The 115343-nt window shown below is 47.5% G+C and carries 101 protein-coding genes, 2 tRNA genes and 1 pseudogene (2 of these 104 running past the window's edge); 47 read left to right on the forward strand and 57 right to left on the reverse strand.

Annotated elements, in window-relative coordinates; all coding sequences use genetic code 11:
* A protein-coding gene (locus tag BC349_RS00485; RefSeq protein ID WP_187254789.1) for a glycosyltransferase crosses the window boundary here: on the forward strand, positions 1–28 show its final stretch. The gene continues 992 nt to the left of window position 1, outside the view; only the last 28 of its 1020 coding nucleotides appear in the window; its start codon lies beyond the left edge, outside the window; it ends in the stop codon at positions 26–28.
* A 46-nt stretch (positions 29–74) separates the two neighbouring features.
* Here BC349_RS00485 and BC349_RS00490 read toward each other — a convergent pair whose 3' ends face one another.
* Positions 75–329 (reverse strand): acyl-CoA-binding protein, encoded by a 255-nt coding sequence (locus tag BC349_RS00490; RefSeq protein WP_187254790.1) that lies wholly within the window; start codon positions 327–329, stop codon positions 75–77.
* A 128-nt stretch (positions 330–457) separates the two neighbouring features.
* On the opposite strand from BC349_RS00490, the gene lepA reads away from it, so the two are divergent.
* Positions 458–2251 carry a translation elongation factor 4 gene (gene lepA / locus BC349_RS00495; protein WP_187254791.1) on the forward strand — a complete coding sequence of 598 codons (1794 nt, stop codon included), beginning with the start codon at positions 458–460 and terminating at the stop codon, positions 2249–2251.
* A gap of 7 nt (positions 2252–2258) precedes the next feature.
* Here lepA and BC349_RS00500 read toward each other — a convergent pair whose 3' ends face one another.
* The 8 genes from BC349_RS00500 to BC349_RS00535 are packed head-to-tail and all read right to left on the reverse strand — an operon-like array spanning position 2259 to position 9772.
* Positions 2259–3704 (reverse strand): oligosaccharide flippase family protein, encoded by a 1446-nt coding sequence (locus tag BC349_RS00500; protein WP_187254792.1) that lies wholly within the window; start codon positions 3702–3704, stop codon positions 2259–2261.
* Complete coding sequence (locus tag BC349_RS00505; RefSeq protein ID WP_187254793.1) at positions 3691–4722, reverse strand: hypothetical protein; 1032 nt, start codon at positions 4720–4722, stop codon at positions 3691–3693. The genes BC349_RS00500 and BC349_RS00505 overlap by 14 nt, the downstream gene beginning before the upstream one ends.
* Before the next feature lie 38 nt (positions 4723–4760).
* Positions 4761–5306, reverse strand: a complete 546-nt coding sequence (locus tag BC349_RS00510) for a D-glycero-alpha-D-manno-heptose-1,7-bisphosphate 7-phosphatase (protein ID WP_187254794.1) — start codon at positions 5304–5306, stop codon at positions 4761–4763.
* On the reverse strand, positions 5306–5881 hold the full coding sequence (locus tag BC349_RS00515; protein WP_187254795.1) for a D-sedoheptulose-7-phosphate isomerase: 576 nt from the start codon (positions 5879–5881) through the stop codon (positions 5306–5308). Before BC349_RS00515 ends, BC349_RS00510 begins: the two co-directional genes overlap by 1 nt.
* A 1-nt stretch (position 5882) precedes the next feature.
* Positions 5883–7025: a glycosyltransferase gene (locus tag BC349_RS00520; RefSeq protein ID WP_187254796.1), complete on the reverse strand. Its 1143-nt coding sequence runs from the start codon at positions 7023–7025 to the stop codon at positions 5883–5885.
* A gap of 8 nt (positions 7026–7033) precedes the next feature.
* Positions 7034–7981, reverse strand: a complete 948-nt coding sequence (locus tag BC349_RS00525; RefSeq protein WP_187254797.1) for a glycosyltransferase family 2 protein — start codon at positions 7979–7981, stop codon at positions 7034–7036.
* Between the two features lies 1 nt (position 7982).
* A complete protein-coding gene (locus BC349_RS00530) occupies positions 7983–8507 on the reverse strand; it encodes a DUF4199 domain-containing protein (RefSeq protein WP_187254798.1) in 525 nt (174 codons plus the stop codon).
* Positions 8504–9772: a dihydroorotase gene (locus BC349_RS00535; RefSeq protein WP_187254799.1), complete on the reverse strand. Its 1269-nt coding sequence runs from the start codon at positions 9770–9772 to the stop codon at positions 8504–8506. Before BC349_RS00535 ends, BC349_RS00530 begins: the two co-directional genes overlap by 4 nt.
* 115 nt (positions 9773–9887) lie before the next feature.
* On the opposite strand from BC349_RS00535, the gene BC349_RS00540 reads away from it, so the two are divergent.
* Positions 9888–9961 (forward strand) — tRNA-Pro (locus BC349_RS00540).
* Positions 9962–9999: 38 nt separating this feature from the next.
* Here the strand turns inward: BC349_RS00540 and BC349_RS00545 are convergent.
* Positions 10000–11397, reverse strand: coding sequence for an alpha/beta hydrolase family protein (locus BC349_RS00545; protein ID WP_187254800.1), 1398 nt, complete (start codon positions 11395–11397; stop codon positions 10000–10002).
* Positions 11398–11541: 144 nt separating this feature from the next.
* Between BC349_RS00545 and BC349_RS00550 the strand changes: the two genes are divergently transcribed.
* Together BC349_RS00550 and BC349_RS00555 are read left to right on the forward strand one after the other, a co-directional pair.
* Positions 11542–11811, forward strand: coding sequence for a hypothetical protein (locus BC349_RS00550; protein ID WP_187254801.1), 270 nt, complete (start codon positions 11542–11544; stop codon positions 11809–11811).
* A gap of 48 nt (positions 11812–11859) precedes the next feature.
* Positions 11860–12894, forward strand: coding sequence for a HEAT repeat domain-containing protein (locus tag BC349_RS00555; protein WP_187254802.1), 1035 nt, complete (start codon positions 11860–11862; stop codon positions 12892–12894).
* Here BC349_RS00555 and BC349_RS00560 read toward each other — a convergent pair.
* The 4 genes from BC349_RS00560 to BC349_RS00575 all read right to left on the reverse strand — a co-directional run bounded on the left by BC349_RS00560 (position 12891) and on the right by BC349_RS00575 (position 18016).
* Positions 12891–14189: a hypothetical protein gene (locus BC349_RS00560; RefSeq protein WP_187254803.1), complete on the reverse strand. Its 1299-nt coding sequence runs from the start codon at positions 14187–14189 to the stop codon at positions 12891–12893. The two genes, BC349_RS00555 and BC349_RS00560, sit on opposite strands and share 4 nt — an antisense overlap.
* A gap of 89 nt (positions 14190–14278) precedes the next feature.
* Positions 14279–14920: a response regulator gene (locus BC349_RS00565; protein WP_187254804.1), complete on the reverse strand. Its 642-nt coding sequence runs from the start codon at positions 14918–14920 to the stop codon at positions 14279–14281.
* On the reverse strand, positions 14917–17217 hold the full coding sequence (locus tag BC349_RS00570; RefSeq protein ID WP_187254805.1) for a tetratricopeptide repeat-containing sensor histidine kinase: 2301 nt from the start codon (positions 17215–17217) through the stop codon (positions 14917–14919). Before BC349_RS00570 ends, BC349_RS00565 begins: the two co-directional genes overlap by 4 nt.
* Positions 17218–17413: 196 nt before the next feature.
* Entirely contained in the window at positions 17414–18016 is a 603-nt protein-coding gene (locus tag BC349_RS00575; protein ID WP_187254806.1) for an SGNH/GDSL hydrolase family protein, read from the reverse strand.
* Positions 18017–18113: 97 nt separating this feature from the next.
* Between BC349_RS00575 and BC349_RS00580 the strand changes: the two genes are divergently transcribed.
* Positions 18114–18608, forward strand: coding sequence for a DinB family protein (locus BC349_RS00580; protein ID WP_187254807.1), 495 nt, complete (start codon positions 18114–18116; stop codon positions 18606–18608).
* Between the two features lie 80 nt (positions 18609–18688).
* Here BC349_RS00580 and BC349_RS00585 read toward each other — a convergent pair.
* Together BC349_RS00585 and BC349_RS00590 are read right to left on the reverse strand one after the other, a co-directional pair.
* Positions 18689–19411, reverse strand: a pseudogene (locus BC349_RS00585) (SDR family NAD(P)-dependent oxidoreductase).
* Positions 19412–19509: 98 nt separating this feature from the next.
* Positions 19510–20826 carry a 4Fe-4S dicluster domain-containing protein gene (locus BC349_RS00590; protein ID WP_187254808.1) on the reverse strand — a complete coding sequence of 439 codons (1317 nt, stop codon included), beginning with the start codon at positions 20824–20826 and terminating at the stop codon, positions 19510–19512.
* Positions 20827–20907: 81 nt separating this feature from the next.
* On the opposite strand from BC349_RS00590, the gene BC349_RS00595 reads away from it, so the two are divergent.
* Positions 20908–21411, forward strand: a complete 504-nt coding sequence (locus BC349_RS00595) for a phosphoribosyltransferase family protein (protein ID WP_187254809.1) — start codon at positions 20908–20910, stop codon at positions 21409–21411.
* Here BC349_RS00595 and BC349_RS00600 read toward each other — a convergent pair whose 3' ends face one another.
* A complete protein-coding gene (locus BC349_RS00600; protein WP_187254810.1) occupies positions 21412–22359 on the reverse strand; it encodes a DUF2279 domain-containing protein in 948 nt (315 codons plus the stop codon).
* Positions 22360–22479: 120 nt separating this feature from the next.
* Here BC349_RS00600 and BC349_RS00605 point away from each other — a divergent pair, with 120 nt between their 5' ends.
* Together BC349_RS00605 and BC349_RS00610 are read left to right on the forward strand one after the other, a co-directional pair.
* The gene (locus tag BC349_RS00605; RefSeq protein WP_187254811.1) at positions 22480–24204 is read left to right on the forward strand and encodes a phospho-sugar mutase; all 1725 of its coding nucleotides are present in this window, start codon (positions 22480–22482) and stop codon (positions 24202–24204) included.
* Positions 24205–24265: 61 nt separating this feature from the next.
* Positions 24266–24931 carry a protein-L-isoaspartate(D-aspartate) O-methyltransferase gene (locus BC349_RS00610; RefSeq protein WP_187254812.1) on the forward strand — a complete coding sequence of 222 codons (666 nt, stop codon included), beginning with the start codon at positions 24266–24268 and terminating at the stop codon, positions 24929–24931.
* Positions 24932–24943: 12 nt separating this feature from the next.
* Here BC349_RS00610 and BC349_RS00615 read toward each other — a convergent pair whose 3' ends face one another.
* Positions 24944–25786 (reverse strand): alpha/beta hydrolase, encoded by an 843-nt coding sequence (locus BC349_RS00615; protein ID WP_187254813.1) that lies wholly within the window; start codon positions 25784–25786, stop codon positions 24944–24946.
* Between the two features lie 17 nt (positions 25787–25803).
* Here BC349_RS00615 and BC349_RS00620 point away from each other — a divergent pair, with 17 nt between their 5' ends.
* Positions 25804–26586 (forward strand): Rossmann-like and DUF2520 domain-containing protein, encoded by a 783-nt coding sequence (locus BC349_RS00620; RefSeq protein ID WP_187254814.1) that lies wholly within the window; start codon positions 25804–25806, stop codon positions 26584–26586.
* A gap of 14 nt (positions 26587–26600) precedes the next feature.
* Here the strand turns inward: BC349_RS00620 and BC349_RS00625 are convergent, their stop codons facing one another.
* On the reverse strand, positions 26601–27617 hold the full coding sequence (locus BC349_RS00625; RefSeq protein WP_187254815.1) for an SRPBCC family protein: 1017 nt from the start codon (positions 27615–27617) through the stop codon (positions 26601–26603).
* Positions 27618–27702: 85 nt separating this feature from the next.
* On the opposite strand from BC349_RS00625, the gene BC349_RS00630 reads away from it, so the two are divergent.
* The 4 genes from BC349_RS00630 to BC349_RS00645 are packed head-to-tail and all read left to right on the forward strand — an operon-like array spanning position 27703 to position 31113.
* Positions 27703–28224, forward strand: a complete 522-nt coding sequence (locus tag BC349_RS00630; RefSeq protein WP_187254816.1) for a KdsC family phosphatase — start codon at positions 27703–27705, stop codon at positions 28222–28224.
* A 57-nt stretch (positions 28225–28281) separates the two neighbouring features.
* Positions 28282–29241 (forward strand): geranylgeranylglycerol-phosphate geranylgeranyltransferase, encoded by a 960-nt coding sequence (locus BC349_RS00635; RefSeq protein ID WP_187254817.1) that lies wholly within the window; start codon positions 28282–28284, stop codon positions 29239–29241.
* Positions 29238–29807 (forward strand): Maf family protein, encoded by a 570-nt coding sequence (locus BC349_RS00640; protein WP_187254818.1) that lies wholly within the window; start codon positions 29238–29240, stop codon positions 29805–29807. The genes BC349_RS00635 and BC349_RS00640 overlap by 4 nt, the downstream gene beginning before the upstream one ends.
* Before the next feature lie 43 nt (positions 29808–29850).
* On the forward strand, positions 29851–31113 hold the full coding sequence (locus tag BC349_RS00645; protein ID WP_187254819.1) for a DUF2851 family protein: 1263 nt from the start codon (positions 29851–29853) through the stop codon (positions 31111–31113).
* A gap of 54 nt (positions 31114–31167) precedes the next feature.
* Here the strand turns inward: BC349_RS00645 and BC349_RS00650 are convergent, their stop codons facing one another.
* Positions 31168–31572: an OsmC family protein gene (locus BC349_RS00650; protein ID WP_187254820.1), complete on the reverse strand. Its 405-nt coding sequence runs from the start codon at positions 31570–31572 to the stop codon at positions 31168–31170.
* Positions 31573–31622: 50 nt separating this feature from the next.
* Between BC349_RS00650 and BC349_RS00655 the strand changes: the two genes are divergently transcribed.
* From BC349_RS00655 to BC349_RS00665, 3 genes are read left to right on the forward strand one after another with little or no spacing between them, the layout of a single operon-like run.
* Positions 31623–32429: a hypothetical protein gene (locus BC349_RS00655; protein WP_187254821.1), complete on the forward strand. Its 807-nt coding sequence runs from the start codon at positions 31623–31625 to the stop codon at positions 32427–32429.
* Between the two features lie 16 nt (positions 32430–32445).
* Complete coding sequence (lipA, locus tag BC349_RS00660; protein ID WP_187254822.1) at positions 32446–33393, forward strand: lipoyl synthase; 948 nt, start codon at positions 32446–32448, stop codon at positions 33391–33393.
* A 10-nt stretch (positions 33394–33403) separates the two neighbouring features.
* On the forward strand, positions 33404–34408 hold the full coding sequence (locus BC349_RS00665; RefSeq protein WP_187254823.1) for a phosphodiester glycosidase family protein: 1005 nt from the start codon (positions 33404–33406) through the stop codon (positions 34406–34408).
* Between the two features lie 43 nt (positions 34409–34451).
* On the opposite strand, the gene BC349_RS00670 is transcribed toward BC349_RS00665, so the two are convergent.
* Positions 34452–35447 carry an ROK family protein gene (locus tag BC349_RS00670; RefSeq protein WP_187254824.1) on the reverse strand — a complete coding sequence of 332 codons (996 nt, stop codon included), beginning with the start codon at positions 35445–35447 and terminating at the stop codon, positions 34452–34454.
* 10 nt (positions 35448–35457) lie between these two features.
* Complete coding sequence (locus tag BC349_RS00675) at positions 35458–37065, reverse strand: MFS transporter (protein ID WP_187254825.1); 1608 nt, start codon at positions 37063–37065, stop codon at positions 35458–35460.
* Between the two features lie 139 nt (positions 37066–37204).
* Here BC349_RS00675 and BC349_RS00680 point away from each other — a divergent pair, with 139 nt between their 5' ends.
* From BC349_RS00680 to BC349_RS00695, 4 genes are all read left to right on the forward strand, one after another.
* The gene (locus BC349_RS00680; protein WP_187254826.1) at positions 37205–38623 is read left to right on the forward strand and encodes a glycogen synthase; all 1419 of its coding nucleotides are present in this window, start codon (positions 37205–37207) and stop codon (positions 38621–38623) included.
* Between the two features lie 45 nt (positions 38624–38668).
* Positions 38669–39946: a glucose-1-phosphate adenylyltransferase gene (locus BC349_RS00685; protein WP_187254827.1), complete on the forward strand. Its 1278-nt coding sequence runs from the start codon at positions 38669–38671 to the stop codon at positions 39944–39946.
* A gap of 190 nt (positions 39947–40136) precedes the next feature.
* The gene (locus tag BC349_RS00690; protein WP_187254828.1) at positions 40137–41555 is read left to right on the forward strand and encodes an MFS transporter; all 1419 of its coding nucleotides are present in this window, start codon (positions 40137–40139) and stop codon (positions 41553–41555) included.
* Entirely contained in the window at positions 41552–43402 is a 1851-nt protein-coding gene (locus BC349_RS00695; protein ID WP_187254829.1) for a glycoside hydrolase family 13 protein, read from the forward strand. Before BC349_RS00690 ends, BC349_RS00695 begins: the two co-directional genes overlap by 4 nt.
* Positions 43403–43512: 110 nt before the next feature.
* Here BC349_RS00695 and BC349_RS00700 read toward each other — a convergent pair whose 3' ends face one another.
* Entirely contained in the window at positions 43513–44256 is a 744-nt protein-coding gene (locus tag BC349_RS00700) for a GLPGLI family protein (RefSeq protein ID WP_187254830.1), read from the reverse strand.
* A 5-nt stretch (positions 44257–44261) separates the two neighbouring features.
* Positions 44262–47027, reverse strand: coding sequence for an outer membrane beta-barrel family protein (locus BC349_RS00705; RefSeq protein WP_187254831.1), 2766 nt, complete (start codon positions 47025–47027; stop codon positions 44262–44264).
* 143 nt (positions 47028–47170) lie between these two features.
* Here BC349_RS00705 and glgB point away from each other — a divergent pair, with 143 nt between their 5' ends.
* Together glgB and BC349_RS00715 are read left to right on the forward strand one after the other, a co-directional pair.
* Positions 47171–49126 carry a 1,4-alpha-glucan branching protein GlgB gene (gene glgB, locus BC349_RS00710; protein ID WP_187254832.1) on the forward strand — a complete coding sequence of 652 codons (1956 nt, stop codon included), beginning with the start codon at positions 47171–47173 and terminating at the stop codon, positions 49124–49126.
* 6 nt (positions 49127–49132) lie between these two features.
* The gene (locus BC349_RS00715; RefSeq protein WP_187254833.1) at positions 49133–50158 is read left to right on the forward strand and encodes a tetratricopeptide repeat protein; all 1026 of its coding nucleotides are present in this window, start codon (positions 49133–49135) and stop codon (positions 50156–50158) included.
* A 26-nt stretch (positions 50159–50184) separates the two neighbouring features.
* Here the strand turns inward: BC349_RS00715 and argS are convergent, their stop codons facing one another.
* Positions 50185–51987, reverse strand: coding sequence for an arginine--tRNA ligase (argS, locus tag BC349_RS00720; RefSeq protein ID WP_187254834.1), 1803 nt, complete (start codon positions 51985–51987; stop codon positions 50185–50187).
* A gap of 114 nt (positions 51988–52101) precedes the next feature.
* Here argS and BC349_RS00725 point away from each other — a divergent pair, with 114 nt between their 5' ends.
* From BC349_RS00725 to BC349_RS00755, 7 genes are all read left to right on the forward strand, one after another.
* Entirely contained in the window at positions 52102–52605 is a 504-nt protein-coding gene (locus BC349_RS00725) for a GtrA family protein (RefSeq protein WP_187254835.1), read from the forward strand.
* Positions 52606–52784: 179 nt separating this feature from the next.
* On the forward strand, positions 52785–54680 hold the full coding sequence (dnaK, locus tag BC349_RS00730; protein WP_187254836.1) for a molecular chaperone DnaK: 1896 nt from the start codon (positions 52785–52787) through the stop codon (positions 54678–54680).
* A 124-nt stretch (positions 54681–54804) separates the two neighbouring features.
* The gene (locus tag BC349_RS00735; RefSeq protein ID WP_187254837.1) at positions 54805–54960 is read left to right on the forward strand and encodes a hypothetical protein; all 156 of its coding nucleotides are present in this window, start codon (positions 54805–54807) and stop codon (positions 54958–54960) included.
* A 207-nt stretch (positions 54961–55167) separates the two neighbouring features.
* Positions 55168–57855 (forward strand): 4-alpha-glucanotransferase, encoded by a 2688-nt coding sequence (locus tag BC349_RS00740; protein WP_187254838.1) that lies wholly within the window; start codon positions 55168–55170, stop codon positions 57853–57855.
* Positions 57856–57872: 17 nt separating this feature from the next.
* Positions 57873–58886, forward strand: a complete 1014-nt coding sequence (locus BC349_RS00745; RefSeq protein WP_187254839.1) for a dipeptide epimerase — start codon at positions 57873–57875, stop codon at positions 58884–58886.
* Between the two features lie 163 nt (positions 58887–59049).
* Complete coding sequence (locus BC349_RS00750) at positions 59050–59727, forward strand: DUF2202 domain-containing protein (protein WP_187254840.1); 678 nt, start codon at positions 59050–59052, stop codon at positions 59725–59727.
* Positions 59728–59848: 121 nt separating this feature from the next.
* Positions 59849–59922: transfer RNA gene (locus tag BC349_RS00755), tRNA-Pro, on the forward strand.
* Between the two features lie 143 nt (positions 59923–60065).
* Here BC349_RS00755 and BC349_RS00760 read toward each other — a convergent pair.
* Positions 60066–60680 (reverse strand): hypothetical protein, encoded by a 615-nt coding sequence (locus BC349_RS00760; RefSeq protein WP_187254841.1) that lies wholly within the window; start codon positions 60678–60680, stop codon positions 60066–60068.
* 171 nt (positions 60681–60851) lie between these two features.
* Here BC349_RS00760 and BC349_RS00765 point away from each other — a divergent pair, with 171 nt between their 5' ends.
* The gene (locus tag BC349_RS00765; RefSeq protein ID WP_187254842.1) at positions 60852–61118 is read left to right on the forward strand and encodes a hypothetical protein; all 267 of its coding nucleotides are present in this window, start codon (positions 60852–60854) and stop codon (positions 61116–61118) included.
* On the opposite strand, the gene BC349_RS00770 is transcribed toward BC349_RS00765, so the two are convergent.
* Complete coding sequence (locus BC349_RS00770) at positions 61119–61700, reverse strand: PhnA domain-containing protein (protein WP_222840044.1); 582 nt, start codon at positions 61698–61700, stop codon at positions 61119–61121.
* A gap of 141 nt (positions 61701–61841) precedes the next feature.
* On the opposite strand from BC349_RS00770, the gene BC349_RS00775 reads away from it, so the two are divergent.
* Complete coding sequence (locus tag BC349_RS00775; RefSeq protein WP_187254843.1) at positions 61842–62558, forward strand: DUF4397 domain-containing protein; 717 nt, start codon at positions 61842–61844, stop codon at positions 62556–62558.
* Positions 62559–62816: 258 nt separating this feature from the next.
* Here the strand turns inward: BC349_RS00775 and BC349_RS00780 are convergent, their stop codons facing one another.
* Positions 62817–64340 carry a serine hydrolase domain-containing protein gene (locus BC349_RS00780; protein WP_187254844.1) on the reverse strand — a complete coding sequence of 508 codons (1524 nt, stop codon included), beginning with the start codon at positions 64338–64340 and terminating at the stop codon, positions 62817–62819.
* 44 nt (positions 64341–64384) lie between these two features.
* On the reverse strand, positions 64385–65710 hold the full coding sequence (locus BC349_RS00785) for an MATE family efflux transporter (protein ID WP_187254845.1): 1326 nt from the start codon (positions 65708–65710) through the stop codon (positions 64385–64387).
* Positions 65711–65855: 145 nt separating this feature from the next.
* Between BC349_RS00785 and BC349_RS00790 the strand changes: the two genes are divergently transcribed.
* Complete coding sequence (locus BC349_RS00790) at positions 65856–67106, forward strand: T9SS type A sorting domain-containing protein (protein WP_187254846.1); 1251 nt, start codon at positions 65856–65858, stop codon at positions 67104–67106.
* An 80-nt stretch (positions 67107–67186) separates the two neighbouring features.
* Positions 67187–68428, forward strand: a complete 1242-nt coding sequence (locus tag BC349_RS00795) for a DEAD/DEAH box helicase (protein ID WP_187254847.1) — start codon at positions 67187–67189, stop codon at positions 68426–68428.
* Positions 68429–68443: 15 nt separating this feature from the next.
* On the opposite strand, the gene BC349_RS00800 is transcribed toward BC349_RS00795, so the two are convergent.
* Positions 68444–69151 (reverse strand): FadR/GntR family transcriptional regulator, encoded by a 708-nt coding sequence (locus tag BC349_RS00800; protein ID WP_187254848.1) that lies wholly within the window; start codon positions 69149–69151, stop codon positions 68444–68446.
* A gap of 85 nt (positions 69152–69236) precedes the next feature.
* Here BC349_RS00800 and BC349_RS00805 point away from each other — a divergent pair, with 85 nt between their 5' ends.
* Positions 69237–70145: a DMT family transporter gene (locus BC349_RS00805; RefSeq protein ID WP_187254849.1), complete on the forward strand. Its 909-nt coding sequence runs from the start codon at positions 69237–69239 to the stop codon at positions 70143–70145.
* Here the strand turns inward: BC349_RS00805 and BC349_RS00810 are convergent.
* The 4 genes from BC349_RS00810 to BC349_RS00825 are packed head-to-tail and all read right to left on the reverse strand — an operon-like array spanning position 70098 to position 74937.
* Positions 70098–71105: a sodium:calcium antiporter gene (locus BC349_RS00810; protein ID WP_187254850.1), complete on the reverse strand. Its 1008-nt coding sequence runs from the start codon at positions 71103–71105 to the stop codon at positions 70098–70100. The two genes, BC349_RS00805 and BC349_RS00810, sit on opposite strands and share 48 nt — an antisense overlap.
* A complete protein-coding gene (locus tag BC349_RS00815) occupies positions 71105–72166 on the reverse strand; it encodes a proline iminopeptidase-family hydrolase (RefSeq protein ID WP_187254851.1) in 1062 nt (353 codons plus the stop codon). Before BC349_RS00815 ends, BC349_RS00810 begins: the two co-directional genes overlap by 1 nt.
* Before the next feature lie 3 nt (positions 72167–72169).
* Complete coding sequence (locus BC349_RS00820) at positions 72170–73687, reverse strand: NAD(P)H-hydrate dehydratase (protein ID WP_187254852.1); 1518 nt, start codon at positions 73685–73687, stop codon at positions 72170–72172.
* 38 nt (positions 73688–73725) lie between these two features.
* Positions 73726–74937, reverse strand: a complete 1212-nt coding sequence (locus BC349_RS00825) for a serine hydrolase domain-containing protein (protein WP_187254853.1) — start codon at positions 74935–74937, stop codon at positions 73726–73728.
* A 137-nt stretch (positions 74938–75074) separates the two neighbouring features.
* Between BC349_RS00825 and serA the strand changes: the two genes are divergently transcribed.
* Positions 75075–76307 (forward strand): phosphoglycerate dehydrogenase, encoded by a 1233-nt coding sequence (gene serA / locus BC349_RS00830; RefSeq protein ID WP_187254854.1) that lies wholly within the window; start codon positions 75075–75077, stop codon positions 76305–76307.
* A 284-nt stretch (positions 76308–76591) separates the two neighbouring features.
* Here serA and BC349_RS00835 read toward each other — a convergent pair whose 3' ends face one another.
* Positions 76592–77875 (reverse strand): hypothetical protein, encoded by a 1284-nt coding sequence (locus BC349_RS00835; protein WP_187254855.1) that lies wholly within the window; start codon positions 77873–77875, stop codon positions 76592–76594.
* Positions 77876–77911: 36 nt separating this feature from the next.
* Positions 77912–80506, reverse strand: coding sequence for a DNA gyrase subunit A (gene gyrA / locus BC349_RS00840; RefSeq protein WP_187254856.1), 2595 nt, complete (start codon positions 80504–80506; stop codon positions 77912–77914).
* Positions 80507–80717: 211 nt separating this feature from the next.
* On the opposite strand from gyrA, the gene BC349_RS00845 reads away from it, so the two are divergent.
* The 3 genes from BC349_RS00845 to BC349_RS00855 all read left to right on the forward strand — a co-directional run bounded on the left by BC349_RS00845 (position 80718) and on the right by BC349_RS00855 (position 82387).
* The gene (locus BC349_RS00845) at positions 80718–81746 is read left to right on the forward strand and encodes a hypothetical protein (protein WP_187254857.1); all 1029 of its coding nucleotides are present in this window, start codon (positions 80718–80720) and stop codon (positions 81744–81746) included.
* Between the two features lie 89 nt (positions 81747–81835).
* Positions 81836–82150, forward strand: a complete 315-nt coding sequence (locus BC349_RS00850; RefSeq protein WP_187254858.1) for a hypothetical protein — start codon at positions 81836–81838, stop codon at positions 82148–82150.
* Positions 82151–82183: 33 nt separating this feature from the next.
* Entirely contained in the window at positions 82184–82387 is a 204-nt protein-coding gene (locus BC349_RS00855) for a dodecin (RefSeq protein WP_187254859.1), read from the forward strand.
* Between the two features lie 90 nt (positions 82388–82477).
* Here the strand turns inward: BC349_RS00855 and BC349_RS00860 are convergent, their stop codons facing one another.
* From BC349_RS00860 to pdhA, 7 genes are read right to left on the reverse strand one after another with little or no spacing between them, the layout of a single operon-like run.
* Entirely contained in the window at positions 82478–83812 is a 1335-nt protein-coding gene (locus tag BC349_RS00860; RefSeq protein WP_187254860.1) for a carboxypeptidase-like regulatory domain-containing protein, read from the reverse strand.
* A gap of 46 nt (positions 83813–83858) precedes the next feature.
* A complete protein-coding gene (locus tag BC349_RS00865) occupies positions 83859–84548 on the reverse strand; it encodes an SIR2 family NAD-dependent protein deacylase (protein WP_187254861.1) in 690 nt (229 codons plus the stop codon).
* On the reverse strand, positions 84545–84952 hold the full coding sequence (locus BC349_RS00870; protein ID WP_187254862.1) for an EVE domain-containing protein: 408 nt from the start codon (positions 84950–84952) through the stop codon (positions 84545–84547). The genes BC349_RS00865 and BC349_RS00870 overlap by 4 nt, the downstream gene beginning before the upstream one ends.
* 44 nt (positions 84953–84996) lie before the next feature.
* Complete coding sequence (locus BC349_RS00875) at positions 84997–85752, reverse strand: (Fe-S)-binding protein (RefSeq protein ID WP_343063564.1); 756 nt, start codon at positions 85750–85752, stop codon at positions 84997–84999.
* Positions 85724–86224 carry a 6,7-dimethyl-8-ribityllumazine synthase gene (ribH, locus tag BC349_RS00880; protein WP_187254864.1) on the reverse strand — a complete coding sequence of 167 codons (501 nt, stop codon included), beginning with the start codon at positions 86222–86224 and terminating at the stop codon, positions 85724–85726. The genes BC349_RS00875 and ribH overlap by 29 nt, the downstream gene beginning before the upstream one ends.
* A gap of 45 nt (positions 86225–86269) precedes the next feature.
* Positions 86270–86950, reverse strand: a complete 681-nt coding sequence (locus BC349_RS00885) for a YfgM family protein (RefSeq protein ID WP_187254865.1) — start codon at positions 86948–86950, stop codon at positions 86270–86272.
* Positions 86951–86970: 20 nt separating this feature from the next.
* The gene (gene pdhA, locus BC349_RS00890) at positions 86971–87966 is read right to left on the reverse strand and encodes a pyruvate dehydrogenase (acetyl-transferring) E1 component subunit alpha (protein WP_343063565.1); all 996 of its coding nucleotides are present in this window, start codon (positions 87964–87966) and stop codon (positions 86971–86973) included.
* A gap of 64 nt (positions 87967–88030) precedes the next feature.
* On the opposite strand from pdhA, the gene recF reads away from it, so the two are divergent.
* Together recF and BC349_RS00900 are read left to right on the forward strand one after the other, a co-directional pair.
* Positions 88031–89119: a DNA replication/repair protein RecF gene (gene recF, locus BC349_RS00895; protein ID WP_187254867.1), complete on the forward strand. Its 1089-nt coding sequence runs from the start codon at positions 88031–88033 to the stop codon at positions 89117–89119.
* Between the two features lie 397 nt (positions 89120–89516).
* Positions 89517–89798, forward strand: coding sequence for a DciA family protein (locus tag BC349_RS00900; protein ID WP_187254868.1), 282 nt, complete (start codon positions 89517–89519; stop codon positions 89796–89798).
* 35 nt (positions 89799–89833) lie between these two features.
* On the opposite strand, the gene BC349_RS00905 is transcribed toward BC349_RS00900, so the two are convergent.
* Genes BC349_RS00905 through BC349_RS00915 form a run of 3 tightly spaced genes read right to left on the reverse strand, consistent with a single transcriptional unit; the run spans position 89834 to position 92651 of the window.
* Positions 89834–90889: an ABC transporter permease gene (locus BC349_RS00905; RefSeq protein WP_187254869.1), complete on the reverse strand. Its 1056-nt coding sequence runs from the start codon at positions 90887–90889 to the stop codon at positions 89834–89836.
* A 39-nt stretch (positions 90890–90928) separates the two neighbouring features.
* Positions 90929–92050 carry a BT_3928 family protein gene (locus BC349_RS00910; protein WP_187254870.1) on the reverse strand — a complete coding sequence of 374 codons (1122 nt, stop codon included), beginning with the start codon at positions 92048–92050 and terminating at the stop codon, positions 90929–90931.
* Positions 92051–92096: 46 nt separating this feature from the next.
* Entirely contained in the window at positions 92097–92651 is a 555-nt protein-coding gene (locus tag BC349_RS00915; RefSeq protein WP_187254871.1) for a DUF1599 domain-containing protein, read from the reverse strand.
* A 53-nt stretch (positions 92652–92704) separates the two neighbouring features.
* On the opposite strand from BC349_RS00915, the gene folP reads away from it, so the two are divergent.
* Entirely contained in the window at positions 92705–93547 is an 843-nt protein-coding gene (folP, locus tag BC349_RS00920; protein WP_187254872.1) for a dihydropteroate synthase, read from the forward strand.
* A 178-nt stretch (positions 93548–93725) separates the two neighbouring features.
* On the opposite strand, the gene BC349_RS00925 is transcribed toward folP, so the two are convergent.
* A complete protein-coding gene (locus tag BC349_RS00925) occupies positions 93726–94670 on the reverse strand; it encodes an FKBP-type peptidyl-prolyl cis-trans isomerase (protein ID WP_187254873.1) in 945 nt (314 codons plus the stop codon).
* Between the two features lie 3 nt (positions 94671–94673).
* Positions 94674–95687: a DHH family phosphoesterase gene (locus BC349_RS00930; protein WP_187254874.1), complete on the reverse strand. Its 1014-nt coding sequence runs from the start codon at positions 95685–95687 to the stop codon at positions 94674–94676.
* Positions 95688–95743: 56 nt separating this feature from the next.
* Here BC349_RS00930 and BC349_RS00935 point away from each other — a divergent pair, with 56 nt between their 5' ends.
* Positions 95744–96160, forward strand: coding sequence for a nucleoside-diphosphate kinase (locus tag BC349_RS00935; RefSeq protein WP_187254875.1), 417 nt, complete (start codon positions 95744–95746; stop codon positions 96158–96160).
* Positions 96161–96229: 69 nt separating this feature from the next.
* On the opposite strand, the gene BC349_RS00940 is transcribed toward BC349_RS00935, so the two are convergent.
* From BC349_RS00940 to thrS, 8 genes are all read right to left on the reverse strand, one after another.
* Positions 96230–97135: a TraB/GumN family protein gene (locus BC349_RS00940; RefSeq protein WP_187254876.1), complete on the reverse strand. Its 906-nt coding sequence runs from the start codon at positions 97133–97135 to the stop codon at positions 96230–96232.
* Positions 97136–97245: 110 nt separating this feature from the next.
* Positions 97246–98112, reverse strand: coding sequence for a type IX secretion system protein PorG (gene porG, locus BC349_RS00945; RefSeq protein WP_187254877.1), 867 nt, complete (start codon positions 98110–98112; stop codon positions 97246–97248).
* Positions 98113–98221: 109 nt separating this feature from the next.
* Positions 98222–99619 carry a type III PLP-dependent enzyme domain-containing protein gene (locus tag BC349_RS00950; protein WP_187254878.1) on the reverse strand — a complete coding sequence of 466 codons (1398 nt, stop codon included), beginning with the start codon at positions 99617–99619 and terminating at the stop codon, positions 98222–98224.
* A 135-nt stretch (positions 99620–99754) separates the two neighbouring features.
* Positions 99755–100099: a 50S ribosomal protein L20 gene (gene rplT, locus BC349_RS00955; protein ID WP_187254879.1), complete on the reverse strand. Its 345-nt coding sequence runs from the start codon at positions 100097–100099 to the stop codon at positions 99755–99757.
* A 33-nt stretch (positions 100100–100132) separates the two neighbouring features.
* Positions 100133–100333: a 50S ribosomal protein L35 gene (gene rpmI, locus BC349_RS00960; RefSeq protein WP_187254880.1), complete on the reverse strand. Its 201-nt coding sequence runs from the start codon at positions 100331–100333 to the stop codon at positions 100133–100135.
* 116 nt (positions 100334–100449) lie between these two features.
* On the reverse strand, positions 100450–105702 hold the full coding sequence (locus tag BC349_RS00965; RefSeq protein WP_187254881.1) for a S8 family peptidase: 5253 nt from the start codon (positions 105700–105702) through the stop codon (positions 100450–100452).
* Positions 105703–105819: 117 nt separating this feature from the next.
* Positions 105820–106410, reverse strand: coding sequence for a translation initiation factor IF-3 (gene infC, locus BC349_RS00970; RefSeq protein ID WP_187254882.1), 591 nt, complete (start codon positions 106408–106410; stop codon positions 105820–105822).
* A gap of 46 nt (positions 106411–106456) precedes the next feature.
* On the reverse strand, positions 106457–108394 hold the full coding sequence (gene thrS / locus BC349_RS00975) for a threonine--tRNA ligase (protein WP_187254883.1): 1938 nt from the start codon (positions 108392–108394) through the stop codon (positions 106457–106459).
* A 144-nt stretch (positions 108395–108538) separates the two neighbouring features.
* Here thrS and BC349_RS00980 point away from each other — a divergent pair, with 144 nt between their 5' ends.
* Together BC349_RS00980 and BC349_RS00985 are read left to right on the forward strand one after the other, a co-directional pair.
* Positions 108539–109636 (forward strand): hypothetical protein, encoded by a 1098-nt coding sequence (locus BC349_RS00980; RefSeq protein WP_187254884.1) that lies wholly within the window; start codon positions 108539–108541, stop codon positions 109634–109636.
* A 33-nt stretch (positions 109637–109669) separates the two neighbouring features.
* Positions 109670–110518 (forward strand): hypothetical protein, encoded by an 849-nt coding sequence (locus BC349_RS00985; RefSeq protein WP_187254885.1) that lies wholly within the window; start codon positions 109670–109672, stop codon positions 110516–110518.
* A gap of 121 nt (positions 110519–110639) precedes the next feature.
* Here BC349_RS00985 and BC349_RS00990 read toward each other — a convergent pair whose 3' ends face one another.
* Complete coding sequence (locus BC349_RS00990; RefSeq protein WP_187254886.1) at positions 110640–113006, reverse strand: TonB-dependent receptor; 2367 nt, start codon at positions 113004–113006, stop codon at positions 110640–110642.
* Between the two features lie 91 nt (positions 113007–113097).
* Between BC349_RS00990 and abc-f the strand changes: the two genes are divergently transcribed.
* Entirely contained in the window at positions 113098–115095 is a 1998-nt protein-coding gene (gene abc-f / locus BC349_RS00995) for a ribosomal protection-like ABC-F family protein (protein WP_187254887.1), read from the forward strand.
* 11 nt (positions 115096–115106) lie between these two features.
* Positions 115107–115343, forward strand: the beginning of a protein-coding gene (locus tag BC349_RS01000) for a patatin-like phospholipase family protein (RefSeq protein WP_187254888.1). It continues 2028 nt past the right edge of the window; the window shows 237 of its 2265 coding nt (coding positions 1–237); the start codon lies at positions 115107–115109; its stop codon lies beyond the right edge, outside the window.

Below are 115343 nucleotides of genomic sequence, written 5' to 3' on the forward strand. Positions count from 1 at the left end.
GAAAAACGCTCTGCACGATTTGGATTGAGGGGCAAGGGGTTAGGAGGGTGTTGGACCGCCCCCCTTACACTGTTCTAGTTTTTCAGTTTCGAAATCAGGTTAATATACTCCTGCTTCGCTTCATCCTGGGTTTTTCCCTTCAGGGATGACCAGGCCTCATATTTTGCCTTGGCAACAAAATCGAACATATTTGGCGCTTCACCATTCACATCCCCTTCGGTCGCCTGTTTGTACAGTGAATACAACTGAAGCAGGGTCTCGTTACTGGGGCGCTCACTTAATTCTTTGCTTTCCACTACAGCCTTTTCAAACGCTTGAAGTAAATCCATAATCCCTAAAAATTTGCGACGAAACTACTCGTTTTTAGTACAATCTCCAATATTGACCGTATGCTGCAACAGTTCTGCTTTTAATGGCCGCTTTTCGCTACTTTTGCAGACTTATTAAGAATCACCTGATGAAGAATATCCGGAATTTTTGCATTATCGCCCATATTGACCACGGAAAAAGCACCCTGGCTGACCGATTGCTGCAGAGCACCAATACCATTAGTGAGAGAGACATGATGGACCAGGTACTGGACGATATGGACCTAGAGCGGGAAAAGGGTATTACTATTAAAAGTCACGCCATCCAGATCAATTACAGGCATACTGATAACCAGGAATATATATTAAACCTGATCGATACCCCCGGCCACGTTGATTTCAGCTATGAAGTGAGTCGCGCACTGGCTGCCTGTGAAGGTGCCCTGCTGCTGGTGGATGCCACCCAGGGTATCCAGGCCCAGACCATAAGCAACCTTTACCTGGCCATTGACAACGACCTGGAGATCATTCCTGTGATCAACAAGATCGATATGGATGGAGCCATGATCGAGGAGGTGAAAGACCAGATCGTGGAACTGATTGGCTGTAAGCCGGAAGATATCCTGTTGGCGAGCGGCCGTACAGGCCTCGGAGTTGACAAGATCCTTGAAGCAATCGTAGAAAGGATTCCGGCACCCAAGGGCGACCCAACAGCCCCGCTCCAGGCCCTGATCTTCGACAGTGTGTTTAACAGTTTCCGTGGCATCATCGTTTATTACCGGATCCTGAATGGTACCATCCGGAAAGGCGACAAAGTAAAATTCGTCTCTACCGACCAGGAGTATTTCGCGGATGAGGTAGGTATCCTCAAGCTGAAGATGACCGAGAAGAAGGAAGTTTGCGCCGGTGACGTAGGCTATATCATTACCGGTATCAAAAACGCCAAAGAAGTGAAAGTGGGTGATACCATCACCCTCACCAATAACCCCACACCCGAACAAATAAGGGGATTTGAAGAAGTTAAACCTATGGTTTTCGCGGGCATCTTCCCGGTGGAAACGGATGAGTTTGAGGAACTGCGCGAATGCATGGACAAACTGCAACTGAACGATGCCTCTCTTACCTATGAACTGGAAACTTCCCAGGCCCTTGGTTTCGGTTTCCGCTGCGGATTCCTTGGAATGCTGCATATGGAGATCATCCAGGAAAGGCTGGAACGCGAATTCAACCAGACGGTAATCACCACCGTTCCCAACGTAAGCTTTATCGCCTACACCAGCAAAGGGGAAAAAGTGATTGTGAACAACCCGACTGAAATGCCCGACCCCAGCAGGATCGACCGCATTGAAGAACCATTTATCAAGGCCCAGATCATTACAAAGCCTGAATACATCGGTAATATTATGACCCTTTGCCTCGGCAAAAGAGGAATCCTGATCAACCAGAGTTACCTGACCCAAACCAGGGTGGAACTGGTATTTGAACTGCCCCTGACTGAGATCGTATTTGATTTCTATGATAAACTCAAGAGCCAGACAAGGGGATATGCTTCCTTTGATTATCATCCGATCGGTTACCGCGAAGCTGATATCGTTAAAATGGATATCCTGCTGAATGCGGAGAAAGTGGATGCCCTTAGTGCGCTGATTCACCGCAGCCGTTCCAATGATTTCGGCCGTAAGCTTTGTGAAAAACTGAAAGAACTGCTTCCCCGCCAGCAGTTCCTGATTGCCATCCAGGCAGCAGTTGGCGCCAAGATAGTGGCACGCGAAAACATCAGTGCCATGAGGAAAGACGTTACTGCCAAATGTTACGGTGGTGATATCAGCCGGAAACGTAAACTGCTGGAAAAACAGAAAGAAGGTAAAAAACGGATGCGCCAGATCGGTTCTGTAGAAGTACCCCAGGAGGCCTTCCTGGCAGTTCTGAAACTGGACGATTAGAACCAGGTTAAGCCCTCGCCTTCGCTGCCCGGATCGCATTCCAGGTACGGTGCCAGAATGCACTGCGGAAGATCACCAGTTGCATGAACACATTTGCCAGAAGGGTACCTGTCAATCCTATGGCCAATTGCACGATATGATTCGTACTGACCATTATCGAAACTTGCGCGGCAAGCATGGCTATTGGAAATACTGCCAGACAAAAAAGCATTTCGACCAATAATTTACGGGAAATCCGGAAATAGGGCCGTGAATAATAGATCGAAGCCGCCAGCACCAGCATTTCTGTTATCAGGATAGATAATGCCGCGCCAGTTGTAAAGAAGGCAGGAATCAGAACCAGGTTAAGTAAAAGAGATAACAGGCAAGCCGCAAAATATATTTTCACAAGCAATTTTTCACGGTGGTGCACAATCAACACCCTGATATTGAAAAAATCATGCAGGGGCACTACCACCCAAAGCAATGAAAATATTCTGAGCATTCCGGCAGCAGGCAGGTAAGTTTCACCCGAAACAAACCGGATGACTGGCTCCGCAAAAAAAAAGAGCATCGCGGCAATGGGAAAACTGAAGTGCATGGTCATCAGCATGCTGTCTGCCTGCAAGCCCCTGTCGACTTCTGTCCTGAAAAGTTTCACAAAAAAAACAATGGAAGCGCCAACAAAAACATTCAAACCCAGCCTCACAATTTTTGCCGCTACGGTATAATGGCCCAGGTCTGTAATCCTGCCGGTCCTTGCCAGCAGGATGGTGTCAATGGTAAAATAGATGGAACCAAGCGCCCCAAGGATGGCAAATGGCCAGAGTGCTTTCAGAAGACGGCGGAACAGGTCAGGATCCCATTTCCAGTGAGGCAGAAGGGTTCGCATGTTCCACCAGGCACTGGCCGCAATTAAAGTATAATTTGCCGCGCTGATAATGATATAATAAATGAGGTGTTCGGGCTTGCGGACAAATAAAAAGGAACTAACCAGGACGAATAGCCGAATAAAGAATGTTCTTTTAAGTATGAACCTGAATTTTTCCTGCGACTGAAAGTACCAGTCGGCATGAAACATATAAATCACCATTATGTAGGCATAGAGGAATGTAACCTGGCTATTGCCGATCTGGACTTTTTTATTGAATACATACACCAGGTAAACAAGCATGCCGGATATGGCTACCAGTGTGTTGATCAGTAACAGGTGCAAAACTGTATTGGCATTGTCTGAATCGCCTATGGCTGACTTGCTGAGCAGGCGCAGGCCATAATAGTTCACCCCGAATGCAGCCAGTACATTCACCACCAGCAGCATGGACTCGTAGAAACCTATCACTCCATATCCACCCGGGCCAAGGGTCCGGGTCATGTATGGGAATAGGATAAGGGGGAAAATAATATTGATCGCAGTATTGCTATACTGCAGCAATAGTTGCCCGTAAGGAATTTTATTGTTATTCGCCGCCACCCGGTTTTTTCGGTTTGGGTTTCTCTTTTTCCTTTGCCTTTTCTATATTCTTGCGCGAACGCTCCTCCAGTTTCTTTTCATCGATATTACCGTCCTTGTCACGCAAAGCATCCTCAGCTGGCGCATTACCCAGGTAGGGATCAACCCGCTTGAATTCATCCGGAACTTCAGTAAAGACCTTTGCCACATGCATCCATTTGCCATCCTTCCACTGAAAACCTTCAAAATCCCCATCCGGCACATAGGTTTCCGGACGATGAGGCTCGTCTGATTCCGAGATCAGGTGGTCAAATATCACCATATCCATTTCGCCATTGTAATTGAAGGTGGTACTGGCTTCCTTCTTATACTCGATAACAAAACGATTCATTACCTTCTGAGTTTTGGATGTGTCATGCCTGACTGAAAAAAAAGGTCCGCCAAAACGAGGCTCACCGGTTCTTTCATCAAAAGTCAGCACCTCCATCCATTTTCGGTTACTGCTCACTGTGAATCCGTCAAAACCTATCAGGGTATAATAATTTCTTCCCTGCCAGGTTTTCTGGATTACCTTATAATAAATGGCACCGATCCAGTTATTTCGGTTTCGAACAGAATCCTCGGGCTTTCCGGTAAACATGGAAGCATCGAAAAGCGCAAACAATTTCAAGGAGCCATCCGCTGTCCTTAGCTGAATTGCTCCCTTCTGGTAATAGAAATATTCATCCTTTTTCAGTTGCCAGGTGAATATGCGGAAACTGCTGTCTGGCGCATACAGCCTTGAAACAGACTGAAGGGAATCAAAAGGATAATCAAATGAATAGGGGAGTTTAAGCGCCCTTACAAAGCCTTTTACAAAATTGCTGTCGCTCATAAACCTTGATCCGGCGGCATTGGCATTGATCATGCTGTCTGCAAACACTTTCAGGGAATCTTCCCTGGCACGGAGCTGCTTCAGGGTTACGGCATTCAGTTTATTTTGCGCATTCAGGGTTGTACAGGTTACAGCCAGGAATAAAAGAAATAATAGTTTTTTCATATCCATATGGAAACATGAAGTTACAGTTTTCATGCCGCTCACAAAGCCCTTGCAAAATTTAACAGGTCGTTGAAGCTGTCATCGATGGCGGGGTGGGGGAGTTCCTGCAGTGGATGGGTGGTCCTGACAAACACCGTGAACATGCCGGCATTGCGTCCAAACTCCATATCGCTGAGGTTATTTCCAACTATTACGGATTTTGAAAAATCAATTTCAGGAAAATCGGCTTTTGCCCTGAATGCCATACCAGGCTGAGGTTTACGATCGGGATGTTTGTCTTCAAGTGAACTGCAGAAATAAATCGCATCCACCCCGGCGCCAACTGTAGAAAACGTTTCCTGCATATATTCATGTATGTCATGCAGATCGGCCACTGTCATCAGGCCCTTTTCGATTCCGCGCTGGTTGGTGACAATGATTATTTTACCAAAACGTTTTGCTAAAATCGACATTGCTTCCAAAACGCCGTCGTACAACACAAATTCACCGGGATTATAAATATAGTCCGCCACTTTTTCATGGTTGATCACACCATCCCTGTCCAGGAACAGTGTCCATGTTTTATCTACTACCGACCAGTCCATTATTGAAAATATTTTTCTTCCACCAACTGGCAAATGATATGTCCCACCATTATATGGCTTTCCTGGATCCTGGGTGTATCATCGGAAGGAATATTGAAGAGAAGGTCACTGGTTTCCTTCAGTTTACCACCGTGTGAACCGGTAAAACCAATAGTCTGAACACCCTTTTCCCGGGCTGATTCAAATGCCTTTACAATATTGGCTGAATTGCCGGATGTGGAGAAACCAAACAATACATCACCGCCATCCATAATACCTTCCACCAGCCGGGAATAAATATCATCATAGCTGTAATCATTGGCCACAGCGGTGAGATAGGATGTATTGCAATGCAGTGCCTCTGCGGGCAGGGCCTGGCGATTCTTGTAGAACCTGCCGCTGAATTCGGCGGCAAGGTGTTGCGCATCAGCAGCACTACCGCCATTTCCACAGAAATAGATCCTTTTCCCGTTCTGGAATGCACTGGTAACCAGATCAACCGCTGCGGCAATTCTTTCCAGCATGGCAGCATCCGCCAACAACATTTGCTTCACATCTATGGATGCCCTGATGATAGTACTGATCTTCTCCTGCATATCAATTTCTTGCGGTGATTTTTTGATACAGGTTCAGAATGGCCGCTGAAAATGACTGCCAGCTGAACTTTTGTTTCTCAATGCGAATTTGAGACTTATAGTGTTCTTCACCAAAACGGAAGAATTCCTCAATGGCCCTGGCGATAGAGGCAGGCTCCGGTTCTGTTACGATTCCTGTCCGGCCATTGGGAACATAATCGGGAAGTGCGCCCACATTGGTAACGATCATCGGCTTCTCAAAATGATAGGCAAGGGGCGTTACGCCGCTCTGCGTGGCATTCCGGTAAGGTTGTACCACTACATCAGCCGCACTGAAATAATATTTCACTTCCTCATTGGGAATAAAATCGTTTTTAAGGATTACCCGGTCGCGTATTCCCAGGGAATCAATCAGTGCCTGGTAAACTGCCTCATCCTCATAAAACTCTCCTGCAACAACCAATAAAATATCTTTGTCTGCCAGCTCTTTACATGCCTGCAGTAACAGGTCCAACCCTTTGTATTTTCTTATAAACCCGAAAAAAAGCAGGAGTTTTTTATCGGAAGGAATGCCAAGCCAACGGCGCGCTTCATCTTTTCCGACACCCGGACCAAAATTATCATAGAGGGGATGATCCAGTTTCAAGGCTGGTTGATGAACATTGAATTCTTTCAGGTCGGCCAGCACTTTTTCGCTCATGGTAATGAAGGCATCACAAGGCTTTAAAAAATAACCGGTAAACGGTTTATCACCCGGGCGTTTTTCATGGGGTTTCACGTTATCGGTTATGGCTATGATCCTGGTATGATGGTTTTTTTTCACCATCCTGAGGACTGTTCCAAATGCAGGTCCCATCAGTGGCAGCCAGAAACGTACGATGATAAGGTCAGGACGTTTTTTCTTGAGGTAAAAACCGGTGCCGATCCAGTTCAGGGGATTCATGCTGTGCAGTTTCCTTTCAATGGAAATACCTGCCGGTGCGGGTTCATCGGTTAACTGCGATTTTCCCGGGAACAGGAAAGAAGGGTATTGTACAGTGAAATTCAGGATGCTCACCTGGTGCCCCTGTTCCTGCAATTCCTTCGCCAGTCTTTCATTAAAGGTGGTGATACCACCACCCCGGAAAGGGTGGGCAGGACCGAGTATGACAATCTTTAAACCCATCTGTAAATTTAGGCCACTCCCAGTTTTTCTTCCACCAGGTAAAAATTGCGACCGGGGGAATTTCGGGCAATCAGTTCACCAATAAAACCGGCCAGGAACAACTGTGAGCCTATGACCATCAGCGTTAGCCCGATATAAAAAGGCGGTCTGTTGCTGAGGCTCACTTCCGGATTCATGATTTTTGCAAAGATCAGGTATGCGATGGCAACAAAACCCAAAGCAAAACATAGGCTGCCCCACAAGCCAAAAAAGTGCATGGGCCTTTTGCCATACTTGCCTACAAATGTGATGGAAGCCAGGTCAAGAAAACCATTGACAAAACGACTGAGGCCGAATTTGGTAACTCCATATTTACGGGCACGGTGCTCCACCACTTTTTCACCGATCCTCCGAAAGCCAGACCATTTGGCAATCACCGGTATGTAGCGGTGCATTTCACCATACACTTCAATGCTCTTAATCACTTTTTTACGGTAAGCTTTCAGTCCGCAGTTGAAATCATGCAGGTAAATACCCGACACTTTTCTGGTAGCGGCATTGAAAAATTTGGATGGCAGGTTCTTGGTAAGCGTATTGTCGTATCGTTTTTTCTTCCAGCCACTCACAAGGTCAAATCCCTCGTCCAGCACCATTTTTCGCAGACCGGGAATTTCATCCGGTGAATCCTGCAGATCGGCATCCATAGTAATGATCACCTCACCCTGCGCAGCTCGGAAGCCTTCATTCAGTGCAGCTGATTTGCCATAATTGCGCTGGAATCTGATCCCTTTGATGTGATGGGGATCTTTCTCCTGAAGTCCGCGGATTACCTCCCAGGACTGGTCGGTGCTGCCGTCATCTATGTAAAGTATCTCATAACTGAATTGATTCTCCTCCATCACCCTGGTGATCCAGGAACTAAGTTCCGGAAGTGATTCCTCTTCATTTAGTAAGGGTATAACGATGGAAAGGTCCATATCAGGATTTCTTGGTAATTGTTTGTTTGGTAATAGTAGCAATAATGATGGACTTGATGAAATGCAGGATCATATTCTGGCCAAAGCCGATCAATAGCTGCATAAAGGTAAGGGGTGCACGATGAGAATCGGCCATTTCGGTGGCTGCTTCGATCTGGTCTTTGCCGGCGCCCTTTTCCAGCATCTTCTCCGTTGAATTTTTCAGCAAATGTTCCACCAACCGGTCGTTGAGACCCCTGTCCTTCACAGCGAACAAATAATAGGTGACGCCACCATAAATCAGTTCATAGATCAGGTAGGCGAGAAGAGCGTATTGAAGCATGGGTTTGAAGTCAGGTGCTTCCGCAGATTGGGTTCTTAACCACCAGGCCCCGCCCAACACCAGCAGGAAAACAACCGGCAGCCAGGTGTACCAGGTGAGGAAATCGCCCAATGACGGCACACCCATTGAATAGGAAACAAATAATCCGGCCGTGTAGAGCAGTCCCGCTACCACTCCGATGATCAGCGAAAAATTTCTGATCATGCCTGGTTAATTATTAGGTGCTGGCCGGAGATGATTCCAAAAACATTTCCCTTCAAAGGCTGGCCGGTGAACGGCGTATTGCTGCATTTGGAATGAAAATCTTTCTGTGCAAATACCTTCTGTACATCAGGCTGATACAGACTGATTGCAGCTTGTTGCCCTTCTTCCAGCTTAGCTTCCGGCAGCTTGAAGATCCGGCGGGCATTGATGGAAAGCAGGGAAGTCAGTTGTCCGGCGTCTAATTCCGGGATAGCGGTATGCAGCACAGAGAAACAGGTTTCCAACCCTGTCATTCCGAATTTGGCGTATTCAAATTCAAGCACTTTTGCATCAAAATCCTGGGGCTGGTGGTGGGTTGCAATACAATCCACCCAACCGTTTTTCACTGCTTCGCGAAGTGCCATCATATCGGCACGGGTTCTGAGCGGCGGATTCACTTTCAGGTTGGTATCGTAATCCATCAGGTCTTCATCGCAGAAGAAAAGATGATAAGGAGCTACTGAGCAGGTAACCTTCAGTCCGCCTTCTTTGGCCCGGCGAATATATTCAATGGATTTGGGCGAACTGATGCCGGTAAAATGAATTTGGCTGTCGGTATAACGCGCCAGTTTTATATCGCGGGCAACGATCAGTTCTTCCGCGATCATTGGCTTTCCGGGAAGCCCGAGCCGGGTGGAGATGATACCCTCGTGCATAAGTCCATGGGGGGTAATACTGGTATCATCAGGTATCTGGATCACCACCCCGTCAAATGTTTTCACATAAAGAAGGGCTTTCACCAAAAGTCCCGAGGACTGGATGGGTTTGATGCCATCACTGAAAGCAACAGCGCCGCTGGCCCTCATATCATACATTTCGGCCAGTTCCTTGCCCTCAGTGTTTCTTGTCACCGCACCGATTGGTAATACCTGTACCGGAAGGCGGCTGGCTTTCGCCATTACATATTCCACCGTCGATTTGTTATCGATGGCCGGTTTGGTGTTGGGGATAACGAATACGGTGGTGAAACCTCCCGCAGCGGCGGCGGCAGCACCAGACTCGATGGTTTCCTTGTGTTCAAAGCCCGGATCATTGAAATGGGCAAAGGGATCCACCCATCCGGGAGACGCAACCAGGCCTGGTTCGTTGATGATCCTGGCATCGGGCGCCTCTATAGCATCTCCTATGCGGCTGATATGACCGTCAACAATTAAAATATCTTTCTTAGAACCGTTATGTGGAGAGCGGGGATCGTTTAAAACAACCTCTTGTAGTAGTATTTTCATCGGCGAAACGTTGTGCAAAATTAGCCATTATTTGATTTTTGTGAAATCAAATTTTAATGTAGTTTTGCCACCCGCAAATGAAATGAAGCTCAGTTTCAGTCAATTGCGGAGTCCTCGGGACGTAGCGCAGCCCGGTAGCGCGTTTGCATGGGGTGCAAGAGGTCGCTGGTTCGAATCCAGTCGTCCCGACTTAATAAAAGCGTCTGACGTACGTCAGACGCTTTTATTTATTTAACCTGAGACTTGATCCATTCGGTAATATATTCCAAAGCCACCGGGGAGAAGGTTTGCTCAATTAGCCGGTATTCATCCGGTGAACCAGTTCCGGCTTCCTGGAACAAATGATTCAATCCGGGAAAGGTTTTAACAGTAAAATGCTTATTTCCGGCTTTCTTCAATGCCTTAGCGATAGCCGCCAGATTTTCCGCTGCAGGTACCTGCAGATCCTTTTCGCCATTTACCGCAAGCACAGGGCATTTCACATTTTCCAGGCTGGTTGCAGGATCGTACCGGAGAAAATTTCTGAGCCATGGTCCACTCAATTCCCCGGCCAGCCGCCTGCTATACGATTCGATGGTTATTCCCTTTGGCTTTTTGTCCTCAGGAAGGTTATTCAGATAATCTGATAAATACCTTGACATACCGGCTTTTAACGCTGCAGTATCATCCGTTTCCAATACCATCGCAAATAATTTCGAATTGAGCTCCCTTCCCTTTGCAAGATCCTCTTCGCTGGCACCCGAAGCCTTTCCAATCAGGTATTGCTGTGATAACAGCAACTGGTCTCCCCGTACGCCGGTTCCTGCCAGCATCACAATAAAGCTGACATCCCTGGTACCGGCAGCCACCAATGGTGCAATGATTCCCCCTTCACTATGACCAACCAGCCCAACCTTTTTTTTATTGATTTCCTGCCTTGTTTTCAGGTAATTGATGGCAGCTTCCACATCAGAGGCAAAATCCTGCGTGGTGGATGAACTGAAAATTCCTTTTGATTTACCAACCCCTCTGTCGTCATATCTTAATACAGCAATACCGCTTCGGGTGAGGTAGTCGGCCAGGACCAAAAAAGGTTTATGTTCCATCAAAGTTTCATCCCTGTCCTGCGGGCCGCTTCCGGAGATCAGAATAACGGCCGGAAATTTCCCTCTCTTCCCCGGAAGCGTCAGTGTACCTGTGAGATCTATATTGGCCTTTTCATTTTTAAAAACAACCTCCTCCTCGTAATATGGGTAGGGTTTAACAGGCACCTGCGGACGGTTTAATGTGGTTTTTTCCATTTTCTCCCTGGAAAGATCCAATGGAAAATCCTGTCCGTTTTGACTGAATACACCAACAATGATATTCTCCTTTAATTCACCACGGTATTGAATATTAAGATTGGAAACATCGATTTTCAGTTGCGGCTGATTAAAGCTGACTGAACTTACAGGAATTCCCTTTGCGCCCTGGTCCGGACTGTCCATGGTGGCAATAAAGCCGCTGTCTTTTTTTATAATATTGAATACGAGTCGCAAGCGGGCGCTGCCAACCTTTAAAACGCCATTCCACTGCCCACCGATATCCTGCCCCCAAACAGTTACACCTATCAGCATAAGCAGTAACACGCCTGCAATTTTTTTCATACGGGAAGTTTGAGTCTTTTCAGCAATTGATGTAAAATAACTATAATCTATTTGCGCCGGGGCGATATTTCTTCATTACTCCCCAAAAAGCCTAATTACAGTAGCTTTGCCTGTCTTGTCATCAAAGTCCAGGATTTAATACTAATGATTGATCTTTCCAGAATTAAGCTTGCTTCCCTTCATGCTGAAGTTGTTGGTGTGGAAACAGCAGTCCAGTTGTTTAAGGATAAAATGGTGGTTGGCGCCAGCGGATTTACAAAGGCCGGTAATAGTAAGGTTGTATTGCAGGCCCTTGCTGTAAGGGAACATCAGGAACCCTTAAAAATTACGCTGATATCCGGCGCATCAAAGGAAAACGGGGTTTCGCATATACTTCCGATATTATCACATGTTGACCACAATGAGCAGGCCTAACGCGTCTGACGTGCGTCTGACGTACGTCAGACGCGAATAATTTTCCGTATGAAAAAAAGTGCTATTATTTCAATCCTTTTTCTCTATTGTCTTGCAGGTTTCACCCAGCAGGGTAAAATCACCATTATTGACCTGTACGGAAAAGGAAACGACCTTCCCGACTCGTCGATCCTGAATCTACTGCCCTTCCGGGAAGGCAATCTGGTTGAGCCTGAAAACATCGACAAAACACGGATTATTGAAAAACTCAAATCCATTCCCGGTGTAAAAGATGGCCATATTAGCTTCGTTTGTTGTAATGAAAAAGAAGGGTGGACGGCCTTTGTTGGCATCACAAGGGAAACGGTTGCCCATAACAGTTACCTACAGGCTCCGGATCTGGATGTTTTGCTGCCAGATGAAATAGTGGACAATTATAACCGGTTCATGGATACCCTGTTCGAAGCCATCCGGAAAGGGCAGGTTGAAGAAGATCGATCTGAAGGACACGCAATGATGAGGTATGAGCCCGCCCGCCAATTACAGCAAATTTTCCTGCAGCATGCCGAACAATTCAGGCCGGTACTCAGGTATGTGCTGCACAATTCCGGTAATGCTTCACACCGGGCCATCGCGGCCCAGGTGCTGGGATATGCCAGCAACAAAAATGAAATCACCAACGATCTGATATGTGCCATCGAAGACAGTGATGAAATCGTTCGTAACAATGCCACCAGGGCTCTGGCTATCATTGCAGCCTATGCCAAACAAGATCCGGACACGAAAATCATCATCCCGGCCGGCCCATTTATTAAGATGCTTTCGGCATTACCCTGGACCGACCGAAACAAAGGCATGGCTATTCTCCTGGCCTTAACTTCCGACCTGGATCAGGCAATTCTCAATGAAATGAAACACGAATCATTTACTTCACTTAAAGAAATGAGCAACTGGAAAACAGAAGGGCATGCTATCATGGCTTATACCTTACTGGGAAGAACGGCTGGTTACCCCGACAAAATTATCGAGGGGGCTTTTTATTCAGCCAACAGGGCAGAATTCCGGGAGAATTGTATCAGGCAACTTAAGCAGGCTTCGCGTTAATTTTTTAGCAGCACGATATCAGTTTGAAATTTGTTGCTGATATTCCGGTTGATGGCCATGTACAATCCTTTCGTACCGCCTTCTATATCACCGATTCCTGGCCTATCTGCGGCTTTTCCAATGCAATCGGGAATAATCTCCTGGAACTGGCTATTCACAACTTTATATAATTTGCTATGAAGTGCAAACATGTAAATATTGTTACCGGTGAAAGCAAAATCAATATCCTCTATTTCATGGCATGCTCCCCACCTTGTACTGTTATTGAAACTCAGGGATACGGGTGCTGGTATTACAGCAACTTCCTGGATAGAATTGGTTGATTTGATGAATGTATAAATATGGAATTTGGAATTAGTCCTGAGCACTACATAGGGGTTATCTGCCTCGTTTGGATTCCTGTACAATTGAATGGTAAAATTGCCATCTATCCCCGCAAAATGTCCAACCGGTGCACCAGATATTTTAGCCATTGCTCCAAAACTGCTGTTGGCATAGGTCATCACGTAAATATCACCGGTGAGCGCCCAGCCTCCGGAAGAGGTCCACGCAAAATAACCGGTATTCGTACCCAGGGTTTCAAAATCAAAGGTTTTTGGTTGGGCAGCGGGTCCAAAAGGAATGGCAGGCATATTTATCGGATCCCAGGCAGTATCATTATCGCGGTATCCTTTTATCCTGGTAATGTCTACAAACAACAGTTCATTTCCTACCTTTCTCAAATAGCCACGCGTGGCAGTTCCGATTTCACGCTTTTTTTCTCCCATCACATTACCCGACTGTGCATTGTAGTATCCGGCAAAAACACCCCCATGATATTCAGGAAAAAAACTAAATGAAGGTTGGTAGGGAATGATCATCAGGTTTCCCTGGGCATCATAGTCAAATTCATTGTAGCTGTTATACGCTTTTGCTGTTGAAAAACTGAATACCTGGTTGGTTGCCTTAACGCTCATGGGTTCTTTTTCCGTGTCGATACTCAACTTATCAGCCTTGCCATAATATGTTGTTGGCTGAGCAGCAACTGTCAGGTATTGTTTTGAGATATAATGAATGATACCATTTCTCTCCGTGATTCTTTCAGTATGAAACATCCGTTTATTCAGGTCATCACTGTTGAAATAATACAAGCAGGATACCAGTTCCGCCCCATTAGCAGCATAAAAATTTTTGTACTCTTCTGTTTTGGAATTGCCGGCGGAACCGGCATCAGAACCCGGGGAATCGGTTGATTTACTGCAACCGAAAGTCACAAACAGGGCAGGACAGAGGACTAAATGAACCAATTTTTTCATTGCTGGATTTTGATACAAAGCAAGTTTACCAACGCCACGTATCAAATACCCACCAGTACGTATTTTTTTAACTCAATGGGAAAGCAGCTTCAAATCAAGCCATGTTCATACGCAAATTTCACCAGGCCTATAAGACTGGCCGTTTTTGTTTTCCGGAAGATATTTTTCCGGTGCGTTTCCACCGTACGTTCACTGATAAAGAGCGATTCAGCGATCTCCTTATTACTCTTTTCTTTTTCGATTAGCCGGATGATTTCGATCTCCCTGGCCGTAAGGTTGATTTCTTCTATTTCTTTTTGCCCCGACTTCGCCTTCTGCATTTCCCGGATCACCTCCTCACTGAAATAAACACCCCCACTGGCTATTTTCTCCAATGCCCTGATCAGTTCCGCCTTCCCTATATTCTTCAAAACATAACCAGATATTTCCGTATCCTCCACCAACTGGTTCACCTGATTTCCCTGGCCCGACATAGAAAGCGCCAGTACTTTAACCTGCGGATACAACTGTCTGGTCTTTCTTGCCAGTTCAGCTCCATTCATCACAGGCATCATAATATCTGTCAGTAAAATATCAACAGGCGTGGTTCGCAAATGCTGCAGCATTTCCACCGGCTTATCAGTCTCCACCACCACCTGAAATGATTCATGTCCATGCAGAAGGGATTTCAATCCATCAATCACGATCCGGTGATCATCAACTATTGCCAGCCTTATTTTTGTTTTGTTCATGACTTCTCGGTTTTAGGAATATGGATGGCCAGCAGGGTGCCTTTTCCGGGTGTGGAATCAATATCCAGTGAACCTTTCAGGTATTCAACCCTCGACCTGATATTACCCAGGCCGATGCCTTCTGAACCATGGATCAACGCCGGGTTAAACCCTTTTCCATTGTCTTCAATGGTAACAGCTATGCCGTCTTCATCCCTGATCAGGGAGATATCCAGCAATGTTGCACCGGCGTGTTTCAACACATTGTTTACCGCTTCCTGAATGACCCGGTATAAAACTATTTCAATATTACTATTCTTTTTCCCTGCCATCCCGTCAGCATGAAAATTAATCCTGAGTCCGGGCTGGCTGACCTCATCGGTCAGTTCCCTTAAAGCCGCCACCAGTCCGGATTTCTCCAGTGCAGCAGGCATCATTAGATGGGAAACTGTGCGAACTTCACGGCAGGAATCGTCCACCATCCTGATCGCCTTTCCAAAGATCGCCCTTTGTTCTTCATTGCTGAAACTGATGGTATCTTCGAGTGCAGATAAATTCATTTTTGCAGCACTCATCATCTGACCTACGCTATCGTGCAGGTCTTCGGCTATACGTCGTCGTTCCTTTTCTTCAGCATCCAATACCGACCTGGCCGCGTACTCCTTCTGCCGGAGAAGTTCAAGCTCCATTTTATACTGTTGTTTCTGCTGGTAACGGCGATAAAGCAACCAGGTCAGCAACAAAGCCATCACGGACAGGAAAGAAATCAACAAAATGGTATTGTTTTTTCGGCTGATGGTCAACTGTTTGTTGCTGATTTCCAGGTCCTGTATCATGCCTTGCTTTTTCAGTCCCAGTATTCTTTCTTCCTTTTTTCCTGAATCCATTTGCTGGCGCAGGATTCTTTCATACTGTGCCTGCAGCAAAATCGAATCCCGCGCTATGGTCAGACTTGCTTCTGCCAGTGCAAGCTGCCTCCTGGTCAGCTCAAAGAGATTTCTTTCCAGTGTCAGTTTCTGGGCAATTATTTCCAGAGATTTGAGAGAGTCACTTTTGCTGAGCAGATCAATGGCCAATTGTTTTTTCTCCGTTTCATACTTCACCTGCATATTGGCCATGGAACGAATATTCTCATCATTCAGGATGCTGTCTTTTTCCCGGCTGTAATTTTTAAAGGCGGCCAGGGCTGAATCAGCGTTTCCTTTGCTGATATAGTAATCAGACAGTACCTGGTAGTAACTTTTTTTATCCTGCCGCTTATTAGTGAAACGCACAACCTGCCCCGCACTATCCAGGAAGGCAGCCGCCTCTGCAAGCCGATCGGTCTGAATGGCAGCCACAGCAGCCCCCAGCCAGGCAGAGGCCATATTCCGCTGGTTACCAATCTGCTGATTGATGGCAATAGCCATATCAAAACTTTGCCTGGCAAGGTCATAATTATGCTTACGGTTATACAGATCCCCCAGGTTAGCATAAGCGAGGGCCACCTGCCTGAGGTCATTATTCTGCTGGTACAATTCAATGGAACGATTGTAATATTCAACAGCTTTGTCAAACTGCTTCATATCGCTGAAGGCCAGGGCCAGACTTTGCAAACTGATACCCATACCATTGGCATCATTCAAATTCTGCTGGATCATGTAGGCTCTCTGGTGATTATCCACGGCCTGCTGCAATTCGTTTTTCCGCTGATAAACAATGCCCAGGTAATTATAAATACTGGCAATCTGTGGTCGCGCACCGAGTTTTTCAAACTCATCCAGCGCAAAAAGGAAATTACTGATGGCTTTTTCATAATCGCCAATGTCTTTATACAGGTAACCAAGATTGGTAAAACTATGGGCGATCCCATAACGATCACCTGACTGCTGGCGGATTTGTAAAGCATCCCGGTAACATAGCATTGCCTTGTTGTAATCCCCCAGTTCAATCCATACATTTCCCTGATTATTGATGGCATGTGCCATATTGCTCTTGTCCGAAAGGAGGGAGGCCTGGATATAATAATCCTGAAATGACCTGATGGCCCGATAGTATTCACCTTTCACATAATACGCATATCCCAAACTGTTATTAGCCTGTGCCAGCCAACGGGTGTTACCTTTTACAACAGGCAGGTTAATCAGTTTCCGGGCATACCAGATGGCTGAATCCGGTTTGGAAAAACGATACCTTTCAGCCATAATCGTGAGCGCACCCAGGTAATTACTGTCAATCCTGCCCTGCGCAATGATACGGTACAGACTGTCGGGATTATTTTGCTGGGCGGTTAACCAGGAAGGTATTACCAGCATGAAATACCAAATCCATTTTTTCATTCATCAGCCAGTTTGATACAATGCAATCAAATGTACAGGTTTTAACAGCCCTTTTTTAATCCGGTTTCCAAAAACCTGGCGGCCTGAACAGTGTATTCAACTGGAGTGCCTGGGCCGGTTATGCTGATTTAGAAAAAATGCGGTCGGACCGTGATTTCTTATTATACATCAGACCCAATTACCGGATATATGAAGGTCAGGCTGGAACAGACAGTAATTCAGCAATAGCTGCTGCCCAACGGGCATAATCCTTGCCTGAAGGATGAAGGCCATCAGCTGCCAGCAGTTCGGGGTCGGTGGCAGCTTCGCGGGAGCTTTTGGTGATTTCGGCATATTTAGCACCAAGTCGACCCGCTTCTTCCCGGTTGATGGCATTAAACTGGTCGATATGTCTGCTGATCTGCTGCCGGTCGCGGCCTTCGGCAAAAGGAGTAACTCCCCAGTCAGGAATGGATACCACCACCACAGCTTCGGGCCTGTTTCCGGCAAAACCTATTGCCTGTTTCAGTAGTGAGACAAACTCGTTTCTGTAATTTTCGGCTGTACGTCCCCGGTATTGATTATTTACGCCGATCAGCAAGGTTACCAGGTCATATTTTGGAAGTAACAGGGTATGGTCAATTTGCTGCTTTAGTTCATCGGTTGTCCAGCCAGTTTTTGCAATGATCTCGGGAGCAGTATATTGACTGCCCGATTCTCGCAGCAACTGTACAAGCCGGAAGGGGAAACTTTCGAACAAGGGTACCTGCTCACCAATGGTATAGGAATCGCCCAGGGCCAGGTAGGTCAGTAAAGCCATTATTCAGGTTTTTCCAAAGATCAGGATTTATAAAAGATTTCATACATCCGCTAAACCCATTCTGGCGCTTAAGTTGTAGCTTTCTGAAAATTTTTTTATGGCAATGAATAGCGCAATGATCGCGGAATTCCAGCAGGAAAGCGATAACACCAGAAAGATGCTGGAAAGGGTGCCAGTTGAAAAATTCAGCTGGAAGCCGCACGACAAGTCTTATGACCTGGTAACACTGGCCAGGCATATCGCTGAAATGGCAGGCTGGGCAGGTTTTACAGTGAATGCCAATGAGCTGGATTTCGCCACCATGAACTATTCGCCCCCTGCCATTAATACCCTGAAAGACCTCTTAGACCTGTTTGAGCATAACAGGAAAGCATGTATAGAAAGCCTCCAAAATGCCACCGATGAAATATTGATGCAGCCCTGGACTCTCCGCAATGGAAGTCATGTGATCTTCACCCTCCCTAAAGTGGTGGTGTTACGCAGCATGGTATTTAATCATATTATTCACCACCGCGGGCAGTTATCCGTGTATCTGCGTTTACTGGATGTACCGGTACCAGGAATGTACGGACCATCAGCGGATGAAGCATAACCGGTAAGGATATATTAAATGGAAGGGCGCCCCGAAAGAGGTTCCCTTTCATTATTTTGCAGATGTTCGGGGCAAGGGATTTATTGAGCCAGGTAACCGCCATCAGCATTATAGTAAGCACCTGTTACAAAGGATGCCTTCTCCGAACTTAGCCATTGTACCAGTTCTGCTATTTCTGTGATACTTCCCAACCTTCCCATCGGATGCATCCCCTCGATTACTTTCAGGGTGGCGGCATCAAGGGTATTGGTTACCAGGGGAGTTTTTATATAACCCGGACCAACACTGTTGATCCTGATGTTTTGTGTGGCATATTCCAATGCGGCCGCCTTTGTCAGTCCGACCACACTATGTTTTGACGCCACATAAGCCGGAGCTGATTTTGTTCCTGCCTGTCCCAGCATCGAATCGATGTTTACAATAGCACCGCCTCCTGTGGCAAGCATGGCAGGTGTCTGGTATCTCATTCCATAAGACACGCCGGAAAGATTGATGCCAATTACTTTTTCCCAACCGTCAATCGGGTATTCTCTTGTTGGTGCCAGTGGTCCGCCAATACCGGCATTGTTGCAGGCAATGTGAAGCGCGCGATATTTCGCGAGGGTTTGGTCAACCAACTATTTATGATCTTCTGCATTGGCCGCGTTGGCCTTAACCAAAATGGCCTTCCCACCATTCTGGATGATTTGAGAAACAGCTTCCTGCGCACCCGGCACGTTCATATCAGAAACCACCACTTTGGCACCTTCCGCAGCATATATAAGGGCAACTTCCCGACCGATACCGGAGCCTGCCCCGGTCACAATGGGCCACTTTACCTGTTAATGATTTCATTGCCTTGTGTTTTGTCCAAAATTAGGGGTACCCGTCTGACGTGCGTCTGACGTACGTCAGACGCACGTCAGACGCTTAACCACGCGTCGCGGTCATCCGGACTGAATTTCCAGGGGGCGAAATTGTTTTCCACGTTGGAAAACATGCTGTTCCATTCCTGGGGGGCATTGCTTTCTTCCATCACCAGTGAACGACGGAGCTCGAGAATGATCTCAAGGGGACTGATGCTTACCGGACAGGCCTCCACACAGGCGTTGCAGGTGGTACAGGCCCGAAGCTCTTCAACGGAAATATAATCATGCAGCAAGGTCTTGCCGTCGGCTTGAAAACTGCCTTTTGTATTAATCACCCGACCAACTTCCTCGAGGCGGTCGCGGGTATCCATCATAATCTTGCGCGGGGACAATTTTTTACCGGTAATGTTGGCCGGACAGGAAGCTGTGCATCTGCCACATTCCGTACAACTATACGCATCCAGCAGGTTGCGCCAGCTCAGGTCTGTTACATCCTTCGCCCCGAATGAGGGTGTTTCGCCCGCTTCCGTAGGAGCCAGTTCCGGCTGCATGGCATACAATACCTCCTTCTGGATGGCAGGCATATTCCTCATTTTCCCCTGCGATTCAAGTCGCGCATAATAGGCATTGGGGAAAGCCAGTAAAATATGCAGGTGCTTGGAATAGGGGAGATAATTCAGGAAGGCAAAGATACCGGCAATATGCAGCCACCATGCCACACGTTCTATAGCTATGATCGTACCATCAGGCATTGCAGCAAACAGTGGTTTAATAATCACTGAAACAGAAAAATCACCCGTCAGGTGTTCCGCATAATGGCCCACACCACGGGATTGCAGCGTGGTATCTGCGGCATTCATGACCAGGAAAAGACTCATCAGAATGATCTCTGTGAGAAGAATATAATTGGCATCGCTGCGGGGCCAGCCATCAAGGTCGTGACTAACGAATCTTTTCAGTTTTAGTATATTCCTTCGAACCAGGAATACGATACAGAATATCAGCACTCCCAGGGCCAGCCACTCAAAAGCATTGATCAGGAAAGAATAAAACCCCTGACCAAGCAAACCACTGAAAAGTCGATGAGTACCCAGGATACCGTCCAGCAGTATTTCCAGCACTTCAATATTGATAATGATAAAACCGGCATAAACCACAAAATGCATTACCGCCACCAGTGGATTTTTGAACATCTTTTTCTGGCCAAAAGCCAGCAGTACCACATTATTCCAGCGGGCACCCGGCTGGTCAGAATAATCTTCATTTTTGCCTAACAGGATATTCCGCCGGATCTCTTTTACTTTTTTTGAGAAAAACCAGGTAGCGGCAACGGCCAACAATACAAAAGCAATTTGTTGCAGGTATGGCATAAAGCATTATTGTGCGACTAAATTAAGCGTTTTCGTATTGGCTCAATGTTTTGTTGTAATTTTTCGCCTTCAAAAGCGAGTATGAATACCGAAAGAAAGTATATACTGGATGCAGCCACAGCCGCCAGGAAGCTGGAAAGGATGGCCTATGAAATGGCGGAGGAACTGGTGGGCGAAAACACTCCTGTAATTCTTGCAGGCATAAAAGACAATGGGGTAGTGATGGCCCGGATATTGTGCGAACAATTAAAGGCTATTGCATCCATACAAACTGAAATAATCGAAATAGGGCTGGACAAAAGGAATCCGGGTGAGATAGAACTCAGCCGGCAGATGGATTTCAATGGACGAACCATCATATTGGTGGATGACGTTACCAATAGTGGAAAGACCCTTTTATACGCACTGAAACCCTTCCTGGAAGGGCATCCCAGGATGATACAGATCGTCACACTGGTGGAAAGGACGCATAAGGCCTTCCCGGTGAAAGCAGATTATGTTGGCATCAGCATTGCCACAACGGTGCAGGAACATATTTATGTGGAAGTGGAAGGGAACACCATTACCGGCGCATACATGGAGTAATCAATGGTGAAGCGCATGCAGCCTGAATTTCCCGCTGGAATTAAATTCAATGGCCGGGGCGGGAATCTTTATCGCATTAATGGCAAAAAATACCGACCTGAGAAATTTACTGCGGGTAGGTATCCGGGTTAGGTCCAGGTCTGCCGACAGGTAATATTTCCTGACCCTTTTTATGTCAGATCGGTCTATCACCTGTCCGTCACCGTTTGTCCATCTGTTTTCCATGCCTCCCAGCATCAGATCGCTGCTGTATCCAAGCGAAATATTCAACCATTCCGGCAGGCGGCTCTCCGGGAAAAAACTGTACAGGTTGACACTCAGCCAGTAGGCCTGGCTGTTATAATCCTTCAGTATTCGCTCCAGATTGCCGGCACCAAAGAGTTCATTGCGTCGTTGCAGGAATTCGGCAGGGTATCTGTGAGGCCAGTAGCCCATTTTTATTTGAATCCTCTGTTCCTTCCAGCCCAGTTCCTGTGCTACATAAGCGCCGGCTCCTGTAATATTGGCAGCCATATCCCACCAACTGAACCCCCATTTTACCGAATAACCATCCTGTATTTCAATAATACTCTGGAAAGCGACAGCACTTGCTCCGCCAAGCCAGATGGCAGATTTGCGGGGCAGTCCGGCCCATTTCCAGGTTGCGCCTGAAGCCCGACCCAACTGGTAGGTGGTCCATATATGGCCTGCTTTATCCATCTGGTTCCATTCCCGGCCATCATTGAAACTGTGAAACTCCGCCTTGTCATAGCCTTCGTACCAGGCTTTATTAAGTGCGATAAAAGTTCCAGCCCAGGCGGCAGCATGGGCGCCGGCAACTAACCAGGGGCGACCCTTTACTGAATCAACCTGAATCATCAGGTCACCGGTTTTAAGCGAAATACTATCCTGCCCCCTTGCAGGACCGATACCGGCAAACACCCAGCCGGCAAAAATTAATAACCGCAATAAATTCCCGGAAATTTGCACAAATAGAATAGTTTCAGAAAAACAAAAATACGTTTTGAGCTAACAAACAAATTAAAAACTGAAAATGTATATCTTCAACGCTGATTTAAACCTGAAAAAATGGAAGCAACGATTCAAGCAAAAGTGAACCAATGGCTGAATGGCAATTACGACAGCGCCACCAAGGAAACCATCGAGCAATTAGCAAAGAATAACCCTGCAGAACTCGCCGATTCCTTTTACCGCAACCTTGAATTTGGTACCGGCGGACTTCGTGGGATCATGGGTGTGGGTTCCAACAGGATGAATAAATATACGGTTGGGATGGCAACCCAGGGATTTGCCAACTACCTGAAGCAAACCTATGGAAACGCCGAAATAAAAGTGGCCATCGCCCACGACAGTCGCAACAACAGTCGTTTCTTTGCCGAAACCACGGCCAGCGTTTTTGCCTCCAATGGTATAAAAGTTTACCTCTTCGAGGCCCTGAGACCCACGCCGGAACTGAGTTTCACCATTCGTCATTACGGATGTCAGGCGGGCGTTGTCTGCACGGCATCGCACAACCCGAAAGAATACAACGGATATAAGGCCTACTGGAACGATGGCGGGCAACTGGTTCCGCCACACGACAAAAATGTGATTATCGAAGTGGAGAAAATTGCCTCCGTTGATGAAGTGAAATGGTCTGGTGGCGAAAGCAATATCACCCTCATCGGATCTGAAATTGATGAGGCATACATTAAAATGGTCAGGAGCCTCAGCGTATATCCCGATGTTATCGAAAGGCAGAAAGACCTCAGGATTGTCTACACGCCCATTCATGGTACCGGTATCAAACTCGTTCCGCAGGTATTGAAGACCTTTGGTTTCACCAATGTGACCATCGTGGAAGAACAGAGCGAGCCGGATGGCAATTTTCCGACGGTTGGCTATCCCAATCCGGAAGAAGCTGACGCCATGGCTTATGGCCTTAAAAAGGCAAAAGAAATCGACGCCGATATTCTCCTTGGAACCGACCCTGATGCAGACCGTGTAGGCATTGGCGTGAAAGACAACAATGGCAACTGGGTCCTCATGAATGGCAACCAGACCGCTGTGCTGGCTTTCAATTATATGATCGAGGCCCGGAAGGCCAAAGGTCTCGCCCAAGCCAATGACATGGTGGTAAAAACCATCGTAACTACGGACCTGATCGATGAAATCGCCAGGCAGAACGAAATCAATTGCTACAACGTACTCACCGGTTTTAAATGGATTGCAGAACTCATCAAAGAAAAGGAAGGAAAGGAAAATTATGTGGTAGGTGGTGAGGAAAGCTACGGACTGATGATCGGTTCCCAGATCCGTGATAAGGATGCCATAAGTGCCGTTGCCCTGCTTTGCGAAATGGCAGCTTACGAAAAAGACAAGGGCCGCAGCCTCTACCAGAAACTGATCGACCTCTATGTTCAGTATGGCTATTATAAAGAACACCTGATCTCCATCACCAAAAAAGGTATGGATGGTCAGCAGCAGATTGCTGCCATGATGGAAGGCTATCGCAGCAATCCGCCCAAATCAATCAACGGATCACCGGTGGTGATGCTGCTTGATTATGATCTGAGGAAAGGCCGAAACCTGCAGACTGGCGAGGAGTGGAGCATCGAATTACCCAAGAGCAATGTGTTGCAGTTCATCCTGGAAGATGATTCCAAGATCTCTGCCCGCCCCAGCGGAACTGAGCCTAAGATCAAGTTTTATTTCAGCGTAAATACTGTATTGCCCGATGCGGCATCCTTTCAATCAGCCGAAGCTGAAATGGATGCGAGGATCAAAGGAATTATCAGTGACATGAAATTGTAATCTGGTTGTCTGGCATCTTTTTTTCAGAAAGATGCCAGACAACTTTATCTTGCGCCTGCTTATGAGAACGTTTGAAGATACATACCGGCACAAGGGATTGCGAAAGAAACTGGTTGACCTTTTAAAAGAAAAAGGCATTACGGATGAGCGGGTGCTGGAAGCCATCAACACCATTCCCAGGCATTATTTCCTCGACTCTGCCTTTGACGAAAAAGCCTATGAAGACAAGGCTTTCCCTATTGCCGTCGGACAAACAATTTCCCAGCCATACACCGTTGCATACCAGACACAGTTACTGGAAATCAAGCCATTTGACAAAGTACTGGAAATCGGTACAGGCAGTGCCTACCAGGCCAGCGTACTGGCAGAAATAGGCGCACAGGTCTTTACCATCGAAAGGCAAAAAGCCCTTTTCGAGAATAACAAGCGGTTCGCCTACCTAAAAAAATATCCCAACATCAAATTCTTTTATGGTGATGGATTTGAAGGATTGCCAACCTTCGCACAATTTGATAAAATAATCATTACGGCAGCGGCCCCATTTATACCTGAAAAACTGATCGCCCAATTGAAAACCGGCGGAAAGATGGTAATACCGGTGGGAGAGGGTGCCATACAGCGGATGTTGCGCCTTACCAAGTTGGCAGACGGCACCTATAGTGAAGAAATATTTGCGGATTTTTCCTTTGTTCCCATGCTGGAAGGAAAGGAAGGAGCGGGAAAATAAGAGAATATCTGCTTACAGAAATTCAATTACTTTTTTAACCACTTTATTTTCCCGGTAAATTTTACGGTGCCCCAGTTCTTTTGTGATCATGAACTCGATATTGGGTGGTGATTTTTTAATGATGGGCTTTACATCCTTTAACGGGGTAACATCATCATCTTCGTCGTGGATCCACAGAATCTGCGCATGGATCTGGTTCAATGCCCGGGGAATGGAATAATAATCTGCGGTAACCCCTCCCTTCTCGAGAATGATCTGCTCGAATTCTTCCCGTACTTTTTCGTCGAGCTGCAGCATTTTGAAAAGAGAATTGATGGCAGACCTGGTTTCAGTTGCCGGTGCGATCAAAGCAACCCTTGTATGGTCACTGTGCTGGATGTTTTCCAGGAAATGGGTAATGGCCAGTCCGCCAAAAGAATGCGCCATAAAACTATCAACGGGCCCAAACTCATTATAAACAGTAGCAATTGTTTTTATATATAGGGGTAAAACAATCTGCCGCCCTTCTGAAGCGCCATGGGCCGGTGCATCAGCAGCAATGACCTCGTAGCCCTTTTTGACCAGCGGCACGATATAACGGTCAAAATTCCGCGAAGAGGATTCGAAACCGTGAAGGATCATCACTTTTTTTATTCCGCCCTTGTTCCAGCGGTAAACCGCCACCCGGTAGCCCTCCACCTGTACATATAACCGATCTGCCTTTTCAAAAACCGGTGCTTCCTTTTTTTTGGAACGCCGGAAAGGTGTACTGAAAATCTCAAAGGCCATTTCGGCCGCTTTACGTTTGGAAAAAACACCCGTAAAATTCAGCTTTGCCCGCAGGTAATTCAGCGCCAGCTTTTGTGCTATTTTCATGCCCTCAAATGTACGTCATGAATATTGTAATAATAGGTACCGGGAATGTGGCAAAAGTTCTGGGCATACAGCTAAAGAATGCAGGTCATCGGGTGGTGCAGGTGGTGGGAAGAAATGAACATCGCGCCGATGAACTCGCCACCCTGCTGGGCAGCAGTTTCACAACCAGCTTCAGCACCATTCGTCAGGACGCACACCTTTACCTGGCCGCCATTACAGACAATGCATTACCCGAATTGCAGCAACACCTGCGACTGCCTGGTAAATGGATTTTCCATACGGCAGGTTCTGTTCCGGCGGATGTATTATCCGGTATCTCAGAGAATTATGGAGTGTTGTACCCCCTTCAAAGCCTGAGGGGAAAACAACCAGCGACAGGCCAGATACCTTTTCTCATCAATGCCTCCCGTGAAGCAGGTCTGCAACTCTTAAAAAACCTGCTGGCTTCCCTGAACGCATCTTTCCAGGTAAGCACCGATGCACAAAGGCTGAAAATGCATCTCGCTGCCGTATGGGTGAATAATTTTGCCAACTACCTCTACAGCATTGCCTTCCGTATCTGCCGGGAAAACCAGCTTGATTTCGCTTTGCTCTATCCCCTGATACATGAAACAGGCCTGCGTTTAAGCCAACAACCCGGGACCTGCCCTGATCCATTCCAATGGCAGACCGGACCTGCCATCAGGCATGATGACCATACCATCAACCGGCACCTGCAGCTACTGGAAGGCCATGCTGACTGGCAGGATTTGTACAGCAGGATGACCGCAGGAATACAGGAGACGGGGGCAATGGGGTGAAAAATCCTCACCAACTATTCTATCGACTGAACTATATCAGTCCTTACATCATACATCGATTTTTTCGTGGAGGGGTCATCCACATAAATATCATAAGGGGCGCCTGATGCTTTTTTGTTGTTGGCAGTGAGCCACTCACGTATACGGTCATACGCCAGCCCGGTTTCTTCATACGGGCCATAAAAATGTACAATCACCGCTTTCCCAGCAGGCAATTTGCGAAACTTAACCCGGCCTGTTGTTGCTGAAGGAAGTGATTTTACCGGGATGGCAGCTTCCAGTACAAATGGTTCTTTTTCGGTATAATACCAGGACATCGGCATACCGGCCATGTCAAGATTCTGCTTCAACAGGAAGTCGCTGATCTCCCCATAGGCTTTTTGCAGTTTCGGGCCAATATCCCCCATAACGGTAGCAGTATCCATAATGGTTAACACCTGGAATGCGGGCACAGTTATCTCTTCAATGGTCATACGGGCCTCCTCACCCTTCAATGTGCCATTTTCAATTTTTTGCCTGAGCTGTGCCAGCCCTTTCTCAAAATCAGGACCGATCATCCGGTCAAAAAACAATCCCATCCAGCGGTTTACCGGATTATGACCCATTGCAGCATCCATTTTCCAGGTAACGGTGGTCTTCCCGTTTGCTTCTGTCAATTCCCAGCCACCAGCCGATGGCTGGTCAAAACCTTCAAACTCCAGGCTGGTATTAACCCATTTATCCGGAATCGCGTCGGAAATGGTGAGTTTCCCATTGCCAACTTCGGGGTGTTTGCTTTCCCATTTATACCATGCGCCTTTCCCGCGGGTAACCGGACTGTATTCCTGCTTCATGGCGGTGTCTTTCTGGTTCCAGGGCATCCAGTGATTGTACGTCTTCAATTCACTCAGCACATTATATACAGTGGAGACCGGTGCATTGATGCTGACTGACCTTGAAACGGAAACGGTACCCGGTAAGAACGCGCCGATAATAAGGAGGATACCGACAATTGCGGCTATCCATAACAATACCCTGATTACCCTTTTCATGTGATGGTTTTAGGACTGTTAAAGTAGGAAAATCTTTTACATACCTGCACAATTTGGTACACCAATAGTTATTTTTGACTTAATTATGTCGTTGCTCGAACAATTCAAAAACATTTCCACATTCATATTTGATATTGATGGCGTGCTGACCGATGGCACGCTATGGATATACGATGACGGACAGATGGTCAGGCGGATGAATATCAAGGATGGGTATGCCCTTCAGCTGGCCATCAAAAAAGGTTACCGGGTGCTGGTGATTTCTGGTGGGAACTCCGAGGCCGTAAAAGAAAGGTTACGCAAACTGGGGGTGACCGACGTGTACCTGAAAGTTGAAAACAAATCTGATCTGCTGGAGCAATACAGGGATTCAAATGGCCTGCACTTTCAGGAAATGCTTTATATGGGTGATGATATCCCCGATTATAATGTCATGAAAATTGTAGGGCTCGGCTGCGCCCCAGCTGATGCCGCACCAGAAATCAGGCATATCGCCCAGTATATCAGTCCGCTGAATGGCGGGGAAGGCTGCGTGCGGGAAGTCATCGAAAAAGTGATGAAACTGCGGGGCGACTGGAGTATAGACACCTCCGTTTCCAGTAAATGACAGGTGGATTTTGTTTAGCAATCGTTTTTTATAATTTAGCAGATCAATTCATCCGGCTTGAAACTAATCGGTGCATTTTTACGACTCATCAGATGGCCAAATATCTTTTTCATCATCATTACCCAGGTGTTGTTTTATACCTGTATCCTGATGCCTGCGATGAATCCCGGACTCGATTTCCTTTCCTGGTATGCACCGGTTAAACTAATCCCCCGATTTTTCTGGCTCCTGGTGCTTTCCTCCGTTTGCATTGCTGCGGCCGGTTATATCATCAACGACTATTTCGACCTTAATATCGACCAGGTTAATAAACCCGACGCCATTGTGATACAACGGATCATCCGGCGTCGCTGGGCCATCTTCTGGCACCTGTTCTTATCAGTAACCGGCATAACCATCGCATTCTACCTTTCCTGGAAACTCAGGAACCCGGTAATAGGATTTGCCAATTTCGGTTGTGCGTTATTGTTATGGCTATATTCCACGACTTTCAAAAAGCAATTGCTGATCGGGAATGTCCTTATCTCCCTGCTGACGGCATGGGTCATCCTTGTAATCTATTTTGCTGAACTCAGCGTAACCCGGCTTGATGAACCACATTACAGGGAACTGATCAAATCGGTATTCAAATTCACCATCATTTACAGCAGCTTTGCCTTTATTATTTCGCTCATCAGGGAAGTGGTCAAGGACATGGAGGACCGCGAGGGGGATGCGCGCTATGGTTGCCGGACCATGCCCATTGTGTGGGGTATCCCAGTCACCCGGATTTTCGTTTCCGTTTGGATAGTTGTCCTTGGGGCAGCATTGCTGATTGTGCAGATATACGGGTTACTGCAGGGCTGGTGGATGGGTTCACTGTTTTCCCTTGCCGCCGTCGTTTACCCATTGACCGGAATTTTTACCGGGCTGCAGAGAGCTACATCCACGGCAGACTACCACCGGCTCAGTATCAGGATAAAATGGGTAATGCTGGCAGGCATCCTTTCAATGATCTTTTTTAAATGGTACCTATGATGGAAAGAATAGTACTGGCTTCACAATCACCCCGTCGCAAACAGCTTCTTGAATGGGCAGAAATCCCCTTTGATATAATCGTAAGACCAACTGATGAAACCTTTCCGGACCACCTCCCCATAGAGGATATCCCGGTGCATATAGCCCGCCATAAAGCCGAAGTAGTGCAGGAAGAACTGAGCCATGACCTCCTGGTGCTGGCAGCCGACACGGTTGTTGTGCTTGGAAACCAGATCATTGGCAAACCCGTTGACCGTGAAGACGCCATCCGCATACTGATGCAGCTTTCAGGGCAAAGTCACCAGGTAATAACGGGAGTGGTTATGCGAAAAGGAAAACATGAACTGGCATTTTCAGATATCACCAGTGTTGAATTCCATCCGCTAACATATGAACAGGTAAGCTTTTATGTTGACAAATACCAGCCATTTGATAAAGCCGGGGCCTACGCCATTCAGGAATGGATCGGGGTTGTGGGGATCAAATCTATTGAAGGTGATTTTTACAACGTGATGGGACTGCCTGTAAGCCGTGTGGTCAAAGCGTTGACGAATTGGGTGTTTTAACCCTTGACCCGGGTGATCCCCTGCAATATTTTACCAATAAAAAATGCAGGAGCGACTCTTACAATTCATCTGGCAGGAAAAATATTTCAACGCTTCAGAATTGTTAACCGTAACAGGCGAAAAACTGATTATCCAGGATGGCGGCAGTTTCAATACCAACCAGGGACCCGACTTCACCAATGCCCGTATATTACTGGATGGAACTTTCTGGGCAGGCAATATTGAACTTCATACAAAAAGCTCACACTGGTATCAGCACCGTCATGAACAGGACCCTAATTACAGGAATATCATCCTGCATGTTGTTTGGGAGGATGATACGCCGGAACTGTCGCGGAGCCTTCCAACATTGGTCCTGCAAAACCGTGTTCCCTCCATCATGCTGTCGCGCTATTCAGACCTGATGATGCAGGCATCTGCCATCGCCTGTCAGCACCTGGTGGAAGATGTTCCGCGGGACCTGTGGTTACACTGGAAAAAAGACCTGCTGCACCAGCGCCTTCGCCGCAAAGCAGCCATGGTACTGGACCTGCTGAAAGAAGCCCGCAACCATTGGGAGGAATGCCACTGGTGGTGGACGGCCAGGCATTTTGGCGGACCGGTCAATGGAGCGTTTTTTGAGCAGGTGGCCAGAAGCATTTCTATTAAACAGCTGGCAAGGCACAGGAACCAGGTGATTCAGCTTGAGGCCCTGTTATTGGGCCAGGCCAACCTGCTGGATGAATCCAACAGTGACCCGTACGTGCAGTTATTGCAGCGGGAATTTCAATACCTCAGGGAAAAATATTCCCTCCGCCAGGTGCACGGCCGCGTGCAGAAACTCAGGATGAGGCCGGCAGCCTTCCCCGAAGTGAGGCTGGCACAGCTGGCTATGCTGCTGCACAGGGGCGGACAATTGCACCAGAGGATGATTGAAACAACCGGGTTACGGGAGCTTGAAAATCTGCTCGACATTACAGCCAATGATTTCTGGCATTATCATTATACCCTTCAGGAAGCTACGCCTTACCAGCCAAAACACATCGGGCAGGAGATGGGCCATCAACTTATCATCAATGCCATTGTGCCATTGGTGTATGCAGCCGGACTGCGCCAGCACCAAAGCCTGTTGCAGCAAAGGGCTGTTTCCTGGCTGGAACAGATTACGGCTGAACAGAACAGCCTTTTACGGGGTTGGGAAAGGGCAGGTGTGGAAATAATCAATGCTGCAGAAAGCCAGGCAATGACAGAACTGAAAAAATGCTATTGCACTGCCAAACGCTGCCTTGATTGCGAGATCGGAAAATTCCTGCTGAACCGTTCCTGAATCACCCGTCGGGTGGTACCCGACGGGTGGAAAAAACAAACCGGTCCGTGAAGATTACCACTCATATTTCAGGTCAACCTCCATATCAGAGGAAAGACTTTTGAAAACCGGGCAGGTGTTCCCAACCCTTTCAAGAATGGTCATGTCTTTTTCACTTAGGTTTAACGTTTTTGGAAAACGTATAACAACTTCTATTTTTCCGATCCGGCGCGGGTCACTTACCATGTGTTTCTGGATGTCAATTGTTGTTCCCGCCAGTTCAATATTCATATCCTGGGCTTTGATACCCATTGTAGTAATAGCGCAGGTTCCAAGCGCCACGCAAACCATATCGGTAGGAGAAAAACGCTCTCCCTTACCACGGTTATCCGTAGGCGCATCGGTTTCAATAGTAGTACCACTCTGGTTATGGGTTGCCTTACAACGCAAATGCCCTTCGTAAACAACTGATGCTGTCATGCTGTTATTTTTGCATAAATTTACGCAAGCTGCTATCTAAAATCATGACCGTGAAAAAAATACTGTTACTGTCGCTCGGAATTGTGATCACATCCATGACCTGGGCCCAAACAAATCCATCCTCCAAACGAAAGGATAAAAAATCGGAAAAGAAGGAAAGGATCAATGCCCTCATAAAAATGGAAGAGGAAGGAGAACTTATTTTCAATAAGCATAATATATTCGGATTCAAATTAAACTCTGACGGATGGGGAATGTCATTTGAAAAAGGCAAGTTCATCACCCCCCGGAAAACTCGGATTATACAGATAGAATTCAACGAAAAGAAGCATCCCAAAGAAGAAAAGGACGCGGGAAGCTTTGACTTTTTTACAGGTAATGTGAACCAGTACATATTCGGCAAGGCGAACAATTTCTACCAGCTCAAGGGATCATATGGCCAGCAATACCTGATCGGCGGAAAATCGAATAAGAACGGGGTGTCGGTTTCAGCTCTCTGGGCCGGTGGGGTGGCGCTGGGAATTGAAAAACCTTATTATGTAGATGCCCAGGACCGTACCACCAATGAAGGGGTAAGGGTAAAATTCGCAGATATTGAGGAAAAACTCAACCAGTACACCTATCTGGGTGCCTCCGGGTTTACTGTTGGCTGGGGAGAAATGCAGCTAAACCCCGGCGCCCACCTGAAAACTGCGCTGAGGTTTGATTACGGCCGCTTTAATGAAGTGGTATCTGCCATCGAAGCCGGGGTAAATGTTGAATATTACAGCGGTAAAGTGCAGCAAATGATTAAAAACAAGGAAAGAAACCTCTTTTTCAACGCATACGTATCCCTGCTCTTTGGTAAGCGGAAGTAATGTAATTTTGTGGATTATGCAGGAATTACCCGTTGTTTCAGCCTTAAAGGATAGTGAATCCAAAATCAAAAAGCCCAATTGGCTCCGTGTTAAATTACCTACAGGGGAGAGCTATAAGCACGTAAGGTCCCTGGTCGATACACATAAACTTCATACCATCTGCGAAAGTGGTAATTGCCCGAATATGGGCGAATGCTGGGGAGAAGGTACGGCCACTTTTATGATCCTGGGCAATACCTGTACCCGCAGCTGTGGTTTTTGTGCCGTAGCCACCGGCAGGCCGGACCCTGTTGACTGGGATGAACCCCAGCGGGTGGCGGAAGCCATCTTCCTGATGAAAGTAAAACATGCCGTAATCACCTCAGTTGACCGGGATGAACTGAAAGATGGGGGTTCCACCATCTGGTACAATACCATCAGGGCAGTGAAACAACTCAATCCCGATACCACCCTGGAAACACTGATCCCCGATTTCAGGGGGTTCAGGGACCAGGTACAGCGCGTTATTGATGCCGCCCCTGAAGTGGTTTCACACAATATTGAAACCGTTGAAAGACTCACCAAAAAAGTAAGGATACAAGCCAAATACTGGCGCAGTATGGAAGTATTAAGGACCTTGAAAGAAGGTGGCATGCGGGTAAAATCGGGCATCATGCTGGGACTCGGTGAAACAAAGGAAGAAGTAATGCGCACCCTGGCAGATCTTCGCGACAACGGGGTAGACGTGGTAACCATCGGGCAGTACCTGCAGCCGACCAAAAAACACCTGCCGGTCGACCGCTTTGTACATCCCGATGAATTTGCAGAATACCGGGAGGCAGGGTATAACCTGGGGCTTGATTATGTTGAAAGCGGCCCACTGGTTCGTTCCTCCTATCACTCTGAAAGGCATGTGATTCCGGGTTATGGCAAGGAAAAATGGCTGCAGGAAAAAGCCAACAGCGAAATTTACCTGTCAAAATAAAGTTTTAAAAATGTTCCATTTCTCAAAGGCCTTTACCGGCCTTTTATTTTTTGCAGGCTTTTTATTTGTCAGTTCCCCGTTGACCGCACAATTCAGGTGGGTGAAGGTTGATTCCGGCTATGGCCCCATGCCGGCGGGCCTCAGCTTATACCAATCGGAAGGGCAATTAAATGGCAAACCTTTCCGGGCATATTATGCGGAAGCAGACCTCGGCAACCGCAGCTTGTGGTTTTCCAATGACACCAGTGAGAACAGGCGATTAACCCCGTCGCAGTTTTATGAAAAGCTGGGGCATCCCGCCCTGGTGGTCAACACCAGTTTTTTTTCCTTTCAGACCAACCGCAACCTGAACCTGGTGTTTAACCGCAAAAAGATTCTGGCTTATAATATTCAGACCATTCGCGCCAGGGGGAAAGATTCCCTGATGTATCATCATCCATATGGATCTGCACTGGGCATCAGGCGTAACAGGACAGCGGATATAGCCTGGACATTTACTGACAGCAGCCGTAAACACGTATATGCATTGCAGTTACCTGTTGCGGCTCCGAAGGACAGTTTTCCCACATTCACCAAAAAAAGGGCAGACGAATATTCCACAATCTTTTCGCACAAAGGTAAAGGACGCCAACTCAGGAAATGGCGCATGCAAACTGCGTTGGGCGGGGGGCCTGTGCTGGTGCAGAATGGCCAGATCAGGATAACCAATAATGAGGAAATGAAATTCGCCGGAAAAGCCATCAATGATGCACACCCCAGAACCGGTATCGGTTATACGAAGGATGGAAAACTTATTGTTATGGTGGTGGAGGGAAGAAACCCGGGAATTGCAACTGGTGCCACCCTGTCGGAATTTGCGGAACTATTTCAGTCGCTCGGCTGTGAAGAAGCCATGAACCTGGATGGTGGCGGCAGCTCTACAATGCTCATCAACGGTAAGGAAACAATCAGGCCGTCGGATAAAGGTGGCCAGCGCGCCGTACCGGCCGTGTTTTTGGTGAAAGGAAAGCAGTAAGAGCTGAGAAAAATATTCCCCACCTCTTACTACTTAGATTTCCTTATAAAGAAGCATGTCCCTGCTTCATCTCCCATACCAGCGCGCTGGCACCGAGGATGGCAGCATCTGCTTCGTGAAGGTCACTCTTAATAACCTTCACTTTATTCTTGAAGATCGGCAGGAGATTTTTCTCCATATGCTCGATAGTAGGATCAAAGATCAGTTTGCCTGCCTTTATCAGTCCGCCAAAAAGGATGATCGCTTCCGGGGAAGAGAACATCACGAAGTTGGCCAGGGATTCGCCCAGTATCTGTCCGGTGAACCGGTAAACATCCTGGGAAATTTCATCCCCCTGCATGGCACAATCAAAAATTTGCTTGCTGGTCAGTTCTTCGAGATTGTACTTACGTAACATGCTATCCTTTTCAGGATGCTCCTGCAGCATTTCCCTTGCGGTCAGCACCACACCCGTTGCAGAAGCATAGGCTTCCAATGACCCATATAGTTCAGTTGACCAGTGTTTGCGGCCTCCAGGACGGATAATGGTATGTCCCAGTTCACCGGCAAAACCATCATGACCATAGATCAGTTGGCCGTTGGCCACAATGCCGCTGCCAACGCCGGTTCCCAGTGTAATGGTAATAAAATCACGCATACCCTTCGCCGCACCATACTGCATTTCTCCCACCGCCGCCGCATTGGCGTCATTGGTAAGGGCTGTTGGGAGGTTCATCCTTTCTGACACCATATCAGCCAGGGGAACCACACCTTCCCAGCGAAGATTTGGTGCATATTCAATCGTGCCTGTATAATAGTTGCCATTGGGTGCCCCGATACCGATACCCTTGATCAGGCTTTCTCCTCCGACTTTATCAATCATCAGGTTCAGCCGCACACAAAGTGCATCCACAAAAGCTTCCGGTGTTTCATATTCCGGGGTTGAGAGCTGCTCATATTGCAACACTTCGCCGCGGCGGTTTACAATCCCGCATTTTGTATTGGTGCCACCGATATCAACACCAATCGCATATTCAAGAGGTATTTTAGTCATACTCATAATAATAAAATTAATGTCCACCGCCTACCTGGCTGTCGAAATCAAGGCCCTGGGACTTCAGAACGTTGCGAAGCTTGATCGCAAGATAAGCAAGGAAGGCAAAACATATCGCCGCAACCACATAGGAATAGTGCATCCCGATTCCTTCCATATCACCTAATGTACCCTGCAGTGGCGGAATAACTGCCCCACCAAGGATCATCATGATCAGGAAAGCGGAGCCCTGGCTGGTATACTTACCCAGACCGGCTACACCCAGCGAGAAAATACATGGCCACATTACTGAACAGCAAAGTCCGCCTGCCATCAGGGCATACACAGAAACAATGCCTTTGGTAAACACACCAACCAGCATGGCGATGGTTGCCAGAATAGCGAAAGTAAGCAGGGTCTTTACCGGTTTTTCCTGGCCATAGAAGAAAGCGATGATCATTATGACGATAACACCGGCATAAGCATAGATATCACGGATATCATTTCCGTATATTTTATTAACTATCAGGATCACGGCAAAAGCGATGAATGGAACCACAATGGTTGCAATGCGTTTACCCATGGCTGACAGGTTAAATACCCCGATGGCACCAGTCCAGCGTCCGATCATCATACTGCCCCAGTAAAGAGAAATATAGTGGGAAATCTGACTTTCATCCAATCCTGCCTCCGTGAAATAGCCGGGTGTTTTCAGCAATGCCCCGAAGTTATTGTCAATTGTAACTTCCGCACCTACATAAACGAAGATGCCGATCATACCAAAGATCAGTTGCTGGTAGCGCATTGCCCCCCAGCCTTCACTGTTCTTAACGGCCTGGGCATTGGAATAGAAAAGGATGCCGATAACGACCACCAGCGTCAGGAGCAGTAAAACCAGTTTGTCAATTTCAGTGAATTGGCCAATCAGGATGATAACCAGGACAAGACCTGTCATCAACAATAATGAACCTGAAGCCTTATTGGCCTTTTCAAACTTCTCGTCGTTTTTACCTGCAGGCAGTTTTGAAAAAGTAAAGAAAAGTGCAACAGCCGCAAATACAGAAGCAACGATCAGGTAAAGGGTATTGATATTGGTGATGGTAATGTCTGCATGCTGGCCACCAACTGTTCCAAAGAGGAAGAAACTTACGATAATGGGGCCCAGTGTGGTTCCCAATGAGTTCACGCCACCACCCAGATTAAGTCTGTGTGAACCGGTTGAAGGATCACCCAGGACAATGGCAAATGGCTGCGCAGCTGTCTGCTGCAGGGAAAAACCAAGTGCAACCACGAAAAAAGAACCCAGCAGGGCGGGAAATGAATTGGCATTTGCCGAAGGGATGATCAGCAAAGCACCGGCCACTGAGATCCAGAGCCCGTAAATAATACCTTTTTTGTAACCTATCTTGTTCAGGATATCATACCCGAAAACATTGGAAACAATGAACAGAAGGAGACTGCCGATAAAATAAGCTCCATAAAACGCAGAACCGATTAACTGGCTCTGAAACTGGTTGAGGCTGAAATGTGTTTTACAGAATGGGATCAGAATACTGTTGGAGGCAGCAATGAATCCCCAGAAAAAGAACACTACTACCAGCGTTGCAAGGGCGCCGGTATTAGTTGGTTGTTTGGTTTGAGACATAATTGTTCCGGGTTTTAGTTTTGCAAAAAGTACTTGCAGTTAAGGGGTGAAAATATGAAGAATTTTATTTGATTTAAATTTTTTAAGTTGTTAGGGGCCGCAATACTTTTTCTTGTTATATTCATCTGCAATTTTTTCTATGGAAATTCTTCATGTTTCAGCCGAATGTTATCCCGTTGCCAAAGCCGGAGGCTTAGGAGATGTAGTGGGCGCCTTGCCCAAATACCTCAACGCTGCCGGACATATTGCCAAGGTGGTAATGCCCATGTACCGTACCAAATTTCTCTATGAGAACAAATGGGAGGTTGTTCATAAATCAAGCGCCTACCTTGGAACTAATTGGTTTGACTATACCATTATCAAAGAGAAAACCAACAAACTCGGGTTTGACCTCTACCTGGTTGACATCAATGGCCTGCTCGATCGCGAAAAAATCTACTCTTACCCCGATGATGCCGAAAGGTTTACATCCTTCCAGATCGCGGTGGTGGACTGGGTCAGCTCCTGGAAACACCACCCCGATATCATTCATGTTCATGATCACCATACAGCGCTGATCCCATTCATGATGAAACATTGCTACCAGTACATGCATCTCGCCGATATCCCAACCGTACTGACCATCCACAATGCACAATACCAGGGATGGATGGATTGGGACAAATCAGATTATATTCCTCACTGGGACGGCTGGAGATGGGGGGTCCTGGACTGGAACAATATGATCAATCCGCTGGCAGCAGGAATCCGCTGTGCCTGGAAGGTAACCACCGTCAGCTGGAGTTATCTCCACGAAATGCGCCAGGAAAGCAATGGACTTGAAGCCCTGTTTGAATATGAAAAAGGTAAATGCGTCGGTATCATAAATGGTATTGATACCAGGGTCTGGGACCCGGAAACTGATTCCTACCTTGACCATCACTTTTCCATCAAAACCCTGGAAGAAGGAAAAAGGGCTAACAAGTTGGAACTCTGCGAAGAGTTCGGACTAAACCCCGATAAACCATTGTTCATTTTCATCGGTCGGCTGGTGGGAGAGAAAGCCGCTGACCTCTTACCAAAAGCAATAGGCGATTCGCTGTACTATATTGACCAGCGCATGAACTTCCTGGTTCTGGGTAGCGGAGAGCCGCATATCGAAGAGGAACTGAACAATATGCGCAGTTACTGGATGGGTTACTACAATTCTAAGATCGGTTACAACGAAAAACTGAGTCATAAAATGTATGCAGGCGCTGACTTCCTGCTGATGCCCAGCAGGGTAGAGCCCTGCGGGCTGAACCAGCTCTATTCCATGAGATATGGTACCGTTCCGGTAGTTCGCCGGACTGGCGGATTACGGGATACTGTTATAGATTATGCTGAACCAGGCGGTTACGGAATCTGTTTCAATCATGCCAGCGTAGGCGATATCACCCATGCGATTTTCCGGGGGGTTGACTTGTACGAAGATCAGGAACACTTTACCGAAATCCGGAAAAAGCTGATGGAAAAAGATTTTAGCTGGGATATTAGTGCAGAACAATACATCGACTTGTACAAATCTTTATTATCTTAATAACCGAGACCGAAATAAACCCAATTCTAATCCAAAAGCAACGATATGTCAATCAGTAAAGAAATGCTTGCCGTGATCCTGGGGGGTGGTGCAGGCACCCGTTTATATCCCTTAACAGCCAGCAGAAGTAAGCCAGCCGTTCCTATTGCAGGGAAGTACCGACTCGTGGATATTCCTATTTCAAACTGTATGAACTCGAACATCAACAGGATGTTTGTACTGACTCAGTTTAACTCCGCCTCATTAAACAGGCATATCAAGAATACCTATCATTTCAGTGCATTCAGTTCGGCATTTGTGGACATCCTGGCAGCAGAACAAACACCCGACAACCCCACCTGGTTCCAGGGAACAGCGGATGCGGTGAGGCAGAGCCTTCGACATATCGGACCGTTTGAAAGTGAATACGTGCTGATACTTTCGGGAGACCAGTTGTACCAGATGGATTTCAGCGATATGCTGGAAAACCATAAAAAACATGGCGCCGATATTTCCATAGCCACTATCCCGGTTGGAGACAGGGAAGCGCCTGAATTCGGTATCCTTAAGGCCAGCGAAGGTTTCATAACTTCTTTTATTGAAAAACCAAAGAAGGAACTTCTGCCCGAATGGATCAGTGAAACAGGCGAAGAGATGCGCGCCCAGGGCCGCAATTACCTGGCATCCATGGGTATCTATATTTTCAACAGGAAGCTTCTGTTCGACCTGCTGGAGAACGAGAAAAAAGACGCCACCGATTTTGGGAAGGAGATCATACCCGAGTCAATCGACAAATATAAAGTGGCCAGTTACCAGTACGACGGTTACTGGACTGATATCGGTAATATCTATTCATTCTTTGAAGCCAATCTCAGCCTGACCCAGGACATCCCCGAATTCAACCTTTTTGACAATAAAAACGCGATTTATACCCGCGCCAGGATGCTGCCACCCGCCAAAATCAGCGGATCCACTTTAGAAAAAACCATAATCGCTGAGGGTTCCATCATCAATGCTTCGAGGGTGGAAAACACGGTTGTAGGTATCCGTTCGAGGATTGGTCATGGCACCACGGTAGTAAGCAGTTACCTGATGGGTAATGACTACTTTGAGACCATTGCCGAGATGAACCATGCCCGCGAACATGGACAGCCCATACTTGGAATCGGTGACCGTTGTTATATCAAGAATGCCATCGTCGACAAAAATGTCCGCATAGGTGATGATGTCCGCATCAATGGCGGGGATCACCTGGCCAATTGCGACCATGCGCTCTATACAGTAAAAGACGGAATCGTGGTAGTGAAGAAAGGCGCTGTAATCCCGAATGGATTTGTCATCTGATACAGTTTGATGGCAGATAGTTGATTTCCGACTACAGAAAAGGGAACGGTTTCCATATGAATTTATTTAAGGTCCGGTAATAACCCGGACCTTTTTTATTGACCCATTCACCCATTGACCCATTCACCTATTCACTTTTTTCCCCTATATTCGAATCTGTGTATTTTATACACATTAAAACACGATTGCCATGGCTGTATCAGCTAGTACCGGGAGCCAGCAAAAAAGCGGGCTCCTTCCAAAACCCAGATTAACCGTTGCCCAGATCTTCACCATGAGTTTTGGATTCATGGGAATACAATTCGGGTTCGCACTGCAGAATGGAAATACCAGCCGCATCCTCCGGTCTTTTGGCGCCGATGTGGAACACCTGCCCATGTTCTGGCTGGTTGCCCCCCTGGTAGGAATGATCGTCCAGCCCATCATCGGACATTACAGTGACCGCACCTGGAACCGGTTTGGAAGAAGGAAACCCTATTTCCTGACTGGCGCCATACTATCCTCACTGGCCCTGGTTTTCCTGCCCAATTCAGGTGCCCTTGCCGGCATTATTCCAGCTCTCTGGATCGGCGCAGGCATGGTGATGGTGATGGATGCTTCATTTAATATAGCCATGGAACCCTTCCGGGCATTGGTGGCGGATAACCTTTCCGACAACCAGCGTACCATGGGTTTTAGTATCCAGACATTCCTTATTGGCCTTGGTGCAGTAGCAGGCTCCATTCTTCCCGAATGGCTGGCGGGAAGTGGATTCAGCATGGAGGCAGGCACTGATGGTGTGGCAGACAATATCAAATACTCCTTTTATATCGGTGCGGCAGTTTTTATCGCAGCCATATTAATTACCGTTTTCTTTTCGAAGGAATACCCACCGAAGGAATATGAACAATACCATGGCAAACAGGAAGGCACACACGAAAAATCCGGACTGTCTGCAATTCTCCGTGATTTTGGCAATATGCCTAAAACAATGAAGCAGCTGGGACTTGTTCAGTTTTTCAGCTGGTTTGCCTTATTCAGCATGTGGGTGTTTACCACTGATGCCGTGGCCACGCATGTTTACGGCCTGAGTGGTGAATATTCCAAAACCGTTGAATACAATGACGCCGGCAACAAAGTGAGTTCAGCTTTTGGCGTATATAATTTCGTTGCAATGATCTACGCCCTATTCCTGCCATTCATTGCAAAACAGTTTGGCCGTAAAATGACGCATGCTTTTTCGCTGGTAGCCGGAGGTGTCGGACTGATCTCCATTTATTTTCTCAAAGATCCCTCCATGCTGAAATTCTCAATGGTGGGAGTGGGGCTCGCCTGGGCCAGTATCCTGGCAATGCCTTACGTGATTTTATCCAGCTCCATCCCACCGGGCAAACTCGGCATTTACATGGGCATATTCAACTTTTTTATCACCCTCCCCCAAATTGTAAATGGATTATTCGGTGGCTGGATTGTCAAAAACATTTATAATGGGGAACCGGTTTATGCCATTGTGCTGGCTGGATTCTTCATGCTTTGCGCAGCAGTCAGTGTACTGTTTGTGTATGATGAAGGATGGGTAAAAATCAAAGAGGAGAAACTAATCAACATAAAAACCAACACACAAGGATGAAACAGTTCAGGTTGACCATAATCCTTTTGCTGCTGGCAGCAGCGGCAGGTGCACAGGAAGTAAATTTCTATCCGACCAATTGGTGGCTGGGAATGAACAACCCCCGCGTACAGGTAATGCTTCATAGCAAGGATATCGGAAAAGGAGATATCACCATGGCAGAATACGCCGGTGTGCAACTCGAAAAAGTCCATAAAGCTGAAAACCCTAATTATGTTTTCCTCGACCTGCTCATAACAGGAGCGGCAAAACCGGGAAACCTTTCCTTCACAGTGAAGCAGGGAAAAAACAGCCGTACACTTCAATATCCAATCGGCGCCCGCAGGAAAGGCAACGGTAAAGACTATGCCAAAGGAGTAACTTCTGAAGACCTGGTATATTTACTGATCCCCGACCGTTTCAGTAATGGTGATCCATCCAACGATAAAATTCCCGGGCTGCTCGACCAGACCCTAAACAGGGATTCCATTTACCACCGCCATGGCGGCGACCTGAAGGGCATCATCAAGCACCTTGATTACCTGCAGGACCTGGGCGTAACGGCATTATGGCTCCTGCCCGTATGGCAGAATAACATGCCCGACCGTACCGAACACGGTTATGCCATCACCAACCACTACAGGGTGGAACCACGATTAGGTACAAACGAAGATTACCTGGCCCTCAGCAATGAATTGCACAACCGCGGCATGAAACTGGTACAGGATGTGATCTACAACCACACAGGTCTTTTCCACTTCTTCGTGCAGGATAAACCCATGAAAGACTGGCTGCATGAATGGCCAGCCTATACCCAGACCAATTATAAGGACCAGATATTATTTGACCCTTACGCCAGCACCACGGACCGGAAGAAATTGCTGGACGGGTGGTTCACACCCATGATGCCCGACCTCAACCAGGGAAATCCGTTTGTGGCCAATTTTCTCATCCAGCATGCCATCTGGAGTGTGGAGCAGTTTGGTGTGGACGGATGGCGCATAGATACCTATATCTACAATGACCTGGACTTCATGAACCGCTGTAACAAGGCCCTGCTGGATGAATACCCGCAGATCTCCATATTTGGCGAAACCTGGGTGCATGGCGTTCCAAACCAGGCATACTTTACCGCCAACAACCTGGGTGATGTGCCATTTAAAAGCAATCTTCCAGCGACTACAGATTTCCAGCAATTGTTTTACGGTATCCAGGAGACCCTTACCAAGCCTTTTGGCTGGACAGACGGTGTAAATAAATTGTACACGACTACGGCCCAGGACTATATGTACAGGGACCCGATGAAACAGGTTATTTTTCTTGACAACCATGACCTTGCCCGTTTTTATTCAGTAATAGGGGAGGACACCGCAAAGTATAAAATTGCCCTCAGCTGGTTGCTGACATTCCGTGGCGTGCCGCAACTTTACTATGGCAATGAAAACCTGATGACTGGTTTCACCAATCCTGATGGCTGGGTTCGCCTGGATTTTAAAGGAGGATGGCCGGGTGATAAGGAAAACAAATTCACGTCCGCAGGCCGCACCGCAAAAGAAAATGAAATTTTCAACCATCTTCGCAGCCTCGCACAGTTCCGCAGGCAATCCAGCGCCATTAAAACCGGTAAGCTGATGCAGTTCGTCCCTGAAGATGGAGTTTATGTGTACTTCCGTTACGACGGCAACCAGACCATTATGTGTGTAATGAATACCAACACCACAGAAAAAACCATCGAAACAGGCAGGTACAGTGAGCGTACCAACGGTTTTAAAAAAGGGCTTGATATTCCCACCGGGAAAACCTACGAACTCAACGGCAAACTGACCCTGTCCCCAATGAGCATGCTGGTGCTGAACCTAGGTGTCTGACATGTTACAGGTGTCTGACGTTCTTCAGGCGTCTGACGTTTGTGATTGGTGAATTCATTGACCCTAAACGTCAGACGCCTGGAATACGTCACCTGAAACATGTCAGACACCTATAAAAGTGACCACCAGGTAAACTTTTCACCACGCTTACCCCAGTCGGAGAAGGAGGATTTTAACATTGGTGCCATCTGCGGAGCATCGATCTTTTTCCCCTTGTCATTTATGGTAAATACCGAAGCAGGAGGAAGATTCAGTTCCACCTTTGTGGCAAACCAGGTACTGTACAGCCGCGGAACTGCCAAACCAAGTATCATTCCTGGCAGGCCGCCAAATGACTCAGGACCGCCGCTGACAGGGATCTCGTCGGTATAAAAAGCAACAACATAAACAGAATCACTGATGATGCCAACTGCCTTGCGGCAATCAAAACCCGCTATCTGGCGAAACTCATTGCTGATCTTCCACTGTACCTTATTGAGACTGTCGGTAACAATAAAGGTTTCCTCAAATACCTTCTTGCGGCTGGAATATTTCTGGCTGTTAAAATCAGTCAGCACAATGTTTTCCTTGGCCGGCCCTATCAGCCAGGGCTCTACCTTTGTATCCGTTTGACGACCCGGTTTGTAAATGGACTTTTCGCGGGTAAAGGAAAGATTGAAATAGGAATCATGGAAACGTGGTTGCCGTTTGATGAACTCCTTGAAAAACTCACCTTGTTCTTCATCCATTTCAAACTGGCGGTGTACATTGATCTTCCGCTCATATTCAATTACCCCGTTTGAAATAAATACAGCCTGCGCCTGCAGGAAAGAAACCGAAAAGACAAGGCCGGCAATCAATATAAACTTTTTCATAAGCATCAGTTGGTTCCGGGTTGTTTATTAAAATTCCAGTTAAAGCTCAGCAACCAGTAACGACGCAATGTCTGGTAAGTATTTTCGGTAATAAAATTGCTCGAAGCATTCCGCTGGAAGCCGATGTTCTGGTTCAGGATATCATTCATGCTGAACCGGATTTCACCGGCATTGTTCTTCCAGAATTTTTTTCCAAGGTGGGCATTCCACAACCATACATTCCTGTTTGCTCCGAATACATCGGTTTTCTGCCGCCAGGAATAACTCAGGTTCGACTGGATTTCCATTTTCCACGGAAGGTCCACCGTGCCATTTAACTCCGTGGTAGTTGTCCAGTATTTGGTTACCACATCAGGTCGGATAGACGACCTGCTCTGGGTAAAACTGGGCCCGAAATCCGCACTAAAACGGTATTTTTTTTCTTTTTCATGGGAAATACTAAAATTGGTCCCTATGTTAAAATACTTATTGGTATTCCTGATACCATTGACCAGGTTATTGTTTTTACCCCCATTATAATACAGGTTGGCGTTCATGTTGACTTTTGCTTTTTTAAATTCCTTCCAGTACCCGGTATATGCATAATAATTCAGGTTCCCATTCATATTTACAAACTGTGTTAGCCTGCGGCCCACACTATCCACAAAGCTCCCAGAACTGATGGCATTGTCTACAAAATTTCCGCCGCCGTTGATGTAAATGTTCCTTCCGCTGAGCACTTTATAATCACTTGCGAAGAAGTTGAAATTATGCCGGAACTCCTGTTTCAGATCAGGATTTCCGATCTGGATGTTCAGCGGATCGGCATTCTCCCTTACCGGCTGGATCTGCTGCAATGCTGGTTGCCTGGTGCTTCCATTGTAACTGAAATTCAGGTTACGCTGGGCCCCCAGTTTAAACCGGATATTGGCCCTGGGAAAGAAATTGACGAAATTATAGGAATAGGCCGTATCTGCCCGCAGGTCTTTCTGGCGGAAATCGGCACTTGAAATATTGGAGCCAAAAGATGCCGTAATAACCGGGCCATTGAACCTGAAATTCATTCCGCCACTATGGGTATTGAAATTAAAGGCATAATCACTGCTGAAGAGGCTGTCCAGTTCACTGTACTTCCCATCCTCCGCTTTATTAAAGGAACTTCTGAGGGCCTTGCTGTTATTGACACGATAGCCATAATTGGTTTCCAGGAACCATTTTTTCGACAAAGGCTCTGTGTAGGATATCTTCCCGCCCAGTATATTGCTTTGTGAATAATTCATCTTTTTCTGGTCAACTGTATCAATACTGAAATTCTCGCCTTTACTGTTAAAGAAACTATTGATGGAAAGGAGGGCTCCATCCCTGTCTTCCGAATTGTACTGCTGTTCAAAAGTTACACTCAGTGTGCGGCCTTTTTTCTTAAACCTCTGCCGCCATATAGCGTTTGTTTTCCATTGTTCGCGCTGCCCGATGGACGACAGATCCCTTATCTGGGCATTCACAGGATTTTGGTCTTCCGACAGGGATGAGGACCGGAATGATGATTCATTGGCAGCGTCTGTCAGGCTTCCATTTACCGATACCTTTACACTCGACATGGAATCCAGCTTCAGGTCATAAAACCCACTCAGCTGGTTACGCTGGTTCTGCGTAAAAGTCCTGCGGAACTGATTGGTATAATAAAGTGTATCGGGCAGGATATACTGGCTGATGGTGCTGCCCTCATTTTCGATATTCTGTTTATAAAACTGGTAATTGGAGTTAAGATGCTTTTTATCGCCATCCCATTTGTTTGAATAATGTCCGCCTGCGGTCCAGGCCCTCGGCAAGCCCTCGCCATTGAAACGACCACCCCAGGTATTAAATTCATCCGATTCGGAGTAAGAATAAAAATAACCCTCCTCTTCGTTGAACTCCATATTATCACCCCCGCCGAATTTCTGGTTATCCTGCCAGTTCAGACCGGCTTTACCAGTGTTCGACATGGTACCATAGACAGCCATTTTTCGTTTGCCTTTGAACAGGTTCACCATAGCTTCATTCTCATAATACCTTGGCAATCCACCGGCCAGTTTCACCCTGCCAAAAGCCCCCTTTTTCTTATCTTCCTTCAGTGTCAGGTTGATCGTTTTCATCTTCTCACCATCATCAATACCCGTAAATGCGGCCTGCTCGCTTTTTTTATCAAATACCTGTACTTTCTCCACTGCGTCAGCCCGCAGGTTCTGGGTCACCACCGCAGGATCATCACTGAAGAACTCTTCCCCATCCACCAGTATCTTCTGAACAGTTTCGCCCTGTGCTGTGATCTGGCCGTTCTTATCCACCTGCAAGCCTGGCAGTTTCTTCAGCAGGGCTTCTACGTTGGCTCCCTCGCGAACGGCGAAACTATCCGCCCTGAATTCCAGGGTATCGCCCTTTACCCTGATTGCGCCGATCTTCTGGGAAACAATCACCTCCTCCAGCAATACCGACTTTTTAATCAGGTTGATTTTCCCAAGGTCCAGGAAATCGGATTCAGGTTTTACCACATCCATGAAATCCGCAAACTTCGGATAGGTGACCAGCAATATATAGGGAGTACCGGGAGCAGATGAAATTTTGAATTTTCCGGCTTCATCCGTTCGGGTATGTTTCAATAAAACGGAGTCTTTCGACAGAAGTGCCACCACCGCATTGACCAGTGGTTTTTTCTCAGAAGTGTCTGCCACCATTCCGCTGATTTCGGAATGCTGGGCAAAAAGGTTGCCTGCCAGTAGCAGGCACGGGATAAGGTTCAGTAACTTTCTCATAAACGGTTAGATGCGAAAAACCAAAAATTGTACATTAATCCCTAATTGAAAAACAAAGGACCTATAATTTAACGTTAAAGCCTGACTAAACGAAATCCCGGACAAACCCGGAATTACCTTAATTTTAAGCTAACTGCAAGCTTATGTCTACACCTGTTACTTCCCGTTACGAACAAGATAACTTTATAGACTCCACCAAAAAGGTGTGGAACTTCTCCATACTAACGGAAGAGGATATACGCAATTTTCAAAATGGCACGCATTACACACTATACGAAAAATTCGGTTCGCATCCCTTAAAGGTACTTGATAAATGGGGAATATATTTCGCCGTCTGGGCACCCAATGCCACCAGCGTTTCGGTGAAGGGCAATTTCAACGACTGGAAAAACAACGAATTCGAACTGTATCCCCGCTGGGACAAAAGCGGTATTTGGGAAGGGTTTATTCCCGGACTGGGTTTGGGTGAAGTATACAAATACCGGATAAAAGGCTTCCAGGGAATAGAAACTGACAAAGGTGACCCGTTTGCCAATTTCTGGGAGAAAAGGCCCCTGACCGCATCCATCACCTGGGACCTTCAATACGACTGGAAAGACCTGGACTGGATGAATATCCGTAAAAAACACAATGCGCTGAATGCGCCATGGAGCGTGTATGAAGTTCACCTTGCCAGCTGGATGCGTCCCGATAAAAACGACGAGGAAACCTATAATACCTACGAACAGATTACCCACCGGCTGGTGCCCTATGTAAAGGAGATGGGGTTCACACATGTGGAGTTCATGCCAGTTATGGAACACCCCTTTGACGGCAGCTGGGGTTACCAGGGCACGGGGTATTTTGCACCCACATCAAGATTCGGGTCGCCCCAGGAATTCAAGGCCATGATCGATGCCTTTCATAATGAAGGTATCGGGGTTATCCTCGATTGGGTTCCATCCCATTTCCCTTATGACTCTCACGGACTGTTCATGTTCGATGGCACACATACCTACGAATATGCGGATATGCGTAAGGGTTATCATCCCGACTGGAACTCCTATATATTCAATTACAAACGGGGAGAAGTGAAGTCCTTCCTGATCAGCAGCGCCCGATTCTGGTTCGACCATTTCCATATTGACGGTATCAGGGTGGACGCCGTTTCATCCATGCTCAAACTGAATTATTCGCGCAACGAAGGACAGTGGGAACCAAATGAATTCGGGGGGGATGGCAATCTGGAAGCAATTGCTTTTATCAAGGATCTTAATGAAACCATTTTCCGCGATTTCCCCGATGTGCAGACCATCGCGGAAGAAGCTACCGACTGGCCGGGTGTATCCAAACCAACTTTTGAAGGCGGGCTCGGTTTCGGCATGAAATGGATGATGGGCTGGATGCACGATACCCTCCGCTATTTCAAGCAGGACCCGATCTACCGCCAGTTCAATCAGGATTCCTTCACCTTCAGCATGATGTATTATAATGATGAAAACTTCATGCTGCCACTCAGCCATGATGAAGTGGTACACGGTAAGAGCCCGATGATCTATAAGATGCCCGGGGATGAGTGGCAGAAATTTGCCAACCTGCGCCTGTTGTACTCCTATATGTTTACACATCCGGGGGGGAAGCTCCTTTTTATGGGCGATGAATTTGGCACAACAGTTGAATGGAACTATAAAAGCGAACTGCCCTGGGAGCTGATGCAATATGAAAGCCACCTCGGAATGAAAACCTGCGTGGCGGACCTCTGCAGGCTGCTGAAAGAAGAGCCTGCCATGTACGAACGCCAGTTTGAGCCCGGCGGCTTTGAATGGGTGGACCTGAATCACCGGGCTGAATCTGTTATGGTGTTCAGGAGAAAAGGATTACTCCCGGAAGACGATCTGCTGGTGGTGCTGAACATGACCCCCGAAGTGCGGCGCGACTGGAAAATAACCACCTATGGAAAAGAAGTCTGGAAAGAGATATTCAACAGCAACGAAGCAAAATACTGGGGAACGGGCGATGTTTTCAACCCCGCACCTGAAGTAAAAGAGGTGGATAAAATTAACAGGCTCTTCGAAATAAACCTGCACCTCCCTCCGTTAGGAGCAATTGTGTTAAAGTAATTACTTATGAAGCAGCTGATTCTGACCGTGATATTGAGTATGAGTATATTGATGGGGTTCGGGCAATCAGACAGTTTGTCTTATTACCTGCACAAAGGCGAAGAAGCGGCTTCGGGCCGGCAAATGCAGCCGGCTTACCAGTATTATAAACATGCTGTTGCCATCGATGCTTCCAACACTGAAGCCCTGAAAGGCCTGGCGGATGCTGCTTACGAAACCAGGTCCTATATCGTGGCAAGGGAAACCTATAAAAAATTCCACGAACTACAACCCAAAGATACTTTTACCATCAGCCGGCTGGCTGAACTGAATTTCAATACCCGCCAGTGGCAGGATGCCATAGATATGGCCCGGAAAGCAAAAATGCTGGGCTTTGGTGAACGCTTCGACTGGCTGATCGCCAGGTCATTCTTCCAGATGGAACAATATGGCAGTGCGGTTGAATACATCGAAAGGGCCTGGAAACGGGATAGTTCTGATGCCCAGATGCCTTTTGTGGCTGCCAGGGCTTTTATTGAACTGAGCAATTACCGCCGCGCAGCTGGTTGTTATGAGCAGGCCCTGCGGCTGGATCCCAACAATGTACAGTGGATGTACGAAGCAGCCATGACCTGGTCTGCCATCCCCGATGATGCAAGGGCCATCCCGTGGTTTGAAAAAGCCATAGCTGCCAACCATCCGAGGACAATTGATTTCCTGACCAATATGGCGAACTCCTATTTCGGCAATAACCAATTTGAAAAAGGATTGCCACTGGTGGAGGAATTATTGCAGCAAAACCCGCAGGACCTGGAACTGCTATACCTTGCAGGGGAAGGCTACCTGCGCGCCGGCAGGCACCAGCAGGCCATCGATAGCTGGGATAAAATGCTGGCCATCGACAAAAACCAGGCCCGTGCTGTGTATATGATCGGTATTGCCTATATCAAAAAAGGCGATGACAAAAAAGGGCAGGCCCTTTGCGAGAAAGCCATCACCATGGATCCAGCCCTTTCCCGCCTCCGCGACAAACGTTCCAGCTTCGGTCTCTGATCGGCCAGCATGCTGCCATCCCGGCACTACATCTTCTCCGGTACCCTGATGCCCAGCAATTTCATGCCGGACTCAATGACATTGGCCGTCATAACAGAAATGCGTAAACGCAATTGTTTTTTACAGTCTGATTCTGCACGGCTGACAGAATGTTCGGTATAAAAGGAGTTAAAGCTTTTGGCGAGATGATACACATAATTGGCCACAGCAGATGGATTGTGCTCCTCTGCAGCCTGTTCAATCACAACAGGGAATTGCTCCAGGCTGACCAGAAGGGCTCTTTCCAGTGGCAGGAGGGGAGAATCCTTGCAGCTTCCGTCCAGCAGGTCTGTCTCCCTGATGCCATCCGCCTGCTCCCCTTTCCTTAAAATAGATTTGATCCTCGCATAGGTGTACTGAATAAACGGACCGGTATATCCATGTATATCGATGGACTCTTCGGGATTGAAGATCATCTTCTTTTTGGGGTCAACCCGCAGCAGGTAAAACTTCAGCGCACCGAGACCAATAGTATTATACAATTCAACCAGTTCATGTTCATTGAAGTCCTGCACTTTTCCGAGTTCCTTCGTATGCTGTTCGGAGATGCTGATCATTTCTGCAACCAGGTCATCCGCATCCACCACAGTGCCTTCGCGGCTTTTCATCTTGCCGGTAGGCAGTTCCACCATTCCATAGGATAAATGGAAGATGCCTTCCGCTGTTGGCAGTCCAAGCTTTTCAGCAATCAGCTTCAGCACTTTGAAATGGTAATTCTGTTCATCACCTACTACATAAATACTCTTATCAATTCCAAACTGTTCATATTTCTGTTGAGCCAGCCCGATGTCCTGGGTCATATATACGGATGTGCCATCCCTGCGCTGTACCAGTTTTTCGTCGAGACCATCGGCGGTAAGGTCAATCCATACGCTGCCGTCTTCCTTCTGAAAAAACACGCCCTTGGCCAAGCCTTCCTGTACAGTCTTTTTACCCAGCAGGTAGGTATCGCTTTCATAATAAGTGATATCGAAATCACTGCCAATTTTCTTATAAGTAGTATCAAAACCTTCGTAAACCCATTTGTTCATTCGTTTCCACAGGTTGATCGTTTCAGGATCTCCTGCCTCCCAGTCAACCAGCATCTGCTGGGCGGCCTTCAGGATAGGCGCTTCCTTCTCGGCAATTTCCTTTGAAACGCCATTGGCCATGAGCCCCTGCACTTCGGCTTTGAAGGCGTCGTTGAATTTCACATAATATTCACCCACGAAATGATCTCCTTTCTGGTGTGCACTGTCCGGGGTGGCTCCATTGGCGAAAATTTGCCAGGCTATCATGCTCTTGCAGATATGGATGCCCCGGTCGTTTACAATACAGCTTTTGATTACCTCATAACCACTGGCTTTGAGTATCTCCGCAATGCTCCAGCCAAGGAAATTATTCCTCAGATGCCCCAGGTGCAGGGGTTTGTTGGTGTTGGGGGAGGAGTATTCCACCATCACTTTTTGGCCATTGGCAGCAGCCCTGCCGAATTCATCATTGTTGAAATGTTCCTGTAACAGGCTGATCCAGTACTGGTCAGACACTGTCAGGTTCAGAAATCCCTTGATTACATTATAAGCCGTGAAAAATCCACCGGAATTAGCCACCAGGTGGTCGCCGAGGGTTTTGCCAAGTGCTTCGGGTGACTGTTTCAGGGGTTTGGTCAGGCCGAATAAAACCACCGTATAATCGCCTTCGAACTCGGGCTTTGTCTGGTTGATCTGGAAAGAACCCGGTTCCGGTACCGCAGGGAATAGCTCCTGTATTGCTGTTGTAACAATTGATTGTATCTGTTGTGTAATAGCCATAGCAGCAAAAATAGCAAGTTTGAGCTTTGTGGGGATTAGTTTATCGCTGGTTTTATCGACGCTTTAACCACAATCCACCTGCCAAAAACCGCAAAGGACCTTATATTTGTGCCCATGTTCAACTGGTTAGTAGCCACCATAACATCTGTCATCGACTTTTTTTACCCGCCATTCAGGCGGTTTATTCCGTTGCAAACCTTCAGGTATATTGCCTGTGGCGGCGGCAATACCGCCCTGGATATTTTTATTTATTTTATATCCTACAATTTCATCCTCGACAAACAGGTGCTGCACCTGGGAAGCATCATGGGCCACACTCTTGCCATCAGCCCACATATCATGGCTTTCGTGATGTCTTTTGTGATCACATTTCCGCTGGGATTTTTCCTGAACCGGAACATAGTTTTCCATGACTCTGACCTTCGGGGAAGGGTCCAGCTCTTCCGTTATATGTTACTGGTAGCAGCCTGCCTTCTGCTTAATTACGTGTTCATCAAACTTTTCGTGGAACAATTTTCCATTTACCCGACCGTGGCCAAGATTCTGACTACGGTAATTGTGGTAGCCTTCAGTTACCTTACCCAGCGCAATTTCACTTTTAAGAAATCCGCCGCCTGAACAGGCATTTTGTCCAGATTTTAACCACCCGTCGGGTGGCACCCGACGGGTGAAAGGGAAATTTGGCAGTCTGCCTGTTCAAAAACTGCCAATTCTGCCATTTTTGCACCCATCCTGCCCATTGGCATATTGATTGACAATCAAAAGAGTAAATCATTCGTAAAGAGAAAATCAATCATATGGGAAAGATTATTGGAATTGACCTGGGAACTACCAACAGTTGCGTTTCGGTTATGGAGGGCAATGAACCCGTTGTAATTGCAAATGACGAAGGCCGCAGAACCACACCTTCGGTGGTAGCTTTCCTGAAAAATGGAGAACGTAAAGTTGGTGATCCTGCCAAACGCCAGGCCATCACCAATCCTCAGAACACCATCACGTCCGTAAAACGTTTTATGGGACGCCGCTTCGACGAAGTAACAGAAGAGATCAGCCACTGGAGCTACAAGGTTGCCAGGGGTGATAACAATACCGTTCGGATCGACATTGATGGACGTCTTTATACCCCGCAGGAAATCAGCGCCATGGTCCTGCAGAAAATGAAAAAGACGGCGGAAGATTACCTGGGACAGGAAGTGACCGAAGCGGTGATTACTGTTCCGGCCTATTTTAACGATGCCCAGCGCCAGGCAACCAAGGAAGCCGGCGAGATTGCCGGTCTGAATGTTCGCCGGATTGTGAACGAGCCGACTGCTGCCGCTCTGGCATATGGTCTTGATAAAAAGGGTAAGGACCAGAAGATCGCCGTATTCGATCTGGGTGGTGGTACATTCGATATATCTATCCTGGAACTGGGTGATGGCGTATTCGAAGTGAAATCAACGAACGGTGATACCCACCTGGGCGGTGATGACTTCGATAAAGTGATCATGGACTGGCTGGCCGATGAATTCAAAAATGACGAGAACGTAGACCTGCGCAAGGACCCAATGGCCCTGCAGCGACTGAAAGAAGCGTCTGAAAAAGCAAAAGTAGAACTGTCGTCTTCTTCTGAAACAGAAATCAACCTGCCTTATATTACAGCTGTTGACGGAGTGCCCAAGCACCTGGTGAAAAAACTGACCCGCGCACGGTTTGAACAACTGGCCGACAACCTTTTCGCCCGCTGTCTGAAACCCTGTGAGCAGGCCCTGAAAGATGCCGGCATGAGTACCTCCCAGATCGATGAAGTGATCCTGGTAGGTGGTTCCACCCGTATCCCTAAAGTGCAGGAAATTGTAGAGAAATTCTTTGGCAAGAAACCCAATAAAGGCGTGAACCCCGATGAGGTAGTGGCAGTTGGTGCCGGTATCCAGGGGGCCGTTCTGACCGGTGAAGTGAAGGATGTACTCCTGCTTGACGTTACTCCGCTGAGCCTTGGTATTGAAACAATGGGAGGTGTAATGACCCGGCTGATCGAGTCCAACACTACCATTCCTTCCAAGAAATCAGAGGTATTCTCTACTGCCAGCGATAACCAGCCTGGTGTTCAGATTCATGTTTTGCAGGGTGAACGCCCAATGGCCTCCCAGAACAAGAGCCTGGGTATGTTCAACCTCGATGGTATTCCGCCTGCACCACGCGGCGTTCCGCAGATCGAAGTAATCTTCGATATCGATGCCAATGGTATCCTGCATGTAACGGCCAAGGACAAGGGAACCGGCAAAGAACAGAAGATTCGCATCGAAGCAGGTTCCGGACTGACAAAAGACGAAATCGAAAAAATGAAGGCCGAGGCTAAGGCCAACGAGGCTACCGATAAGGAAGCCCGCGAAAAGGTGGAGAAGATCAACCAGGCCGACAGCCTCATCTTCCAGACAGAAAAACAACTGAAAGAATTCGGCGATAAGATCCCGGCAGACAAGAAAGCCCCGATCGAAACTGCCCTCGGACAATTGAAAGAAGCTCATAAAAGCCAGGATATTGCAGCGATCGATGCTGCTATGGAAAGCATGAACACAGCCTGGACTGCAGCTTCCGAAGAAATATACAAAGCCCAGCAGGCCGGTGGTGCCCAACCCGGTGCAGAAGCAGCCGCCGGTGCACAGGCAGGCAGCGAGAATGTTACCGACGCTGAGTTTGAAGAAGTGAAATAGATGGCTGAGGCAGAATATGTGATTGCTGATTGAGGGCCTTTGATGAAAGATTTTAAAAATCTTAAATCAACAGCCCTTAATCAGCAATTTTTTTCCCTATTTTCGCCACAAATTTTTTGATTCCATGGAAACACAGAAAAAAAATACCGCGATGTGGTGGCTGACATTCTTCGTATCCACCGCTGCTTTGTTAGCTGCTATCTACCTGCACTGGGAATACCTGACGATGATCATTCCCTTTGTTTGTACCAGCTTTGTAAAAGCCATGGACATCATCTGATCCGGTTTAAAAAATATTGGAAAGCCTCACTTCGGTGGGGCTTTCGTCGTTAATGGCGAAGGATGAAAACCGGAAGGAAGTCAGGGAACAGCAAAGATTGGTGAAACATTGAACCAGTAAAGAAAATCCTCGAAATTATAAATGTGTAATAAATACACAAATGATCTGATTTTTTTATATTTTAGCCGCACCCAAAACATCGATTGCATGAAGCTTCAATTTTTCCTGCGCTTTCATACCACTGTGGGACAAACTCTCCAGATTGCCGGCAATTTCAAATCACCCGGAACAGGAGAGGGGGAGGCCATACCCATGAGCTGGTTGAATGAAAACTATTGGCAGGCAAGTGTAGAAATCGATCCTTCCCATGACCCGGAGATCCGTTATCAATACCAGTTGGTGGCAGCCGATGGAAAAATTGTCACGGAATGGGGCAATGACAGGTGTTTTACACTGAAGCAGGGAAGTTTTGAGGCCTGTCAGTTTGTGGATACCTGGAATCATGCCGGCGAATACGAAAACGCATTTTATACTGCTCCATTCCTTGAAACCCTGCTGCCCCAGACCGGGGGGAAAAAACCCAAACAACCCAAAACCTGTTCCCATATCTTTCGGGTCAAAGCGCCCCTGCTCCAGAAAAATGAAGTCATCTGTCTGCTTGGCAGCGTTCCTGCCCTGGGTGAATGGGCAACAGAGGTTCCCACGATGCTGCACAGGGAAGGAAATTGGTGGACTGTTTCCCTTGATCTGCCGAAAGAAGGCTTCCCCCTTCAATACAAATACGGTGTTTATAATACAAAAGAAAAAGCCTTTGTACGTTTTGAAGCCGGGGCCAACCGCAGTCTGTTTGGCGATGCCGGTCAACACCTTACCGTTGTACATGATGGGTTTGTACAACTTCCGAATAATACCTGGAAAGGGGCAGGAGTGGCTATACCCGTATTCAGCCTTCGCTCGAAAAACAGTTTCGGGGTGGGGGAGTTCACTGACCTCCCGCTGCTGGTGGATTGGGCCAATCAGGTGAACATGAAACTGATCCAGTTATTGCCGGTTAACGATACAACTGCCACCCATAGCTGGATGGATTCCTATCCCTATGCAGCCATTTCGGCCTTTGCCCTGCACCCGATTTTTATAAACCTGGAAGAAGTGGCGGGAAAAAAACAATCCGCCATTGTAAAGCCCCTCAAAAACAAGCAGAAGGAACTGAATGATTTGCCCGCCGTTGATTATGAAGAAGTGATGAAAATCAAAATGGCAGTTTTGAAGGAACTCTTTGTGGCGCAAAAAGACGTATGGCTATCAAACCCTGAATACCAGGAGTTTTTTGACAGGAACCAATACTGGCTGGTTCCTTACGCGGCTTTCTGTTACCTGCGCGACCAGAACCTTACAGCGGATTTCACTCAATGGAAAGAACATTCCCATTACGAAGCGGCCGCTATTGATGATTTTGTTTCTCCGGAAAAGGATCATCACGATGATATCCTCCTGCATTATTATATCCAGTACCAGCTTCACCGCCAGTTGAAAGCAGCTACCGCCTATGCACACAGGCATGGCATAATTGTAAAGGGCGATATCCCCATCGGCATATACCGATACAGCTGCGATGCCTGGATGTCACCGGCCCTCTATAATATGGACCAGCAGGCAGGTGCGCCACCAGATGATTTTGCCATCAAAGGCCAGAACTGGGGCTTCCCCACCTATAACTGGCAAAAGATGGAGGAAGATGGATACACCTGGTGGAAACAACGTTTCGCGCAGATGAGCGAGTACTTCGACGCATTCCGGATCGATCATATCCTTGGATTTTTCCGGATATGGTCCATTCCCCTGAGCGCTGTGGAAGGAATCATGGGACATTTTGTTCCGTCCATCCCTGTGCATGTAAATGAATTTTCAGAAAGGCAGATATGGTTTAACCATCATCGTTATACTCGGCCATATATAACCGAAAATATCCTGAGGGATCGTTTCGGTAACCTGCAGCAGTATGTCCGCGATACCTTCCTGGAAGAAACCGGTTTTGGCCAGTTTAATTTCCGTGAAGAATTTGATACGCAACGCAAGGTCGAAAACTGGTTTGCTCACCAGGAGATCCCCGATAACCAGGGCTGGCTGAAACAGGGATTGCTAGACCTGCACAGCAATGTCATCCTTTTTGAAGAAAAGGATTCCAATGGTACTAAATTCCATTTCCGTTTTGCAATGGAGCAAACCAGTTCCTTCCGGATGCTCGAATGGGATACCCGCCAAAAACTGAAGGACCTTTATGTAAATTATTTTTACCAACGGCAGGATGATTTCTGGATGCAGGAAGCCATGCACAAATTGCCTGCACTGAAAGCCTCCACCAATATGCTGATCTGTGGTGAAGACCTTGGAATGGTGCCTCATTGCGTACCCGATGTGATGAAACAACTTGGCATCCTGAGCCTCGAAATACAACGGATGCCCAAGGACCCTAAAAAAGAATTCTTCCACCCCAATGATGCGCCGTATTTATCGGTAGTTACGCCATCGACGCACGACATGAGCACCATCCGCGGCTGGTGGGAAGAGGACCATGCCAAGACCCAGCGCTTCTTTAATCAGGAACTTGGCCAGTGGGGAGAAGCTCCGCTTTTCTGCGAAGCATGGATCAACAGATCGATCATCATACAACACCTTAATTCGCCTGCCATGTGGAGTGTATTCCAGTTGCAGGACCTGCTGGGTATGGATGCCGGACTCCGGAGAAATGATCCCGGGGAGGAGCGCATCAACATACCGGCAGTTGCCAAACACTACTGGCGTTATCGTATGCACATGACACTGGAAAGCCTGATGAAAGAAAAAGCATTCAACACAGACCTGAAAGAATACATAAAGGCCGGCGGAAGAGCATAATTATTTAGGTTTGCGGTATGCGCGTACAATCATTTATCAGACAGTTGCCGTTCACCCATCCATTCACTATTTCAAAAGGCACCAAGACTCACCAGCCAACATTTGTAGTGGAGCTGGATTTCAATGGCATCAAGGGTTATGGTGAAGCCCCGGCTATTGCATACTATAATATCCCGGTTGAAAAAATGCAGTCCGACCTGGATGCGAAAAAAAAATTCGTAGAAAAATTCGCCTTCACTGATCCGGAACGATACTGGCATTACCTGCACCATTTATATCCCGCCAACGGCTTCCTCGTCTGTGCGCTTGATATTGCCGCCTGGGACCTTTTCGGTAAGCTGAAACGCCAGCCACTATTCAAAATGTTTGGTGCCGACCCGGTGCATATGCCCATCACCGATTATACCATCGGCATCGACACAACGGAGAAGATGATTGCCAAGATGCAGGAAACTCCCTGGCCCGTGTATAAGATTAAACTGGGTACTGACCGGGATATGGAGATCATGGAATCCCTGCGCCGCCATACAGACACCCCCCTGCGCATAGACGCCAATGCTGCCTGGACAAAAGAGGAGGCCCTGGAAAAAATTAATGCTTTTGCTTCCATGAATGTGGAATTCATTGAACAGCCGCTGGCCAAAGATGATTGGGAGGGGATGGCCTGGTTATATGAAAGGTCTCCGCTGCCGCTGGTAGCAGATGAAAGTTGCGTATTTGAACAGGATGTGGCACATTGTGAGGGTCATTTCCATGGCATCAACATCAAACTGACAAAATGCACCGGCATTACCCCCGCGCTTCGCATGATCAAAGATGCCCGTGCACGCGGTATGAAGATCATGCTTGGCTGTATGAATGAAAGCACCATCGGCTCCGCCGCCCTGGCACACCTGGCACCGCTGGCCGACTGGCTGGACATGGACGGTCCGTTGCTGCTCGCAGAAGATCTTGCCTCCGGACTTCATTATAACTTCGGCAAGGTGAGTCTTCCGGAATCTCCCGGATTGGGTATATCCGTTCATTTATAATTCGTCTGGTTTATTCACCCGTCGGGTGGCACCCGACGGGTGAATAGCTCATTGTTTAAAGATTGTTAAAACCGGCTCCTGACAAATTTGTGTAACCCAGGTTACCAACAATTGATTAATCACCCTGGAATTTGTGGTACTTAAAATCACCAAACAAAGTATCATGAAGAATCCAATCAGAAAAACCACCGTTATCGGAACCTCTGTTTTGCTGGCTTTTTTTGCCATCTCCTGCAGCAAGGAAAGCGTATTGCCTGCCGAAGAAGCCTTTCTCAGTCAGAAAGCTGTTAAAAAATCAGCTTTGGTGAATGACCTTCAGTCAACCATCAGTGAGGATGAGCGCCATTCATTGTTGTTTATGCGCGAAGAAGAAAAACTTGCCAGGGACGTTTATATCACCTTGTATAAGAAGTGGGGAGATGCGATTTTCAGCAATATTTCAGAAAGTGAGCAATCCCACATGGATGCCATTCTCAAATTACTGGTAAAATACAACCTGCCTGATCCGGCCGCCAACAACCCAATAGGTGTCTTTACAGATGAGAGCCTGCAGTCACTGTACAACCAATTAGTAGCCAAAGGAAGTACCAGTTTAATGAATGCCCTGATCGTGGGCGCCACAATTGAGGACATGGACCTCCGCGATATCAAGGAAGACCTGCAAACCATAGATAATTCCGATATCATTGAAGTGTATGAAAACCTGTTGAAAGGAAGCAGGAACCACCTTCGTTCATTTTACAGTAAGATACTGGACCTGGGTGGAACTTATACGCCGCAATACATCACGCAGGAAGAATTTGAGGAAGTGGTTTCCAGTGAAATGGAAACAGGTTCCTGAAAGTAAAACTACTACCCGACGGGTGGCACCCGACGGGTAGTAGTTTTACTAATTTTTTTACAGGAAGACCTTGGCAATAAAAACACAGAATTTTATATTTGCAGCCTACACTTTTTCCCCTCGGGATGTAGCGCAGCCCGGTAGCGCGCTTCGTTCGGGACGAAGAGGCCGCTGGTTCGAATCCAGTCATCCCGACTTTCAAAAACTTTTTTGAGCCCTTAATTTGATGCAGGCTGTCATTGCAAGGGTTTTGCTGAAGCTGCAGGCTGTAATCAATTCCTCACGACAAAAAAACAACCCATCCGGTATCTTTTTGTGAACCTGGCTGAACATTCAAATCATTTCAATTCCAGCAACCACTGCTGCGCATACCCCCTTGCCGCGGCAACGGTTTCCTCACCACTCCGGAAAGCATACTTCCACAGGTCGTCTTTTGCTTCCAGCACAGGATCAGCGAAGACCATTTTACTGCCCCTTCTTACCAGTTTCGCATTGAAATTGATATCGGCAGTTCCTGCCAGGAAATCCATTAATCTTTTCTTCACCAGGGCATTTACTGTTGCAGGACATTCAGCTTCCCATCTTTTCAGATCCTGGTTATGGGCAAGTTTAGCCTCCTGGCCATATTCGCCGGGAGGTGCCACAGGTCTGGCTTCCATCCGGAAGATTTTGTATTGTTCCGCGAAAGCGGCCGTGCGGGTATAGCTCTTAACATAGTCCCCGATTTCTTTTACTACTGCAGCCCGCTTGTTCATCGCAAGTTTGCGCATGATGTCAGACATTGGAAAACCGGTGCCTCCTTCAATAATATTTCCTACGATATAACTTTCCGCTTCCTCAGTTCCTAATCCAAGCCTGGTAAAAATATCATTATAGAAGTGGCTCAGTCCCCGGAAACTGACAAGTCCGGCCACCGCAATCACAAATAAAAAGCCTGTTGCTAACTTTTTCATCTTTAGTTTTTAGTGCAACAAAATTATCAGTATACCAATCCGGCTTTCTACGTACAACTACTGGATTGGTAAAATCAATACTGTTGCGTAGCTGATCTTTTTCATATTCTCAGCGTGGTTTTATCAGGAATATTTCTTCGGTCTTTTGCGTAAATTGGGGAAAAGCGTGCCATGAAAAGAAAAGACATCAAACCAGAACACCCTTCGGAAGAACAGATAGAAAAAGAGTTGGAGAAAATGGATTATCCTCCTGAGGAAGATATCATGAATCCTTCTTCCGGCGCGATTAAATTACCGCATCACAAACAGCATACGGATGATAATCCTGCTGCAGATCTGGATATTCCCGGTGCCGAGCTGGATGATGACATGGAGGACATAGGAGAGGAGGATGAAGAGAACAACTATTACAGCCTTGGTGGTGAGAAAGAAGACTGATTATGCTCCCTGCTTCCTTACATATTTAGTCAGGATCACGATGGTTTGTCCTTCAATCTTACCCTCGATCTGCTCAGTATTATTTTCCACCAGGCGGATATTTTTCACCACCGTACCCATCTTTGCATTGAGGGTGGAACCTTTTACATCCAATGATTTGGTCAGCACTACAGCATCGCCTTCCTGCAGGATGGCACCGTTGCAGTCACGGTGAAATTCAACAGCAGAATCGTTTTCATGATCGCCGGACGCTTTTGCCCAGGCCAGCATATCATCATCGAGATACATCATATCCAGATGCTCCATTGCCCAGCTTTCCTGTTTCAGGCGATTAAGCAACCGCCAGGAAACAACCTGCACAGCAGGCACTTCACTCCACATGGAAGTGGTCAGGCATGACCAGTGCTTACTATCCAGTTCCTCTTTTTTCTCCAACTGCGCTTTGCATTTGCCACAAACCAGTATCTGGTTATCCACCTTTGCAGCAGGTTCCGGTAACACATCATACACACCGGTAGAACTTTCCGACCCGCATAATTCACATTTATTGCCGCTTCTTTCACGCAGTTGAGCTTCTGTCATAATGAAGTTGTTAATTCGCCGCAAGGTAAGATTTTAACAGTACATTTTTTAAGACGTTAAAACAGATAGAAAATCCTGCAGCCGAATGACTAAAGAATTTGTCTGGTACAGTTTTCGTTCAGGTTATTATAAATACTCGCTATGAAAAAAATAGGATTCGCTCTATTGGGACTGGTAACAGGTGGCATGTTGCTGACATCTTGCCTGAAAACTGAGGACAATACCCCTGATATCCCTGTCGCGGGTTTAATGGCTTTCAATCTGGCAACAGATAAGGAAGGAATTACCATTAACCTTTCAGGAAATAATATCAATAACCAGCCCCTTGCATTCGGGAATTACACCGGTGGATATGTAAATATTTACCCCGGTACGCGGCCAACTATGGCAATAGATGCTTATTCAGGTGCCGCCATTACCAGCACAACCAATTATACGTACGATTCAAGCCGGTATTATTCTCTGTTCACCATTGGGGCAGACAGCAACTACAGCAATATCATTGTTGAAGACGGATTGGATAGCCTGGATCTGATGGCAGGAAAAGCCTGGGTACGTTTTATTCATGCCATTCCTGATTCTGGACAGGCTGTAATTTTATTAAGCGCCGCAGGTAGTGGGAATATTACCGAAAACAGCAGTTTCGGAACAGTGTCTGAATTTGCCGCAGTGAATGCCGGGGAAATCACTGTCAGCATCAGCAATGATGCAAACATAAATGTAAGCAGGACTTTTGCAGCTGCAGAAAACAAAGTTTATACTGTTCTATTGATGGGAGATCCGAATGCAACCGATCCTGGTCGGGCAGTACAAATCAAATACATTGTGAACGGCACCGTTACCGATAATAACAATTAATAATACTGCAAGACATATTTATGTGATAGGGTAAATGCACTATGGCTGAGATACAAGGGGACCTTTCAGTGAAACCACCATTTCATGTGACCGAAACAACCGTTTAAGTTGTCTAGTTTTGTATCACCTTAACCATTAAGCCTTATCCTTAAAATATTTTGTCTGGCAGCGAAACAAACCTTCATCCTTCCGGCCAAGCCATGAAATGAACCGCTCTCAGGGTGCATTTCATGGCTGCAACCAGATAAACTACCCGGCTCATTTTCCATTTAACAGCCTGATATGGTATTCCTGAACCATGGCAGGTATTTCAGGAGACAGGGTGAAATAAATTTCGATATCAGCCGCTTCTCCATTCAACAGGAACGAACCCCGGAGGTTATTTTCGGGTCTCATTTCCCCCACTCGGATTATTTTTCCGGCCTGTTTAAAAATCTCACCAGATTCTTTACGCAATGAATCGACCAGGTAATCGAGGAAAAAATTTTCAGCAAAAATGCCCTTCAGGTTTTCATCCTTCCAATCGGGCAATATTTTAACCAGGTCCTGTTGTCTTTGCTTCAGGATAGGGGAGACCGGCAATTTCCGTGGCGTTACACCAGAAATTTTAAGCAAGGTGTCAAGTGCCCTGTTATTCAGAGCTGTGGCGGGTGCATAGGTAAGATTGATAAAACTAATGATGCCGATGCCATAATCCGGCAGGATGGTCCAGTTGCTGCCAAAGCCGGGAAGGCCACCACTATGGCCAACCGAAACACGTCCGGTACAATCTTTTGTCCACCGAAGACCATACCCATATGCCGACACCAGTGGACAGGAACGGCCATCGGGATATTTGTAATTCGTATTCAGGTTATTGAAATTCCAGGGCTGTTGCATTTCACGCAGGGAACTTCTTTTAAGAGGCCCCTTTTCCATACCATCCCGAGGAGGCCAGGCTTCCAGCATAAAAGCCACATATTTCGCATAGTCATCCATGGTAGTAATGATGCCACCCATGACACCATAGGCCCCATCATGTTCCATCGGTTGCTTTATCCAGCTATTGTTCAGCCAGCGGTAACCTAATGCCAGCCTTGATTCCGGCACATCCGTATATTCCCAGTAAGTATGATTCATGCCCAGTGGCTGCCAGATATTTTTCCGGATATATTCCTGGTAAGTGGCGCCGCTAACTTTTTTGATGATATAACCCAGCATGGCAAAGCCCATATTACTGTACTCATAAGCAGTCCCGGGAACAGTTGAAAAGGAAATTCCCTTTTTGAACATAGACAACATCTGTTCGTCGCTTATGCCCAGCTGGCGGTCGCCCCAGGGATTGTCCTCCGGGAATCCTGCAGCATGCGTCAGTAATTGCCTGATGGTTATGGGAGGAGCATCCGTTGTAAGGTATTGCTGTGATTTTAGTTCAGGAATATAGAGATAGGCGGGATCATCGAGTTTTAGTCTGCCCTGGTCCCTCAATTGAAGAATGGCCACGCTGGCGAAACTCTTCGACATAGACGCAATGCGAAAGGCCGACTGGCCATTGGCGGGATATTTTTTCTCCAGGTTGGACATCCCGATACTGCCAGTATAAACAAGTTTTCCATCTGCAACAATGCCGAAAACTGCACCAGGAAAATGATGCTGCCGGGCATAATCTCCGAAAATTTTTTCTACCGCAGGAAAGCCTGCTGCCAGTTGTTTGCCAGGTTCAACCTGTTGCCCATAGGCTGCAGTAAAATTCCCTGAAAAGAAAAACCCTGTCAGCATCAAAAAGGAAAATGATTTTATCATGGCTTGTATATTCGGTTACCTGCAGGCAATATACGCATCCATATCTAACCATTCCTGCTCATTTTCAGGAACCGCATGATCAGGAAGAAAGATGCGAAACTAAGACCGGCTATCAGCCCGATCCACATGCCCTGGGCACCCATTTCGAAATGAAAACCAAGCAGGTATCCAAGTGGAATTCCGATCACCCAGTAGGCAATACCTATCAGGATGGTTGGTCTTTTGACATCCTTGATTCCCCTCAGAAGGCCGGCGCCGATGGCCTGGGTGCTATCCGAGATCTGGAAGATGGCGGCAAAAAGCAGCAGTACAGATGCAAGGGCGATAACATTCCCGTTCTTATTAAAGAGTTTAGGCAGCTGGTCGCGGAAGAGTACAAACACGATGGCACAGAAACTACCATAAACCAGTGCTGTCACCAAAGTGCTTTTACCGATCACCGAAATGAGGCGCCAGTTCTTACGGCCAAAGGCATTGCTCACCCGGATGGAACCGGCCTGCGCCAGTCCCATTGAAACCATAAAGGTAAAAGATGCGCAACTCAGTGCAATCTGGTGGCTCGCCTGGGGAATGGCGCCGAAGGTTCCTATGATGATCCCGGAGACAGCAAACGCACCGGCTTCCATACCAATCTGAAGACTGCTCGGGATTCCGATATAAAGCAGTTCCTTCATTGTTCCCCAGCGCAATTTCCATTGATTGGTACTAACGGCCATGTATCTGCGAAAAGTTCGGTGCTTCAGGATGATAACCCCCAATACCAAAAACATCAGGGTACGGGTGATCAGGGTGGACCAACCTGCGCCCAGCAGTTCAAGTCTCGGGAAACCCCAGTTACCATAGATCAGCAGCCAGTTGAGCAGTATGTTCAGGGGCATACCTGCCAGTGAGAGCAGCATGGCTGTCCGGGTGAATTCAAGTCCGTCGGTAAATTGTTTCAGGGTCATAAAAAGCAGCATGGGCACAATAGACAAACCCATCAGCCTCATAAAAGGAAGGGCCAGTTCCACCACCTCCGGGTCCTGTCCCATATGCCGCAGCAAAGGGCTTCCAAGCAGCAGTACCGAACCAATTATCACTGCAGTGATTGCACATAAAACAAAACCATTGTAGAAATAGTGTGAAACCATCTGCCCATCGCGGCGGCCATGTGCCATGGACACCATCTGTGACATGGAAATGGTCATCCCGATCCCGATCACAAAAGGAATACCCATGGCATTGATCACCAGCGCTGCGGCGGCCAGTTGTTTGTAGCTGATGGCGCCCACCATGGCGGTATCAATGATGTGCAGGGCCATCTGCGCCAGTTCACCGATAATGATGGGCAGCGCCAATTGTATGGTTTGCTTCGCTTCTGATCTGAACATTGGTATTTTCCCTATTAAAATAAGGGGACAAATGTACAGAACATGGCTGGCTAAGAAGCGTACAATTCCGCTTGACATTCAATTGGGGGGATTGTAGCTTTGTTGTGGACCAGAGCAGTATTATTAGAATTTTAAAATCAAGCCTATGAAAGCAAAATCTACACTGCTTCTATTTGTTGTTTTTATCCAGTCGATCCTTTCCGGGGTTTTATCGCCCGTGCAGGCCCAGTGCAGCGGAGCACCTTCCTTGTCATTCCGTAATCCCGTTTTGATCGGCGGAACTGCCGCAAAAGTCGGAGCCATTTATAAGTTTGCCAATGCCGCACCTGGACTTGATGTACATGCCGAAATCCTGATTTTAAAAAACACTACCTTGTTTAATCCGGACGTACCGGGATCGGTTCAGGGTTATCATGATGCCTGGCAGCCGTATGTTACGGCAGGCCCGAGGGACACTTCTTATCTTGAATGGAAATTCAGTTTTAAGAAGGCAGGAACACTCATTGACACCATCCTTCCCTGCCTCGCGGTAACCGCCCTTGATATCGATGGTGATAATGGCCAGCTGAAAGAATTTGTGGAAGCGGGTACCCCAGGCAGTTATTCTGTTGCACCCACCTCCAATCTTGAGGTATCCTTCAACGGTGTGAAAAGCAAGGCCATCGGGAAAGTAACCACCATTCCAAATATTGACAGTTCCCGCAGGGAAGCCATGTTCCAGATGAATTTCATGAACGTGAGCAGTATCATTTACCGCAATGGAGCCATTTCGAAAAAAGCAGTTCCCGATACCCGGCATACCAGTATTTATTTCAAGCCTTTTTTCAATACCTATATAGTATTACCGGTCAGATGGCTTGATTTTACCGGAAGACGGTCCGGCTCGGAAGTCACATTACAATGGTCAGTTGCACACGAAGAGGGGGCCACTGATTACCATGTTCAACGCAGTACTGACCAGTTTAACTGGACAACCATCAAAACAATTAAAAGCAATGGGGTATCAGCTCCAGAAAAAAAATATACCGTTGCCGACCCACATGCGGATAAGCAGAAAGTCTTTTACAGGATCAGGCAAATCTCCTATAACCAGCAGGAAGCTTATTCAAAAACCATCCGGCTGGATGGACTTAATAGCCAGGGTATATCCGTACAAAAATTTGTACAGTCCGGGAACCGGTTACAATTGTTCATTAATACCGATCAATCACAAAATCTACAGGCAAGAATTTATAATATGAACGGGCAACAGGTTACAGCCCGCAATTTTCACGTGGTAACGGGAAGGAATACCTGCCAGTTACAGACATCCCAGCGGCAAACGGGGGTCCTGATGGTTGTTTTATCCAATGAACAGGGCAGGGCCGTTTACACGGACAAGTTTATGGTGCAATAAAACGCGGAGGTGCTGGCAGCAGAACCGCTAATGCAATACCTTTGCGGAACATTCCCGCTTAAAGGAATGGTTTCCAGTGCATGAAGTTTGAACAGTACCATATTTCTCCGGATATCAAGGAAAGCCTCGCTGAACTGGGCTTCAAACGACCAACCGATATACAGTTCAAAGCCATTCCATCCATCCTGAAAGGGGAGGATGTTCTGGCTATAGCCCAGACAGGCACTGGTAAAACGGCTGCTTTTGCCATACCTGTGCTGCATCTCCTCCAGCAGGAGCAGCGCAGGAGGCATAAACCCAAACACCTTCTACAGTGCCTGGTAATGGTACCGACCCGGGAACTGGCCATACAGATTTCAAAGGTGTTCAGCGAAATCGGGCAGTTCACGGAATTATCAGTATTGGGACTTTTTGGCGGTGTGGAACAGGATACCCAGATCAAAACCCTGAAGAAGGGAGTTGATATCCTTGTCGCCACCCCCGGCAGGATGTTTGACCTGATCAACCAGCAGTACCTGGATCTCGGTCATGTGCAAATCCTGGTCCTCGATGAAGCCGATCATATGCTGGACCTTGGTTTCAACAGGGATATCGCAGACATAAAAAGGAAACTGCCACGGCATCACCAGACCCTGTTCTTTTCGGCAACCATTGATGAAAAAATAAAGGACCTGGCCTATGCCATGGTACGCAATCCCATCCGGATCCAGGTTTCGCCGCAGGACCCCGTTTCCAAAAATGTGAGCCATTCCGTTGCATTTGTGGAAATGGACGATAAAAGGTTTTTCCTGGAAAGGCTGGTAAAGGAATTGCCCGGAAAAAAAATCCTGGTTTTCGCAAGAACCAAACTCAGGGTGGAAAGAATTCAGGCTGCCATGAAAAGGGTTGGTATTGAAAGCCTTGCCATGCATGGCGGCAAGGAACAGCAGGATCGCCTCACCGTGATGGAACAATTCAAATCAGGCGATATCAATATGCTCATTACCACTGACGTAAATGCCAGGGGGATCGATATTCCGGATGTTGACTATGTTGTGAACTACGATCTTCCGGATGTACCTGAAAATTACGTACACAGGGTTGGTCGAACTGGCCGGGGCGTAAAAAAAGGGGAAGCCGTTTCCTTCTGCAGTGAGGAAGAAAAACCACTGCTGGAGGCCATTCACCAGTATATCGGAAAAGATATCAGGGAGATGACCATCAACAAGGATGCCTACCGCGAAACAATAGGGTTTTCAGAACAAATCCCTCACGATAACTGGCGCAAACTGATTGAAGAGAACCAGAAAGAACAGGAGAAAAAAAGAAAAAAGAAGAAATAGTTTTTTTCTGCAGTATCAATCAAACAGCCTGGAAAAATGGTTTTCAAGATGGTTGCGCATGGCATTGCGGAACATTTCGGGTGAACCGTTTTCAATAATTTCCACCAATCCCCTGTGCGAGACAAAACGTTTGTTGTTGATCTGTTTTTTCAATAAACCGCTGTGGTGCACATAATCAAAAACGGGGAGCAACATACGCTGGAATTTTCGCAGGGTTTCATTACCGGTTATTTCATACAGCTTGCCGTGAAAAGCAATTTCATGCTCAATATTAAACAGGTAGTCCTGTGTTGCGTCCGGTTCTTTTCCCACGATTTTTTTTAACTCAGCCAGGTCCTCCGGTGTAATGCGTTGAAAAATAAAATCAGCCATCCCGATTTCGAGGATCAACCGCAATTCAAACATGTCCCTCAGCGTATCCTGATCCAGGACATGCGGGCTCATGCTTTTTCCGATGATACCGAATATGTCGGGGCTGGTGATAACAGCGCCTTTTTTCTTTTTGGATTCTATCAATCCCATTACCCTCAGGCGTAAAAGGGCTTCACGAATAACCGTTCGGCTTACTCCAAGGCTTTCTGCCAGTTCAATTTCTTTCGGGATGGAATCACCCACTTTCAACTTCCGGTCTTTGAGCAGCTGGACAAGTTTGGCTTCCACTTTATCTACCAGTGAGCTGGTATCAACAGATTTGAAATCTTCAATTAATGCACTGAAAGCCATCTGGTAAAAAGGTAATTTTATTAAATAAACAGAACCGGTATTCCCGCCGGAACCTCAAGTCTTACATAATACGAATATACAATTGATGAACGGAAGATTTGTTATCACGGGGTTATTATTTGCCTTTTTATGGGCGTCAGCTGCAACAGCCACAAAGATCGGGCTTCAGTCGGCACAGCCATTTACCCTTGCTTTGGTGCGATTTATGATCGCGGGTGGCTTGATGATATTCATTTCAAATATCATTCTTCAGAATCGACTTCCCCGTAAACAGGAATGGAAAGGCATTGCCATATATGGACTGCTTAATGTAACCATTTATCTCGGTCTTTACGTGCTGGCCATGCAATCCACTTCGGCAGGCATCGCCAGTCTGGCCATTGCCATCAATCCTGTACTGATCAGCCTCATGGCGTCCGTACTATTTAAATACAGGTTCACCCCAGTTTCAGTTATCAGCCTTTTACTTTGTTCTGCCGGTGTGCTCATTGCTGCCTGGCCTTTACTGAAAAACAGTTATGCCACACCGTTAGGATTAACCATTCTGCTGATTAGCATGGTTGCCTATTCTGGTGGTGCGATTTATTATACCAGGCAACACTGGCATGAACTGGATGTGTTGACCATAAACGGGTGGCAGACAATGTTGGGCGGATTGTTCCTTTTGCCCGTGGCCTGGTGGTTCTACCAGCCTGAGAAAAACCTGTTCGACCCAAGATTCTGGGGAGGAACGCTCTGGCTGGCAATACCCGTTTCCATAGGCGCTGTCCAGGCATGGATGGTTCTTCTGAAGCAAAACCCGGTTGCTGCCGCCTATTGGCTCTATCTCTGTCCAGTATTTGGATTTATCATTGCATCAATGGTATTGCATGAACCAGTCGGTTTGTACACAGTGGTTGGTGTAACACTTGTGATCAGCGGGCTCTACCTCGTACAGCGGCTGGCATCAGCCAAACCGGAAAAGCAGGATCAGGTTAAGGACATAAATGGCTAAGATAAGCGCTGCATCCCATGCCAGTATAAACCGCTTGGCCCTGGTTTTCATATTCAGACCGATGATGATCACTGATGCCATAATAATGGTTGACAATACTGATACCAGGTTGATTTCCGCCGCGTCTTTCAACAATAGTCCCTTTGTATAAAAAACATCATCGATGGCCAGGATCAGAATATTGAAGAGATTACTTCCCAACAGGTTGCCAATGGCAAGGTCAATGGCTCCCATTCTTACACTGGATATAGAAACAGCCAATTCCGGTAAGGATGTTGAGGTAGCCAGGAATAAGGTTCCCACAACTGATTTTGTCATTCCGGTCTGTTCTGCGATTTGCTCCCCAAAATAGGGGAGGGCCAGTGCCGTTACGACAATGATGATGGCATAAAAAACATATGCTTTTATCGCTTTTGCTAAATTGACCTGGTATTGGTTTTGAACTTTTTCAACAGCAAATCCCTCACCGCTTTTTTGTTGCTCAAACAAATATATCAGCCGCATGGAGAAAAAATAGATGATGCCGAACAATACGCTGGACAAGCCTATCCATGGCGAAAAAGTGAATTCCCAGGGAAGAAATAATCCAAACCCTACAAGAGTGAGTAATATGACTCCAAGCACAGCTGATAATACATGGGAGGAAGATGCAAGGCTGAAAATCGGTTTCCGGTCTGGAACAAACAAATCCATGGCAGCCAGTATAAACAGGTTGAAAGCACAACTGCCAAGAACATCACCAACTGCAAGGTCTGCAGATTCAACGATCGCCGCAGAACTGATTCCCACCATCAATTCCGGAAGTGAAGTAACCGATGCCATCAGAACCAAGCCGACCCAGGCCTTGCCCCATCCTGACAGATCAGCAATAATATCCCCGTAAAGGGACAGTTTCTTTCCCGCGAAAAAAATGATCAGGGCACAAATTGCATAACCAGCAAAAGGTATCAGCACCTGCATTAAAGCGATGGTTTTGCATTTCCGGCATCAACCCCTTTCAGGAATTTGATCAGTCCATTTACATAGGTTTCCTGGTCATCATACATACTCATATGGCTGCCATTGGGGCAATACAGGTTAGTTCCGTTTTGCACCTGGCTTGCCATCCATTTCATATGCTCAGGGTCCATGGTATCATGTTCTGCACCAATGGTCAGGGTGGGTACCAACAACTTCGGCAGGTCCGCCTTGCGGTCCCATTTTTCAAGCTTGCCGGAAATGCCAAATTCGCTGGGGCCCTGCATGGTAACGTAGAGCGACTGGTTTATTTTTCCAAGAGATCTTGTCATCGGCTCCGGCCATTGGTCAAGAGGTAAGCGGCATATGTGTTTGGCATAGAAATTTGGCATCAGCAACTCCATGTATTTGGGATTGGAAAAATCCTTTTTCGCCTCGATCTGGCGGATGGTGTCCAGCACTTTAGGATCCATTTGTTTAGCCAGCACTTCCGCCGCGTAGCGACCATAATCCGGACAGCTCGACATCATATTGGAAATGATGAGTCCTTTCATATTGTCCTGGTATTTCAAGGCATATTCCGTTGCCAGGATTCCCCCCCATGAATGTCCAAGCAGGAAAAAATTATTCCTGTTCAGACCAAGTGCACTCCGCACCTGTTCCACTTCCTCCACATAACGGGGAAGGTCCCACATAGCCGTATCATTTGGATTATCGGAAAGGCCACAACCCAGCTGATCATAATAAATAAATTCAATGCCTTCGGCAGGAAGAAAGCTCTCAAAACATTCAAAGTATTCATGTGTTGCGCCGGGTCCGCCATTTAGCAGCAACAGTTTGATTCGTGGGTTATTGCCGAACCTTTTTGTCCAGACCTTAAACGCTCCCCGGGGTGTCTGGACTGTTAGCATTTTTATTCCGCCGGTCTTAACACCGGATTCATTGTCTGTAAAATAGGTATCTCCGGATGCTGCTGGAACCTTATTTTCAGACTGGTTGCTGCAGGCGGAAAAAACGACAAAGATCCCAAGAACTATAAGTCCATAGCTGAATAACCTCTTCATATCTTATCGATTTTTTATTGACTGTAATTGAACAAAGGCATTACCTATATGCTGGATGATATCACTGGCGAGCACGGACTCCATTCCTTTTTGCAGGCTGGCCAGTTCCCCGGCAAGTCCATGCACATAAACCCCCAGCAGGGCCGCCTGCTCCGGTGCATAACCACGCGCCAGTAAACCGGTAAGCATGCCCGTTAGTGCATCACCGCTGCCACCTTTTGCCATGGAAGCGTTGCCGCTGAAATTGAACCAGGCCCGGCCTCCGGGCATGGCAATAAAACTTCGGTGGCCTTTGAGGATGATGATATGCTGATGTTTTTTAGCCAGCTCAACAGCTTTTTGTAAGCGGCTGAAATCGCTGGTATGGGGTCCTGTCAGCCTGTCAAATTCTTTTGGGTGCGGCGTTAAAATAGAAAAGGGGGGGAGGGAAGACCACCATCCCGGGTTATATGAGAGCAGGTTCAGGGCATCGGCATCCCATACCATGGGCTGTTTGTACTGGCGAATAATATCTTCCAGCAAGGAAGCGGTTGAAACATTGGTACCGATCCCCGGCCCGCATCCAATACTCCGGTAAGGGCTAAGGTCAGGAACTTTCCCCTCCTGAATATCAGTTCCCTGTACTATGGCCATGGCTTCAGGAACGGAAGACTGGATAATAGGTAACCCTGTTTCAGGTACCATGCTGGTGAGTAGGCCGGCGCCGGCACTGAGGCAGGCCCTGGCGGCCAGAATTGCCGCGCCCATTTTACCATGGCTTCCTGCCAGCAGTAATGCATGACCGAAAATTCCCTTGTGCGAAAAGGCTGCCCGAGGTTTTAAAATGCTGGCGGCAATAGCCTGGTCCACCATTTCATACATTGGCTGGATGGCCTGAATAAAATGAGGAGAAAGGCCAATATCCAGGATCGCCACCTGCCCGAAATATGGTGCATTTTCTGCCAGCAGCAGGGCGGTTTTATAGCACTGGAAACTTAGCGTAACAGATGCCTTCACACAAACACCTGGAAGGGTTGACGCATCGGTAAACATCCCGCTTGGCATATCGATGCTGATGACAGAGTTGGAAGAACCATTGAGCAGGCTGATCAATTCTGCCATTCTGCCCTCCGCGGGGCGGTTCAGGCCGGTACCGAGCAATGCATCAATGATGATGATCTCTTCCGGGATATCCGGAAGGGGGGCACCGGGTTGAAGGAAATGGATGTTGACGGGTAAAATATGCAGGCGCTGAAGGTTCTGCTGAAAGTCCTGGGTGCCCAGGTGTCCGAATTCCAGGATGAATACGTCAACCGGACGTTGTTTTTCGTGCAGCAACCGGGCAATGGCAAGGCCATCGCCGCCATTATTACCCTTGCCGCAAAAAATATAAAACTGCTGTTGCTGAAGGAGATGGTTAGATTCAAGCCATCCGACACATTTTTCCGCTGCCCTTTCCATCAGGTCGATTGGAGCAATCGGTTCATTTTCCATGGTGAAATTATCCCATGCCCTGACTTGTTCGGCTGATAAAACTACCATACCGAAATGTACAAAAAAAAGCTCAAGAGAACAGCTGATTACTGTGATCCTCCGGCGGCAATGGTATTGGCAGGATCGCTGTCGGATTCCTGGAAAAGGTTATTGCTCTGGCGGTAATCACCGAAAAGATCGCACAATTGTTTGGCGCGGTAAATACCCCGGTTGTATTTATTGCCCAGCAGGATAATGGTTGCTTTTTCCTCCGGAAGACGGATGAATACCGTGTTATTACCATGCCACCAGCCATTGTGGTAAACGATCTTTCTACCATTCTCCACCTCGGTCAAACGCCAGCCCAGTCCATAATTGCGGGTGCCGGATTTTTCATAACTGTATCCAGTAAACGCAGCTTCCAGGGTTTCGGGCCTGAAGAGTTTTCCATTGTAAAGGGCCTGGTCCCATTTCAACATATCACGAACCGTGCTGTAAATATTTTTATCGCCATACACCAGATCCATGAATTCAAGTCCGTAGCGCCGATTATTCCATTCGAAGGAGGGAAGGGAACTTTTTTCATCTTCCGCACGGAAAACATAACTGTCGTACATCTCCAACGGTATGAAAAATGTTTCTTCCATGTATTCATGGTAGGACTTTCCGGAAACTTTTTCAATGATCAGGGCCAGCAGGGCGTAGTTGGTATTGCAATAGCTGAAACGTTTCCCAGCCGTGAACTGGATCGGGGGATGCATTTTATACAAAGAAGCCAGCACATCCAGGTTGGTTGCCATTTTCTTTTTGTCCCACTTATATACATCAAGATAATTGGTATAATTGGGCAGGCCACTGCGATGATTCAACAGCATTTTAACGGTCACATCCTTGTACGGAAACTTGTCAAAATAAACAGAAAGTTCATCGTCCAGGCTGAGTTTTCCTTCTTCCCACAATTTTAAGACAGCCATACCGGTGAAGGTCTTTGAAACCGATGCCAGGTGAAAGGCATCGTGTTCGCCGAGAGCATAATCCTTCGTGATGACATCGCGGTATCCCTTATAACCCTCTGAAATGATTTCACCGTTCCTGGCAATCAGGTAGGACCCGTTGAATCCCCGGCTGCCGAAGTTTTTATCGAAGAATGCGTTGATAGAGGATTGATACCTGGCCACTTCGTCTTTGTCCGCATGCGCAAATGATGCAGACATTACTGGTACCGGTGCAGGTTTAACCTCAGTATTTTTACCGGCATTCTGATGGCAGCCATACAGGCCTGCGCAAGCCAGGAGTAGTTGTACGAATCTGTTTTTCAAACGGTTACTTTTTCTGATAAGGATGTGGATTCAACAAATATAACGAACAAACTATTTCAAATTGTATACAATGGTGCATATTATGGGCATAAATTATGCCATAAAACCGGGATATTTGCATATAGCAAGCAATAACCATGGAAGCAAAAACAAGTTATCCCAAAGACAAAATCAACATTTTATTTCTTGAAAACATCAGCGACAAGGCCGTAAAAAATTTCCAGAATCTGGGGTATGCATCCGTCCGTAAACTCAGCGGGGCATTATCGGAAGATGAACTGATAAAGGAAATAAAAGACGTCCATCTCTTAGGAATCCGTTCGAAAACCCAGGTTACCCAAAAAGTACTGGCTGCCGCCACCAAACTCCAGGCCATCGGTGCATTCTGCATCGGGGTGAACCAGATTGATCTGAAAGCCGCCACCAGGGCTGGTGTCGCCGTTTTCAATGCACCTTATTCAAATACCCGTTCCGTGGCAGAACTGGTAATCGGATTGTCAATTATGCTAATCCGCCGTATTCCTGACAAAAACAAGGCTGCCCATGAAGGTATCTGGATGAAAGATGCCAAAGGCAGTTTCGAATTAAGAGGCAAGACCCTCGGAATCATCGGCTATGGCAACATAGGCACCCAGGTAAGCGTACTGGCCGAGGCCCTGGGTATGAAAGTGATTTTTTACGATACGCTGACCAAACTTCCCCTGGGCAATGCCATTGCCGGCAAAAGCCTGAAAGACGTTGTTTCCCAGGCAGATATCGTTACCCTGCACGTTCCTGATACCCAAACCACCAGGAACATGATCAATAAAACCACCCTGAAAAACTTCAAAAAAGGCAGCATTTTACTGAACTATGCCAGGGGTGAAGTGGTTGACCTGGATGCTCTCCGGAAATGCCTGGTGGATGGTCAGCTAAGTGGTGCAGCGATTGATGTGTTTCCCTGGGAGCCGGAAAAGAATGGAGACAGGTTCCAGACACCGCTGCAGGACCTGCCAAATGTGATCCTGACACCCCATATCGGCGGATCAACTGAAGAAGCGCAACAGAATATCGGTGAAGATGTGAGCATGAAACTGTTCCAATACCTGGAAGCCGGCAACAGTTACGGTTCCCATACGGTTCCGCCATTGAGCCTGCCGCCACAGGAAGGAACCCACCGGATCCTGCACATCCACAACAATGTACCGGGCGTGCTTTCTGCCATCAACACACAGCTCTCCAAACATAAGATCAATATCCTGGCCCAATACCTCAAAACCAATGAGGAAATAGGTTATGTGGTTCTGGACGTGGACAAAAAATTGTCAAGCCAAGCCCAGAAATTACTTAAGGAAGTAAAAGAAACCATCAAAGTGAGGTTGCTCTACTAATAAGTGTACGCTTTCAAAAGCCTGCCAGAATCCTTCGGCAGGCTTTTTTGCTTTATTTACCCGTCGGGTGGCACCCGACGGGTAAATAAAGCAAATTCAGCCCACAACAAGATTTAATATGCTGATTATGAGAGATTCAGTTTTTCACCCGTCGGGTGGCACCCGACGGGTGAAGTGCATTCTGATATCAATCTATTTAACATAATATAAATTATAACACCAAATTGATTAAAAAAAGCGGCCGCATAGCGGCGGCCGCTTTTGAAAATATCAGGCGTTACAGATTAGTGTGTCTTGTCAACATTGTTGAACTTCTCCTCATATATCTTCACTTTATCCTTATTCTGCTTGTTGTCATAAATGGTGATCAACAGATCGTACGCATCTTTCAGGTAGCCTTTGTCTTCCATTTTAAGTTTTCCCTGGGCTCCCAGCAGTTCATCAACTTTTTCAAAGAAAGGAACCGCAGCATCGAATTTCTGGGCGATCAAACCACGCAGTTCTTCTTTTTTCTTCAGCTCTTCGGGCTTCAGCCTGCCACCAGCCGGCGGACGAATTGCTTTGTTCTGGTTATTATAATCCACCCCCTGGTTGTACTGGATCTGTCCCAACACCAGGTAGGCCGCTGCATAATCAGGCTTTTCGGCAACCACTTTTTTCAATTGCTCCTCAGCCTTGGCAATCAGCTCAGCAGAGTTTGCCGGGCGCTGGGCCAGTTCAGGCTTATAACCCTCAGAATACATTTCCACCGCATAATTGTAACGGATGGATGTATTACCGGGATCTCCGGCCAGTACAGCTTCGTATTTTTTGAACAATTCTTCCTTGTTGCCGGCGTCACGCGCCATGTCCAGTTCATATGCCGGCCAGAATGAATCGGCAGGATAAACTTCCTTACCCAGGTTCAGGTATTTGGTAGCGGTAGCTGCGTCTTTCTTCTGGTTGTAAAAATGATCCACCAGCCATTTATAGATTTCAACCATGCCTTCGCCGCTTACTTTGGCATCAGCCAGTTTTCCGTAATAAATGGCAGCATCTTCCCGCTTGTTGGATTTCTCCGCGCTGATACCGGCATACAATACCACGGTAGTATCCAATGCAATATTGCTCCATTTTTTCTCCGCCATGTATTCGCTGACAGTCAGGCAATTCTTGAAATTGTCATAAGCCGGCTCAAAACGGTTGGCATTATAATCATCGGCACCAGCCTTAAAATAGCCCTGGTAAATATCCATGATAGGCTTGTAGTTATCCAGCTGCAGGAATAATAACTGGCCCTTATCATCCATGGCAACATACTGTTTCAGGGTTTCAAAAGCCGTCCACCTTGCATTGGGGGTTGCCGCTGCTGCAGTGGGATCCTGTGCAATTTCACTATAGATTTTAGCCTTTGTATACCAACCTTCCAGGTTTTTGGCATTCTTTTCATCGGCCAGGAACTGGTCGATCTGTGCCTTTGCCTCTGTATACTTTTTTGACTTTAAATTGTCCTTGATCTTGTCCAGTTTTTGGGCAGAAACTGCCAAAACAGCTGAAGCAAACATCGTAGTTAATAAGAGCTTTTTCATCAGTCCTATGTTTTGTTTGAAGGTTTAGTTACGAATTTATTCAGATGCATTTTCTTCAGTAGTGGTTGTGTCCCCTGATTCATTCGACTCACCATTCACATTTCCTTCACTTTGTACACCGCCTTCGGTTTCTTCAGGAATCGTTTCCTCTTCAAATTCATCCAGTTTGGTGATCGCCGCGATTTCGTCATTTGCCTGCAGGTTGATTAGTTTCACACCCTGGGTAGCCCTTCCGGCTTCCCGGATATTGGCGATGGATGTACGGATGGTCAGACCACTCTTACAGGTAATCATCAGGTCTTCTTTTTCGGATACATCCAGGATTCCCACCAGCGGACCAGTCTTATCTGTAACACTGATCGTTTTCACACCCTTTCCGCCTCTGTTGGTAATCCTGTATTCATCCACCGGTGTCTTTTTGCCATAACCTTTTTCACTCACCACCAGTACCGACTTTTCTGCATCGTCCTTTTTGACACATATCATGCCAATTACCTCGTCATTTTCCTCATCAACCTCGATGCCGCCAACACCAATTGCACCACGACCGGTCGGACGCACTTTTTCTTCCGGGAACCGAATGGCCCGTCCGCTCTTGATGGCCATGATGATCTCGCTGTTTCCATCGGTCATACGGGCATCCAGTAACTGGTCGCCTTCAATGATGGTAATGGCATTCACACCGGTCTGGCGCGGACGGCTGAAATCTTCCAGCAGGGTCTTTTTGATAATCCCCTTCTTGGTACAAAGTACAATATAATGTTGTTGTACAAATTCCTTATCATCAAGGTTCGACACATCAATGATGGCCCTTACCTTATCATCCGGCGGCAACTGCATCAGGTTCTGGATGGCCCTTCCTTTGCTGTTTTTCTCACCTTCCGGAATTTCATACACTTTCAGCCAGTAACATCTTCCCTTTTCAGTAAAGAAGAGCATGGAATGATGGGTCGATGCAACGAAAATATGTTCAATATAATCTTCGTCCCTTGTCTTGCCTCCCAAAGCACCACGGCCCCCGCGGCGCTGCTGGCGGTATTCGGTTGCGGATGTACGTTTGATATAACCAAGGTGCGAAATAGTGATCACCACGTCTTCCTCGGCAATGAAATCAAGAATATTCATTTCATTGGCCAGATAGGTAATATCAGATTTGCGCGGAGTTGCAAATTTATCCTTTACTTCCTGTAATTCTTTTTTAATTACATCGTAGCGCATGCCTTCGTTATCAAGCAACTCCTGCAGGTGGGCAATCAGTTTCATGAGTGAATCATACTCCTCGCGGATCTTGTCGCGTTCCATCCCGGTAAGCCTCTGCAAACGCAGTTCCAGAATAGCTTTTGCCTGGATATCATCCAAGCCCCAGCCGGCATTCACCAGGCTTTCCCTGGCGATATCAGGCGTGGCGGAGCTGCGTATCAGGGCAATTACTTCATCGAGATGGTCCAGGGCGATAAGATACCCCTGAAGTATATGCGCGCGTTTTTTCGCCTCTTTTAATTCATATTGCGTGCGGCGAACCACCACTTCATGGCGGAACTCCACAAATTCGCTGATCAGGTCTCTCAGGTTGAGGGTCCTTGGACGGCCCTTCACCAAAGCCACATTATTGATACCAAACGAGGTCTGCAGTTCGGTGAACTTGTACAGTTGGTTCATCACAACGTTTGCCACTGCATCGCGCTTGAGGTCGATCACAATACGGGTTCCTTCCTTCTGGTTGGATTCGTTGTTCACATGCGCAATGCCCTCGATGGTTTTTGACACCACCAACTGGCCGATTTTATCACAAAGTGAATCACGGTTTACCTGGTAAGGGACTTCAGTGATAATGATCTGTTCGCGACCGCTAGCCTTTGTATCAATGTGCATTTTACCCCTGAGCACCACCCGGCCATGGCCGGTCAGCAAGCCCTGGCGCACACCATCCATTCCCCAGATGGTACCACCTGTAGGGAAATCAGGCGCCTTAACATACTTGATCAGATCTTCTGCCGATATGTTGCGGTCATCAATATAGGCGATACATCCATCCACCACTTCCCCAAGGTTGTGGGGCAGCATATTGGTGGCCATACCAACCGCAATACCCGTTGAACCGTTGACCAGCAATTGCGGGATCCGGGTAGGTAGTACGGTGGGTTCCTGTAGCGAATCGTCGAAGTTTAGCTGAAAATCCACTGTTTCTTTTTCAATATCTTCCAGCATGGCTTCCGCTATCTTGTGCAGCCTGACTTCCGTATAACGCATGGCCGCCGGTCCGTCACCATCCTGACTGCCGAAGTTTCCCTGCCCGTCGATCAGGGTATGCCGCATGCTCCATTCCTGGGCCATACGCACCATGGTAAAATAAACGGATGAATCACCATGCGGGTGGTACTTACCCAATACTTCCCCCACCACGCGCGCGGATTTCTTATAGGGCTTTCCTGAGTTGATCCCCAGGTCATTCATGGCATATAAAACCCTGCGGTGTACCGGTTTCAATCCATCCCTGACATCCGGTAATGCCCTCCCCACGATTACCGACATCGAATAATCGATGTAAGCGGTTTTCATCTGCTCCTCAATATTGATCTGGACAATACGGTTCGTATCATTAGTTTCCAGTGGCGTCTGATTTTCTTCCATGCTTAAAAAAATTAACCTTTTTGTAAGGTTTCTTGTTAATCTGAGATTGACCTGTTTAAAGGTGGGCAAATCTACCGTTTTTAAGGCGCAAAACCTTAACAAAACAGCCATTTTTACCCCATTTTTTCCACCATCCGAACCAAGCCTTTTATGTAATTTTATGAGCCTGTGAAAACGCTTACCTTATTCCTTACCACAAAACAGCAGATATATGCAACAGTACAGGTTGTTGCGCAGTAACAAAGAGACGGGGCCATACACCTGGCAGGACCTCAAAGACCTGCCCCTGAAGGCTTATGACCTGGTTTGGGTGGAGGGAAAAAGTGCTGCGTGGCGGTATCCTTCCGAAATAGAAGAATTCAAAAGCTTCGCACCGGCAGTTACAGAAGACCTGTATATCCAGTTTCACACCCCGCCTTCCGGCAGACACCAGGAAGAAAATGCTCCTGCCAGGGTAATGAGCGTTACAAAAACACCTCAGAAAAAATATGTTTCTGTAATCCTTCCTTCACCGGTGGATAAACCTGTAGAAAACAAAGCGCCCGCAACGGTAAGCGACTTCAATGGATGGAGTGGTATCCTGAAGGAACCCAGGGCCGGTTCGGAGAATATCATCAGCACAGAAACCATTTCCAGGTCAGGCAAGATAACAGACACGCTGGCCACGGTTGCTGCTGTGGATACTGTCCTTCCCATAACTGCGGAATCCTCTCCCCTTCCTGAAAAGTACAACCGGTATTACATTGCATTGGCAGTATTGATCCTGCTGGCGGTTGGAATTTATTTCGGCAGAAACGAAATACCATTGTTAAACAGGTATTCCGACAATGGCGGATCCCGGGAACAAAACATGGTGATATTAACCGGGAATGAATCACCAGCCAACGATGAAGATGTTGAATGGAGAAAAAAGGTTCCTGAACTGAAATCCAACCCGGCTCTTGATTTCGCCGCATTAAAGCGGTATGTTTCCGTTCAGTCCGGTGAGTTTTCCGTAGGATTCTTTGGCGGTATTTCAAACCTTGAACTAAGGGTGACCAATACTGGAAAAACAACTCTGGATAATATTGTGATCGCAGTCGACTTCCTGAAAAAGGATAAGTCGGTAACTCACACAGAGATGGTAACAATAAAATCCCTCCGCGCAAACCGTACCATAACGGAAACTGTTTCAGGGAACAGGCAGGGTATTGCCATCCGTACCAGGATTATCAGCATTAACGGACTGAATGCGCCATAGAACTTATCCACCTTTTCTTTAGTTGGCATGAAGGTTGGATAACTCGTTTTCAATTATCCGTACCCGTTAGAATTGTAAAACGGGAAATTATGAACAGATCCAACTGGGTACTCATGGGTACCATCGCAGCAGTTACCGCACTGGAAACAGCCAAGGACAGGAATAACTGCACCATCAAAGGCCGGGTTATGCCCGCTGTTGCAGTCAGGAATATCTGGCTGATCCAGGACCGGGACACAATCGTTTCTACCTGTAATGAAAGCCGGTTCCGACTGGCCGTAAAACCAGGACGCTATTCTGTATTGATTGATGCTGTTGCGCCTTACCGCGACCAGCGTTGGTCCGACCTTGATCTCTCTGAAAACAATACGGTTGAACTTGGCAATATTGAACTGGTTCAATAAGGATTTTATTTTTTAACCATTAAACATTCCTTTATGCCGATTGTGAAAGTAATTGAGGTTATTTCCTCTTCAGAAAAAAGTATTGAAGATGCTATCCAGAACGCTGTGACCGAAGCATCAAAAACTATCAGGAACATTGACTCGGTTTTTGTAAAAGACATCAAAGCCCATGTAAAGGATGGTAAAATCGCCACCTATGGAGTCATCTGCAAGATTTCCTTCCGGCTCGATTCATGATTGATTCTTAAAACGAGGTCCGGTTACGCTTAGTATCAGGACCTTGTTTTAAGAATATTCTGAAGATGATTTATACCGTTGTTTTCAGACTTACCTGTTTACCTCAAGTTCCTTGTCCGCCAGTACCCTGTACCCGATATCCCGAAAGACCAGACGATATTTCCCGGGCTGCAGGAATAACCAGTAATATCCATCTGAATCAGTTATATAGGTCTGGTCTGCCGGCACCAGTATGTTGAAATTCTTATCCGTTGCTTCTGACGCATAGTATGCCTGAACCAAAAACAATTGTTTTTCCGTTGGCCGGACGGGCACTTCTTTCCTGGCACCACCCAAATTCAACCAAACCGGCCGGTTATGTGTCCACTTGACTGGAGGATGTATCAGTTGCACATCATAGAGGTCATTTTCAAGGAGACTTACCGGCATGTTTTTGCGGAACGCAATGACCGCTTCGGTTTGTTTATATTTCTGCGCCAGTAATTCATAAAAATATCGCCCATATTCAAAATTGCTGCCCTCAGTCAGTTCAGTCTGGTCAATGGTGAAAGGGTCGATACCGGTAAGTTGCCTGAAGGTGGCAGCCATGGGTATATAGGTTTCCCCGATTCTTTTTTCACTGATATGTGCATGACCTGCCAGCACCAGCAGTTTTGCCTCCGGGTCAGACCTGAAAATGCGTGAAAGGTGTGCAGCCTGGATGGCATCCCTCCCACTGCCGGTATGCTCATGGGCCAATGTATCTTCATAGGGAACCAGCCTGAATCCCAGGTCGCGGGCTTTTCGTAACAACTCTGCTGCTACTGGTTCTGCCGCATGATATCCGGTGCGTATATTGATCTCCGTAAGGCTTTTATCGGGTCTGTTGTTCAGCATTTCCAGTGCGAGATAACGGAACCCGAGCTTGTAGAATTCATCCAGCATGCTGAGGGTAAATGCGCGGTGAACCGGCTGGTGGTGTGATTCATTGATCATAACCACTTTTTCATTGCGGGCCCTTGCCAGTATGTATTCGCGGGCATCCCTGAACTGTACGGTCCGCATGGTATCGATATAGTTCCTGGCATCCAGGTAACCGGCAGCCGGCATGGAGTCGTAAGCCCTGATAGCATAATTGGCGGCGGATGCGTGGTCGCCGGCAAATGCGAAATGCCGCGACAATGCTTCTGTCGCGCCAACGTAATCGTCCATATCCTTGCTGCCTGCGCTATCCCGCCTGCCGGTATTAAGGTATTGGTACAATGGCTGCAGGTAATGTATGGTTCCCCGGTAATAAAACGGATTCCCTGCTGCCGAAGAATCATTCAGAAGAGCATGTTCCCTGGCACTGTACTGCACCAGTTGTGGTACCTGCACCGGCAACTGCTGGCTCATGGCTTGTGTGGCAGGAAATATAAATAGCGATACACAGAGAAACCATTTCATGCTGCAAATAGAACCCAATAAAATCGTTAAGGCTGTTAGTAAATGTTTAAAACTTTCCCTGTACCAGTATTTCGAATAATTCTGCCATGCCTTCAGTGGCCGGTGCTTCGATGGCGGTAAGATTCGACAGGCCCTGGGCATAAGGTATCTTTTTATCGATGATGAAAGTTGGAATACCATAGGGTGTTTCGTTCACCAGTCCGGCTGCGGGATATACCACCAGCGAGGTGCCAACCACAACAAAAATATCAGCAGACCTGACCAGTGGGACAGCTTCTGCTATCCTTGGAACGGGCTCTTCAAACCATACAATATCCGGTCTCCAGGGTGCTCCGTCCGGTGCAAGCGCACCAGGTGGCATATCTTCATGGATTTCCCTTACCAGCCCCGGATCCATTTCACTGCGCATTTTAAGGATCTCACCATGCAGGTGAAGTACTTTGCGGGAACCGGCCCGCTCATGCAGGTCGTCAATATTCTGGGTTATGATCTGTACGTCAAAATAATCCTGAAGATCTGCGAGTAACTGATGAGCCTTGTTGGGGCGCGCATCCATCACATTCCTGCGCCGCATATTGTAAAACTCCAGCACCAGGGCCGGGTCCCTCCTCCATGCACGCGGCGTGGCAACTTCCTCAATATCATACCCCTCCCATAACCCGTCACTGTCGCGAAAGGTCCTGAGTCCGCTTTCCGCACTGATTCCGGCCCCTGTTAATATGATGAGTTTTTTCATTCTCCGGCTAATTCCAGTATAATATCCCACTCTTCTGCTGTGACGGGTTGCACGCTGAGACGACTTAGTTTTATCAGTGCCATATTGGCCAGCCGTGGATCTGCTTTCACCCGGGCAAGCGGTACCGGATTTTTCAGTTTTCTTACCGGCTTGAAATCCACTACTACCCAGGCATCTTCTGTAGTGGTCGGATCCTGGTAAAACTCCTTCGCAACTTCCGCAATGCCAACGATCTCCACCCCTTCATTGCTGTGATAGAAAAAAGCCAGATCGCCTTTTTTCATTGCTTTCAGGTTGTTGCGGGCTGCATAATTACGTACTCCGTCCCAATAAGTTTTTTTATCAGCCACAAACTGGTCCCAACTGTATTTGAAGGGTTCGGATTTAATTAACCAAAATGACATAGTGGTTTTGTAATTTGTAGTTAGTGGTCAAAGGGCCGATCATTTTACCAGCCACTGGCGAGGACGTCGGCGATGTGCATGGTTTTAAGCGGCAGGCCTTTTTTGCGGATATAACCATCAAGGTGCATCAGGCAGGACAGGTCGGTTGAAATGATGCATTCCGCACCGGTTTGAAGTGCATTGTTCACTTTCTGGTCGGCCATACTGATTGATATCGGTTCATACTTGATGGCAAATGTCCCGCCAAAACCGCAGCAGGTCTCATTGTCCGCCATCTCTACCAGATCAAGTCCTTCCACATTCGACAACAATTTCCTGGGACCTTCCTTGATCTTACATTCCCGCAGCGCAGCGCAGGAATCATGGTAGGTGGCTTTTACCGCCAGCCGGGCTCCCAGCTTTTCCACCTTCAGAACATCCACCAGGAATTCGGTAAATTCGTATGTGCGTGACCGCAAGTCGCGGACTTCATTGTGTACGGATGAGTTGTCAAAAATTTTCGGGTAGTAATTTCTTACAAAACCGGTGCAGGAAGCACTGGGTGCAACGAGGTAGGCTGAGTTGCTGATGTTCTCGCGTACGAATTTTTCACAAACAGCCTTGCTTTCTTCCCGGAAGCCGGCATTGTAGGCAGGCTGGCCGCAACAGGTCTGGTTCTCGTCATAGGAAACGGTACAACCCAGCTTTTCCAATACTTTAATCATATTGAAAGCCGTTTCCGGAAACAGCTGGTCAACAAAACATGGTATAAAAAGCCTGACGTCCAATTGATTATTTTTTAAAGCTTCTTTGCAGCGCAATCATTTTCAATGCGGTGATGGCAGCTTCTTCTCCCTTATGGCCGTGTTTGCCGCCAATCCTTTCACGGGCCTGCTCATCATTGTTTACAGTCAGCACACCGAATATAACCGGTACGGGCAGGCTGTGGTTCAGTTTTACCACTCCATCGGTTACCGCCTGGCACACGTATTCAAAATGCGGTGTATCGCCACGTACCACGCAACCCAGTGCAATGAATGCATGCGGCCTGCCATCGAGGTACTTCCTGGCATCCCAGAAGCTTTTAATGGCGAAAGGAATCTCCACCGCACCCGGAACGGTCAGCGTCAGGAAACTCTCGATTCCATTTTCATTAAACACGCGCCTGCAACCGGCTTCCAGTTCGTCGACAATGGCGGCATTCCATTCTGTTTTCACCATAACAATACAGGCATCCTTTGGAAGAATGCCTGTATCCAGTTTCAGTAAATTACTATTTCCAACTTCGGCCATTTCAATGGACAGTTTTGTTCCCGCCCGAAAGCGGGTGTAGGAAAATTATTTTGTTTCGCCAAGGCGTGCCAGGTACTTATCCACCTCGAAGCCTCTTTCGCTGCGGGGATATTTTTCCTTGATCGCTTTGTATGCTTCAATCGCTTCAGTGTTTTTCCCCATGCTTTCAAACAGGTAACCTGCGCGGAAAAGATATTCTGCAGAATTGAATTCGTCTTTTTCAAACAACCCGGCAGCTTCACGGTAGAGTTTTGCTGCTTCTTCCTTCTTGCCCTGCTCTGCATACGTATCAGCCAGCAGGCCTTTAGCCCTTGCGTTCACCTGCACGGCAGAGGTAGAAAAATCCTTCAGGAATTTTTCAGCATTCTGAAAATCACCCAGGCGCAGGTAGCTCGCGCCGGCGTAAAATTTAGCCAGGTTAGCGGCGGGTGTTCCGCTGTACTTATCAATAATCTTAATGAAACCCGGATTGGTTGCATCGCCATTCAGGGCAAGTTGCAGCGAATCCATGCGGAAATATGATTCTGCCCTGAACATCGCCTCATTGGCCTTGGTCAGTTTCGGACCGGAAATGAAATACTTATAACCAGCGATGGCACCTGCCAGGATCACAACTGCAGAAAGTCCAACGATGATATTTTTGCTGTTCTTCTGCCAGAAACCTGTAACCTTATCCACCACTTCGGTGTTTTCAACCTCTTCGAAAGTAATCTTGTTATCAGCCATGATTGTTTGTTATGTAATAATTAGTCAACAATAAAAGGATAGTTCTCATCAACATAAATGTCTTTCAGCACTTCGCTGTCATCAGGCCATGGGCTCTCTTCAGCAAATTTCACAGACTCTTCCACTTCGGCATCCACCCTCTTATTGATGGCATCAATTTCTTCCTGTGTAGCGAAATTGTTTTCTAGAATGGTAGCCAGCACCTGCTCGATCGGATCGCGCTGTTTATACTCTTCCACTTCTTCCTTGGTACGGTATTTCTGCGGGTCAGAAATGGAGTGACCTTTGTATCGGTAGGTTTTTATTTCGATCAGGGTCGGACCGTCACCCTCACGGGCACGCTTAACCGCACGGCTGATACTTTCATGAACTGCTTCAGGGCTCATACCGTCAATGGAATCAGCAGGCATTTCATAGGCATCGGCCAGTTTATAAATATCCACCACGTTGGAAGTTCTCTCCACGGATGTTCCCATCGCGTAATTATTATTCTCGCAGATAAAGATCACCGGCAGTTTCCAGAGCATGGCCAGGTTAAAGGTTTCATGCAGCATACCCTGCCTGGCAGCACCGTCACCGAAGAAGGTCAGGCAAACCGCGTCGGTACCCTTGTATTTTTCAGCAAACGCGATACCGGCACCTGTTCCGATCTGGGCGCCAACGATACCGTGGCCTCCGAAAAATCGCTCTTTCTTGCCAAAAAAGTGCATACTGCCGCCCTTACCCTTGGCGCAGCCGGTGGCTTTACCATAGAGTTCGGCCATACATGACCTGGCACTAATCCCCTTCGCAAGGGCCAGACCGTGGTCGCGATAGGCGGTGATAAACGCGTCTTCGGATTTGGTAGCAGTCATACAACCCGCAGCTATGGCTTCCTGCCCAACATAGGCGTGGAAAAAGCCACGGATCTTGCCTTCCATTTTGTATTTCTCTTCAGCCTTCAGTTCGAACTGGCGAATCAGCAGCATCAGCTCATACCAGTACAGATAGGTCTCCTTTGAAAATTTTGTTGCCACTTGTTTAGTTTTGAGACGGGCAAAGATAAGGGATTGAACCAATAACAGTAATATTGCAGCAATTTTGTTCTCCCTCAATTCCATATCAGTTTTCCAGTTCAAGAATTACCTGCAGCAGTCCTGGAATTTCTCTGAACGGGTGGTAGGAATCACCGGCCGTAACGGTACGGGTAAAACCAACCTGCTGGATGCCGTTTATTTTCTTTGCTTTACCAAAAGTTATTTCCAGCGTTCCGATGCCCAACTGGTGTACAATGGAGCTCAGGGCATGCGGGTGGCGGGGGAATTCACCAAACAGGGGCAGCTTTACCAGGTCAGCGGCCTGATCAGGGAAAACGGTAAAAAAGAATTCCAGGTCAATGGTTCCCCCTGCGAAAAGATGGCCGACCATATCGGCAATTTCCCGGCGGTGATGATCGCCCCCGATGATGTGCAGATCATTACGGAAGGCAGTGAAGAGCGAAGACGTTTTATGGATGCGCTTTTTTCCCAGCTCGACCACCAATACCTGCTGCAACTGATGCAATACAACCGCCTGCTGCAGCAAAGGAACAGCCTGCTGAAGCAGATGGGGGAATCCCGTCAGCGGCAGTTTGACCTGCTAGATGTGCTGGATTACCAGTTATCCGCACCCGCAGAATATGTTTTTGAAAAAAGGAAAGCTTACCTTGATCAGCTGATTGGCCTGGTAACTGCCCGCTATTATACGATCGCGGGTGAACAGTACGACCTCCAACTCAGGTATGAAAGCCCGCTGCTGGCCTCCGGTATCAGGCAGATCCTGGCCGGGAACCGGGAACGCGACCTGATGGCGCAGCGCACCCAGCTGGGTATTCACAGGGATGATATATCCATTAGCCTGGGCGACAAACCATTCCGCCAAACCGCCTCGCAGGGCCAAAGGAAAAGTCTCCTGTTTTCCCTGAAACTGGCCGAATTTGCCATGCTTAAATCAGACAAAGGCTTTCCGCCCATTCTGTTGCTGGATGATGTTTTTGAAAAGCTGGATGAGAACAGGATGCACAACCTGCTGATGGAAGTATGCGTGCAGAATAAAGGGCAGGTCCTGGTAACAGACACCCATCCCCATCGAATAAAGGACAGTTTTTCCGCCCTGGGCCTCCCCTATCAGGCCGTAACCAGCGGGCAATAAGGTTTTTAAAAATAAATGTGCACTAAATCCTGCCAGGAGCTAAACCGGCAATACTGTTTTGCACACTAGCTTTCAACGGGTAGCGTGTACGGAGAAAAATACGGATAGAATTCAGGGGCCTCGCTTTCATAGGGGCGGGTACGGATCAAGAGGTAAAACTTAGGATGGATATAAAAACGGGACCAATAGAACCTTAAAGAAGGGCAAAGATGCAAAATAGTTGCAACAACAACCACCCGGAATTGTTAAATCGCTTTTTTAAACCCGTTGCGGGCAGGATACTTTACCGATGCAGGCAGAGACTGAGTCTGGGTGAGCTTTTGCAGGCAGGGTGATGGCCAAACTGAATTTCAGGGAACAATGGTTTTTCTACAATCCAGACTATTATCTTTGAGCCATGGGAGAATATTCATTAGGTGACGCCATCCAGCAGTTCCTGAAAAAAAGCAGGCTGAAAGGTTCTGTACAGGCCTTGCAGATCACCGATGTGTGGGAAACCATTATGGGTAAAACCGTTGCCAAATACACCGACAGCATCAAGATATACGGAGATAAACTCTATGTGACCACCACCGTGGCACCTCTCAGGCAGGAACTACTTTACCAGAAGGAAAAGATCATCGAACGTGTCAACGAAGCCCTGGGGGAAAAGGTGATCAAAGAAGTTATTATACAATGAGGCATGGAACCGACAGTAAGGCGTGAGGGAAAAAGTTAAGCCTTTCTCGCTCTGGGGTCTACCACCCCATACAACAGGTCGGCAAGGAGGTTCACCAATACAAAAAAGCAGGCAGAAACCAGGACTGAACCCATTACCACCGGGAAATCCAGTTTTTCAAGGGCATCCACGGTCAGCTTGCCGATGCCCTTCCAACCAAAAATATATTCCACAAAAAATGCGCCCGCCAGCAATTCGGCGAACCAGCCGGTAATGGCTGTGATCACGGGATTCAGTGCATTCCTCAGCGCATGTTTCCAGATAACCACCCGGCGGGACAGTCCTTTTGCGGTGGCGGTGCGGATATAATCCTGTTGAAGCACATCGAGCAGGGATGCCCGGGTTAACTGCGCGATAATGGCCAGCGGGCGGATTCCCAGGGTGATGGCAGGCAACAGAAGGTTGGACAGGGTTAAATAAGGCCGGCCCGTCCGGGTATCGAGGTCAAACCAGGATCCGGTCATGTGCAGCCCGGTATAATCACTCCAGAGAAAGCCAAAGAGGTAGGCGATGGCAATGGCCATAAAAAAAGAGGGAGCTGAGATACCCAGGATACTTCCAAATATGGAACCGGTATCAATCCAACTGCCTTTGTGTAGTGCCGCCATTACGCCGAGGCTTATACCTAGAACAGTGGCCAGCAGCATGGCAGCAGTAGCGAGCATGAGTGTACCAGGAAGTGCTTCCATGATGACCGTACCTACTTCCCTCCTGGTCTGGTAGGAACGGCGGAGATAGGGCCATTTGAATCCTAATTTATTATGGCTGCCCATGCTGACGAATATCCCCTTCAATTGCTTGTTACTGATCTCTTCGGGGCTATGGATCGAAACCGGTGAAATATCATTCAGGTAAAGGAGAAACTGTTTCCATTTGGGTTTGTCCAGGTTCAGGTCGCGGCGGATATTCTCCTGGGTAGCCTGGTCGGCCCTTTGCCCCATGACCAGTCGTGCAGGATCACCGAAGCCCTGGAATAAAACAAAGACAACCACTACCACTCCAAGCAGAACTGCGAGGCCATAGGCCAGTTTTTTAAAGAAGAAATTCAGCAAAGAAGTGCAGATTTATGTTGGCGTTTTTTTAATACTGTCTTATAAACCACTGAGCATCTGGATGGCTTTATCATTGTCTTTAAGCGCCCATTTGTTTACAATAGTACCATCACTGAGGAGATACAGGGTTACAGGATAGCGGGCCGCCGTTTTTACGGCCACGGCATCGGAACGGAACACCGGTGTATTGCCTATTTCAGCCGCCAGCAGATTCAGTACATCTTCTGCAACAGGCGTGATGATATAGATAGGCATTTTCCTGGACTCGGCGATTTCCCTCAGCTCCAGCAGCGTCTGTTTCAACTCCTTCAGGTCTGCTTTATTAATCTCCTTAATGAACAGCCATTGCATCAATCCGCTTTGGGCAAGGATGGCCTGGGTGGTATCCGCACCAGACGCCGCCAGCAATACAAAATCTTTTACGGGTGGTTCTGCATTGCCTTTGCGAACCAGCTTATCATAGCGTTTCACAAACTGGTAAACAGATTCATCAAAGTCTTCCGGGAACTGGTCAGCAGTAAACTCCACTTCCTGTCCTTTTTTATTGTACACAAAAGTGATGACGGTGCTGTCTGGTATGGCCCCTGCGGGTATTTTCATCTGGCTGGCAATGTTCTTTCCCTTTTTATAGGGAAGGCAATCCACCACCGGCAGGTGACGCAATACATACCACTGAAATCCGAAACTGAACAGCGTGGTAAGTCCCAGCAGCAAAAGACTTTTTCGGGTATCCATTGACGTTTTAATACTGTTCCGGTACCTGAACAGGACCAGGATCAGGAAAAGCAATACCAGGTCCTTAGTGAATGATTGTGCAGCGGTCAGCGGGATGCAATCACCAAAGCAACCGCAGGTTTTTATTTTACCGGAGAACAGTGCATAGGCTGTCAGGAATGTAAAGAAGATAATGAGCAGCAGCAGCAGCCAGCTGAAGAGGCGCATCTGCCAGCCAACAATCACGGCTACACCGGCAATGATTTCAAACGCGATCATCAGGATGGAAAAAGCCAGGGTATAGTCGTTCAGGTTGTGCATACCCCAAACTTCAAAAAATTCCTGCATCTTATAGCTGAGTCCCAGAGGGTCATTGGCTTTCACCAGCCCGGAAAAAATAAACAGGATCCCTACTATATATCTTGTAATGGTTAACATCAGTTTCATAATCTTCCGGTCTAAAGTTTATTACTCTGTTCAGAATTTATCCTCCTCACCCCTGACCATGCTTTCCTTCTTCTATCAGAATTAAAGCAAAGGCTGCATAATTAAATATATCCAGGTAATTGGCATCGATTCCCTCACTGATCAGGGTTTGTCCGTCGTTGGCAAGAATCTGTTTGATCCGCAGCAGCTTGGACAGTATCAGGTCGGTGAAACTTTCCTGGCTCATATCGCGCCAGGCTTCGCCATAGTCGTGGTTTTTCTGCGCCATCAGACTGCGCGCCCTTGCGACCTGTTCGTCGTATTTTTCACCAACAACAGCAGGTGGGATCTCATCACCCGCATCGGCAGGCAGTTCAAGCTGAATCAGTCCGATTACCGCATAGTTCAGTATCCCCATGAATTCACTTTTGATACTGTCGCCCACCAGTTGTTTTTTATTTTCCTGGATGGTTCTGATGCGCCTTGCCTTGATAAAAATCTGGTCAACGATGGAAATGGGCCGGTAAACCCGCCAGGACGTTCCATAGTCCTTCGTCTTTTTGATAAATATTTCCCTGCACTTCCCGATTGCCTGGTCGTATTGTTCTGTGGTGCTTATCATGTGTTCTCCTAAAAATGATCATCTTTATCATTCAAAAATAAGGATTCGCTACCATGTTCACGCTCAATTGCAAAGGCCGTCTGCTGTTACTGGATAAACCAGTTGTGATGGGCATCATCAATTTTACGCCCGATTCATTTTTTGAAGCCAGCAGGAAGACTGGTATTTCAGCCGTATTGGAACAAGCAGGTAAAATGCTGCAGGAAGGGGCTGCCATACTTGATATCGGAGCCCAGAGCACCAGGCCCGACAGCCAGTACCTGGATGCAGATACAGAATGGAAAAGAATGGAAGAGATACTTCCTGTTTTATGCAGCAGCTTTCCGGATGTCATTATTTCGGCAGACACTTTTCATCACCGGGTGGCAGCAAGGGCGGTGGAAGCAGGTGCGCATATCATCAATGATATCAGTGGTGGTCTGATGGATCCTGAGATGATTCCGACCGTTGGGGCTTTGGGCGTACCCTATGTTTGTATGCACATGAAGGGAACTCCGCAGACGATGCAGTCGCTGGCACAATACAGGGATATAGCGTTGGAAGTGGTGGATTATTTTTCTGACCGGATCGCGGCCTGCAAGGCTGCAGGTATTAAAGATATTATACTGGACCCGGGATTGGGATTTGCCAAAACAATTCCCCAGAATTTTGAATTGCTGAACAAACTGGATGCCCTGCACATTCACGGTTATCCCTTACTGCTAGGCATCTCCAGGAAATCGATGATCACCAGAACGCTTGGAAGAATTTCCGCCGCTGATGCCCTGAATGGCACCACGGTGCTCAATACCCTCGGCCTTACCAGGGGAGTGCATATTCTGCGGGTACACGATGTGAAAGAAGCCGTTCAGGCGGTAGAATTGTTCAGGGAGTTTGAACGGGGAAGAAACGTCTGACGTTTGCGGGTATAACGTCTGACGTTTGCGGGTATAACGTCTGACGTTTGCGTCCGGTGAATCCCGTAATGCTAAACGTCAGACGTTTGCGGGATAAAACGTCTGACGTTTAGCAATAGTGAATTCCGTAATCTTAAACGTCAGACGTTTGAGATGTAACGTCAGACGTTTATTAAAATCAATGATTATGACCGTCGTCCTTGCTGTGTCCCTGGGGAGCAGCGGAAGTATCAACCGGCTGCATCATGGGATTTTGCTGGGGAGCGGGAGCCTTATCAGCAATGTCAACCATTTCGATATCGAAAATCAGGGCTTCGTTGGGCTGTCCGCCGGGACCCGGGCGCATTCCGTAAGCCAGGAAACCGGGGATGTAAAGGGTTCCTTTCCCTCCTTTTGCAAAAAGCTTCAGGCCATCGTCCCAACCCTGAATCACCTGGCCCTGTCCCAGTACAAATCCAATCGGATCCTTGCCTGCTTCCATGGTTGATTCGAATTCCTTACCAGTGGTCAGGAGTTTACCGCGGTATTTTACAGAAACATATTTTCCTGAATCTGCAGTGATACCCGTTCCGCCATTCTCCACTGCTACATACACACCTTTTCCGGTTTTGGTTGCCTTGATATTATTCTTCTTAATGTACTCATCCAGGACTGCCTGGTCGCGTCCTTCCTGGCCTTTCATTTCCTTTTCCTGCTCAGCCTGTACCTGCTGTTCGTTATCCAGGATATCAACCACCTTGAAAATGAGGTAAAGTTTGTCACCCTTCTTCATGAATGGAGGCAAAGTGGGATTTTGCTTCATCAGGCTGTCAACTTCCTGCACCACCACCACGCTATCTCCCTTTGACAGGAACCGGAAAACCTCTGCTGCGTTGTAAACCGGCCCCAGGCTGTCAACCCTTGCGAATGCAGGGATACCGCCCTGGGAAGTACCGAGGGTAGAGTCATTAATCTTTTGCGTATAATGAACTTTAAGGAACTGACCGAGTTTTGCCTGCGGTCCTTCCCCTTTTTTTACGATCTTATACGTGATACCGCTTGCTGTTTTACTGTAGTCGGCACTACCACAGGCTGCCATCATAAGGGCAACAATTGCTGTTGTAAATAAAGAGAGCTTTGTCATTTGTTATGTCAGTTGAAAATCTGATGCTGTTTCTTTGAGGACTTTTTTAAAGGTACGAAGGGTATCTTCCAGGGAAGCACTGCTGCGACCACCGGCAGCGTTGAAATGACCGCCGCCTTCAAAATAAAGCCGGGCAAAGGTATTGACATCCACGTTACCCTTGCTGCGGAAGCTCCATTTTCTTTCTTCATCGCGATCGATCACGATGGCTGCCATCCGGATCCCCTGGATACTGAGGGGATAGTTGACCAGGCCTTCCGTATCTCCGGTTTTAATGTCGAACCGCAGAAGGTCTGATTTCGGGACAAAAATGAGCGCCGTATTGTATTCGTAAAACACTTCCATCCTGTTGGTCAGTACATGACCGATGAAACGGAGGCGGTTTTCGAGGAAATTATCATAAATATTTTCGTGGATCTGGGTATGCCTCAGTCCGGTTTCCTTCAGCCTGGCAACCATGCGATGCACATCGGCTGAAGCGGCGGGATAACGGAATGACCCGGTATCCCCGATCAGTCCGGCATAGAGGCATTCGGCGATTTCCATCGAAATGGAATGACCGTGCCCGCTTTCCATGATGAAATCATACACCATTTCACAGGTACTGCTCTTGGTGGTATCGCTGACCCCATAATGAAAGCTTTCGATGGCAGGCTGCTGGTGATGGTCGATCAGGATTTTAATTGCCGGTGATTTTTCCACTACCGGGGCCAGGTGTTTGGTCCTGATCAGTGTATTGAAATCGAGGCAGAATATCCAGTCGGCCGCATTGATAAGGGCGGCTGATTTTTCCCTGGTAATCTCATAATTCAGCACCCGGTCCGCTCCGGGCATCCAATCGAGGAAGGAGGCCCAGTTGGTTGGAGAGATCACATTTACTTCATGACCCAGGCGTGTAAGGAAATGATACAGGCCCAGGGATGAACCCATAGCATCAGGATCCGGTTTCTGGTGTGTCGTTATGATCACCCTGCGGGGTGATTCAAGCTGCGAAAAAATATGGTGTATTGGCTGCATAAAGCGGGGCAAATGTAGGGAAATTTAGCTACCTTTGCGCCCCAAATAGCAAGTATATGAGTAACAGAACATTTACCATGATCAAGCCCGACGCCATGAAGAACGGGCATGCCGGTGCCATCCTGGATCGTATCATCAAGGAAGGTTTCCGCGTGGTAGCTTTGAAAATGACAAAACTAAGCGAGGAAAAAGCAGGTGAATTCTACGCCATCCATAGGGAAAGGCCATTTTTCGGTGAACTGGTTGAGTTCATGAGCAGTGGTCCGATCATTGCCGCCATCCTGGAAAAGGAAAATGCTGTTAGTTCTTTCCGCACCCTGATCGGGGCTACAAACCCTGCCAATGCTGATGAAGGAACCATCCGTAAACTGTTTGCGACATCTGTTGGCGAGAACGCCGTTCACGGTAGCGACAGCGACGAGAATGCAGCCATCGAGGGAGCTTTCTTCTTCAGTGGACTGGAGCAAATCTAGTGAATAGGTGAATAGTGAAAAGTGAATAGGTGAGTGATCCGCGTAAATACCGCAACTTCATTCACCTATTCACTTTTCACCATTCACCATCTTCATCGGTCTCAGCACATATCCTGCCTTACGCAATAAATTGATCACTCCTTTTTCGCCCGGCAGATGGGCAGCCCCCACTGCAAAAAGGGTCGGTTTACTTTTCATCGATGTTTCCATGGCCGGTATCCACCTGGCATTGCGGCCATACAGGAATAATTCCAGGAAGGAACTCACACCGCCCTCTTCCGCCAGGGTTAAACGCTCAATGCCGGCAAGATCCTGGTTACGATATAATTCCAGCATCCTTAGTGTCATACTGTCTGTTATTCCGGCACTGTCAATTGTTCGCAGCAATTCCTTTGCCTGGATTTCATATGGTATACTGTCAAACACCCCGGCCTGAAATTCAATTGTTTCCAGTCCCAGAATCTGCTTCTGCTGTTTCCTTACAGACTTCATGATCACTTCCTCCATCCCGTTTTTTGATTCACAGGGCATTTTTGATTCGCTCAGCATGGATGCTATAAAATAGGGCTTGAACCGCTCCATCATACTCAGCGGAAGCATGGACCGGTTCTCTGAAAAATATTTCTTCACCCGCTGGTACTCCTGCTCCGTCAGGAGGTCGCTGAGTTGCTTATTATCCTTCATCCTAATAAACCTGAACACGCCCATTAGTTCAGCGGGATTATCCATGTCAATTTCGAAATACACTTCCTTCGCCCTGTCGATGGCGAACTGCAGACTGTCGCTCAGTTTCGCATCATCAGCACACAGTATGTGCATGGTGCCGAACAGATAGGATGACTGTGTTAATCCATTACCGCTGATCTCCCAAAGCAGACTGCTGGCCGTCTTTGCCGAAGCTTCCGTTTGTCCAAGTATTATGGAAGGTGTTATCAGTGACACACCCAGAATAACGGCAATGAATAGTCGTAACATAATTTATATTTCTTTCCCAAAGGTAAAACAGAACAGAATTGCAGTTGTTCGGGCATTAAAAAAGGCCTTCTGAAAGGCCTGTCGTGATTTCATGGTTTAATGCAGGGAGTTCAGAAAATATTCCTGGGGCAATCCAGTTGCCGTCCGCTGCCTTTGGCTCCGCCGCGGAATTCATTTCTGCCCCCGAATAAACGGTAGCCGATGGTAATTCCCTGGAAATAATACCAGTCTTTCACCTTCTCCCCTCCCCTTGTGGTTCCATCTGCAGGATAAAGAGGATTGCCATCTTTCAATTCGTCGCCCCTGTAGGCCAGTTCAACAGCAACGGGACCTTTCTCCGCCAGCAGGGTATTGTAATCCACATAGCTCTTGCTTAAGTCATCCAGGTAATCCGTGAAAGTTTTTCGCAGGCCGATCTCATACCCGAGCGTAACCTGATCATTCAGCCGGAATTTAATGCCACCGCCAAAAGGAAGGGCCACCTGAACCCGGTTATATGGTTTACGGTCGGGATAGGTACTCAGCCCCTGCCCCTCAGTACCATAGGGTTGCAGGTAATGCTTGTTCCCCAGGGTATCATATGTATATGGATCGTATCCGAACACGGCAATACCGGCAAATACATAGGGAGTAAGCCTTTTTTCATCGAGGTCAAACAAGCGGAATTCAGCCATCAGGTTGCCTTCCAGCAGGCGGGATGTAAAGTTGAGGTTCCGCTTGCGCAGATCCTCCTGTTTATTGAATTTATCATCACCACTGATGGTACCATACATCAGTCCGCCTTTAACGGAAACATGGCCACTAAGATCATACTGCGCACCGAGTCCGAACGCACCATGCGCCTGGTTGGTTGTAATCCTTTTTTCCTGCATATCTCCCTGGTAATTGGATATCCCACCAAACCCGGTAATATGCCAGCGTTGGGCCATCAGTGATAAAGGGAAAACAGCAACAAGAACCAACAGGAATTTTCGCATAATGGTGTTATTGAGTTTACGGTGCAAGGATTGAGCCAAAATAGTTTGTGGCCTGCAGCTATAAACTACAAACCACAAACCAAACTCATAGGAATAACAGAATTTTCTGTTATTGGTATCCTAATATTTTCAGCATGCTTTGTGCAGACTGTTCCTTGGCATAAACCCAATCGACCAGTTTGCCATTTTTATCATGGCCCACAATGATGTGCTTGGGCGACGGGATCATACAATGTTTGATACCCCCGTAACCGCTGATCTGGTCCTGGTATGCGCCGGTATGGAAAAATCCAAGTACCAGGGGTTCACCTGTACCAACTTTGGGCAGGAACACTTCATTGATATGTTCTTCTGAATCGTAGTAATCGTGACTGTCGCAGGTTATGCCTCCCAATACCACCCGCTGGTATTCCTCCTCCCATTTATTGATGGGTAAAAGCAGGAACCTTTCGCCAATGCCCCATGTATCGGGCAGTGTTGTGATGAATGAAGAATCGATCATATACCAGATCTCCCTGTCATTCTGGGTCTTTTGGGCAATAACGGAATAAATATGCGCCATGCTTTCACCTACCGTATAGGAACCGAACTCGGTATAGATATTAGGCATGGGCACTTTGGCTTTTTTACAGGCCACCTTGATATTGCTTACGATCTCGTTGATCATGAACTGGTAGTCGTAATCAAATCCGAGTGAATGTTTGATGGGGAAACCGCCGCCAATATTAATGCTGTCCAGTTCCGGACATATCTTCTTGAGCTGGCAGTAAAGGTTGATCACTTTGTTCAGTTCCGACCAGTAATAGATATCATCCTTGATGCCCTTGTTCAGGAAAATATGAAGCATCTTGAGCTGGAACTTATTCTCATAGCCTTCAATCTGGTCCACATAAAATTCAAGGATGTCTTTTGCGCGTATGCCTAACCGTGAGGTATAAAATGGAAAGTTGGGTTCTTCTTCTGCCGCCACCCTGATGCCCAGTTTGAAAGGGGCGCGTACGGATTTACGATAGTCATCCAGTTCATTCACGTTGTCAAGCACGGGAATCACGTTCTTGAAACCCGAATTGATCAGTCCCGCAATACGCTTGGTGTATGTCTTCTGCTTAAATCCATTGCAGATGATAAAGGTCTCCTTGTTGATCTTCTTCTTCGCATACAGTTTTTTGATAATCTCAATATCATACGCGTAAGAAGTCTCGAGGTGAATATTATGTTTCAGTGCTTCTTCCACCACAAAAGAGAAATGTGAACTCTTGGTACAGTAGCAATAGAAATATTCGCCTTCATATTTGTGCTTTTTAAAAGCGGCGGCAAACATGTTTTTAGCCTTGTTGATCTGCATCCCGATTTTGGGCAGGTAGGTAAGCTTCATGGGCGTACCATATTTATCGATCAGGGCTTTCAGGTTCAGGCCATTAAACTGGAGGTAACCATCTTTTACCTCAAAACCTTCCTGGGGGAAATTGAAGGTTTGGTCTACCAGGTCGAAGTAGGAATTGTTCATCTATCTGTACACGTGGTTAGTTGGGTGATAGCTAATTATCATACAAACCTATAAGAAAAACACGAATTATGCGGAAAGAAAAAAAACCGGCTCTTTTGCAAAAGCCGGTTCCTTTTTGTGATACCTGTTCACATATTATTTTACTGAAGCAACCAGTGCCTTGAAAGACTCAGGATTGTTCATTGCCAGGTCGGCCAGTACCTTACGGTCAAGTCCGATTCCCTTCTCATTCAGCTTGTGAATGAATGTTGAGTAGGTCAGACCTTCTTCGCGTACTGCTGCGTTAATACGGGCGATCCAGAGAGCACGGTATTCGCGCTTCTTGAGTTTACGGCCTACATAGCTGTAGGTCATCCCCTTTTCAACGAGGTTCTTGGCTACGGTATAAACATTTTTACGTTTACCGTAATAACCTTTGGCTTGATTTAAGATTCTTTTCCTGCGTGCCCTTGAAGCAACGGCGTTAACTGAACGTGGCATATGCTAAATAAGTTTAAGTTGTGATTAAAATGATTACCCCTTAAGACCCAGGAGGCGTTGAACAAAATCCATGTTTGGTTTGGCTACAACACCGTCCTTACGCATACCACGCTTACGCTTGGTTGATTTTTTTGTGAGGATGTGACGTTTGAATGATTTCTGGTGAGTCACTTTTCCTGTTCCAGTCACCTTGAAGCGCTTTTTCGCGCTTGAATTGGTTTTTACCTTTGGCATTTTGATAACTAAAATAGTTACGCCCTGCTGGCGCCCCGCACAGGCGGAGACTTATGGAGCCGTTTGGGCAATCATACTATCCGGGGATAGCACCCTTTTGGGAGCGCAAATGTAGCTCAGTTTCCTGAAATAACCAACGGGAGGGTTTTAATTTCTTTCCCTGAAGACACCCTGAGGTGGTAAATGCCGGCCGGCAGACCCGGTATTCCCTGCAAACTTACTATTTGTTGTCCCGGTAACAAGGTTGCCCTGTTGCGCCAGATTACCCTTCCCACCGCATCAGACAACTGGAGTTCAAGCGCCCCCCCGGCCTGCTGCACTATCAGCAGCAACTGGTCTCGTCTGGTGGCCGGAACCGGGAAGAGTCGCACCGCAAGAGAGGCATCCAGATGAACGATCCGGATGGTTGAATACCGGCTGCTGCCATCAGTATAATATACCCGGATCCGGTACTGCCAGCTGCCCGGAGACCTGATTTCCTTATCGGAATAGCTCCATTCAGTTCCTGCCCCGGCGGTAATGGTCTGGATCCTTTGGAAGATCCCCCCTTGTCCATTGGTGACCTCGGCCCGCTCCACCTCAAAACGGAGGATGCCTTCCCTGGAACTGCTCCAGCTCAACAAGGCAAAGTCGGGATTGCGTTGGGCTTTGGCTGAAAACTGAATGGAGGCAATGCTTTGGTTAAATCCGAAATAAAACTCACCATAAGCACCCGCAGGCAGCTCGGCATAATATCCATTGGCAAAAGGCACCAGGTCAAAATCTCCGGGTTCCCATACAGTTAGCATCCCCTCCTCATTGTCGGCGGGATCACCATTAATGGTAGCCGGATTGCCGGCATAGCGGAAAATACTGAGGTCATATGCGCTTCGTTTTACCTGGCAGGTGTCGCAGGGATTGGCCTGAAGCCATTGAGCCAGTTCGGATTCTGCCAGATAGAGTCTCAGCCTGCCTGAATCCGGTAATGCCAACCCGTTGAAGACCCAGTGCCGTGGTAAGATCTTATTCCCGGCGATCTCACGGCTGGAGTTCTGGTTATTGGTAGTAAACCGGAAGGGAACAGAATGGCTTCCCGGGGATATAACTGCAGAAACCGGACCCGCCTCCGGTAAATTGTTCCAGGCTCCTGCTTTTGCGGTTCCGGTCAAATTATAGGATGCCGTTGAAACCGGCTGTTCCAGGTCAAACAGGTGGAAATCATCGATGAAAAATCCCTCCGGCTTTTTTGGCTGAACAAAACGGTCAAATCCCTTCAGTACTGCGCTGATGCGGAACATTACCTGCGCCCAGTTACCAGGCAGGGACACCGAAGCCACCTGCCACCGGTTTTCCAGGGTGCAGCTTTTAAAGGAAGAATCGTTGGCGGGGTACCAGTTGGTAGAGAATGTACCGGGAAGAGGCTTGTAAGGTGCCCAGTTTAAACCTGAATCCAGGGAATATTGAAGATACACTTCGTAATCGTAGTCGCAGATTTCAGGAAGTATGCTCATGGAAAGATGGGGCGATTTCAACGCTCGCAGGTCAAAAACAGGACTGGTGACCTCCCCATAGAGGTATCGCTGGACAGGGGAAATTGAATCATCACCATATACAAGCTTTGATCCCCAGAATTCCTTTCCGTTGGCGGCATTAAAGCTTCCACTGATCAGGGTACCCGAACCCGGCAAGTCATAAGAGCCGGAGGACTCCCACCACTTTCTGCCATTCTCAAAACCATTTAAATAAGGGTATTTATTGATTATTTGCAGGTACCGTAACACTCCGGGGAAACTGTCATTATCGGGGTATTCATCCCCTTCTGCCCGAATATATGGGGTAATGGTATAATCAGAGTTCTCCGGTTCAACTATAATATGAGTAAAGGATATACGGGCAGTATCAAAACCTTTCAGTCCGGGCATAGTCTGTTCCATCCTGCTGCCATCATTAAACCTGACCCCGAAAAAATATGGACCAAAATCTTCCTTCCGGTAATTGTATACGGTGGCAGAAAGCCGAACCGTATCACCGTTAGTTACCGCCGGGGTATATTTACCAATAAAATTAAGGTCAATTACTCCCAGGTCTTTTTCTGGAATAAAAAATTTCAGGTTCTTCAGAAATTGCTGCACTGTATCTGTTTGGGCCTTGCTGACCATGTCTACCCGAACCTGGAAACTGCTACCCGGAGATTGTTTGCCCAGGCGAAGAAAATGTGAGAGACCATACACAGGATGCGGAAAATACAATATCCAGGGGAGACTATCCGCTCCCCTGATACTCATATTGTATCTTTGAATGCCATCATTGGCAATCAGCAGGCGGAGCGGTGTGAGAGTATCAATTCCCTCCAGATTGTAGGTGCCAATTAGTGAAACCGACTGGTCACCAACCCTGGAGATAATCTTAAACGGAATTGAATCAGATGTAACGGTCTGCAGGGTAACAGAGGATGAAGCGGTACTCATATCCCAGTTATCGGCCCCATAAAGGCCTGTAAAACCGGGTTTACGGTAGATTGTATCCTTCAGATTATTAAAATGCTGTGTAAAGGGCATTTTAATGGGATCATTACGGAGGTACCGCCACCAACTGGCGGACTCATTATTATTCAAATCCGGATCACCGGCCGATCGGACAGTGTATGTTAAAAATCTTTCCTCGCCTGGGTTCAGCTGGAGGTAAATCCTGGATTTCCAGTTAAAACTTGCGCCGGCGGCAATCTTGCGGCTCAGGGTATCAGTAAGAACATTCCCCTGGTCATCACTCACGACAAGGATAAACGGACCGCCCAGTTCTGTTGCCCCGCGGTTCCGGATGGAAAGCATAACGGTATCACGTCCACCGGCATCGGACCTGGTCCATTGACGCTGGGTCAACGGGCGTATGGTGGTTTCAAGGGAAATATCACCGTCCGGACCATCGGGGCCACAGGCGATATTGCGGGTTTTGGTTGTTTTGGCAATGGATTTTTCCCCGGTGATGCCATTTTTAACCGGTGCCACAGTAAACCAGTAATCAGGTCCATATCGCAGTGACTTCACTGAAAAAAAGGTATCCGTGGTAATGCCCAGTGACTGATAATCATTTCCGGAAAACCGGAAAACCTCCATCGAATCAACTCCCTGTGCAGGCCGCCACTTCAACCACACATCTTCCCTGCACTCAGGAACAACAGTTAATTGATAGTCGGGCAGAATACTGAACCCTGGCGAGGTTTGTACTTCCCCCGTTAGCCTATTGGTTATCCGGACGCGGGTTTGAGTGGACACCAGGTTGGGAATAGTCCAGGTTATTCTGCCCGGAAGGGTTGAACTGCCGGTTACGGGGAACCAGGAAACCCCGTTATCGGTTGTATAATGAAATTCCAGGTTGCTGACAGCCGGTGTGCCAGGCCCTTCCCAGATAATATTTCTTTTCTGCCCGGGTTTCCACAACTCCCCCCCGGCAGGTTGCAAGAGCCTGAGGTTTGCTTCCGAATGATGATAAACCACCTGGAAAGACTGCGGACCAAAAGGTATGCGGTAGCCTTTGACCCTAACAGTATAGGTACCGGGATTGGCGTTTTTTATTACTACCTGCTCAATATTGTTGAGATGGTCCTTTCCAGGTTTGGCCGGAGTCGTTAAACCGGCTGCGGAAGTGTCGAGCACAAATGGTTCATGGATGGATCCGTCCGGTGCCTGGACGGTAAGGTCCAGGTCATTCACCAAACTCAGGTAACTGAAAACAGAAGCCGGTCGGTCATGCCAGTATAACATGATCCGGAAGTCAGATTTCGCTTCCGTTAACCGGATGGTATAGGTCCACTCGTTATCCTGTTCAACCGCTCCCTGCTGATAAGTTTTGTTCTGTATGGCTGCTACTGCGGCCCTTGCATTCAACCAGCCGAATCCATTGGTATAATCAACACCGGGAATACCGATATCAGTGGCAGTATTGCATACAATAGCCTTGAGCAGGTCTCCCGGTGGGTTGTTGTGGTTATTCAGTTGCCGGTAGCGTTCCACCAGCAGGGCCAATGCGCCACTCACCTGGGGCGCGGCCATGCTGCTGCCATAATCAGTGGAATAACGGTTCAGTGTGGAGGTTGAATTCACCCCGTCTCCGATGGCGGAGATTTCTGGCTTGATACGTCCATCCACTGTCGGTCCTTTGGACCAGCGGAATACAGTTGCATCGGTGTTGGTGGTTCCTACCGTAATAACATTTTTTGCCGCCTGGAAAGCATTGTCGATGGTTTTATACCCCTGCGGGAATTCCGCGCATCGCAGGTTGCCGCTGTTACCCGCAGCAAATACATGCACCAGTTCGGGGTATTTGATCACCTGGTTGTCGATATACCAGCAATTACCACTGTAATAACCTGAAACAGGATTACAGGAACTGCCGGCACCATAGGAATTGTTAGTGACCTGCATGCCATAGCGCGACAAATAATCGGGCGATTTTACCAGGATGTCAGTGAAGTTCTCAACCAGGAGTTTCGCGGCTGGAGCGTTCCCCTTCATAGCCGGATCCTGAATTCCCGCCCCGGCCATGATTCCTGCCACCATGGTAGCATGATAGGAGCCGCTATAAGTTTGTCCTTCTTCGTTATACCGGTGGTCTATATGATAGATCCTGCCATTATCACCAAGGCCTAAGGCCACCCCGCTCCCCTTAAGCGCGGGCAATTCAGCCGATCCGTTCTGCACCAGGTCAGACAGGTGACTGTCAGTAGCGCCATTGTTGAACGCTTTCATTTCGGGGGCATCCATCACCTGCAATACATAAGGCTGGTCCATCAACAGGTCCAGTGCATCTCCCCTGACCTGGATTTCCACCAGGTGGGGTGCCAGGAACCGGTTGATCTTATAGGCCATGCTCCTGCCACTGAGGGTTTGCCGGAACAGGGATTTCAGTTCATTGGAATCCACTTCCGGAATAACTTGAACATGATATGCCTGCACTGGCATGCTGCGCAGGGCTGATCTGGTGGTGGTTGTTTGTGGTATTCCATTGCGCAGACCGCGGGATATCGGCAGTATTTCCTGCACACCGAGTTGCTGCAATTGTGTCAAACTGATCCGCTTACTGAAGGATGCCAGCCACGCATTATCGGGGATATATTCATAAAGGGTGATGCCATTCCGGGCGAGGGATTGGCGTTGTTTGGGATCGGGTATTTTTTCGAGCTGAAGAATGACCCAAACTTTCTGCATAGCTCTTGCACCAGACAAAGCAGGATCGGCCGGGTCTAAAGTATTTAATTGATATTTTCCGGAAGAAAGGCTGTTCCTGAGTCTCAGAGGCTGACGGTTACCGGGCTGCGATTTTGCTTGCTCTCCCATCATTAATAGGCAAAGCAATAGAAGGATAGCGGGGGTAAGGAGCCAGGATTTAATCATTCTTTCAGAAATCATCCTCAATTTAACAAGCTTAAAGGCAAAATATAATCCTTTTCCTGCCAAATATGAAAAAAACCCGCTGGTTAGCGGGCTTTTTTCTTTAAATGAAGTGTATGATTATTCTGCAGAATCTTTCTTCTTCTTCTGGCTCTTAGGCGCCCAGATGGCCAGCATTCGCTTTCCTTCCATTTTCGGCATGCCTTCAAGGACACCAAATTCGGACAGGCGTTCGGCAAATTTCAGCAGCAGCAACTCACCCCGGTCCTTGAACTGGATGGCCCTTCCACGGAATTGCACATATGCTTTCACCTTGTTTCCTTCTCGAAGAAACTCTTCCGCGTGCTTAGCCTTAAAGTTGAAGTCATGGTCATCCGTATTCGGGGTGAAACGGATTTCCTTCACTTCTGACTGCTTGGCTTTCGCCTTCATTTCCTTTTCCTTCTTCTTCTTCTCGTAAAGGAATTTATTGTAGTCAATGATCCTGCACACCGGAGGATCAGCATTTGGAGAGATCTCTACCAGGTCGAGTCCCTGGTCCTGAGCCATCCTTTGTGCTTCCTGGATAGAGTAGACACCTACTTCTACATTGTCCCCAACCAATCGTACCTGCGGTACGCGGATCATCTGGTTGGTCCTGTGTTCCTGTTGTTGTTCTTTCCTGAACCTGGGATTAAAAGCCCCCCTTGGAGGTCTGGGTGGAAATGCCATTTATTTTATTTGATTAAACAATTACTACCCGAAAATATTACATTTTTCATTCACTGCTGCTGCGATCTGCAATTTCCCGTGAAATCACCCCGATAAACTCCTCTACGGGCATGGTTCCGGCATCGCCTTTGCCGTGACGGCGGATGGAAATCAGCCCTTCGTTCATCTCTTTCTCCCCTACCACCAGCATATACGGCACTTTCAACAGTTCGGTATCGCGGATTTTCTTGCCGATCTTTTCATTGCGGTCATCGATGGAAACCCGCACCCCGGCTTTACGGAGCTGCTTGCGGACCGATTCGGCATAAGGCATGAACTTGTCGCTGATGGGCAGGATCTTTACCTGCTGCGGTGCCAGCCAGACCGGCAAACGGCCGGCATAATGCTCCAGCAGGAACCCGATAAAACGCTCATGCGTTCCCAGTGGGGCACGGTGAATAATCAGCGGGGTCTCGTGCTGGTTATCCTGGGTGGTATACTCCAGTTTGAAGCTGCGACCCTGGGAGAAATCCACCTGGTTGGTGGCCAGGGTAAATTCGCGGCCAATCACGCTGTATATCTGAACATCGATCTTGGGACCGTAAAAAGCTGCTTCGTCCTGCACTTCCACAAATGGAATCCCGGAGTCGATCAACACCTGGCGAACCATGGCCTCGGTCTCTTTCCAGAGTTCCGGTTCGTTCACGTATTTCTTACCCAGTTTATCCGGTGAGTGCAGGCTGAGTCGCATTACGTATTTATCAACACCGAAGATCTTGAAATATTTCAGGTACATTTCATTCACCGACCTGAATTCCTGCTCAAACTGGTCCTTGGTGCAATAAATATGTGCGTCGTTCATGTGCAGGCAGCGAACCCGCATCAGTCCGAACAATTCACCACTTTGCTCATAGCGGTAAACAGTACCGTATTCCGCAATCCGGTATGGAAGGTCGCGGTAGCTTTTCGGCTCCGCCGCGAAGATCTTGTGGTGGTGGGGACAGTTCATGGCCCGCAGGTAGTACTTCTCCCCTTCCAGTTCCATGGGCGGGTACATGCTGTCTGCATAATAAGGCAGGTGCCCGCTGGTGAGGTACATACTCTCCTTGGCAATATGTGGCGTTACAACCCGGTGGTAACCGGCTTCTTCTTCAGTTTCCTTGGCCAGCTTTTCCAGTTCTTCAATAATGATGGTACCGTTGGGCATCCACATGATCAGGCCCTGGCCCACATCATCGTCCATGGTATAGATACTCAGTTCCTTGCCCAGCTTGCGGTGGTCGCGTTTTTTCGCTTCTTCCAGCAATGCCAGGTATTCGTCCAGTTCTTTCTGGCTGGGGAAGCTGACACCGTATACGCGGGTCAGCATCTTGTTTTTGTCATCACCTTTCCAGTAAGCGCCGGCAATATTGGTGAGCTTGAAAGCCTTTATCAGACCGGTATGCGGGATATGCGGTCCGCGGCAGAGATCGGTAAAACCGCCCTGGGTATAGAATGTAATGGTGCCGTCTTCCAGGTTTTGCAGCAGGTCGAGCTTGTATTCATCACCTTTTTCAGCAAAATAAGCAACGGCCTCAGCCTTGGGAACTTCCTTGCGAACGAACACATTGTTCTGTTTGGCCAGCTCTGCCATTTTAGCTTCCAGCGCGCGAAGGTCTTCCTCCGTCATGCTCCTGTCACCCAGGTCGATATCATAATAGAAACCATTGTCAACCGGAGGTCCAACCCAGAATTTCACTCCCGGAAACCTTGATTCGATGGCTTCTGCCATCAGGTGGGCCGTTGAATGCCAGAAAGTGGATTTTGCATCCTTCTCGTCCCATCCCAGTAATTTGATCTGGGCATCTTCATAAATCGGGCGGTTGAGGTCCCATACCTGGCCGTTCACGGAAGCGGCCAGTACCTTGCGGGCCAATCCCTCGCTGATGGATTTTGCAATCTCAAGGGCGGAAGTGCCGGGCGCATATTCACGCTGGGCGCCATCCGGAAAACTGATTTTGATCATTTGTTGTCTCCTGTTTTTAATCCTGCCATTCTACGAACACGGCAGTAAGGGCTGCAAAATTAACGAACTATTGCCAGAATAACTGGTTGAACGGTATGAAATTGCGCTTCCTTTTTGTTTAAATTGAATCGATAACTTGCATACATGCGGAGCATTTTACTTCTGGCACTGATTATTTGCGGGATCTCGTCCTACGGGCAGGACCTCACCGGTATCTGGCGCGGGCAATTTCGTCAGCAGGACAGGGTGCTGCAACTGATGGACATGGAAAACCGCTACCGCTTTGAAGTGCAGCTCGACCAACGCGGAAAGGCATTTAACGGGGTTACGTATTCCTATAAAACCACTGAATTCTACGGCAAAGCCACCGCGAAGGGCACCATCCATACCGGAACCAAAAAGGTTTACCTGGAAGAATTGAAAATCGTGGATGTGCGCATGCGCAGCGGCAGTGATGCCTGTGTGATGACCTGTTTCCTCCAGTACAGCAGAAATGGCAAGGAAGAGTTCCTGGAAGGTACTTATGTCAGCATGAACACCTCTGATTCCACTGATTGTGGCAGGGGGACGGTTTTCCTGAGGAGGGTGCAGGAATCCGATTTTTTTAAGGAGCCCTTCCTGGTGAAACGTGAAGCTGAAAAGCGCAAGGCAGAACTGGCAAAAGCAGCGCGGCCTAAACCAGGACCGCTGGCGAAAAATGATACGGTCAAACAACCTGGGAAACCGGTTCAGCCGCCTGCAAAACCACCCCAGAAACAACCTGTACTCCCCACCCCTGCAAAACCTGTGGCCCCACCTGAACCCAGGGATGTACAGGCTTCCACAGTTCCATCGAATTTGGAGCGGGAACCCAACAAACCAAAAGCGCCCCTGGTAATTCCGCCGGTATTGAAGAATCGGGAAAATGAACTGGTGAAGACCTTTAGCGTCAATACCCGGGAGATAACCGTAAGCCTGTATGACAATGGCACCATCGATAAAGACACTGTTTCGGTTTACCTGAATAAAAAACAGGTTGTAAACAGGCAGATGTTATCTCTGAATCCCATTACCCTGACCATTGAACTGGATGAGGAGAACGATTACCATGAACTGGTGATGGTAGCCGAAAACCTCGGCGAGATCCCGCCAAATACTTCCCTGATGGTAGTAAAAGCCGGCAACAAACAATATGAAGTACGGATCACTTCCACCGAACAGAAGAACGCCGTCGTCATCTTTAAATTCGAAAAGGAAAAATAATCCCCCCCCAACAACAAACCCCCAAATTCGCACATGCGGCTCATTATATCCTTAGTAGCTCTTTTTCTCTTTCAGGTTTCCTTTGGCCAGGACCTCAATGGCATCTGGCGGGGCACGCTTACCCAGGAACCCGGAGGCTGTTTCCCGGTGTACAATCTCGAGATCCAGATCGTCGCCGGCGGAGACCGCCTGCAGGGCAAGGCCTTTGATTATTATGATAAAACCCGCTTCGTAAAACATCATTTTACCGGCAGGTACAATACATTGAATAAAAGGATGGTGCTGATAGAAGACCGTGTACTGGAAGTAAATATTCCGGGCGATTGCGTGGTTTGCACTAAAACATATGACCTCAGCTGGTCGAAGGAAAATGGCCGCGAGGCACTTACCGGAACCTGGAAAGGGGTGGAATCAGACAGTAAAAAAAACTGTCCGCCGGGAAAAATCACGCTCTACCGGGTAGCTACAACCGAATTCCCGGTTGATATTGACCAGCCGGAAGAACTGGCCAAATTACAACAGAGCATACAACTGGCGGAACGCGAGACAGAAATTGTCCGCACCCTGGAACTGGATACACCCAATATTAAGATCGACCTCTACGACAATGCAGAAATCGACAACGATACGGTGACAATTTTCCTGAACAACAAATTGCTGCTCTATAAGCAGCGCCTCACGCAACTTCCCCTGTCTGTTTCGCTGAAAGCCTTTCCCGATACGGATTACGAGCTGCTGATGTATGCCGATAACCTGGGCAGTATTCCGCCCAATACTGCGCTGATGGTAGTTACGGCCGGAAAGAATAAATATGAAGTCAGGCTGAGTGCATCGGACAAAAAAAATGCGGCAGTTAGGTTCAGGTTGAAACAGGAGAGATAGCGCGATTTCACCCGTCGGGTGGTGAGATTTCTCCCGTCTGGGTGGCCACACCGAACTCCACCAAAAAGCCACCCGGCGGGTGGAATCTCACCCGACGGGTGAAATCTCACTTACCCCCTATTCACAATTTAAAGTTCCAGGTAACACTTGGAATGATTGGAAACAGGCTCACCTGGCGGGCATCAACTTTCAGGGTGCCGTCATAGGGGCTGCCCGTTTGGTCGTAGTAAAGGAAATAAGGATTGAGGCGGCTGTAAACATTGTAAATACTGAATACCCATGAACCTTTGATCCGGCGCGGCTTTTTCGGAACGGGCGTATAAGTGGCGGATAAATCCAGGCGATGGTAGGATGGCATCCTGTACTGATTAATCTTACTGTATTCCTGGGTCAGCACGCCATTGATGATATAAAATCTTTCCGGTAGCGTGGTGGCATTTCCGGTACCATACACAAAAACAGAGGATAGCTTCCATTTACTGCTAAGTTCATAGGTGCCAACAACAGAAAGGTCATGCCGGCGATCATGTCTTGCCGGGTATTTATTACCCTCATTAAGGTCTGGGAACCTGCGCCAGGTCCAGCTCAGCGTATAACCCACCCACCCTGTGAAACGTCCTTTGTTCTTTCGTACAAAAAACTCCGATCCATAACTCCATCCATCACCAAAAACGAATTCCTCCTCCGGATCTTTTAATGAAGGCGTATATCCCTCGCGGTATTCGATCTGGTTCTCCATCTGCTTGTAGTATAGCTCAACAGAGGTTTCGAACTGGTTGTCCTTAAAATTCCTGAAGAAACCCGCAGCATATTGCCAGCTGATCTGAGGCCTCACGCGAAAAGTACTGGGCACCCAGAGATCTGTGGGCAGTGTGGACCCTGCATTACTGACAAGATGGATATACTGGTAATTGCGTGAAACCGAAGCCTTGACGGAAGTTGCATCATTGATACTGTAACGGGCCGTCAGCCGGGGTTCCAGTCCGCCATGGTTTTTCACCCGGTCGCCTTTGCCGAATAAAGTACTGTCTGTTTTATTGCCGTTCTGGTCGCGCTCATACGCTATATAATCGCCCACCTGGGTGAAATTACTGAAACGCACCCCTGCGCTGACCTGCAGTTTATCACTGAGTTCCCAGTCGTCCTGCAGGTAAATAGCGGCTTCGCGGGCATATTTGCGTTGGGCATTATTGGGAATGAAATCAACCGAATCGGAACGGCCGCTCACAAGGTTGGGCTTGAACACATGGTGCGTATAATGCGCGCCCCATTTCAGTTTGTGTTGCGGAGAGGGATAATAATCCATATCAAATTTCGCCGTCAGATCGCGGATACCGGAACGAACATTGAAGGTCAGGTTATTCTGGGTGGCATTGAAAGCGAAGTTGTAATTATTGAAAACAAGCGTGGTGTTAGAAAACAGTTTTTTATGGAAGAGATGGTTCCAGCGCAGGGTGGCTGTGGCATTGCCCCAGGGAATATTTGCACTGAAGGATCGCTGGTTGTTGTTGAAATCAAACACATCACGACCAAAATAACCACTTAGGTACAACCGGTCCCTGTCGGAAAATTTATAATTCACTTTGGTATTCAGGTCATAGAAATAATATCCCGACCCGTAAAAAGAGCTGCTCTTTTTGATAAATGGTTTGGTCAGCGCATCCACATAGGTACGCCGGGCAGATACCATAAAGGAAGCCTTGTCCTTTTTGATTGGTCCCTCAATGGACAGTCGTGAAGCGATCAGCCCGATACCACCTTCCACTACCGTCTTTTTCATATTGCCGTCCTTCATAGCAATGTCCAGTACCGATGAAAGCCTGCCACCGTATTGCGCCGGCATCCCACCCTTGATAAGGGAAATATTCCTGATGGCGTCCGAATTGAAAACTGAAAAAAAACCGAACAGGTGCCCTGAATTATACACAACTGCATCATCCAGCATGATCAGGTTCTGGTCCGCCCCCCCACCCCGCACGTAAAAGCCGGCATTCCCCTCGCCTGCATTGCGCACGCCGGGTAATAGTTGCAGTGTCTTCAGGATATCAACTTCGCCAAAGACTACGGGCAGGGATTTCACCTGGCTGATACTTAGGTCAATCTTTCCCATCTCTGCATTACGCACATTGCCGTCCCTGCGTTTGGCGTAAACTACCACCTCTTCGTTGGTGGTCATGCGGGGCGACAATACCATGTTTTCAGATCTGTCACGGTTCAGTATAACCGAAATGCGGAAGGATTCATATCCGGCATAGGAGCAGGTTATCTCATAGCTTCCCGCGGGCAGGGTGATGGAATAATATCCGTAATTATTGCTGTTCACGCCCTTACCCTTTCCCTCCACTGAAATGGAAGCCCCGATCAGGTTCTCACCGGAAAGGGAATCCTTTATGTATCCGCTGAGTGTAAATTTCTGCTGCGCCCGGAGATTTCCGGCCAGGAACAGGATCACCAGCACCAATATCAGCCCGTGTAAACCTTTTAACATATTCATAAAAATACCAGCAATCCAACAAAACAATGGTTGATTGGTTCGGAAATTCCTTCCCAATCGGCCTTTTATTTTAACTTTGCGCCCCATGTTAGTAGGATTACAGAATGTTACGTTTGAATTTGGTGCGCGGGTAATTGTAGCCGATGCCACCTGGCATATCCAACCCAATGAGCGGATTGGCCTGATTGGTTATAATGGTACCGGAAAATCTACCCTGCTGAAGTTGCTGGTGGGCGAATACCAGCCCTCTGCCGGAACGGTGGAGCGCAGCCGCGGAACCACCATCGGATACCTGCACCAGGACCTCCTGAGTTTCGACACCAATAATTCCATTTTGGATGTTGCGCTCAGCGCGTTCGAAAAAGTGCAGCAACTGGAGAAGGACATCGAGCGGCTGGGCAGGGAACTGGAAGCCACCGGCGACGAAAAGATCCTGCACGAATACTCCGATAAATTACACGAACTCGAGACACTCGGTGGTTACGATATCCACCACCGCACCGAAGAAGTGCTGCATGGACTTGGATTTGAACAGAAAGACCTGGGCCGCCCCTATCGCGAATTTTCCGGAGGCTGGCGGATGCGCGTGCTCCTGGCCAAGATGATCCTGCAGGCGCCTGACCTGCTCCTGCTCGATGAACCGACCAACCACCTTGATCTTCCTTCGATTGAATGGTTGGAAAAATACCTCCAGCATTATAAGGGTTCAGTTGTGATCGTCAGTCACGATAAGTTTTTCCTGAACCGGATGGTGACCAAGATCGTGGAAGTGTACCAGAAGCAACTGCATTTCTATAACGGAAACTACGAGTTCTGGGAACAGGAGAAAGCCATGCGGGTGGAACTGCAGCAGCGGGCATTCGAAAACCAGCAGGAATATATCCGGCAGCAGGAAAGATTCATAGAGCGTTTCCGCGCCAAGGCCACCAAGGCTGCGCAGGCACAAAGTGCCATGAAGCGGCTCGATAAGTTGGACCGGATCGAAGATGTGGAGATCGAGCGCCCCAATATCAAGATCAATTTCCGCATCGACAAAACTCCGGGTAAGATCCTGGTAGAGTTAAAAGATGTCACTAAAAAATACGGCGAAAATATCATTGTGGACCATGCCTCTGCCGAAATTGAACGGGGCGATAAGATCGCACTGATCGGTGCCAACGGAAAAGGTAAATCGACCCTGCTGCGGATCATCGCCGGAGTGGAGACATTCGATGGCGAACGCAAATGGGGCCATAATGTGGAGGAAAGTTTCTATGCCCAGCACCAGCTTGAGGCTCTTGACGTGAACAATACGATACTGGATGAAATGAAGACCTGCGGCAGCCAGAAAACGGAGCAGGAACTGCGCACCCTGCTGGGTTGTTTCCTGTTTGGCGGGGAAGAAATTGACAAGAAGATCAAGGTACTCAGCGGTGGTGAAAAAGCAAGGGTGGCACTGGCAAAAACCATTGTCAGCAAGGCCAACTTCCTGATGCTCGATGAACCGACCAACCACCTCGATATGCACTCAGTGGAACTGCTGGTGGAAGCCCTGAACAAATACGAAGGCAGTTTTATCCTGGTGAGTCACGACCGTTATTTTATCTCCAAAGCGGCCAATAAGATCTGGGAGATCGAAGACCATAAGATCAAGGAATTCAAGGGCACTTATAATGAATGGATCGAATGGAAAGAACGCATGGCAAAAAACGCCGCAGCAGCAGCGGCGGCGGAAAAGGCCGGCAACAGCGCGGTACCGGTTCAGGTAGCAGCAAATGGAAAAACTGCTGTGGCTGCGAAAGTGGCGGAACCCGCGGTGGCAGCCAAACCTGCTGCCAACCAACCCATTAATAAGGAACGCAACAAGGAATTGCAGCGTCTGCAAAAACAGTTCAACCTGCTGGAAGACAAGATCGCTAAAGTGAAGTCACGCAAGACGGAACTGGAAGCTGCCCTGGCTGACCCGGCCACCTATTCTGATAAAGTCCGTTTTACGGAAGCAGAAACCGCTTATAAAAAGAACGGTGCCGAACTGGATGAACTGAACGGCCAGTATGAAATTGTTTTTGAAAAGATAATGGAACTCGAAGGGGAAATGGAGTAACTTCATCGGGTATGAGTTTTCGGAAAACAGCTACCCTGATCCTGTTTATTAGTTTTCTTTTTTCAGGTCTTCAAACCTGGTCGCAACAAACCCAGCGCCCGAAGATCGGGCTAACGCTGAGTGGCGGTGGCGCCAAGGGCCTTGCCCACATCGGCATCCTCAAAGCAATAGATTCCGCCGGATTACAGGTCGATTATGTGACCGGCACTTCCATGGGCGCCATTGTCGGCAGCCTCTATGCTGTTGGA

Source organism: Flavihumibacter stibioxidans (assembly GCF_014332695.1).
In the GTDB taxonomy this organism is placed as follows: Bacteria; Bacteroidota; Bacteroidia; order Chitinophagales; family Chitinophagaceae; genus Flavihumibacter; species Flavihumibacter stibioxidans.

What these genes read in the sequence shown, in the direction of transcription:
- BC349_RS00490 (WP_187254790.1), bottom strand. Translation starts at nt 329, where the DNA reads ATGGATTTACTTCAAGCGTTTGAAAAGGCTGTAGTGGAAAGCAAAGAA.
- lepA (WP_187254791.1), top strand. Translation starts at nt 458, where the DNA reads ATGAAGAATATCCGGAATTTTTGCATTATCGCCCATATTGACCACGGA.
- BC349_RS00505 (WP_187254793.1), bottom strand. Translation starts at nt 4,722, where the DNA reads ATGAAAAAACTATTATTTCTTTTATTCCTGGCTGTAACCTGTACAACC.
- BC349_RS00510 (WP_187254794.1), bottom strand. Translation starts at nt 5,306, where the DNA reads ATGGACTGGTCGGTAGTAGATAAAACATGGACACTGTTCCTGGACAGG.
- BC349_RS00515 (WP_187254795.1), bottom strand. Translation starts at nt 5,881, where the DNA reads ATGCAGGAGAAGATCAGTACTATCATCAGGGCATCCATAGATGTGAAG.
- BC349_RS00520 (WP_187254796.1), bottom strand. Translation starts at nt 7,025, where the DNA reads ATGGGTTTAAAGATTGTCATACTCGGTCCTGCCCACCCTTTCCGGGGT.
- BC349_RS00525 (WP_187254797.1), bottom strand. Translation starts at nt 7,981, where the DNA reads ATGGACCTTTCCATCGTTATACCCTTACTAAATGAAGAGGAATCACTT.
- BC349_RS00530 (WP_187254798.1), bottom strand. Translation starts at nt 8,507, where the DNA reads ATGATCAGAAATTTTTCGCTGATCATCGGAGTGGTAGCGGGACTGCTC.
- BC349_RS00535 (WP_187254799.1), bottom strand. Translation starts at nt 9,772, where the DNA reads ATGAAAATACTACTACAAGAGGTTGTTTTAAACGATCCCCGCTCTCCA.
- BC349_RS00545 (WP_187254800.1), bottom strand. Translation starts at nt 11,397, where the DNA reads ATGAAAAAAATTGCAGGCGTGTTACTGCTTATGCTGATAGGTGTAACT.
- BC349_RS00550 (WP_187254801.1), top strand. Translation starts at nt 11,542, where the DNA reads ATGATTGATCTTTCCAGAATTAAGCTTGCTTCCCTTCATGCTGAAGTT.
- BC349_RS00555 (WP_187254802.1), top strand. Translation starts at nt 11,860, where the DNA reads ATGAAAAAAAGTGCTATTATTTCAATCCTTTTTCTCTATTGTCTTGCA.
- BC349_RS00560 (WP_187254803.1), bottom strand. Translation starts at nt 14,189, where the DNA reads ATGAAAAAATTGGTTCATTTAGTCCTCTGTCCTGCCCTGTTTGTGACT.
- BC349_RS00565 (WP_187254804.1), bottom strand. Translation starts at nt 14,920, where the DNA reads ATGAACAAAACAAAAATAAGGCTGGCAATAGTTGATGATCACCGGATC.
- BC349_RS00570 (WP_187254805.1), bottom strand. Translation starts at nt 17,217, where the DNA reads ATGAAAAAATGGATTTGGTATTTCATGCTGGTAATACCTTCCTGGTTA.
- BC349_RS00575 (WP_187254806.1), bottom strand. Translation starts at nt 18,016, where the DNA reads ATGGCTTTACTGACCTACCTGGCCCTGGGCGATTCCTATACCATTGGT.
- BC349_RS00580 (WP_187254807.1), top strand. Translation starts at nt 18,114, where the DNA reads ATGGCAATGAATAGCGCAATGATCGCGGAATTCCAGCAGGAAAGCGAT.
- BC349_RS00590 (WP_187254808.1), bottom strand. Translation starts at nt 20,826, where the DNA reads ATGCCATACCTGCAACAAATTGCTTTTGTATTGTTGGCCGTTGCCGCT.
- BC349_RS00595 (WP_187254809.1), top strand. Translation starts at nt 20,908, where the DNA reads ATGAATACCGAAAGAAAGTATATACTGGATGCAGCCACAGCCGCCAGG.
- BC349_RS00605 (WP_187254811.1), top strand. Translation starts at nt 22,480, where the DNA reads ATGGAAGCAACGATTCAAGCAAAAGTGAACCAATGGCTGAATGGCAAT.
- BC349_RS00610 (WP_187254812.1), top strand. Translation starts at nt 24,266, where the DNA reads ATGAGAACGTTTGAAGATACATACCGGCACAAGGGATTGCGAAAGAAA.
- BC349_RS00615 (WP_187254813.1), bottom strand. Translation starts at nt 25,786, where the DNA reads ATGAAAATAGCACAAAAGCTGGCGCTGAATTACCTGCGGGCAAAGCTG.
- BC349_RS00620 (WP_187254814.1), top strand. Translation starts at nt 25,804, where the DNA reads ATGAATATTGTAATAATAGGTACCGGGAATGTGGCAAAAGTTCTGGGC.
- BC349_RS00625 (WP_187254815.1), bottom strand. Translation starts at nt 27,617, where the DNA reads ATGAAAAGGGTAATCAGGGTATTGTTATGGATAGCCGCAATTGTCGGT.
- BC349_RS00630 (WP_187254816.1), top strand. Translation starts at nt 27,703, where the DNA reads ATGTCGTTGCTCGAACAATTCAAAAACATTTCCACATTCATATTTGAT.
- BC349_RS00640 (WP_187254818.1), top strand. Translation starts at nt 29,238, where the DNA reads ATGATGGAAAGAATAGTACTGGCTTCACAATCACCCCGTCGCAAACAG.
- BC349_RS00645 (WP_187254819.1), top strand. Translation starts at nt 29,851, where the DNA reads ATGCAGGAGCGACTCTTACAATTCATCTGGCAGGAAAAATATTTCAAC.
- BC349_RS00650 (WP_187254820.1), bottom strand. Translation starts at nt 31,572, where the DNA reads ATGACAGCATCAGTTGTTTACGAAGGGCATTTGCGTTGTAAGGCAACC.
- lipA (WP_187254822.1), top strand. Translation starts at nt 32,446, where the DNA reads ATGCAGGAATTACCCGTTGTTTCAGCCTTAAAGGATAGTGAATCCAAA.
- BC349_RS00665 (WP_187254823.1), top strand. Translation starts at nt 33,404, where the DNA reads ATGTTCCATTTCTCAAAGGCCTTTACCGGCCTTTTATTTTTTGCAGGC.
- BC349_RS00670 (WP_187254824.1), bottom strand. Translation starts at nt 35,447, where the DNA reads ATGAGTATGACTAAAATACCTCTTGAATATGCGATTGGTGTTGATATC.
- BC349_RS00675 (WP_187254825.1), bottom strand. Translation starts at nt 37,065, where the DNA reads ATGTCTCAAACCAAACAACCAACTAATACCGGCGCCCTTGCAACGCTG.
- BC349_RS00680 (WP_187254826.1), top strand. Translation starts at nt 37,205, where the DNA reads ATGGAAATTCTTCATGTTTCAGCCGAATGTTATCCCGTTGCCAAAGCC.
- BC349_RS00685 (WP_187254827.1), top strand. Translation starts at nt 38,669, where the DNA reads ATGTCAATCAGTAAAGAAATGCTTGCCGTGATCCTGGGGGGTGGTGCA.
- BC349_RS00690 (WP_187254828.1), top strand. Translation starts at nt 40,137, where the DNA reads ATGGCTGTATCAGCTAGTACCGGGAGCCAGCAAAAAAGCGGGCTCCTT.
- BC349_RS00695 (WP_187254829.1), top strand. Translation starts at nt 41,552, where the DNA reads ATGAAACAGTTCAGGTTGACCATAATCCTTTTGCTGCTGGCAGCAGCG.
- BC349_RS00700 (WP_187254830.1), bottom strand. Translation starts at nt 44,256, where the DNA reads ATGAAAAAGTTTATATTGATTGCCGGCCTTGTCTTTTCGGTTTCTTTC.
- BC349_RS00705 (WP_187254831.1), bottom strand. Translation starts at nt 47,027, where the DNA reads ATGAGAAAGTTACTGAACCTTATCCCGTGCCTGCTACTGGCAGGCAAC.
- glgB (WP_187254832.1), top strand. Translation starts at nt 47,171, where the DNA reads ATGTCTACACCTGTTACTTCCCGTTACGAACAAGATAACTTTATAGAC.
- BC349_RS00715 (WP_187254833.1), top strand. Translation starts at nt 49,133, where the DNA reads ATGAAGCAGCTGATTCTGACCGTGATATTGAGTATGAGTATATTGATG.
- argS (WP_187254834.1), bottom strand. Translation starts at nt 51,987, where the DNA reads ATGGCTATTACACAACAGATACAATCAATTGTTACAACAGCAATACAG.
- BC349_RS00725 (WP_187254835.1), top strand. Translation starts at nt 52,102, where the DNA reads ATGTTCAACTGGTTAGTAGCCACCATAACATCTGTCATCGACTTTTTT.
- dnaK (WP_187254836.1), top strand. Translation starts at nt 52,785, where the DNA reads ATGGGAAAGATTATTGGAATTGACCTGGGAACTACCAACAGTTGCGTT.
- BC349_RS00735 (WP_187254837.1), top strand. Translation starts at nt 54,805, where the DNA reads ATGGAAACACAGAAAAAAAATACCGCGATGTGGTGGCTGACATTCTTC.
- BC349_RS00740 (WP_187254838.1), top strand. Translation starts at nt 55,168, where the DNA reads ATGAAGCTTCAATTTTTCCTGCGCTTTCATACCACTGTGGGACAAACT.
- BC349_RS00745 (WP_187254839.1), top strand. Translation starts at nt 57,873, where the DNA reads ATGCGCGTACAATCATTTATCAGACAGTTGCCGTTCACCCATCCATTC.
- BC349_RS00750 (WP_187254840.1), top strand. Translation starts at nt 59,050, where the DNA reads ATGAAGAATCCAATCAGAAAAACCACCGTTATCGGAACCTCTGTTTTG.
- BC349_RS00760 (WP_187254841.1), bottom strand. Translation starts at nt 60,680, where the DNA reads ATGAAAAAGTTAGCAACAGGCTTTTTATTTGTGATTGCGGTGGCCGGA.
- BC349_RS00765 (WP_187254842.1), top strand. Translation starts at nt 60,852, where the DNA reads ATGAAAAGAAAAGACATCAAACCAGAACACCCTTCGGAAGAACAGATA.
- BC349_RS00770 (WP_222840044.1), bottom strand. Translation starts at nt 61,700, where the DNA reads ATGACAGAAGCTCAACTGCGTGAAAGAAGCGGCAATAAATGTGAATTA.
- BC349_RS00775 (WP_187254843.1), top strand. Translation starts at nt 61,842, where the DNA reads ATGAAAAAAATAGGATTCGCTCTATTGGGACTGGTAACAGGTGGCATG.
- BC349_RS00780 (WP_187254844.1), bottom strand. Translation starts at nt 64,340, where the DNA reads ATGATAAAATCATTTTCCTTTTTGATGCTGACAGGGTTTTTCTTTTCA.
- BC349_RS00785 (WP_187254845.1), bottom strand. Translation starts at nt 65,710, where the DNA reads ATGTTCAGATCAGAAGCGAAGCAAACCATACAATTGGCGCTGCCCATC.
- BC349_RS00790 (WP_187254846.1), top strand. Translation starts at nt 65,856, where the DNA reads ATGAAAGCAAAATCTACACTGCTTCTATTTGTTGTTTTTATCCAGTCG.
- BC349_RS00795 (WP_187254847.1), top strand. Translation starts at nt 67,187, where the DNA reads ATGAAGTTTGAACAGTACCATATTTCTCCGGATATCAAGGAAAGCCTC.
- BC349_RS00800 (WP_187254848.1), bottom strand. Translation starts at nt 69,151, where the DNA reads ATGGCTTTCAGTGCATTAATTGAAGATTTCAAATCTGTTGATACCAGC.
- BC349_RS00805 (WP_187254849.1), top strand. Translation starts at nt 69,237, where the DNA reads ATGAACGGAAGATTTGTTATCACGGGGTTATTATTTGCCTTTTTATGG.
- BC349_RS00810 (WP_187254850.1), bottom strand. Translation starts at nt 71,105, where the DNA reads ATGCAGGTGCTGATACCTTTTGCTGGTTATGCAATTTGTGCCCTGATC.
- BC349_RS00815 (WP_187254851.1), bottom strand. Translation starts at nt 72,166, where the DNA reads ATGAAGAGGTTATTCAGCTATGGACTTATAGTTCTTGGGATCTTTGTC.
- BC349_RS00820 (WP_187254852.1), bottom strand. Translation starts at nt 73,687, where the DNA reads ATGGTAGTTTTATCAGCCGAACAAGTCAGGGCATGGGATAATTTCACC.
- serA (WP_187254854.1), top strand. Translation starts at nt 75,075, where the DNA reads ATGGAAGCAAAAACAAGTTATCCCAAAGACAAAATCAACATTTTATTT.
- BC349_RS00835 (WP_187254855.1), bottom strand. Translation starts at nt 77,875, where the DNA reads ATGAAAAAGCTCTTATTAACTACGATGTTTGCTTCAGCTGTTTTGGCA.
- gyrA (WP_187254856.1), bottom strand. Translation starts at nt 80,506, where the DNA reads ATGGAAGAAAATCAGACGCCACTGGAAACTAATGATACGAACCGTATT.
- BC349_RS00845 (WP_187254857.1), top strand. Translation starts at nt 80,718, where the DNA reads ATGCAACAGTACAGGTTGTTGCGCAGTAACAAAGAGACGGGGCCATAC.
- BC349_RS00850 (WP_187254858.1), top strand. Translation starts at nt 81,836, where the DNA reads ATGAACAGATCCAACTGGGTACTCATGGGTACCATCGCAGCAGTTACC.
- BC349_RS00855 (WP_187254859.1), top strand. Translation starts at nt 82,184, where the DNA reads ATGCCGATTGTGAAAGTAATTGAGGTTATTTCCTCTTCAGAAAAAAGT.
- BC349_RS00860 (WP_187254860.1), bottom strand. Translation starts at nt 83,812, where the DNA reads ATGAAATGGTTTCTCTGTGTATCGCTATTTATATTTCCTGCCACACAA.
- BC349_RS00865 (WP_187254861.1), bottom strand. Translation starts at nt 84,548, where the DNA reads ATGAAAAAACTCATCATATTAACAGGGGCCGGAATCAGTGCGGAAAGC.
- BC349_RS00870 (WP_187254862.1), bottom strand. Translation starts at nt 84,952, where the DNA reads ATGTCATTTTGGTTAATTAAATCCGAACCCTTCAAATACAGTTGGGAC.
- ribH (WP_187254864.1), bottom strand. Translation starts at nt 86,224, where the DNA reads ATGGCCGAAGTTGGAAATAGTAATTTACTGAAACTGGATACAGGCATT.
- BC349_RS00885 (WP_187254865.1), bottom strand. Translation starts at nt 86,950, where the DNA reads ATGGCTGATAACAAGATTACTTTCGAAGAGGTTGAAAACACCGAAGTG.
- BC349_RS00900 (WP_187254868.1), top strand. Translation starts at nt 89,517, where the DNA reads ATGGGAGAATATTCATTAGGTGACGCCATCCAGCAGTTCCTGAAAAAA.
- BC349_RS00910 (WP_187254870.1), bottom strand. Translation starts at nt 92,050, where the DNA reads ATGAAACTGATGTTAACCATTACAAGATATATAGTAGGGATCCTGTTT.
- BC349_RS00915 (WP_187254871.1), bottom strand. Translation starts at nt 92,651, where the DNA reads ATGATAAGCACCACAGAACAATACGACCAGGCAATCGGGAAGTGCAGG.
- folP (WP_187254872.1), top strand. Translation starts at nt 92,705, where the DNA reads ATGTTCACGCTCAATTGCAAAGGCCGTCTGCTGTTACTGGATAAACCA.
- BC349_RS00925 (WP_187254873.1), bottom strand. Translation starts at nt 94,670, where the DNA reads ATGACAAAGCTCTCTTTATTTACAACAGCAATTGTTGCCCTTATGATG.
- BC349_RS00930 (WP_187254874.1), bottom strand. Translation starts at nt 95,687, where the DNA reads ATGCAGCCAATACACCATATTTTTTCGCAGCTTGAATCACCCCGCAGG.
- BC349_RS00935 (WP_187254875.1), top strand. Translation starts at nt 95,744, where the DNA reads ATGAGTAACAGAACATTTACCATGATCAAGCCCGACGCCATGAAGAAC.
- BC349_RS00940 (WP_187254876.1), bottom strand. Translation starts at nt 97,135, where the DNA reads ATGTTACGACTATTCATTGCCGTTATTCTGGGTGTGTCACTGATAACA.
- porG (WP_187254877.1), bottom strand. Translation starts at nt 98,112, where the DNA reads ATGCGAAAATTCCTGTTGGTTCTTGTTGCTGTTTTCCCTTTATCACTG.
- BC349_RS00950 (WP_187254878.1), bottom strand. Translation starts at nt 99,619, where the DNA reads ATGAACAATTCCTACTTCGACCTGGTAGACCAAACCTTCAATTTCCCC.
- rplT (WP_187254879.1), bottom strand. Translation starts at nt 100,099, where the DNA reads ATGCCACGTTCAGTTAACGCCGTTGCTTCAAGGGCACGCAGGAAAAGA.
- rpmI (WP_187254880.1), bottom strand. Translation starts at nt 100,333, where the DNA reads ATGCCAAAGGTAAAAACCAATTCAAGCGCGAAAAAGCGCTTCAAGGTG.
- BC349_RS00965 (WP_187254881.1), bottom strand. Translation starts at nt 105,702, where the DNA reads ATGATTAAATCCTGGCTCCTTACCCCCGCTATCCTTCTATTGCTTTGC.
- infC (WP_187254882.1), bottom strand. Translation starts at nt 106,410, where the DNA reads ATGGCATTTCCACCCAGACCTCCAAGGGGGGCTTTTAATCCCAGGTTC.
- thrS (WP_187254883.1), bottom strand. Translation starts at nt 108,394, where the DNA reads ATGATCAAAATCAGTTTTCCGGATGGCGCCCAGCGTGAATATGCGCCC.
- BC349_RS00980 (WP_187254884.1), top strand. Translation starts at nt 108,539, where the DNA reads ATGCGGAGCATTTTACTTCTGGCACTGATTATTTGCGGGATCTCGTCC.
- BC349_RS00985 (WP_187254885.1), top strand. Translation starts at nt 109,670, where the DNA reads ATGCGGCTCATTATATCCTTAGTAGCTCTTTTTCTCTTTCAGGTTTCC.
- BC349_RS00990 (WP_187254886.1), bottom strand. Translation starts at nt 113,006, where the DNA reads ATGTTAAAAGGTTTACACGGGCTGATATTGGTGCTGGTGATCCTGTTC.
- abc-f (WP_187254887.1), top strand. Translation starts at nt 113,098, where the DNA reads ATGTTAGTAGGATTACAGAATGTTACGTTTGAATTTGGTGCGCGGGTA.